This is a genomic window from Paraburkholderia terricola, from assembly GCF_900142195.1.
Classification (GTDB): Bacteria; Pseudomonadota; Gammaproteobacteria; order Burkholderiales; family Burkholderiaceae; genus Paraburkholderia; species Paraburkholderia terricola.
The window spans coordinates 1-115,343 of record NZ_FRAB01000006.1 but is presented as its reverse complement, the minus strand read 5'-3'; the positions used below and the strand labels follow the sequence as shown (position 1 = coordinate 115,343).

General features: G+C 65.1%; 90 protein-coding genes, 4 tRNA genes and 2 pseudogenes (1 of these 96 running past the window's edge). 30 read left to right on the top strand and 66 right to left on the bottom strand.

From position 1 onward, the window contains the following. The 4 genes from BUE39_RS07480 to BUE39_RS07465 form a co-directional block, all read left to right on the top strand. On the top strand, positions 1-105 hold the 3' portion of the coding sequence (locus BUE39_RS07480) for an ABC transporter substrate-binding protein (RefSeq protein ID WP_084561371.1). The gene continues 1,545 nt to the left of window position 1, outside the view; the window shows 105 of its 1,650 coding nt (coding positions 1,546-1,650); its start codon lies beyond the left edge, outside the window; its stop codon occupies positions 103-105. 38 nt (positions 106-143) lie between these two features. Beyond that, positions 144-1,184 (top strand): ABC transporter permease, encoded by a 1,041-nt coding sequence (locus BUE39_RS07475; RefSeq protein WP_084561370.1) that lies wholly within the window; start codon positions 144-146, stop codon positions 1,182-1,184. Between the two features lie 74 nt (positions 1,185-1,258). Continuing rightward, positions 1,259-2,065, top strand: coding sequence for an ABC transporter permease (locus BUE39_RS07470; protein ID WP_235004824.1), 807 nt, complete (start codon positions 1,259-1,261; stop codon positions 2,063-2,065). Next, a complete protein-coding gene (locus BUE39_RS07465) occupies positions 2,062-3,807 on the top strand; it encodes a dipeptide ABC transporter ATP-binding protein (RefSeq protein WP_073428012.1) in 1,746 nt (581 codons plus the stop codon). Before BUE39_RS07470 ends, BUE39_RS07465 begins: the two co-directional genes overlap by 4 nt. Positions 3,808-3,875: 68 nt before the next feature. On the opposite strand, the gene BUE39_RS07460 is transcribed toward BUE39_RS07465, so the two are convergent. The 4 genes and pseudogenes from BUE39_RS07460 to BUE39_RS07450 all read right to left on the bottom strand — a co-directional run bounded on the left by BUE39_RS07460 (position 3,876) and on the right by BUE39_RS07450 (position 7,905). Beyond that, positions 3,876-5,066, bottom strand: a complete 1,191-nt coding sequence (locus BUE39_RS07460) for a porin (protein ID WP_073428011.1) — start codon at positions 5,064-5,066, stop codon at positions 3,876-3,878. Positions 5,067-5,424: 358 nt separating this feature from the next. Further along, positions 5,425-5,536 (bottom strand): annotated as a pseudogene (locus BUE39_RS35365) (LysR family transcriptional regulator); the annotation flags it as partial. A gap of 6 nt (positions 5,537-5,542) precedes the next feature. Beyond that, on the bottom strand, positions 5,543-6,715 hold the full coding sequence (locus BUE39_RS07455; RefSeq protein WP_073428010.1) for an MFS transporter: 1,173 nt from the start codon (positions 6,713-6,715) through the stop codon (positions 5,543-5,545). Then, entirely contained in the window at positions 6,712-7,905 is a 1,194-nt protein-coding gene (locus BUE39_RS07450) for a serine hydrolase domain-containing protein (RefSeq protein WP_073428009.1), read from the bottom strand. Before BUE39_RS07450 ends, BUE39_RS07455 begins: the two co-directional genes overlap by 4 nt. A 116-nt stretch (positions 7,906-8,021) precedes the next feature. Between BUE39_RS07450 and BUE39_RS07445 the strand changes: the two genes are divergently transcribed. Next, complete coding sequence (locus BUE39_RS07445; RefSeq protein WP_073428008.1) at positions 8,022-8,924, top strand: LysR family transcriptional regulator; 903 nt, start codon at positions 8,022-8,024, stop codon at positions 8,922-8,924. A 53-nt stretch (positions 8,925-8,977) separates the two neighbouring features. On the opposite strand, the pseudogene BUE39_RS07440 reads toward BUE39_RS07445, so the two are convergent. Both BUE39_RS07440 and BUE39_RS07435 read right to left on the bottom strand, forming a co-directional pair. After that, a pseudogene (locus BUE39_RS07440) lies at positions 8,978-9,352 on the bottom strand (FAD-dependent oxidoreductase); the annotation flags it as partial. Positions 9,353-9,392: 40 nt separating this feature from the next. Next, entirely contained in the window at positions 9,393-9,929 is a 537-nt protein-coding gene (locus BUE39_RS07435; protein WP_073428007.1) for a carboxymuconolactone decarboxylase family protein, read from the bottom strand. A gap of 130 nt (positions 9,930-10,059) precedes the next feature. Between BUE39_RS07435 and BUE39_RS07430 the strand changes: the two genes are divergently transcribed. Continuing rightward, on the top strand, positions 10,060-11,040 hold the full coding sequence (locus tag BUE39_RS07430; protein ID WP_073428006.1) for a cupin domain-containing protein: 981 nt from the start codon (positions 10,060-10,062) through the stop codon (positions 11,038-11,040). Between the two features lie 503 nt (positions 11,041-11,543). On the opposite strand, the gene BUE39_RS07425 is transcribed toward BUE39_RS07430, so the two are convergent. After that, complete coding sequence (locus BUE39_RS07425) at positions 11,544-12,578, bottom strand: alpha/beta fold hydrolase (RefSeq protein ID WP_084561377.1); 1,035 nt, start codon at positions 12,576-12,578, stop codon at positions 11,544-11,546. Positions 12,579-12,957: 379 nt separating this feature from the next. Between BUE39_RS07425 and BUE39_RS07420 the strand changes: the two genes are divergently transcribed. Beyond that, a complete protein-coding gene (locus BUE39_RS07420) occupies positions 12,958-13,248 on the top strand; it encodes a hypothetical protein (RefSeq protein WP_073428005.1) in 291 nt (96 codons plus the stop codon). 515 nt (positions 13,249-13,763) lie between these two features. On the opposite strand, the gene BUE39_RS07415 is transcribed toward BUE39_RS07420, so the two are convergent. From BUE39_RS07415 to guaB, 4 genes are all read right to left on the bottom strand, one after another. After that, a complete protein-coding gene (locus tag BUE39_RS07415) occupies positions 13,764-15,167 on the bottom strand; it encodes a GGDEF domain-containing protein (RefSeq protein ID WP_073428108.1) in 1,404 nt (467 codons plus the stop codon). A gap of 496 nt (positions 15,168-15,663) precedes the next feature. Continuing rightward, positions 15,664-17,247 (bottom strand): glutamine-hydrolyzing GMP synthase, encoded by a 1,584-nt coding sequence (gene guaA / locus BUE39_RS07410; protein WP_073428004.1) that lies wholly within the window; start codon positions 17,245-17,247, stop codon positions 15,664-15,666. A gap of 200 nt (positions 17,248-17,447) precedes the next feature. Next, entirely contained in the window at positions 17,448-18,215 is a 768-nt protein-coding gene (locus BUE39_RS07405) for a hypothetical protein (RefSeq protein ID WP_073428003.1), read from the bottom strand. Positions 18,216-18,221: 6 nt separating this feature from the next. After that, positions 18,222-19,682 (bottom strand): IMP dehydrogenase, encoded by a 1,461-nt coding sequence (gene guaB / locus BUE39_RS07400; protein WP_073428002.1) that lies wholly within the window; start codon positions 19,680-19,682, stop codon positions 18,222-18,224. A gap of 259 nt (positions 19,683-19,941) precedes the next feature. Between guaB and BUE39_RS07395 the strand changes: the two genes are divergently transcribed. Next, positions 19,942-20,931 (top strand): DMT family transporter, encoded by a 990-nt coding sequence (locus BUE39_RS07395; RefSeq protein ID WP_073428001.1) that lies wholly within the window; start codon positions 19,942-19,944, stop codon positions 20,929-20,931. Positions 20,932-20,961: 30 nt separating this feature from the next. Here BUE39_RS07395 and BUE39_RS07390 read toward each other — a convergent pair whose 3' ends face one another. Continuing rightward, on the bottom strand, positions 20,962-21,294 hold the full coding sequence (locus BUE39_RS07390; RefSeq protein ID WP_073428000.1) for an RnfH family protein: 333 nt from the start codon (positions 21,292-21,294) through the stop codon (positions 20,962-20,964). Next, entirely contained in the window at positions 21,291-21,728 is a 438-nt protein-coding gene (locus tag BUE39_RS07385) for a type II toxin-antitoxin system RatA family toxin (protein ID WP_073427999.1), read from the bottom strand. Before BUE39_RS07385 ends, BUE39_RS07390 begins: the two co-directional genes overlap by 4 nt. 100 nt (positions 21,729-21,828) lie before the next feature. On the opposite strand from BUE39_RS07385, the gene smpB reads away from it, so the two are divergent. Then, complete coding sequence (smpB, locus tag BUE39_RS07380; RefSeq protein ID WP_073427998.1) at positions 21,829-22,275, top strand: SsrA-binding protein SmpB; 447 nt, start codon at positions 21,829-21,831, stop codon at positions 22,273-22,275. 120 nt (positions 22,276-22,395) lie between these two features. Here the strand turns inward: smpB and BUE39_RS07375 are convergent, their stop codons facing one another. From BUE39_RS07375 to ppsA, 3 genes are all read right to left on the bottom strand, one after another. Beyond that, the gene (locus tag BUE39_RS07375) at positions 22,396-23,328 is read right to left on the bottom strand and encodes an SPFH domain-containing protein (protein WP_073427997.1); all 933 of its coding nucleotides are present in this window, start codon (positions 23,326-23,328) and stop codon (positions 22,396-22,398) included. A 47-nt stretch (positions 23,329-23,375) separates the two neighbouring features. After that, positions 23,376-23,837 (bottom strand): NfeD family protein, encoded by a 462-nt coding sequence (locus BUE39_RS07370; protein ID WP_073427996.1) that lies wholly within the window; start codon positions 23,835-23,837, stop codon positions 23,376-23,378. A 170-nt stretch (positions 23,838-24,007) separates the two neighbouring features. After that, positions 24,008-26,413 (bottom strand): phosphoenolpyruvate synthase, encoded by a 2,406-nt coding sequence (gene ppsA, locus BUE39_RS07365; RefSeq protein ID WP_073427995.1) that lies wholly within the window; start codon positions 26,411-26,413, stop codon positions 24,008-24,010. A gap of 84 nt (positions 26,414-26,497) precedes the next feature. Between ppsA and BUE39_RS34810 the strand changes: the two genes are divergently transcribed. After that, positions 26,498-26,659 (top strand): hypothetical protein, encoded by a 162-nt coding sequence (locus BUE39_RS34810; protein WP_159442545.1) that lies wholly within the window; start codon positions 26,498-26,500, stop codon positions 26,657-26,659. A 281-nt stretch (positions 26,660-26,940) separates the two neighbouring features. Beyond that, positions 26,941-27,756, top strand: coding sequence for a posphoenolpyruvate synthetase regulatory kinase/phosphorylase PpsR (gene ppsR / locus BUE39_RS07360; RefSeq protein WP_073427994.1), 816 nt, complete (start codon positions 26,941-26,943; stop codon positions 27,754-27,756). Between the two features lie 45 nt (positions 27,757-27,801). Here ppsR and BUE39_RS07355 read toward each other — a convergent pair whose 3' ends face one another. From BUE39_RS07355 to rpsB, 16 genes are all read right to left on the bottom strand, one after another. Further along, the gene (locus BUE39_RS07355) at positions 27,802-28,587 is read right to left on the bottom strand and encodes a TrmH family RNA methyltransferase (RefSeq protein ID WP_073427993.1); all 786 of its coding nucleotides are present in this window, start codon (positions 28,585-28,587) and stop codon (positions 27,802-27,804) included. A 68-nt stretch (positions 28,588-28,655) separates the two neighbouring features. Next, a complete protein-coding gene (rnhB, locus tag BUE39_RS07350) occupies positions 28,656-29,417 on the bottom strand; it encodes a ribonuclease HII (RefSeq protein WP_073427992.1) in 762 nt (253 codons plus the stop codon). Next, a complete protein-coding gene (gene lpxB / locus BUE39_RS07345) occupies positions 29,414-30,583 on the bottom strand; it encodes a lipid-A-disaccharide synthase (protein ID WP_073427991.1) in 1,170 nt (389 codons plus the stop codon). Before lpxB ends, rnhB begins: the two co-directional genes overlap by 4 nt. A 3-nt stretch (positions 30,584-30,586) precedes the next feature. Next, entirely contained in the window at positions 30,587-31,375 is a 789-nt protein-coding gene (gene lpxA / locus BUE39_RS07340; RefSeq protein ID WP_073427990.1) for an acyl-ACP--UDP-N-acetylglucosamine O-acyltransferase, read from the bottom strand. A gap of 98 nt (positions 31,376-31,473) precedes the next feature. After that, positions 31,474-31,938, bottom strand: a complete 465-nt coding sequence (gene fabZ, locus BUE39_RS07335) for a 3-hydroxyacyl-ACP dehydratase FabZ (protein WP_073427989.1) — start codon at positions 31,936-31,938, stop codon at positions 31,474-31,476. A gap of 184 nt (positions 31,939-32,122) precedes the next feature. After that, positions 32,123-33,235, bottom strand: coding sequence for a UDP-3-O-(3-hydroxymyristoyl)glucosamine N-acyltransferase (gene lpxD, locus BUE39_RS07330; RefSeq protein ID WP_073427988.1), 1,113 nt, complete (start codon positions 33,233-33,235; stop codon positions 32,123-32,125). Between the two features lie 241 nt (positions 33,236-33,476). Next, positions 33,477-33,998: an OmpH/Skp family outer membrane protein gene (locus BUE39_RS07325; RefSeq protein WP_176035760.1), complete on the bottom strand. Its 522-nt coding sequence runs from the start codon at positions 33,996-33,998 to the stop codon at positions 33,477-33,479. Positions 33,999-34,073: 75 nt separating this feature from the next. Next, the gene (gene bamA / locus BUE39_RS07320) at positions 34,074-36,386 is read right to left on the bottom strand and encodes an outer membrane protein assembly factor BamA (RefSeq protein WP_073427986.1); all 2,313 of its coding nucleotides are present in this window, start codon (positions 36,384-36,386) and stop codon (positions 34,074-34,076) included. A gap of 67 nt (positions 36,387-36,453) precedes the next feature. Beyond that, positions 36,454-37,845: an RIP metalloprotease RseP gene (gene rseP, locus BUE39_RS07315; protein WP_073428107.1), complete on the bottom strand. Its 1,392-nt coding sequence runs from the start codon at positions 37,843-37,845 to the stop codon at positions 36,454-36,456. A gap of 7 nt (positions 37,846-37,852) precedes the next feature. Next, complete coding sequence (locus tag BUE39_RS07310; protein WP_073427985.1) at positions 37,853-39,058, bottom strand: 1-deoxy-D-xylulose-5-phosphate reductoisomerase; 1,206 nt, start codon at positions 39,056-39,058, stop codon at positions 37,853-37,855. A 10-nt stretch (positions 39,059-39,068) separates the two neighbouring features. Further along, positions 39,069-39,890 carry a phosphatidate cytidylyltransferase gene (locus tag BUE39_RS07305; protein ID WP_073427984.1) on the bottom strand — a complete coding sequence of 274 codons (822 nt, stop codon included), beginning with the start codon at positions 39,888-39,890 and terminating at the stop codon, positions 39,069-39,071. Continuing rightward, a complete protein-coding gene (gene uppS / locus BUE39_RS07300; protein WP_073427983.1) occupies positions 39,884-40,666 on the bottom strand; it encodes a polyprenyl diphosphate synthase in 783 nt (260 codons plus the stop codon). Before uppS ends, BUE39_RS07305 begins: the two co-directional genes overlap by 7 nt. A gap of 64 nt (positions 40,667-40,730) precedes the next feature. Further along, positions 40,731-41,291 (bottom strand): ribosome recycling factor, encoded by a 561-nt coding sequence (frr, locus tag BUE39_RS07295; protein WP_073427982.1) that lies wholly within the window; start codon positions 41,289-41,291, stop codon positions 40,731-40,733. A gap of 100 nt (positions 41,292-41,391) precedes the next feature. Continuing rightward, positions 41,392-42,105: a UMP kinase gene (pyrH, locus tag BUE39_RS07290; protein WP_007181434.1), complete on the bottom strand. Its 714-nt coding sequence runs from the start codon at positions 42,103-42,105 to the stop codon at positions 41,392-41,394. A 220-nt stretch (positions 42,106-42,325) separates the two neighbouring features. Next, on the bottom strand, positions 42,326-43,207 hold the full coding sequence (gene tsf, locus BUE39_RS07285) for a translation elongation factor Ts (protein WP_073427981.1): 882 nt from the start codon (positions 43,205-43,207) through the stop codon (positions 42,326-42,328). Between the two features lie 212 nt (positions 43,208-43,419). After that, positions 43,420-44,172, bottom strand: a complete 753-nt coding sequence (gene rpsB, locus BUE39_RS07280; protein ID WP_073427980.1) for a 30S ribosomal protein S2 — start codon at positions 44,170-44,172, stop codon at positions 43,420-43,422. Positions 44,173-44,618: 446 nt separating this feature from the next. Here rpsB and map point away from each other — a divergent pair, with 446 nt between their 5' ends. From map to BUE39_RS07265, 3 genes are read left to right on the top strand one after another with little or no spacing between them, the layout of a single operon-like run. Continuing rightward, complete coding sequence (gene map, locus BUE39_RS07275; protein WP_073427979.1) at positions 44,619-45,428, top strand: type I methionyl aminopeptidase; 810 nt, start codon at positions 44,619-44,621, stop codon at positions 45,426-45,428. Positions 45,429-45,455: 27 nt separating this feature from the next. Then, complete coding sequence (locus tag BUE39_RS07270; RefSeq protein WP_073427978.1) at positions 45,456-48,035, top strand: [protein-PII] uridylyltransferase; 2,580 nt, start codon at positions 45,456-45,458, stop codon at positions 48,033-48,035. Between the two features lie 6 nt (positions 48,036-48,041). Further along, on the top strand, positions 48,042-50,204 hold the full coding sequence (locus BUE39_RS07265; RefSeq protein WP_073427977.1) for a pseudouridine synthase: 2,163 nt from the start codon (positions 48,042-48,044) through the stop codon (positions 50,202-50,204). A gap of 126 nt (positions 50,205-50,330) precedes the next feature. Here the strand turns inward: BUE39_RS07265 and def are convergent, their stop codons facing one another. The 5 genes from def to BUE39_RS07240 form a co-directional block, all read right to left on the bottom strand. Beyond that, positions 50,331-50,864: a peptide deformylase gene (gene def, locus BUE39_RS07260; RefSeq protein ID WP_073427976.1), complete on the bottom strand. Its 534-nt coding sequence runs from the start codon at positions 50,862-50,864 to the stop codon at positions 50,331-50,333. Further along, on the bottom strand, positions 50,861-52,927 hold the full coding sequence (gene ligA / locus BUE39_RS07255) for an NAD-dependent DNA ligase LigA (protein WP_073427975.1): 2,067 nt from the start codon (positions 52,925-52,927) through the stop codon (positions 50,861-50,863). Before ligA ends, def begins: the two co-directional genes overlap by 4 nt. 199 nt (positions 52,928-53,126) lie before the next feature. Beyond that, positions 53,127-54,434 (bottom strand): cell division protein ZipA C-terminal FtsZ-binding domain-containing protein, encoded by a 1,308-nt coding sequence (locus BUE39_RS07250; protein WP_073427974.1) that lies wholly within the window; start codon positions 54,432-54,434, stop codon positions 53,127-53,129. 117 nt (positions 54,435-54,551) lie between these two features. Continuing rightward, positions 54,552-58,070, bottom strand: a complete 3,519-nt coding sequence (gene smc / locus BUE39_RS07245; protein ID WP_073428106.1) for a chromosome segregation protein SMC — start codon at positions 58,068-58,070, stop codon at positions 54,552-54,554. Between the two features lie 165 nt (positions 58,071-58,235). Continuing rightward, positions 58,236-59,222, bottom strand: coding sequence for a DMT family transporter (locus BUE39_RS07240; protein WP_073427973.1), 987 nt, complete (start codon positions 59,220-59,222; stop codon positions 58,236-58,238). Positions 59,223-59,673: 451 nt separating this feature from the next. Here BUE39_RS07240 and dapC point away from each other — a divergent pair, with 451 nt between their 5' ends. The 6 genes from dapC to cls all read left to right on the top strand — a co-directional run bounded on the left by dapC (position 59,674) and on the right by cls (position 65,885). Next, positions 59,674-60,891, top strand: a complete 1,218-nt coding sequence (gene dapC, locus BUE39_RS07235) for a succinyldiaminopimelate transaminase (protein WP_073427972.1) — start codon at positions 59,674-59,676, stop codon at positions 60,889-60,891. 64 nt (positions 60,892-60,955) lie between these two features. Next, positions 60,956-61,783 carry a 2,3,4,5-tetrahydropyridine-2,6-dicarboxylate N-succinyltransferase gene (gene dapD, locus BUE39_RS07230; protein WP_073427971.1) on the top strand — a complete coding sequence of 276 codons (828 nt, stop codon included), beginning with the start codon at positions 60,956-60,958 and terminating at the stop codon, positions 61,781-61,783. Further along, the gene (locus BUE39_RS07225; RefSeq protein ID WP_073427970.1) at positions 61,783-62,148 is read left to right on the top strand and encodes an ArsC family reductase; all 366 of its coding nucleotides are present in this window, start codon (positions 61,783-61,785) and stop codon (positions 62,146-62,148) included. The genes dapD and BUE39_RS07225 overlap by 1 nt, the downstream gene beginning before the upstream one ends. 126 nt (positions 62,149-62,274) lie before the next feature. After that, positions 62,275-63,414 carry a succinyl-diaminopimelate desuccinylase gene (gene dapE / locus BUE39_RS07220; RefSeq protein WP_073427969.1) on the top strand — a complete coding sequence of 380 codons (1,140 nt, stop codon included), beginning with the start codon at positions 62,275-62,277 and terminating at the stop codon, positions 63,412-63,414. Between the two features lie 16 nt (positions 63,415-63,430). Continuing rightward, the gene (prmB, locus tag BUE39_RS07215) at positions 63,431-64,315 is read left to right on the top strand and encodes a 50S ribosomal protein L3 N(5)-glutamine methyltransferase (RefSeq protein WP_073427968.1); all 885 of its coding nucleotides are present in this window, start codon (positions 63,431-63,433) and stop codon (positions 64,313-64,315) included. Between the two features lie 115 nt (positions 64,316-64,430). Then, positions 64,431-65,885, top strand: a complete 1,455-nt coding sequence (cls, locus tag BUE39_RS07210; protein WP_073427967.1) for a cardiolipin synthase — start codon at positions 64,431-64,433, stop codon at positions 65,883-65,885. Positions 65,886-65,970: 85 nt separating this feature from the next. On the opposite strand, the gene BUE39_RS07205 is transcribed toward cls, so the two are convergent. Further along, on the bottom strand, positions 65,971-66,450 hold the full coding sequence (locus BUE39_RS07205) for a glutathione peroxidase (protein ID WP_073427966.1): 480 nt from the start codon (positions 66,448-66,450) through the stop codon (positions 65,971-65,973). A gap of 138 nt (positions 66,451-66,588) precedes the next feature. On the opposite strand from BUE39_RS07205, the gene BUE39_RS07200 reads away from it, so the two are divergent. Together BUE39_RS07200 and BUE39_RS07195 are read left to right on the top strand one after the other, a co-directional pair. Continuing rightward, the gene (locus BUE39_RS07200) at positions 66,589-68,535 is read left to right on the top strand and encodes an ATP-binding cassette domain-containing protein (protein WP_073427965.1); all 1,947 of its coding nucleotides are present in this window, start codon (positions 66,589-66,591) and stop codon (positions 68,533-68,535) included. Positions 68,536-68,638: 103 nt separating this feature from the next. Next, entirely contained in the window at positions 68,639-69,703 is a 1,065-nt protein-coding gene (locus BUE39_RS07195; protein ID WP_073428105.1) for a CaiB/BaiF CoA transferase family protein, read from the top strand. Between the two features lie 104 nt (positions 69,704-69,807). On the opposite strand, the gene BUE39_RS07190 is transcribed toward BUE39_RS07195, so the two are convergent. From BUE39_RS07190 to alr, 3 genes are all read right to left on the bottom strand, one after another. Next, positions 69,808-70,086, bottom strand: coding sequence for a DUF2866 domain-containing protein (locus tag BUE39_RS07190; RefSeq protein WP_073427964.1), 279 nt, complete (start codon positions 70,084-70,086; stop codon positions 69,808-69,810). A gap of 144 nt (positions 70,087-70,230) precedes the next feature. Continuing rightward, positions 70,231-71,607: a DNA repair protein RadA gene (gene radA / locus BUE39_RS07185; protein ID WP_073427963.1), complete on the bottom strand. Its 1,377-nt coding sequence runs from the start codon at positions 71,605-71,607 to the stop codon at positions 70,231-70,233. Between the two features lie 166 nt (positions 71,608-71,773). Further along, a complete protein-coding gene (alr, locus tag BUE39_RS07180) occupies positions 71,774-72,844 on the bottom strand; it encodes an alanine racemase (RefSeq protein ID WP_073427962.1) in 1,071 nt (356 codons plus the stop codon). Positions 72,845-73,061: 217 nt separating this feature from the next. Between alr and lplT the strand changes: the two genes are divergently transcribed. Together lplT and thiD are read left to right on the top strand one after the other, a co-directional pair. Next, positions 73,062-74,369: a lysophospholipid transporter LplT gene (gene lplT / locus BUE39_RS07175; RefSeq protein ID WP_073427961.1), complete on the top strand. Its 1,308-nt coding sequence runs from the start codon at positions 73,062-73,064 to the stop codon at positions 74,367-74,369. Positions 74,370-74,426: 57 nt separating this feature from the next. Then, positions 74,427-75,233 (top strand): bifunctional hydroxymethylpyrimidine kinase/phosphomethylpyrimidine kinase, encoded by an 807-nt coding sequence (gene thiD, locus BUE39_RS07170; protein ID WP_073427960.1) that lies wholly within the window; start codon positions 74,427-74,429, stop codon positions 75,231-75,233. A gap of 58 nt (positions 75,234-75,291) precedes the next feature. On the opposite strand, the gene BUE39_RS07165 is transcribed toward thiD, so the two are convergent. From BUE39_RS07165 to tsaB, 4 genes are read right to left on the bottom strand one after another with little or no spacing between them, the layout of a single operon-like run. After that, entirely contained in the window at positions 75,292-76,290 is a 999-nt protein-coding gene (locus BUE39_RS07165; protein WP_073428104.1) for a DUF1853 family protein, read from the bottom strand. Continuing rightward, positions 76,290-77,465 carry a uracil-DNA glycosylase gene (locus tag BUE39_RS07160; RefSeq protein ID WP_073427959.1) on the bottom strand — a complete coding sequence of 392 codons (1,176 nt, stop codon included), beginning with the start codon at positions 77,463-77,465 and terminating at the stop codon, positions 76,290-76,292. Before BUE39_RS07160 ends, BUE39_RS07165 begins: the two co-directional genes overlap by 1 nt. Continuing rightward, positions 77,452-77,946 (bottom strand): ribosomal protein S18-alanine N-acetyltransferase, encoded by a 495-nt coding sequence (gene rimI / locus BUE39_RS07155; protein ID WP_073427958.1) that lies wholly within the window; start codon positions 77,944-77,946, stop codon positions 77,452-77,454. Before rimI ends, BUE39_RS07160 begins: the two co-directional genes overlap by 14 nt. Further along, entirely contained in the window at positions 77,943-78,743 is an 801-nt protein-coding gene (gene tsaB, locus BUE39_RS07150; RefSeq protein ID WP_073427957.1) for a tRNA (adenosine(37)-N6)-threonylcarbamoyltransferase complex dimerization subunit type 1 TsaB, read from the bottom strand. Before tsaB ends, rimI begins: the two co-directional genes overlap by 4 nt. Before the next feature lie 164 nt (positions 78,744-78,907). On the opposite strand from tsaB, the gene BUE39_RS07145 reads away from it, so the two are divergent. From BUE39_RS07145 to aceA, 3 genes are all read left to right on the top strand, one after another. Next, positions 78,908-79,177, top strand: a complete 270-nt coding sequence (locus BUE39_RS07145; RefSeq protein ID WP_073427956.1) for an acyl-CoA-binding protein — start codon at positions 78,908-78,910, stop codon at positions 79,175-79,177. A 477-nt stretch (positions 79,178-79,654) separates the two neighbouring features. Continuing rightward, the gene (locus BUE39_RS07140) at positions 79,655-81,265 is read left to right on the top strand and encodes a DEAD/DEAH box helicase (RefSeq protein ID WP_073427955.1); all 1,611 of its coding nucleotides are present in this window, start codon (positions 79,655-79,657) and stop codon (positions 81,263-81,265) included. 468 nt (positions 81,266-81,733) lie between these two features. After that, entirely contained in the window at positions 81,734-83,038 is a 1,305-nt protein-coding gene (aceA, locus tag BUE39_RS07135; RefSeq protein WP_073427954.1) for an isocitrate lyase, read from the top strand. A 248-nt stretch (positions 83,039-83,286) separates the two neighbouring features. Here aceA and BUE39_RS07130 read toward each other — a convergent pair whose 3' ends face one another. Both BUE39_RS07130 and BUE39_RS07125 read right to left on the bottom strand, forming a co-directional pair. Beyond that, the gene (locus BUE39_RS07130; protein ID WP_073428103.1) at positions 83,287-83,721 is read right to left on the bottom strand and encodes a universal stress protein; all 435 of its coding nucleotides are present in this window, start codon (positions 83,719-83,721) and stop codon (positions 83,287-83,289) included. A gap of 178 nt (positions 83,722-83,899) precedes the next feature. Continuing rightward, complete coding sequence (locus BUE39_RS07125; protein ID WP_073427953.1) at positions 83,900-84,802, bottom strand: LysR family transcriptional regulator; 903 nt, start codon at positions 84,800-84,802, stop codon at positions 83,900-83,902. Positions 84,803-84,949: 147 nt separating this feature from the next. Between BUE39_RS07125 and BUE39_RS07120 the strand changes: the two genes are divergently transcribed. Together BUE39_RS07120 and aceB are read left to right on the top strand one after the other, a co-directional pair. Then, positions 84,950-85,780: a (S)-2-haloacid dehalogenase gene (locus BUE39_RS07120; protein WP_073427952.1), complete on the top strand. Its 831-nt coding sequence runs from the start codon at positions 84,950-84,952 to the stop codon at positions 85,778-85,780. A gap of 96 nt (positions 85,781-85,876) precedes the next feature. Then, complete coding sequence (gene aceB, locus BUE39_RS07115; RefSeq protein ID WP_073427951.1) at positions 85,877-87,478, top strand: malate synthase A; 1,602 nt, start codon at positions 85,877-85,879, stop codon at positions 87,476-87,478. 153 nt (positions 87,479-87,631) lie between these two features. Here aceB and BUE39_RS07110 read toward each other — a convergent pair whose 3' ends face one another. Further along, a complete protein-coding gene (locus BUE39_RS07110; protein WP_073427950.1) occupies positions 87,632-88,033 on the bottom strand; it encodes a gamma-glutamylcyclotransferase family protein in 402 nt (133 codons plus the stop codon). A gap of 208 nt (positions 88,034-88,241) precedes the next feature. Between BUE39_RS07110 and BUE39_RS07105 the strand changes: the two genes are divergently transcribed. Then, a complete protein-coding gene (locus BUE39_RS07105) occupies positions 88,242-89,141 on the top strand; it encodes an AraC family transcriptional regulator (RefSeq protein ID WP_073427949.1) in 900 nt (299 codons plus the stop codon). A 23-nt stretch (positions 89,142-89,164) separates the two neighbouring features. Here BUE39_RS07105 and BUE39_RS07100 read toward each other — a convergent pair whose 3' ends face one another. The 18 genes from BUE39_RS07100 to BUE39_RS35360 all read right to left on the bottom strand — a co-directional run bounded on the left by BUE39_RS07100 (position 89,165) and on the right by BUE39_RS35360 (position 115,318). After that, the gene (locus BUE39_RS07100; protein WP_073427948.1) at positions 89,165-89,629 is read right to left on the bottom strand and encodes a GNAT family N-acetyltransferase; all 465 of its coding nucleotides are present in this window, start codon (positions 89,627-89,629) and stop codon (positions 89,165-89,167) included. 139 nt (positions 89,630-89,768) lie between these two features. Then, a tRNA-Asp gene (locus tag BUE39_RS07095) sits at positions 89,769-89,845 on the bottom strand. A 46-nt stretch (positions 89,846-89,891) separates the two neighbouring features. After that, a tRNA-Glu gene (locus BUE39_RS07090) sits at positions 89,892-89,967 on the bottom strand. A 61-nt stretch (positions 89,968-90,028) separates the two neighbouring features. Beyond that, positions 90,029-90,105, bottom strand: a tRNA-Asp gene (locus BUE39_RS07085). 94 nt (positions 90,106-90,199) lie between these two features. Next, positions 90,200-90,275: transfer RNA gene (locus BUE39_RS07080), tRNA-Glu, on the bottom strand. A gap of 347 nt (positions 90,276-90,622) precedes the next feature. Beyond that, the gene (locus BUE39_RS07075) at positions 90,623-90,877 is read right to left on the bottom strand and encodes a hypothetical protein (RefSeq protein ID WP_073427947.1); all 255 of its coding nucleotides are present in this window, start codon (positions 90,875-90,877) and stop codon (positions 90,623-90,625) included. Positions 90,878-90,964: 87 nt separating this feature from the next. Beyond that, positions 90,965-91,897 carry an SAM-dependent methyltransferase gene (locus tag BUE39_RS07070; RefSeq protein ID WP_073427946.1) on the bottom strand — a complete coding sequence of 311 codons (933 nt, stop codon included), beginning with the start codon at positions 91,895-91,897 and terminating at the stop codon, positions 90,965-90,967. A 170-nt stretch (positions 91,898-92,067) separates the two neighbouring features. After that, positions 92,068-94,650: a 2-oxoglutarate dehydrogenase E1 component gene (locus tag BUE39_RS07065; protein ID WP_073427945.1), complete on the bottom strand. Its 2,583-nt coding sequence runs from the start codon at positions 94,648-94,650 to the stop codon at positions 92,068-92,070. Between the two features lie 258 nt (positions 94,651-94,908). After that, positions 94,909-96,543 (bottom strand): methyl-accepting chemotaxis protein, encoded by a 1,635-nt coding sequence (locus BUE39_RS07060; RefSeq protein WP_073427944.1) that lies wholly within the window; start codon positions 96,541-96,543, stop codon positions 94,909-94,911. 510 nt (positions 96,544-97,053) lie between these two features. Beyond that, positions 97,054-98,202 (bottom strand): methyl-accepting chemotaxis protein, encoded by a 1,149-nt coding sequence (locus tag BUE39_RS07055; RefSeq protein WP_073427943.1) that lies wholly within the window; start codon positions 98,200-98,202, stop codon positions 97,054-97,056. Positions 98,203-98,462: 260 nt separating this feature from the next. Then, a complete protein-coding gene (locus BUE39_RS07050) occupies positions 98,463-99,530 on the bottom strand; it encodes a LacI family DNA-binding transcriptional regulator (RefSeq protein ID WP_073427942.1) in 1,068 nt (355 codons plus the stop codon). Between the two features lie 95 nt (positions 99,531-99,625). After that, on the bottom strand, positions 99,626-100,888 hold the full coding sequence (locus BUE39_RS07045; protein WP_374709859.1) for an MFS transporter: 1,263 nt from the start codon (positions 100,886-100,888) through the stop codon (positions 99,626-99,628). Between the two features lie 156 nt (positions 100,889-101,044). Next, a complete protein-coding gene (locus BUE39_RS07040; protein ID WP_073427941.1) occupies positions 101,045-101,779 on the bottom strand; it encodes a ribonuclease activity regulator RraA in 735 nt (244 codons plus the stop codon). 18 nt (positions 101,780-101,797) lie between these two features. Continuing rightward, positions 101,798-103,603, bottom strand: a complete 1,806-nt coding sequence (gene araD / locus BUE39_RS07035; protein WP_235004823.1) for an L-arabinonate dehydratase — start codon at positions 103,601-103,603, stop codon at positions 101,798-101,800. Between the two features lie 135 nt (positions 103,604-103,738). Continuing rightward, entirely contained in the window at positions 103,739-105,736 is a 1,998-nt protein-coding gene (gene fhuB / locus BUE39_RS07030; RefSeq protein ID WP_073427940.1) for a Fe(3+)-hydroxamate ABC transporter permease FhuB, read from the bottom strand. Next, on the bottom strand, positions 105,733-106,683 hold the full coding sequence (locus tag BUE39_RS07025) for an ABC transporter substrate-binding protein (protein ID WP_073427939.1): 951 nt from the start codon (positions 106,681-106,683) through the stop codon (positions 105,733-105,735). The genes fhuB and BUE39_RS07025 overlap by 4 nt, the downstream gene beginning before the upstream one ends. Before the next feature lie 46 nt (positions 106,684-106,729). Continuing rightward, positions 106,730-108,922 carry a TonB-dependent siderophore receptor gene (locus BUE39_RS07020; protein WP_073427938.1) on the bottom strand — a complete coding sequence of 731 codons (2,193 nt, stop codon included), beginning with the start codon at positions 108,920-108,922 and terminating at the stop codon, positions 106,730-106,732. Between the two features lie 207 nt (positions 108,923-109,129). Further along, the gene (locus BUE39_RS35360; RefSeq protein WP_412534846.1) at positions 109,130-115,318 is read right to left on the bottom strand and encodes an amino acid adenylation domain-containing protein; all 6,189 of its coding nucleotides are present in this window, start codon (positions 115,316-115,318) and stop codon (positions 109,130-109,132) included. Positions 115,319-115,343: the final 25 nt, after the last annotated feature.

Genomic DNA, 115,343 nt, shown 5'->3' with positions numbered 1-115,343 from the left:
CCCGAGGACCAGATCGCGGCGGCAACCTACGTGCAGGGCATCCGCTTTCGCCCGTTCGCGCAGATGCCGGAGAACCCGTACGACATCTGGCTCACGCGCCATTGAACGCGACCTCCGCGCCGCTCGACGCCAGGTAATCCGACATGAATCCGCCACGCATACTGCCCGAGCTCGCCGCCGAGCGAACGTCGCACCCCGCCCTCGCCGCGCCGAAACACGGGCTGCGCCGCGTAGCGCGCGGCTTGCGGGCGTTGCCGCGCTCGCCGGGGCTCACGCGCATCGCGACTGGACTGCTGGTGCTGTGGGCAGCCGTGTCGCTGTCGTTCGCCGCCATACAACTGGCGCCCGGCGACATCGTCAGTCTCCTGATCGGCGAACAGGTCAGCACGCCGGCAATCGAAGCGGCGATCCGTCAGGAATGGGGACTCGACGAACCGCTTTACCTTCAGTATCTGCACTACCTGTGGCGCGTCCTGCACGGGAATTTCGGCCGCTCGTACATCCTCAACACGGACGTCGCCGCGCTCGTGTCGAGCCAACTATGGCCGACGCTCAAGCTCACCGGCTGCGCGCTCGTCGTGACGATAGTCTTCGCCGTCGGGCTTGCCGTGCTGACGGCGGGCCGGCGCTGGGGCGGCCGGCTGGCGTCGGGCATCGAACTCGTGCTGGCATCGACGCCGTCGTTCTGGCTCGGCATCGTGCTGCTGTTCATCTTCAGCTTCACGCTGCGGCTCTTTCCCGTTGCCGGAGACCGGGGCTTCGCGTCGCTGGTTTTGCCCGCCGTTTCGCTCGGTCTCGCGCAGGGAGCGGTCGTCGGCCAGGTGCTGCGTCATGGGCTCACCCGGGCGCTCGACGAACCCTTCGCGCTGACCGTGCGCTCGTGGGGCGTGAGCGGCAGCGCACTGCGCTTTCGTCACGCGTTGCGCCATGCCGCGCTACCCGCGGTGACGCTCGCCGGCTGGCTCTTCGGCGGGCTGCTGAGCGGCGCCGTCATCACCGAGCAGGTCTTCGGCCGTCCCGGCCTCGGCAAGATCACCGTGGATGCGGTGCTCGCGAAGGATATGCCGGTCATTCTCGCGATCGCCATTTTTTCCGCACTGATCTACGTCGTGCTGAGCACGGTCGTCGATCTGCTCTACCTGCTGATCGACCCGCGCCTGCGTGAGCGGCGCACGCGCCATTGAGGAAAGCCGCCGTGTCGACCGAATCCGTTTCATACCTTCCGTCCCTCGCGATCAGTCGTGCCTCGAGCTGGGCGTTGCGCCATTCGCCCCTCGTGCTTGCCGCGAGCTATCTGCTGTTGTGCGCGCTCGCCACGCTCGAGCCGTCGTGGCTCGCGCGCGCCGATCCGCTCGCGGCCGATCCGCTCGCCGCGCAACTCGGCAGCAGCGGCGAACACTGGCTGGGCACCGATCAGCTTGGACGCGACATTTTCTCGAGAGTCATTCACGGCGCGCGTTACTCGCTGAGCATCAGCGCCGCGGCCATCGTCATTGCGGCGCTGTTCGGCACCGTCGCGGGCCTGATCGCGGGTCTCGCGCGCGGCTGGCTCGACGAACTGATCACCCGCCTGCTCGACGTCGTCTCGTCGTTCCCGGACCTGCTGCTCGCCTTGATGCTCATTTCGTTCACCGGACCCGGCACGTTCAACCTCATCGTCGCGCTCGGCGTCGCGTCGATTCCGCGCTTCGCGCGTGTCGTACGCAGCCAGACCTTCGTGGTGATGGAGTCCGGCTATGTCGAACAGGCGCGCACCTTCGGCCTGACATTCCCGGTGCTGGTCTGGCGCCACGTCCTCCCGCATGCCGTCGCCCAGGTGCCGATTCTCGCCACCCTCGGACTCGGCGGCGCGATCATCGGCACGGCCGGTCTGAGCTTTCTCGGCATGGGCCCGCAGCCGCCCACGGCCGAATGGGGCTTGATGCTCGCCGAAGGCCGCAACTATCTCTACAACGCCTGGTGGATTGCCGTATGGCCGGGTATCGCCATCACGCTGACGGTCATGTCGGTGAGCGCGCTCGGCCGCTACTGGCAGGCCCGCTTCGAAGGACGGGAGTATTCATGAAACCCGCTTTCGAGCCGGGCATCGCGGCGGCGTCGCACGATGCGCCCATCGTGCGGGTCAGGAACCTCACTATCGGATTTCGCACGCGCAGCGAAGTCAAAACCGTCGTGTCCCATCTCGATCTGACGATACGGGCCGGCGAATGCGTCGCGCTGGTCGGCGAATCGGGCTCGGGCAAGTCCGTTACCGCGCGTGCCCTGATCGGCCTGAACGGCGCGCGCGCCGAACTGAGCGCGGAGCGCTTCGACATCGCGAGCCGCGACGCGCGCCGCCTGAGCGAGCGCGAATGGCGCCGCATCCGCGGCCGCGAGATCGGCTATGTGCTGCAGGACGCGCTGATCTCGCTGGACCCGCTTTGCCGGGTTCGGAGCCTGCTCGCCGAAGCGCTCGGCGCGCAGACCAAACTGCGGCGCAGTGAAATCGACGCGCGCAGCATCGAGATCCTGCAATCGGTGGGTATTCCCGACGCCGCGCGCCGTTTGACGCACTATCCGCATCAGCTTTCCGGCGGACTGCGCCAGCGCGTGCTGATCGGCACGGCCATCGCCGGACGCCCGGCGCTGCTGATTGCGGACGAGCCCACGACCGCGCTCGACATGACGGTTCAAAAGCAGATTCTCGAACTGCTGCATCAGCGCCGTGCAGCGGGCGACGCACTGCTGCTGATCAGCCATGATCTGGCGCTCGTCGGCCAGTTGGCCGATCGCGTGCTGGTGATGAAAGCGGGTCGCGTGGTGGAGGAAGGCCCCGCGCATGAGGTGCTTGCCGCGCCCAATCATCCCTATACGCGCCTGTTGCTGCAAGCCGTGCCCACTGTGGAATCGCGCGGTTATCGTCTCGCAGCGGCGGAGCCGGCGCGCGACGACGGCACCTTGCCGCGCGTACTCAGCCGCATGCCGTTGCCTGAAAAACACATCGACGCCCGCTCGCACGTGCTGTCGGTCGAATCGGTTTCGAAGCGGTACGGCTCGCGTGCCGACGCTCCGCTCGCGGTGGATGACGTATCGTTCACGCTGGCGAAAGGCGAGACGCTCGGCATCGTCGGCGAATCGGGGTCCGGCAAGACGACCGTGGCGAAGATCGTCCTCGGCCTGGTGGCGCCCGACATCGGCCGGGTGCTGCTCGACGGCGAGCCGTGGAGCGCGGTGCCGGAAGCGAGGCGCAGGAGCCGACGTCCCGGTCTTCAGCTCATCGCGCAGGACCCGTACAGTTCGTTCGATCCGCGCTACACGGTCGGCCAGATCATCGCCGAGAGCCTCGATGCCGCCAACGTTCGCGGCGCCGAACGGCGCCGGCGGGTATTACAGGCACTCGACGAGGTGAAGCTCGGCGCCGCCTGCATCGACCGTTACCCGCGCGAGCTGTCTGGCGGACAGCGTCAACGCGTCGCGATCGCGCGTGCGTTCGCTCCGAATCCGGCGCTGCTCGTCGCCGACGAGCCCGTCAGCGCGCTCGATGTCTCGATCCAGGCGCAGGTGCTCGATCTGCTCGCCGAACTCCAGGCCGAGCACGGAACCTCGATGCTGTTCATCTCGCACGATCTGGCCGTCGTCCATCATGTGTCCGACCGCATCATCGTGATGAAGAGCGGTCGGGTCGTGGAGAGCGGCCCCGTCGCAACGGTGTTCTCCGCGCCTGCGCACCCTTATACCCGCACGTTGCTGGACGCGTTGCCCGAGTTGCCGGAATTCGATGCGTGCTATCGCCGCTATGGATCAGGCGAGCGTGACGAGCAGCGCTAACGTGCCGTATCTCTCTCTTGAACACCGCGACGGCAGACTCATTGGCGTCATGCCGTCGCGGCTTCCCGTCAGAACTTCACGCGCAAGCCCGACAACACCGCGACCTGACGGTTCGTCGACGAGGCGGTGCCGGCATCGGCAATCGCCGCGATCGTGCGGTAGCCCGAGCCGACCCGCGTCGACGCGTCGCCGACCGCAAGCTGATACACGCCGGACAGATACACGTCGGTGCGCTTCGACAGTGCATAGTCGACACCCAGCGTGAACTGATGCCAGCGCGGCTTCAGATTCGCGCCATTGGTTCCCGGCAGGTTGGTCGCGCGGCCGTCCGTATAGGTGTAGACGCCGATCAGCGTCAGCGCGGGCGTGAACAGGTAGCGCGCATTCAGATCGTAGTTGTTGAACTTGCGCGACGAGCCGTCGTTGTAGTCGAGCTGCGTATGGCTCCATGCGAAACCGACCGTTGCGCGGCCGAATGCGTAGTTGGTGCCCGCCACGGCGATCTGCTGGCGCAGCACGCCGCCGTTCAGTCCGTAGAAAAACGCGCCGCTGTAGTCGTCGCCGGTGGTGGTCGATGCGCCGCCGACCGCACCACTCGTGTTCGACGTCGTATCCGGATGATTCAGCACCACGTAGCCGCCGCCGATCGACAACGGTCCGTTCACGTAGTTCGCCGAGATGCCCCACGCGCGGTTGTTGCCGAAGCCCGTTCCGCTGCCGCCGTTCGCCTGGTTGCTGAACGCATACAGGCCGTCCACCGTGAATCCGGCAATCGTGTCGCTGCGGAACTTGACTGCGTTATTGACGCGGAAAGTCTGGTTCAGGTTGTCGTTATCGCCGACGTGTGTCGACGGCGACCAGAAACCGGAGCCCGCGTATTGCGCCGCGAGATCAGCGAGCGGTTCATACTGGCGTCCGAACGTCAGCGTGCCGATGCCCGTTTTCTGGACGCCGACAAATGCCTGCCGTCCGAACTCACGACCGCCCTGGCCCAGCGTGCCGTCGTTGGGACGGAAACCGCCCTCGATGGTGAAGACGGCTTTCCATCCGTCGCCCAGGTCCTCGCTGCCTTTGAGACCCCATCGGCTGCCGCTCAACTTGCCGCTCGTCTGCTGGAAGTTGCTCGCGCCCTTCTGGTTGTTCGTATAGGTAATGCCCGCATCCACGAGCCCGTACAACGTGACCGAGCTTTGCGCCTGAGCGGCGAGTGGTGCAATTGCAAACAGGCCTGCGGCGCTGGCGAGAGCGACTCGTTTCATCGTTACCCCTTGTTGTCGTGTTCAACGTCATCGATTGAAAGGGGTCCAATTTTAGGTTGACGAAAGACGGGGTAGAAACATCGAAATCGGGTTTGCTACGGATTGCTCCGCGCATTTGAAATTCGGCGAGGGCTGGAAATGCATTTCCTCGGCGGCGGTAGTTCGACTTGTATGTGAGTGCGGAGCAGCGGACGACACGTGGCGTATAAGGCGGAATTTCCCCGCATACTCGCAAAAGGTGTTTTACCCAATACCAGTCTTTCGGCGTCTGGCGGCACGCTTGACGAGAACATCGAAGCGCCACCCTGGCCATCTTCGCATCGCACAGAAGCGCGCGCCGGGTGCGAATCGTCACTGCCTTGATCGCTCCCGACAGCGGCGACTGCTCGATGTGCAGCCGTTCAGCGGAGCTGAGCGAAGTGGAGTTCTTCAGCCACGACAAGGAAGCAACGAAGGTCGCGCAGTTCCATCCGATTTCATCGCACCGACACGGGAAAGCCGTGATGTCTGGCAGACCACGCCACCAGAAGCGTCGCCAGCAACAGCATGAGCAGCGCAGGAGAGAAAGCCCCCACACCGAGACGATCCAGCAGCACGCCACCAACGATGCCCCCACCGGCAATCGCCGTGTTCCAGGCAGTGACCAGCATGGACTGCGCGACATCAGCAGCATCGCCCGCCGTCTTGGCAAGTGCGGTCTGAAACAAGGTCGCAGCGCCGCCGAAAGCCAGTCCCCAGGCACCCACTGCCGCATAGACGGCGATGGGCTCGGTGCCTGCCATGCCCAGCACCAACGCCGAAAGTCCGAACAAGACCGTGCTCGCCAGCGTCAGTGCGCGCAGGTACTGGTCGATCAGCACGCCGATGATCCAGACACCCAGCAGCGATGTGATGCCGAAAACCAGCAGCACCAGATCCGTGCGGTCCACCATGCCGGCCATCACCAGAAACGGGGCGATGTAGGTGTAGAGGATGTTGTGTGCGAGGACGAAGGCCAGCACCACGAACAACACCGGGCGAATACCCGGCAGGTTGAACACATGCCGCAACGAAAGGCGTTTGCCCACGGCCTGCCCCGCGAAGTCCGGTACTTTCAGGCGCACCCAGACCATCAGCATCAGCGCCTGCAGGCTCATGATGCCAAAGCACATGCGCCACCCCACCAGATCGCCAAGGAAGGTGCCGGCAGGCACGCCCAGCGAAAGCGCCAGCGGCGTGCCCACCATGGCGATCGCGATGGCGCGGCCTTGCTGGTGCTCGTGCACCATGCGCGCGGCATAGCCGGCCAGCAGCGCCCACAACAAACCCGCCGAGACGCCCGCCAGGAAGCGCGCCACCATGGTCAGCGCATAGCTGGTGGAAAGCGTCGTCACTGTGTTGGCGATGGCGAAGCCGGCAATGGCGGCCAGCAGCAACGGCCGGCGACGCATCCCTTGTGTGGCGGCGATCAGCGGAATCGCGGCCACCAGGGAGCCGATGGCATAGATGGTGACGGTCTGGCCGACCCATGCCTCGGAGACGGCCAGTCCCCGCGCCATCTGGGGCAGCAAACCGGCCGGCAGCGCTTCGGTCAGGATGGTGATGAAAGCCGCCATGGCAAGCGCCAGCAGCGATGCGAGAGGCATGCGGTCCTGAGTTGCCGAAGTCATCGCGCACCCTCCAAGGCACCGTAGACCGCATCGCGCAGATCGGTGACGAAACGACCCGACATGCCTTCGTACAACGTGTTGGTCAAGGCGACGACGCTGAGTCCCCGCACCCGATCCACGAACCAGGCATGGCCGTAGGCACCGCCCCAACGCCAAGTGCCTTCAGACTCGGGCGAAGCTGCCAACGCCTGGTCGCGCAAGACCGAGAACCCCAGCCCGAAGCCGAAGCCCGGCGCATTGGGCAGTTCCTGACCGCCCGTCTGATCGCGCGCCATCTCCGCGATCAATTCGTTGGGCAGGAGCGCACCGCAACCCTGGCGCAAGGCTTCCAGCAGGCGCAGGAAGTCTTCGGCTGTTCCCGCCATGCCCGCGCCACCCGAAGGAAATGCCTGCGGATCGAAGATGCGCGCAGGGCTGTAGGGGATACCGACCGCCCCCTCGAAGGGCGAAACGATTTCGCCTTCCGCCAGCGGGTGCGGCTGAGGCGCGTCATTCACATAGGCGGTCGCCACGCGCTGCGCATCCAGCGCGACAAAGCCGGTATCCGCCATGCCCAGCGGGCCGGTCACGAGCTGGCGCACGGCTGCGTCCAGTGGCTCGCCATGCACCTGCTCGATCAAGGCGCCCAGCACGTCGGTTGCCAGCGAATAGCCCCAGGCCGTGCCCGGTTCGTACAGCAGCGGCACGGTGGCGATGCGGCGCAGGTTCTCTCCCAGACTGATACCGGACGCATCCATGCCATCCGACACGCCGGCCCGCGCATAAGGGCCGTCCGCATCAGCCTCGAAGAAGCGGTAGTCCAGCCCCGCCGTGTGGCTGAGCAATTGCCGGGTAGTGATCCGCGCAGGTCGGCCATCGGCCAGCCGTGGCCGGAACTCGGGCAACCAGCGGTCGATGCCGTCATCCAGATTGAGTCGACCTTGCGCCACCAGCACCAGCGCCGCCGTCGAGACGATCGGCTTGCTCACCGACGCCAGACGGAAGACCGCATCCACGGTCATCGTCCGACGGCTCTCGCGGTCGGCCCAGCCGGCGGCCTGGCGGTGAATCAGTTCGCCGTCGCGGGCTACCAGTACCACGGCACCGACCAGGCGCCGCCCGTCCAGTGCCTGTTGAACCGCGGCCTGAATCCGGGTGGACAGAGACGCGGGCGGGACGCCTGTGCGCAGCGGAAATGCGGCAATCGTCACGGGGACTTCCTTTCATCAATGAACATTCCCGTCACGATAGAAGGTCTTCGATTAAAGAAAAACTGGAGTACAGTTCCTTTCTTACCGGAACTATTTGTCCGCAATGGAGGTACGAGGTGGACAGCCTGAACGGCTTCGTGGTGTTCGTGCAGGTCGCCGAGACACGCAGCTTTGTCGCGGCCGGTCGGCTGCTGGGCGTATCGGCATCCGCCATCGGCAAGAGCGTGGCGCGGCTGGAAGAAAAGCTCGGCGTGCGCCTGTTCCACCGCAGCACGCGCAGCGTCACGCTGACAGCCGAGGGCACGCTGTTCCTGGAGCGCAGCCGCCGCATCCTTGCTGAAATCGAGGCGGCGGAACTGGAGCTGTCGCAGGCCACGGCTTTGCCGCGCGGTCGCTTGCGGGTCAGCTTGCCCCTGGTCAGTTCGCTGGTGCTGCCCGTGCTCGGCGAGTTCATGCGCGAGTACCCGGCCATCGAGCTGGACCTGGACTTCACCGACCGGCTGGTCGATGTGATCGAGGAAGGTTTCGACGCCGTGGTCAGAACCGGCGACCCGACGGACTCGCGCTTGTCCGCGCGCAGGCTGGGCGCCTTTCGTTCGATGCTGGTCGCCTCGCCCGACTACCTGGCGCGGCGAGGTACGCCCAAAGTGCCTGCGGATCTGCTGGAGCACACCTGCTTGCACTACCGCTTTCCCAACAGCGGCAAGCTGGAAACATGGGCGTTGCGCCGTGCTGCCGGCGAGCCCGAGTTGCCATTGCCGACCTCGATGATCTGTAACAACATCGAGACGCGCGTGTGCTTTGCACTACAAGGCTTGGGGATCGCCTATCTGCCGGAATTCTCGATCAAGGAGCCGCTGGCGGATGGACGGTTGCGCACCGTTCTGGTCGATCACGTGGAACGCACCGGCGTCTTCCACGTGCTCTGGCCCGCCAGCAAGCATCCCTCTCCGAAAGTCCGGGCCTTGGTCGATTTCCTGTGTGCTCGGGTATTTCCGTCCGCCCGGCTGTATCCGTAGTCGCCCCGCGAGGCGTCCGACGTCTGAGCGTCCCGAAAGAACCAGGCGCCGGCTTGCAGCAGCCGGTCGTCGATGAAGCGTACGTGGCCAATCAGCCGGTCCGCTTCCGGCAACGCGTGGACACCGTCCACGACGAAGCCGACGAAGCGGTCGCGCTCGCTGCGCACGCGATCCATGGCCGCCTGGCCGTCTACCCGCACCCCCTCGACGCGGACGCCAAACGCGTCGGCGTGGCTCGCGGCATGCGCGGCTTCCGCCGCCGCGATCAGCAGCTTCGACGGCATGCACCCCACTCTTGCACACGTCGTGCCGTATTCACCGCCTTCGATGATCATGGCCGTGCGGCCTTCGGCTTTGGCGCTGCGGTAGGCCGACAGCCCGGCCGTGCCTGCGCCGATAACGGCGACGTCCGTACGAATGGTGCGCATGGCGATCGCTCCTGTCGAGGCTGTGTGCGGGAACTACGGGTTAGTTGACTGCCGGGAAGTCGAGCGTCGTGTCGTTCACGCGATTCACGAGATTCGTGAACGTAATCGACGCGATGGCGAGGTTGATTTCGATGATCTGGCGGTCGGTGTAACCCGCCGCGCGCACCGCATCGACGACCGCTTCGGGCACCGTGCCGCGCGTACCGACCAGCGTACGCACATACGTCACCAGCGCGTCCCGCTTCGCGTCGCCCGTTGCAACGCCGGCACGCACGTGCTTCATGTCATCGCTCGACAGCCCGGCGAGCTTGCCCATCAACGTATGCGCGGCGACACAGTAGTCACAGCCCACGTGTTCGCTGACGGCCAGCTTGATCACTTCGATGTCCGCCTTGCCAAGCGTGCTGGCAGCCACCGCTGCGTCGAACGCGAGCGCCGCGCCGAGCGCTTCGGGGCTGTGCGTGCCGACGGTCGCGTACGCATTGGGTACCTTGCCCACAGCCTTCTTGATCTTCGCGAACACTTCAGCGGCCGCGCCGGTTGCTTCTTCAGGGCGAATGGTGGTCAGACGGGACATGATCGACTCCTTCCTTCAGGGTTGAGGGTTGAACTGCTTAGCCATGTCGTATGGCACGGGAGTCAGTGTAGGGATCTGCGGCGAGTTCTTTAATGCCATACTTCCGCAACTTCATGCTCAAACGTCTCATATGGAACTGCTGGACCGACTGCTTTCGCTGATGCCGGTCACCGGACGGCTGGATGTGCGGTGCCACTTCGGCTCGCCGTGGCGCATCGACCATCCCGAGTCGAACGAGTGGGAATTCCCCTATCACGTGCTGTTGCGCGGCGAGGCTGTCGTCGAAAGCGACACAGGAGAGAACAGCGAACCGGCGCTTCGCATGAAAGCCGGCGATATCGTGCTGTTTCCCTCCGGCAGCGCTCACAGCTTGCACGACGGCAGCGGCAAGCCCCCCCGGGCGGCACGCGAGCGGCACAAGGACGGATTGACCATTGCCACGAACGGCAACGCACGCGAGGGCGCCGATGTGTTGTGCGGGCGCTTCGTGCTGCCGGCCGTGCCGCAGCAACTGCTGCGCGACCATCTGCCGGGACGTTTGCTGGTGAGCAGCGTGAGCGAGGGCGACGGACAGGCGCGCGACGCCGCGTTTGCAGCAACCCGGCTTGCCCGACTCATTGAATTGATGCGCGAGGAAGCGTTCGAGCAACGCCCGGGCAGCGCGACGGTCGTGAATCAGCTTTCGGGCGCGCTGTTTGCGCTGACCCTGCGCTGCGCTTCCGATACCGATCAAGCGCCGCGCGGCCTGCTTGCGCTTGCGCAGCGTCAGCGCCTGCAACCGGCTCTCGCCGCGATGTTCGACGAACCCGGGAAGCCGTGGACTTTGCCGAAGCTGGCTGAACTCTGTCACATGTCGCGCGCCACGTTCGCACGCCACTTCGAAGAAGCCATCAACCGCTCGGCGAGCGACGTGCTCACCGAAATTCGCATGGCGCTCGCTGGACGCAAACTGGCGCAAACGGGGATGTCTGTCGCCGAGATTGGCGAAGCGGTGGGATATCAATCGGAAGCCGCGTTTCAGCGGGTGTTCAAACGGCAGGTAGGCATGACGCCAGCGAAGTGGCGCGCCCGTTCCTCGAGAACCGGGGCATTCGACGATGGTTTCGTTTGAGGAGCCGCCATTGCGATGGGCGAAGGCGCCTCATCCCGCCAATGCGCTATACCCGCCGGTGTGGCCGAGCGTGTACGACCTGAACGCGGTGTTCGCCCTGCTATTAGAGCGGCGTGAGGAAGGCGCGGAGGTCGAGACCGAGTGTGCAACCTATGTAGCAGGACTGGCGGCTGCCTGGCTCGGCGCCGAACTGGCTGCAGAACTAGAAGCAGTGCGGTCTGCGGGGATGTGGCTGCCTCAGGAGGCGCTGGGCGCCGAGCAACTCCATGCTGGGGCCGTTGGCGTCAAGGTTTCGTCCCACCGCGCAACCGCTACGAGGAGCCGGCAACGTCGACCAACACCTGGTCCTGCGATGAACCAGGCAGCGCAATCATTGCGGAGCCTCGCGTGGGTCTTTTCACTGTCTTCACGGGTCCGAATGGAGTGCTTCGACTACAGCCAGAAAACGCGGTGGTGTCGAAACGCCATTGTCTCGCTCCTGCTTTGCCTAGGCGGATAGCCGTTCAAGGCGTGTTCAGGAAATCCACTACAGCCTGGTTCAACGGGCCTGCGCATTCCTCCGGCAACCAATGGCCGCAATCGGGAAGCACTTTGCCGGTGACATGGTCCGCATAGCGGCTGACCGTCTGGTTCTCGTATTCGCCCATTCCACCGTTTCCGCCGCCGCCAATCGCCAGCATCGGAATCTCTATTTTCTGCCTGGAGAGCTGCTTGTTATCGAGTACGTCCTGATTCAGCACGCGGAAGTACTCGAACGCGGCATGCAAACTCTGCGGTTTCGCATATGACTTGCCGTACAGGTCCAGAAGCTGCGGCGTGAACACCGCCTTGTTGGCGGCATGCACCTTGACGAAGTACTCCAGGAAAAAGCGTTCCTTGCCGGTGATCAGCGTTTCCGCAAGCTGGCCATCGGCATCAAAGAAACTGAAGTGCCAGACCGGCGATTCACCTTTGGACGTAAAGGCGGGGAAACTATAGATGCTGTCATCGGGAATTGGAGCCTCCATGTAGACGGCACGCCGAATGTTGTCCTGATGCCGAACCAGCATGGGATACGTATTCCAGATGCCAATGTCGTGCGCCACCAGATCGAACTTCCGGCCACCGCTGAATTTCTCCGCCAATTGATAAAGCAACGGAGCAACGTCGGTGGCGCGATACGAGGCCGGAACGCCGGACTGCCCCAAGCCCGGCAAATCGACCGCCACCACGGTGTGGTCCTTCGCAAGCACCGGCATCAACTGATGCCACTCGTACCACGACTGGCCGAAACCATGCACCAGATACACCAGTGGCCCGCTGCCGCCTTTGACGTAGTGCAGGCGAACGCCATCGACCGTCTGATAGTCGCTGGCAAATCCCGCCGGAACGGGGAATTCGTCCGCAGCGAACGTCGGCGCCGAGAGCAAAGCCGCCGCCGAGAAGACAACGGTTGAAAATAATTTCTTTAACACGAGATGTTTCTCCAGTTGCGTGATGAAAACGAGTTCGGGACCTACAAAACAGCAACGATCTTCGCGAACGATGACTTCCGGCATACCGATGCCTTTGCGCAAGCGCATCGGGGAACGACTTGTCGAAGAATGGACGGCGTCCCCCGCCGGCCGTCGCCTGGCGATGGTTGGCCAGGGGAAATCTTCGATGGGTAATTGCGGACTGCCGCCGTGTTTGCCGGACACGTAGCAAACGGACACGCCAGGCGCAGATCGCCGTCTACACGTCGACCCGTTCGATCTCGCGCCCACCCGGCAATCCGGGGCAGCACTGGAATCGCGGGCGCATCGTTTGACGGCCTGGATCAGACAGCATGTGCCGTCACCGTGGAACGAAGCGTAAGAGCGGCCGTCTTGCGGCGGTAGCCCTGCGAGGGAACCCACGGTGTTGTCCCTGCGACAACAGTCAATGGCAGAAGGACGGATGCTCTTCGTGGTCGACAAGAGCCTGTGGGAAGGGACCGCACCCGAATCGCGCCGTCGTGGAACTGCGCGACCCGCCGGACGGATCGGTTTCAAGGCGAAGCTGCTGTGCGTCGAACACCGATGTGTCAAGGACGATGGCTTCGAAGCCGCCTTGCCGGATCTCATCAAGGACGAGTATTGCCCTAAGTCAGCTAGACCGGAATCTGGGATGCTCAAAGGCTCGATCACGACCGCTGTTTCGGGTCACGGCTCGGTTGGAGCAGGCGCTGGCGTCGGTTACAGCTGGTAAGTAATTTGCTGTATCCCGCTGCTGGGAAAGAAGCGCGACAGCAGCGGGAGAAGCGGCGGGAGAATGACATCACCACCGGGAGGAACCCGTCACAAGCTATGCTGTGCAGCCGCCGCACGCGTTCTGCAGGTGACGCCAACCTGGTCCGTACTGAGCCGTTCAACGTCACTTTGCCAGGTCTTTGCGAAGCGGTAGCAGCCCATATCTGACGGGCCTTGCGCCTACCATTCGTCCGTGAGCTATCGCCGGTGCTGTAGCACACAAAAACCTCGTCATAGCATCTCATGCCGACTGTTCGCAGTCCCCGGCCCGCGGGACCATCCGGCGATAACCGGCCAGGAGCGGTCGTCGACTCCCGCTTTCATCCGGACGGTCCGACGTCGGCTGCGCGCGGACACCGGCCCTTCAAGCGGGGACCATCTCAGCTGCAGCTATTCTGAGCCGATAACTGCGCTGATTACGGGCATGGCCGCCGTCGATTGCAAGCTGCTACAGCGATGGATAGCCAACCGCTGCTATCGTGCCACCACGCGGTTGCGGCCAGCGTGCTTGGCCTGATAGAGTCGCTCGTCGGCGACTCGCAAGAGAGTGTCGATGGTGTCGCCGTCGCGGCCGAACTCGGAGATGCCAACACTGACGGTAACGGCGACGGCCCGGCCCGTTCCAGTATGGAACTCCTCGGTAGCCACGGCACCCCGGACGCGCTCCGCGATCGAACGTGCCACGTCTAGCGCGGCTCTGGGCAGCAGCACCATAAACTCTTCGCCACCGACACGCGCCACGCCGTCATAGGGGCGAATGGCCTTCAGGCATTTCTGCACGAATCGCTGCAACACCTCGTCCCCCACCTGATGGCCGTAGTTGTCGTTGATCAATTTGAAGTGGTCGAGATCCAGCGCCAGCAGTGAGAACGGCGCACCGCCTCGCCTGGCTCGTGCGATTTCCGCCTCTACCTGTTGAATAAACTCGCGCCGGTTCGCGGCACCCGTCAGCGGATCGGTCGCGGCGAGTTGCTCGAGCTTGTGATTGGTGCGTTGGAGCTCCTGCAGCGCGTTTTCCGTGCGTGCCATCGCCTCGGCGAGGCGAGCCATCAGTTCTTCCTGGGTGTAGATCGTCGAAAAGGCCCGCGTTGTGCGAAACGCCTGAACGACGCCGTAACTCAGCAGGAAAAATCCAGCGGCGAAGATCGCGTGCGCGAGCCACCACATGTGATTCCAGGGCTTGCCGAGAATGAACGCGAGCGACGCAAGCGCGAAGGAGGTGATCGAGATGCCGTAGATCACCATTAGCGGCGAGCGAATGCGACGCAGCATCAGCGCCATGACGTTCAGTGTCGAGAAGACGAGCGCCCCGCCCTCCATCGAGAGCCGCACGGCGAGGCTGCCCGCAATGGGCGAGGTCGCAATGAGTCCGACGAGCAGGTCGATCAGGACGAACACGGCGACCCACGCCAGCCACGGGCGTGGCTTTGAGCGCCGCTCGACCGCGTCCGGCGGGCGGTGATACGAGAGAAGCCCGACCAGCAGCAGCACCGACATCACCAGGCGCGATGCCGGTCCGTAGAGCAGGAATAGCCAGATATGATGGTGAGCCATGCCGGTGAACGCGCCGTGTAGCGCATAGACCAGCACGAAGCCCATAAAGCCTAACGTCAGCCACCGCAACAGTGGTTCACCCGACGACAGATAACAACGCCATGTCACATAGGTGACAAACAGCCCCTCGAGCGTCGCCGCTGCGATCGCGATTTCGTGGAACGCGTGGCTTTCGAACTTCAGGCCCGGGTCTTGAAAGAACGCCAGATAAGCGATCAGGAAGGCCGGAACGAGCGCAAAACCAATGACGAGCAAACCCGAGTAGACCTTGGTCACGGTCCCGATGATGCGGGGCGGCTCTTCGAATGAGAAAGTCGTACTCATGTGCCCGTCTCCGGCAATATTGCTGTGGTTTTTCGCGTCGCCGAGCGATTGACGCGTGAACGGCCGCCCCGGACACGGCACCATACGGTCGTACAGAGACACGCACACCGCGCAGCGGATTACCCTCAGGCAATTGCAAGTATATGCGTCAGGTTACATCTGACAAGACGTCCAATGATGCAACCCGATAATCCGGATTTTGATGGCTCGCCTAATAGCAAGACGACAAGGAGTATGGCGGCAGTTGCCAGCGAGGAGCCGTTCGAAGCGCATCGCTGACCGTCTCTTTATGGCCGGCGCCCGGGTGACGGTCGCCAGCCGCCATGGCTTGCGCGACCTGCTTTCAACGCATCGCGTCCCGGGCAACTCTCCATGCGCCGTGCATGGATGTCTCTGTTGTTGCGATGCGGTGGGCGATGACGACCCAGTTGGTGCGATGGGTGTGCCGACGCGGGCTCACCGCTGCGCATGGCGATAGTCCTAGAAAGACGTCAATTCACTCCCACTCGATCGTCGCCGGCGGCTTCCCCGAAATGTCATAAACAACCCGGTTGATCCCGCGCACTTCATTGATGATCCGGTTCGACACATGCCCCAGCAGCTCATGCGGCAGATGCGCCCAATGCGCGGTCATGAAATCGAGCGTTTGCACCGCGCGCAGCGCCACCACGTACTCATAAGTCCGCCCGTCGCCCATCACACCGACACTCTTCACCGGCAGAAACACCGCGAACGCCTGGCTCGTCAGGTCGTACCAGGACTTGCCGGTTTCCTTGTCGATGAAAGTCCGCAGCGTCTCGATGAAAATCGCGTCCGCGCGACGCAACAGGTCCGCAAAATCGCGCTTCACTTCGCCGAGAATCCGCACGCCCAGACCCGGGCCCGGGAACGGATGGCGATATACCATCGCGGGCGGCAAACCGAGCTTCACGCCGAGTTCGCGCACTTCGTCCTTGAACAGTTCGCGCAGCGGCTCCAGCAGCTTCAGATTCAGCGTCTCAGGCAGGCCGCCCACGTTGTGGTGGCTCTTGATGGTTTGCGTCGCCTTCTTGCCCTTGCCGGCCGATTCGATCACGTCCGGATAGATCGTGCCTTGCGCCAGCCACTTGGCGTCGGTGAGCCTGCCGGCCTCGGCCTGGAACACCTCGACGAACTCCGCGCCGATGATCTTGCGCTTCGCTTCCGGATCGCTCACGCCGGCGAGCTTTCTCAGGAACACATCGCTGGCGTCCACGTGAATCACCTTCACGCCGAGGTGATCGGCGAACGTCGCCATCACCTGCTCCGCTTCGTTCAGGCGCAACAGGCCGTGATCGACGAACACGCAGGTCAGTTGATCGCCGATCGCGCGATGCAGCAGCGCCGCCGCCACCGACGAATCCACGCCGCCCGACAGCCCCAGGATCACGTGTTCGTTGCCGACCTGCTCGCGAATCTTCGCGACGGCTTCGTCGATGTAATGGCCCATTTCCCAATCGGGCCTGGCGCCGCAAATCCGCAGCACGAAGCGCTCGAGCATCGCGCGGCCCTGCACGGTGTGCGTGACTTCCGGATGCCATTGCAAGCCGTAGAAATGGCGCTTTTCGTCGGCCATCGCCGCGATTGGGCACGATTCCGTCGACGCCATCAGCGCGAAGCCCGGCGGCATTTCCAGTACCTTGTCGCCGTGGCTCATCCACACCTTCAGCATGCCGTGACCTTCCGGCGTGGTGAAGTCGCTGATGCCCTCGAGCAGGCTCGTATGGTTGCGCGCGCGCACTTCGGCATAGCCGAACTCGCGCAGGTGGCCGATGTCGACCTTGCCGCCCAGTTGCTCGGCCATTGCCTGCATGCCGTAGCAGATGCCGAGCACCGGCACGCCGAGTTCGAACACCGCTTGCGGCACGCGCGGCGTGTCCGTTTCGGTGACCGAGCTCGGGCCGCCGGACAGGATCACGCCCTTCGGCGCGAAATCGCGAATGAACGACGCGTCGACGTCGTACGGATGAATTTCCGAGTACACGTTGGCTTCGCGAACGCGACGTGCAATCAGTTGGGTGACTTGCGAACCGAAGTCGAGAATCAGGATCTTGTCATGCATGGCAGCGGACGGAGTCAAAAGTGAACGGATACGGAATGCCGCGCACGAGGCGCGGCGTTGAATTCAAAGCGGTCCACGTGGGAACGGTCGAGCATGAAACGTAACGATGATGCGCGCTGGCGTGGCCGGCGCCGCAGGCAGTGATTTGCGGCACGCGCGAACGAATCCGGTAGCTTCGAAGGACGGGGCGGTCCGGCGCCTCAGCCATGAAACGGCGGGCGGGGCGCACCCGGCGCGTCGGCGGCGGCGTTGCGGGCCTCGTCGCGTGCGCTCGTAGCCTCGGAACTGGCGGCCCTCGCTGCATGTTCAGCGCGTACAGCACGCTCGGCCGCAGGCCTACCCGGTTCGTCGACCGCTGGATCGACCGGCGCACCCGTAGCCGGACTCACCGGCCGCGTAGCCGGCATGACCGGCTCGATCACCGGCTCCGCACGGTAGACCGGAAAGCCCGCCGTGACGGGAGCGGCCCCGCTCCCGGGTTCGCGTTTGTAGGCGGCGTCTTTCGCGGCATCTTTCGCCGCTTGGCGCTCGGCGCGCTCGGCAGCGGCGGCTTCAGCCAAGCGCGCCTTTTCACGCCGCCGCACCGCGCTCGATAAACGCACGCCGCCCAGGCCGATCACCAGCAGCACCACACCCGTCAGCACCGCCACGATCTGCCCGAAACCGGTCAGCGACGGCGTATGCAAACCGAGCAGCCAGACTAGCATCAGCACGCCGGTCAACCAGTTCACGTGCCCGACGACTCTCGCGACACTCGAAGTGAGCGCCCCGTCGATCGACGCGTGCAAGGCCAGCCAGCCGAGCCCGATCAGCGCCACGCCAAACCCCTGGCCGACCAGAGCCGGCTGGGTTTGCACCAGAAGCAGCGCGTTGTACAACGAAGTCCAGGGCGTCAGCACGAACAGCAGGCCGAACGCAAGCAACAGCAACGCATCGAGGATGAGTACAGCACGCAGCAATGGCTTCATTGGCGTTTAGTCCACGTGATAGTTGGGCGCTTCCTTGGTGATCTGCACGTCGTGCACATGCGACTCGCGCAAGCCCGCGCCCGTGATCTGCACGAACTCGGCCTTCTCGTTCATCTCCGCGATGGTGCGGCAACCGCAGTAGCCCATGCTGGCGCGCACGCCGCCGATCAACTGGAACAGGATCGCGTTGACCGAACCCTTGTAGGCGACGCGGCCCTCGATACCTTCCGGCACCAGCTTGTCGATGTTCGCGGAGTTGTCCTGGAAGTAGCGGTCCGCCGCGCCGTCCTTCATCGCGCCGACCGAGCCCATGCCGCGGTAGGACTTGTACTGACGGCCCTGGAACAGGAAGACGTCGCCCGGCGCTTCTTCGGTGCCGGCGAACATGCTGCCCATCATCACCGCGTTCGCGCCCGCTGCTAGCGCCTTGCTGACGTCGCCCGAGAAGCGCACGCCGCCGTCGGCGATGACCGGCACGCCGGTGCCCTTCAGCGCTTCCGACACGTTGGCGATCGCCGTGACCTGCGGCACGCCCACGCCCGCCACGATGCGTGTCGTACAGATCGAACCGGGGCCGATACCGACCTTCACGCCGTCGGCGCCGTATTCGACCAGCGCCCTGGCCGCCGCCGCGGTGGCGATGTTGCCGCCGATCACCTCGACGTGCGGGAAGTTCTGCTTGACCCACTTGACGCGCTCGAGCACGCCCTTGCTGTGGCCGTGCGCCGTATCGACGACGATCACGTCGACACCCGCCTGCGCCAGCAGCGCGATGCGCTCCTCGTTGTCTTCGCCCACGCCGACCGCCGCGCCCGCGCGCAGCTTGCCGTGTTCGTCCTTACAGGCGTCCGGGTGTTCGGTTTGCTTGGTGATGTCCTTCACCGTCATCAGGCCGCGCAGTTCGAACGCTTCGTTGATGACCAGCACGCGCTCGAGGCGGTGGCTGTGCATCAGCGCCTTGGCTTCGGCGAGCGGCGTGCCTTCCTTGACGGTGACGAGGCGCTCGCGCGGCGTCATGATGCTGCGCACCGGTTCGTCCAGGCGCTCCTCGAAGCGCAAGTCGCGGTTCGTGACGATACCGACCAGTTGCGCGCCCTCGACCACCGGGAAACCGGAAATGCCATGCTGGCGCGACAGCGCGATCACGTCGCGCACTTTCATCTGCGGCGGCACCGTGATCGGATCACGCACGACGCCCGATTCGAAGCGCTTGACCTTGGCGACTTCACGCGCCTGCTCGGCCGGCGTGAGATTCTTGTGGATGATGCCCACGCCACCCATTTGCGCCATCGCGATCGCAAGGCGTGCTTCGGTGACCGTGTCCATGGCGGCGGACACGAGCGGCATATTCAGGGAAATATTGCGGGTCAGCCGGGTCTTGAGGCTGGTGTCGCGCGGCAGAACATCGGAGTAGGCCGGGACGAGGAGCACGTCATCGAACGTGAGTGCTGTTTGGATCAGACGCATGGCAAATCCTATAGGCGCAAAAGCGAATTATACGCGATACCTCCTGGTTTTCACTGCACGAACAGCAGCTTAGCGAGTTTCCGCCGATTTTTTTCGTGACTTTGGGCGCGGCGATTTCGCCTTGCTGTTCGGCTCGGGTTCGATCGGGTTTCGTTTGCGCGTTCGGGCGCATCGGCGCCGAATGCAGAATTGAACAAGACGCCCCGCCGCCACCGGGCTATTCTGCCGACCATTCGAGTCTTTCCGGCAGGGGTAGTCGATGCAGCGCGGTGTGGCATATGGAGTGATGGCTGGAGCCTTATGGGGCATGGTGTTTCTGGTGCCGCGCGTGCTGCCCGACTTTTCGCCGCTGCTGCTCTCTGCCGGGCGCTACACGATGTATGGCCTCGTCTCGCTGGCCGCCGCGCTGCCGGTAATGCGCTCGCTCGTCACGCGCCTCACTCGCGAGGATCTCGGCGCGCTCGTCAAGCTCGCAGTGGTCGGCAACCTGCTCTACTACCTGCTGCTGACAGCGGCCGTCCATCTGATTGGCATCGCGCCGGCGTCGCTGATCGTCGGCGTGCTGCCCGTCACGGTCACGCTGCTCGGCCGGCGCGATCGCGGCGCGGTGCCGCTCGCCCGCCTCGCATGGCCGCTCGCGATGGTGATGGCGGGCATCGGCTGCATCAATGTCGACGTGTTCACGGTCGCGGACGGCACGCCGGCGAGCGTCGCCACCAGGCTCATCGGACTCGCCTGCGCAGTCGGCGCGCTGGGATGCTGGACGTGGTTCGCGGTCGAAAACACCCGCTACCTGCAGCGTCAGACGCATTTCAGCGGCAACGAATGGTCGGTGCTGTGGGGCGTGGTGACGGGTGCGCTCGGCGCGGCGCTGTGGCTCGTGATCGGCGTGCTGCCGTCGGACGGCCTGCAAGGCGAACTCGCGGACGGCCGCTGGCATACCTTCTGGATGCTGAATCTCGGGCTTGCCGTCGGCGCGTCGTGGCTCGGCAACGGGCTGTGGAACGCCGCGTCGAAACGACTGCCGCTGACGCTCTCGGGTCAGATGATCGTGTTCGAGACGCTGTTCGCGCTGCTCTACGCGTTCATTTACGATCAGCGCCTGCCGCGTCCGCTGGAAATCGCGGCGATTTTGCTGCTGGTGGCGGGGGTCTGCTGGTCGGTGCGCCAGCATGCGGATGATGATTCGTCCGGGGCGGCGTCGCTTGGGGACAAGGCGCGGGACGAGGCAAGGATCGCGGCGCCTTGAGGCGGGGCGCGGCAGGCGCCGCGGACCGGTCTAACGCGAATCCTTGTTCTGCCAGCGGCGGCCCTCGATCGAGCCCGCCTTGCGCGTCTTTTCGACGCGCCGTTGACGCGACACCTTCGGATCCACCAGCAGCGGCCGGTAAATCTCGACGCGATCGTGGTCGGCAAGCACCGTATCGAGCGGCTTGAGTTTGCCGAACACGCCGACTTTCTGCGTGTCGAGATCGATCCGCGGGTAGCGTTGCAGGATGCCGCTCGCCTCGATCGCCTGCCGCAGCGTCGCGCCCCGCGGCAAATCAACCGCGATCAGCGTCTGCTCAGTGGCGCTCGCGTAGCAGACTTCGATCGACAGCCGCGCGCTCATGCCTTACCGTAGCGCTGGTCGGCGCGCTTCACGAACGATTCGACGAAGGTATTGGCGATGTGATTGAACACCGGTCCGATGATCTTCTCGAGAATGATGTTGGTGAATTCGTAGTGCAGCGCGAATTCGATCTTGCAGGCGTCGGCGCGCAACGGCGTGAAGCGCCAGAAACCGGTGAATTTGCGAAACGGGCCGTCCGCGAATTCCATATCGATGCGTGTGGGCCGCTCCATGCTGTTACGCGTGGCGAAATGCTGCTTGATGCCCTTGAAGTTGATATCGATCTTCGCCTCCATGCCGGTTTCGTCCTGGCGGCGGATTTCGACGCCTCCGCACCAGGGCAGGAAGTTGGGGTAATCGGCGACGTCGGTAACGAGGTCGAACATCTGTTCCGCCGAATGGCGGATCAACACGGTTTTCTGGACATCTGCCATAAATTGAACAGCACGTGGCAAGGGTGGACAAGCGCCGCGGGCTTTCCTTGCCCCGCTTTGCTAAAATCGTGATTTTAAACGAGTTGGGCACTTTCCATTCATGAGCATCATCGACAACAGAAAAGCCTTCTACGACTACTCGGTCGAAGAACGCTATGAAGCAGGGCTCGTGCTCGAAGGATGGGAGGTCAAGGCGCTACGCGCCGGGCGCGGCCAGATCAAGGAGGGTTATGTCGTTATCCGCAATAACGAACTGTTCCTGATCGGCACGCACATCAGCCCGCTGCCCGAAGCCTCGACCCACATCCACCCGGACCCCGTGCGCACGCGCAAGCTGCTTCTGCACAGCGAGGAGATCAGCAAGCTGATCGGCAAGGTCGAGCAGCGCGGCTACACGCTCGTGCCGCTGAACTTCCACTACAAGGGCGGCCGCGTCAAATGCGAAATCGGTCTCGCCAAGGGTAAGAAGCAGCACGACAAACGCGAAACCGAGAAGAAACGCGATTGGGAGCGCGAGAAGGCGCGCCTGATGCGCTCGCCGAGCTGATCCAGGCTTGACGACGGGCGCCACAAGCAGGCGCTCAATGAAAAATGGCCCGCACACCGCGCGGGCCATTCTTTTTTCTGCGGACCAAGCCGTGCACTGACAGGCTCACCCGCGACGAACTCACCGCACGTCGGTCGCGCCCTTGCCTTTGTTCACGATGGTCAGCGCCGAGGCGATCATCGAACTCATATCCGACATATTGCCCGGCACGATCAGCGTCGTGCCCTGCTTCGCCAGGTTCGCGAACGCGTTCACGTATTGTTCCGCCACCTTGAGGTTCACCGCCTCCATCCCGCCATTCGACTGGATTGCCGCCGCGATCTTCTGAATCGCCTGCGAATTGGCTTCGGCCACCGCCAGGATCGCCGCCGCCTGGCCTTGCGCCTGGTTGATCGCGGCCTGCCGTTCGCCTTCGGACTTCTGGATCGACGCTTCACGGCCGCCCGAGGCGATGTTGATCTGCTCCTGCTTGCGCCCTTCGGACGCCGCGATCAGCGCGCGCTTCTCGCGCTCGGCGGTGATCTGCGCCTGCATCGCGTGAAGAATCTCCTTGGGCGGCGTGAGGTCCTTGATTTCATAGCGCAACACCTTGACGCCCCAGTTCGCCGCGGCCTGATCCAGCGACGACACGATGCTGTGGTTGATGAAGTCGCGCTCCTCGAACGTCTTGTCGAGCTCCAGCTTGCCGATCACGGAGCGCAGCGTGGTCTGCGACAACTGCGTGATCGCGAACACGAAGTTGCTCGACCCGTACGAGGCCTTCATCGGATCGGTAACCTGAAAATACAGCACGCCATCCACCTGCAACTGCGTGTTGTCACGCGTGATGCAGACCTGGCTCGGCACTTCGAGCGGAATCTCCTTGAGGATGTGCTTGTACGCGATCCGGTCGACGAAGGGAAACGCGAAGCTCAAGCCCGGCGTCAGCGTGCGGTGATAGCGGCCGAGCCGCTCCAGCACCCACGCATGCTGTTGCGGCACGATCTTGATGGTCTGCGCCGCCAGCACGATCACGATGACTAAAAACACCGCCCCGATGATGGTCGAATCCATTAATGTCCTCCGGTTCTTGTTCGAATCGTTGTGTGCATTGCAAACGTTCAGGTCGCCGTCGCCTTTTGCTTGCGCCTCGCATGCGGGCTCGCCACGACGATCAGACAACTGCCGCGCAGCTCCGTGATCTCGTAGACCTGCGCGTCTTCCGGCTCGCCCGCGGCCAGTTCGACGTCCCATGCCGCGCCGCGATAATCGACGCGCGCCCGGCGCTCGTGCCACGCCGGCACGCTCAGCGTCTGACCGATGTCCAGATTGACGTCCGGGTTCTTCGACGCCTCCTTGCGCGTTCTGCGGCCAAAACCGGAGCGCCGGAGCAACAGCACCGCGGCGAGCGCCACGCCGGCCGCCAGCGCGAACTGCGCGTCGGCGGCGGCGCCCATGAGGTGCGCGATGGCAGCCGCCACAAAGCCCAACGCGATCATGAGCAGATAGAACGTGCCGCTGATCAGTTCCAGCACGACAAGCACACCCGCCCCGACCCACCAGAACCATCCCGCTGGCGCCACGTCGACCTCCACAAAGCAAAACACCCCGGATCTACCGGGGTGTTTATAGCACGAAGCGGGTGCATTTTACCGAGCGGTGCAATAAGCTTTAACAGGCGCCTGACACGCGCTCGGCCGGGTGCGCCGCTCGCCCTGCATGCCGCCTGAAAACGGCATGCATGGCGCGCACTTTACTTCTTCGACGACTTCGCCAGTTGCTGCCACGTCTCGATGATCGTGTCCGGGTTCAGCGAGATCGACTTGATGCCCTCATCGGTCAGCCATTGCGCGAAGTCCGGATGATCCGACGGACCCTGGCCGCAAATACCGACGTATTTGTCGAGGCGCAGGCAGGTGTCAATCGCGCGCTTGAGCATGAACTTGACCGCCGGATCGCGTTCGTCGAAATCGACCGCCAGCAGTTCCATGCCGGAGTCGCGGTCGAGGCCGAGCGTGAGCTGCGTGAGATCGTTCGAACCGATCGAGAAACCGTCGAAGAATTGCAGGAATTCCTCGGCGAGAATCGCGTTCGACGGCACTTCGCACATCATGATCAGGCGCAAGCCGTTTTCGCCGCGCTTGAGGCCGTACTTCGCGAGCAGCCCCACCACGCGTTCCGCCTGCTTCAGCGTGCGCACGAACGGCACCATGATCTCGACGTTGTCGAGGCCCATTTCTTCACGCACCTTCTTCAGCGCGATGCATTCCATCTGGAACGCTTCGGCGAAGTCGTCGGCGATGTAGCGCGACGCGCCGCGGAAGCCCAGCATCGGGTTTTCTTCGTCCGGCTCGTAGCGCGAACCGCCGATCAGCTTCTTGTACTCGTTCGACTTGAAGTCCGACAGACGCACGATGACGGGCTTCGGATAGAACGCCGCGGCAATCGTCGCGATGCCTTCGGTCAGCTTGTCGACGTAGAACGCGCGCGGCGATGCATGACCGCGCGCCACGCTTTCGACAGCCTTCTTCAAGTCCTGATCGATGTTCGGATACTCGAGAATCGCCTTCGGATGAACGCCGATATTGTTGTTGATGATGAACTCGAGCCGCGCGAGCCCCACGCCAGCGTTCGGCAGTTGCGAAAAGTCGAAGGCCAGTTGCGGATTGCCGACGTTCATCATGATCTTCACCGGGATCGGCGGCAGTTCGCCGCGCTGCACTTCGGTGATTTCGGTTTCCAGCAGGCCGTCGTAGATCTTGCCTTCGTCGCCTTCCGAGCACGACACGGTGACGAGCGCGCCTTCCTTCAGCACGTCGGTGGCGTCGCCGCAGCCGACCACGGCCGGCACGCCCAGCTCACGCGCGATGATGGCCGCGTGGCAGGTCCGCCCGCCACGATTCGTGACGATCGCGGATGCGCGCTTCATCACCGGCTCCCAGTTCGGGTCGGTCATGTCGGCGACCAGCACGTCGCCCGGCTGCACGCGGTCCATTTCCGACGGATCGTGAATCACGCGCACCGGACCCGCGCCGATCTTCTGGCCGATCGCGCGGCCGGTTGCCAGCACGTTCGATTGACCCTTCAGCTTGAAGCGCTGCTCGGCCTTGCCCGTGGCCTGGCTCTTCACCGTTTCCGGACGCGCCTGCAGAATGAAGATCTTGCCGTCGCGGCCGTCCTTGCCCCACTCGATGTCCATCGGACGCTGGTAGTGCTTTTCGATGATGACGGCGTACTTCGCGAGTTCGATGACGTCTTCGTCGGTGATCGAGAAGCGGTTGCGCTGCTCGTGCGGCACGTCCACGGTCTTCACGCGGCCTTCTTCGCCGGCCTTCGTGAATTCCATCTTGATCAGCTTCGAGCCGATCGAGCGGCGGATGATCGGGTACTTGCCTTGGGCGAGCGTGGTCTTGTAGACGTAGAACTCGTCCGGATTGACCGCGCCCTGCACCACCGTTTCGCCCAGACCGTAGCTCGACGTGATGAAGACGGCGTCCTTGAAGCCCGATTCCGTATCCAGCGTGAACATCACGCCCGCTGCGCCGACGTCCGAGCGCACCATGCGCTGCACGCCCGCCGACAACGCGACTTCGGCGTGAGTAAAACCCTTGTGGACGCGATAGGAGATAGCGCGGTCGTTATATAGCGACGCGAACACGTGCTTCATGCGATCGAGCACGTCGTCGATGCCGACCACGTTGAGGTAGCTTTCCTGCTGACCCGCGAACGATGCGTCCGGCAAGTCTTCAGCCGTGGCCGACGAACGCACGGCGAACGAGAGCTCTTCGGGCGAGCTGTTTTGCAGGGTGTCGAAACCCGCGCGGATATCAGCCTCGAGCTGCGGCTGCAGCGGCGCGTCGACGATCCATTGACGGATCTCCTTGCCCGCTTCGGCGAGTGCCTTCACGTCGTCGACGTCGAGCGTTTCGAGACGTTTGGCGATGCGTTCGGTCAGATTGTTGTGATGCAGGAAGTCACGGAAAGCCAGCGCCGTGGTGGCAAAACCGGTCGGCACACGCACGCCGGCTTCAGCGAGCTGACTGATCATCTCGCCAAGCGACGCGTTCTTGCCGCCGACAATCTCCACATCGGTCATCCGCAACTGTTCGAACGGAACTACATACGCCTTGTCCTTTGCGACGGTAACTGCGTTAGTCATACAAGCCCCTAAGTGTGAAAGAAATTCACGGCTGTGCAAGTGGGCTTGAACGCGAGACGCTCATTGGAAGCGTGACCTCGCGTCTTGCACAACCTGTTGGAGAAGCAATCGCTGCAAGTTGCCGAGGGGCGCTCGAAACACCAGATGCACGACGTAGAAGACGATTGGACGAATTTACCGATCGATCCGCCCTATTCGGCGCAGGTTACGGCCGAAAGCAAGGCGTTGACCGGCTATTCGCGGTAAGTTAGGCGCCAATCGCCTGCAATTGCTTATCCAACAGGTTGCCGCTATTCTACCGTGCCGACTCTCAAAATGTGACAGTCGGCCGAGAATTGCGCCTCGAACCGCGTCCTGGACCGGCCGGCGGGCTTTGCGAGGCCCCGTTGCCATCCGGGAGCGATTGCGGTGCCCACGGCGCGCTGCATCGACGCCGCTGCAGTTTCCGGTCAGCCACCGTGCAGCGAACTCAACGCAGCGATGTTTCCTTCGAGCGCTCATTTCCGCTCACGTTCCCAGCCCCACTGATGCCGCCCACCGTATTCATCGTCTCCGACGGTACCGGGATCACTGCCGAAACTTTCGCGCATTCGATCCTCTCCCAGTTCGACCAGAAATTCCGCCTGGTTCGCGTGCCTTTCGTCGACTCGACGGAAAAGGCATATGCCACGCTCGAAAAGATCAACGAAGCGATCCAGCAGGACGGCCGCCGTCCGATCGTCTTCACGACGCTGGTGGACAGCGCGTCGAATCAGATCGTCAAAGGCTCGAACGCGCTCGTGCTCGACATGTTCCAGACCTTCGTCGAGCCGCTCGAACAGGAACTGGAGCTGAAATCGAGTCACGCGATGGGTCGCGGCCACCAGAACGCGGACACTGAGGAATACAAGAATCGCATCGAGGCGATCAATTTCTCGCTCGCCCACGACGACGGTCAATCGAATCGCAATCTCGCCGACGCCGACGTGATCCTGGTCGGCGTATCGCGTAGCGGCAAGACGCCGACGAGCCTCTATCTCGCCATGCAGTACGGCGTGAAAGCGGCGAATTATCCGTTGATTCCCGAAGATTTCGAGCGCGGCAAGCTGCCTACGCCGCTATTGGCGCATCGGCAGAAGATGTTTGGTTTGTCGATCGATCCGCAGCGGCTCTCGGAGATCCGCAACGAGCGCCGGCCGGGCAGCAAGTACGCCGCGCCGGAAAACTGCCGTTACGAGATCAACGAAGCGGAAGCGATGATGCGGCGCGAAGGCATCAAGTGGTTGTCGTCGACGCATAAGTCGATCGAGGAGATCGCGACCACGATCCTGCAGGAGATCAAGCTCGAGCGATCGGCTTATTGATCGCTCGGTTGCGCCTGAAATGCGCGCGGCGCCGGGATTCCCGGCTCACGCGCGGCCGCGCTGCTGCCGGCACTGTTCGAACACGCAGACAGCCGCCGCAGCCGCCACATTCAGCGACTCCATGCCGCCTGGCTGCGGAATCGTCACCCGCAACGAGACCGCGTCGCGCCATGCCTGCGAGACGCCCGCCCCCTCGTTGCCGAACACCCAGGCAAGCGGTCCGCTCAGATCGCAGTCGTAGATCGCCTCGGCACCGTGCGAATCCGTGATCACGACGGGTATCGCAAGACGCTCGATCAGCGCTTGCGCTTCCACGTCTTCGTGAATCTGCAACAGGAAGTGCGCGCCCATGCCCGAGCGCAGTACTTTCGACGACCACGCGTACGCCGTGCCGGGCGCACAAAATACCTGTTGAATGCCGGCGGCCGCCGCGCTGCGCAGAATCGAGCCGACGTTGCCGGCGTCCTGCACGCCGTCGAGCACGAGGCAGGTTTGCGCGACCTTTTCCGGCAAAGGCGTATCGAGCTTCTCGACCAGCAGCAGAATGCCGACGCCGTGCACGACATTCGACAGTTGCCCGAACAACGCATCCGGCAGCGTGACAAGGCGATGCTCGTCGACGCGCGACACGATCGCCTGCGCTTCGTCATGGCGCAGCGCGCCATCCGTGACGATGCACAGTTCCGGCTGCCCGGCGACGTCGAGATAGGCGCTTGCGAGATGAAACCCTTCGAGCAGCGCGTGGCCGCCGCGACGCTGCTGATGCGTCGAACCGGCCAGTGCTTTCAGGCGCTTGTAGAGCGGATTGTCCCGCGAGGTGATGGCTTTCACAGGCAGCGAAGACAGTAAGGATGAGCGATTAGCGGGCGACGTGCTGGCCACGCCCACGAGTTGGTCGATTACGCGCCGCTGCGTTCACCGAAAGCGTCGTCGTCGAGCAGGGCATCATCGTCGAGCATGGCGGGCAGGATGACGTCGCCCGCCGGCAGCGGCACACCCGTGCCGAAGCGCAGATGCGCTTCGCGCACCGGCGCGAACGAGCGCCGGTGATGCTCGCACGGCCCGTGCTCGCGCAGCGCCGCGAGATGCTGCGGCGTGCTGTAGCCGACATGGGCGTTGAAGCCGTAGACCGGATACGTTTGGTGCAATTCGAGCAGCATGCGGTCACGCGTGACCTTGGCAAGAATCGACGCCGCCGAAATGCATTTGACGAGCGCGTCGCCGCCGATCACCGCTTCGCTGCGAATGCTCAGCGTCGGACAGCGATTGCCGTCGATCTTGACGAGCGTCGGCGCGACCGACAGGCCCTCCACGGCGCGCTTCATCGCCAGCATGGTGGCGTGCAGAATGTTCAGCGTATCGATTTCCTCGACCGTTGCCGAAGCGATGCAGTAAGCGAGCGCCCGATCGACGATCTTGTCGTACAGTTCCTCGCGCTTTTTGGCGGTGAGGACCTTGGAATCGTCGAGGCCGCGGATCATCGGTTTGGACGGGTCGAAAATCACCGCCGCCGCGACGACCGGACCGGCTAGCGGTCCACGCCCTGCTTCGTCGACGCCGCAGACGATGTCGTCCGGCGTCTCGAAGTTCAGGCCGATCTGCTCCGCCGCCGCGCCTGCAACGGTCGCAGCCTTGCGGCGCGGTGCGCGTGATTGGGTCACGACCGCCCCTTGCGCTGTTCGATGACGCTCGCCACGACTTCCGCCGCACGCTGCGCCGTGTTCTGCTTCAGCACGTGATGCATCTCCGTGAAGATTTCCGTCAGCGTGCGCCGGTTGGACTCGTCGCGCAACTGTTTCAACGTGGCTTCGGCAAGCGCTTGCGGCGTGGCGAAGTGCTGAAGAATTTCCGGGACCACGAAACGCCCCGCCAGAATGTTCGGCAACCCGACATACGGCAGATAGCCCTGGCGGCGCATGATCTGGCCGGTCAGCCAGGGCACCTTGTACGAGATCACCATCGGTTTCTTCAGCAACGCCGCTTCGAGCGTCACTGTGCCGCTTTTCACGAGGATCGCGTCTGCCGCCGTCATTGCGAGCTGCGCCTGGCCGTCAGTGATCGTGAGCGCGAGACCGGGGTGCGCATCCACCAGTGGCCGCAGCATCTCGCGCAGTGCCGGTGTGGCCGCCGGCATCACGAAACGCAGGCCCGGTTCCTGGTGCTGCATCATTTCCATCGCGGCGAAGAAGGTCGGGCCGATCAGATCGATTTCCGAGCGACGGCTGCCTGGCAGCACCGCAATGATCGGCCCGCTTTCCGCAAGACCCAGCGTGCGGCGCGCGCCGAGCGTATCGGGTTCGAGCGGGATTTCGTCGGCGAGCGGATGGCCCACGTACGATGCCGCGACGCCCGCCTTCTCCAGCAGCGCCGTTTCGAACGGAAACACGCACAGCATGTGATCGACCGCTTTGGCGATCTTCCTGATGCGCCCGCCCCGCCACGCCCAGATCGACGGGCAGACGAAGTGGACGGTCGGAATGCCCGCCTCGCGCAACGGATGCTCGAGGCCGAAATTGAAATCGGGCGCATCCACGCCGACGAACACCGCCGGCGGCTCGGCCAGCAGCTGGCGCTTCAGTTCGTTGCGGACGGCGAGAATGCCGGGAATATGCCGCAGCGCTTCGACATAGCCGCGCACGCTGAGTTTTTCCATCGGCCAGTGGGCGTCGAAACCCGTGGCGATCATGCGCGGTCCGCCGATCCCATAGTACTGGGTGGCGGCCGGCAGACGGCTCGCGAGGCCGTCGAGCAGCGAGGCCGCCAGCAGGTCGCCGGATGGCTCGCCCGCCACCATCGCGACGCGCAGCGGATTCGGTTGCAATGCCATCGGTTAGCGGATGATGCCGCGTTGCGACGCTTCGACGAACGCGAGCAGCGTTTGCACCGGCGCGTCGCCATCGCCACCCGCGGACGCGAGTTCGCGCAACTGCACCTTCGCCTCTTCCAGCGACAGGCCGTTCTTGTACAGCACGCGGTACGCCGTGCGCAGCGCGGAAATCGCATCCGGCGAGAAGCCGCGGCGACGCAAGCCCTCGACGTTGATGCCGTGCGGCTCAGCCTTGTTGCCGGCGGCGATCACGAACGGCGGAATGTCTTGCACCAGCGCCGAGGCGCCGCCCAGCATCGAATGCTCGCCGATCCGGACGAACTGATGTACGCCCGACATGCCGCCGACGATCGCGTGGTCGCCAATGGTGACGTGACCCGCCATCTGCGCGTTGCTCGACAGAATGACGTTGCTGCCGACGTGGCAATCGTGGCCGATGTGCACGTAGGCCATGATCCAGTTGTCGTCGCCGAGCGTGGTGACGCCCGCGTCCTGCACCGTGCCGGTGTGGATCGTGGTGAACTCGCGGATCGTGTTGCGGTTGCCGATGACGAGTCGGGTCGGCTCGTCCTTGTACTTCATGTCCTGCGGACGGCCGCCGACCGATGCGTAGTGACCGATCCGGTTGTCCTCGCCGAGCGTGGTATGACCTTCGATCACGCTATGCGAACCGACCGTGGTCCGGGCGCCGATCGTCACATGTGCGCCGATCACGGCATACGGTCCGATTTCGACGGATTCGTCGAGTTGCGCGCCCGGTTCGACGATCGCAGTGGGATGAATCCTGCTCATGCGTCCTCGCTTCTGATTCTGTTGCGTTGTCTGGATGGGCCCGGCCGGGAGCGGCGAGGCTGATAGCCGCGCCAGCCGTTCACCGCCGGGACGCCGACTCAGGCGTCTTTATCCGTATGCCGCACCGCGCACATCAGGTCGGCTTCCGCCGCCACGGCGCCATCCACTTCGGCGCGCGCCTTGAACTTCCAGATGCCGCGCATATGGCGCTCGAACGTGCAGTTCAGGATCAACTGGTCGCCCGGTTCCACCACGCGCTTGAAGCGTGCATTGTCGATACCGACGAATAGATACAGTGTGTTCGCCGGATCGCTCGGTTCTTCCGAAAACGTCAGCAGCGCTGCCGTTTGCGCGAGCGCCTCGAGTATCAGCACGCCCGGCATCACCGGACGCGTGGGGAAATGCCCCTGAAAATACGGCTCATTGATCGACACGTTCTTCAACGCTTTGATGCTCTTGTGCGGCTCGAGTTCGAGCACCCGGTCGACCAGCAGGAACGGGTAACGATGCGGCAGCAGCGTGAGAATCTTGTGGATGTCGAGATTGATTTTTTCGGTGCTCATGGTGTTTCTGCTCACGCATTGACTGCGCGATGATGACTGCGGATGCTGGTGCAGGTGGGTTAGTAACGCATGCTGCCGGCGCTTGCCGTGACCCGGCGGCCATGCCACCCGGTCACGGCAACCGACGTTGCTTCCTGATGCTCGCCCGCTATTTTACGCGGTGCCGGCGGCTGCCCCTGATATCTCAGGCTTTCTCGCTCGCGGAATTGCCCGGCGCATTGCCCGCCGCGCTGTCCAGCTTATCAGCGGCGGCGTTTTCGAGTGCCTTGATGCGGTCGCGAAGTTTGTCGATATTGCGCAGCAAAGCCGCGCTCCGGTTCCAGTCTGCATGGTTCACAGCCGGGAACGCGCTGGTGTACACACCCGGCTTCAACAAGGACTTCGACACGCCCGACTTCGCCGTGACGACCACGTGATCGGCCAGCGTGACATGCCCGGCAATTCCGACCGCGCCGCCGATCATGCAATGACGGCCGATCGTGGTGCTGCCGGCGATCCCCGCGCAGCCTGCGATCACGGTATAGGCGCCAACCTTGCAGTTGTGGCCGATCTGGACGAGGTTGTCGATCTTCACGCATTCCTCGATGATCGTGTCGGCCATTGCGCCACGGTCGATCGTAGTGTTCGCGCCGATTTCCACGTCTGCCGCGATCGAGACGCCGCCGACCTGCGGAATTTTCACCCAGCTGCCGGTACGCGCATCGCCTTCACCGACAAAATCCGGCGCGAAGCCGAAACCGTCCGAGCCGATTACCGCGCCCGCGTGCACGATCACGCGCTCGCCGAGCGTGCAGCCGTGGTACACCGAGACATTCGGATACAGGTGCGAGCCCGCACCGATCCTGGTGCCGCGGCCGATCACGACGTTGGCGTCCAGCCGCACGTTTTCGCCGATCACCGCGCCTGCTTCCACGGTGACATGCGGACCGATCACCGCGCTCGCGGCGATCTGCGCCGACGGATCGATCGTGGCACTGGGATGCACGCCCGGCACCGCCTTCGGCGAGGCGAGATCGATGAAAGTTTGCGCGACGCGCGCGAAGTAAGCGTACGGATTCGGTGTGACGATGAAGTTACGAGCGTCGCGGGAGGCGAGCTTCGCGAGGTCGTCGGCGTTGATCAACACCGCGCCCGCACGGGTCGTCTCGACCTGCGACAGGTACTTCGGATTGGCGAGGAACGCCAGCTGGTCCGGGCCTGCCTGGTCGAGCGGCGCCAGACTGCCGACGCGCTGCGAACCATCTCCGACTACTTCACCGCCGAACCGTTGGACGATGTCCTCGAGCGTAAATGCCATGCCTACTCTGTCTCCTGTGTCGGTTGGAGTTAGCGCTTTAGCGCTTACTCCAACCCCATGCAACATGCGCGTCGATTGGAGTTAGCGCTTTAGCGCTTACTCCAACCCCATGCAACATGCGCGTCGATTGGAGTTGGCGCTTCAGCGCTTACTCCAATCCCATGCAACATCCTTGCTGCAGTTCGTTGCAACCTGTCTGTTTCGCGATCCGGCGTACGCGCCGGTGGCCGGGTGACCGCCTTCAGTTGCCCGAGGCCGCCAATGCCTTCAGCACCTGATCGGTGATGTCGATGCGCGGACTCACGTACACCGCTTCCTGAACGATCAGGTCGTAATGTTGCTGTTCGGCGATCTGCTTGATCACCTTGTTCGCCCGGTCGAGCACCGCAGCCAGTTCCTCGTTGCGGCGCTGGTTCAGGTCCTCGCGAAACTCGCGTTGCTTGCGCTGGAAGTCCGTGTCCAATTGCGACAGGTCGCGCTGCTTCTGCGCGCGATCGGCCGGCGACATCGACGCGCCGTTCTTGTCGAGCGAATCGGACATCGACTTGAGTTTTTGCGCCATGTCGGCAAGATCCTTGTCACGCTTGGCGAACTCGGCCTCGAGCTTGATCTGCGCGGTCTTGGCGGCAGCGGATTCACGCAGGATCCGGTCGGAATTCACTGCGGCGATCCTGGCTTCCTGCGCGTGCGCTACCCCGACGCCCAGCGTCATTGCCAGCGCCAGCGCGCATGCCACACGTTTCGAAAACATACCGGTTAGCAAAGTCATCCTCTCGATACTGTAGTTTGGCCGGCAGCCCGTCACCCGATCGCGGGCCACCGAGCGCCGGCCGCCGGATCAGAATGCCGTTCCGATCTGGAACTGGAACTTCTGATACTGGTCGCCGGTGTGCTTCGTGAGCGGGAAGCCCAGGCTCAGCTTGAGCGGGCCGATCGGCGAGATCCACGCGAGACCGACACCATAGCCGTAGCGCAGACCGTTCGCGCCATTCGACGTCGCAGCGGTGCTTGCGTCGGCCCACACGTTGCCTGCATCGAGGAACGTGAAGACGCGCAACGTGCGGTCGTAGCCGGTGCCCGGCAGCGGGAAAGTCAACTCGATGTTCCCCACCAGCAGCTTGGAGCCGCCGATCGGATCGCCCGTGGATGCGTCGCGCGGACCGAGCGAGCTCGGCTCGTAGCCTCGAACCGAACCGATACCGCCGGCGTAGTAGTTCTTGAAGATCGGATAAGGCTTGCCGCCCATGCCTTTACCATAGCCGCCCTGGAAGTTGAAGCCCAGCACGAAGCCGCGCGCAAACGAGTAATAGTACTGCGCGTTGATGTCGGCCTTGTAGTATTGCGTGCCGCCGATCGGCGTGCCGTATTCGGCGTTCGCCTGCGTGAAATAACCGCGGCTCGGCACGAGCGCGCTGTCACGGGCGTCGCGCGACCAGCCGACCGTGATCGGCACGTTGTTCGACACACGGCCAAAGTCTTTGACGTATTCCTTGTAGGACGCCGGCGTGTTCGAGTCCACGTCCAACTGGTTCTGTTCGAGGCCGGCACCGAAGTACACCGTGTCGACTTCGGAGAACGGAATGCCGAACTTCAGGTCGCCGCCGATCGTGACGATCTTGAAGCTCGAATCCGTGGAGTAGTACAGCGGCTGATACGTACGATAGTAGACGTCGGTAATGCGCTTGATGCCGTCCACCGTGAAGTACGGGTCGACCTGCGTGACCGTCAACGTACGGTACGTCTTTGCGGTGTTGACGTTCACCGCGAGACTCGTGCCCGAACCGAACACGTTGTCTTGCGACACGCCCGCCGAGAGCACGACCTTGTCGGTCGACGAAAAGCCCGCGCCCAGCGTGATCGCGCCGGTCGGCTTTTCGGCCACCTTGACGTCCACGTCGACCTGGTCCGGCGTGCCTTCGACCGGAATCGTGGTCACGTCGACATCGGTGAAGTAGCCCAGACGGTTGATCCGGTCCTTCGACAGCGCGAGACGATTGGAGTCGAACCACGAGCTTTCGAGTTGGCGCATTTCACGGCGCACCACTTCATCTCGCGTACGCGTGTTGCCGACCACGTTGATGCGGCGCACGTATACGCGGCGGCTCGGGTCCACCTGCAGCGTCAGGTCTACCTTGTGGTTGGTCTGATCGATCTGCGGCTGCGCATTGACGGTGGCGAACGCATAGCCGTATTCGCCGAGCTTGTCGACGATGGCCTTGGTGCTGGCTTGCAGTTTCTCGGCCGAGAAGCGCTCACCCGGTTTGATCTTGATGAGCTTGTTCAGCTCGGCCTCGCGGTCGAGCAGATTGCCGGCCAGCTTGATGTTCGAAATCGTGTACGGCTCGCCTTCGTGCAGCGTGACCGTCAGATACATGTCCTTCTTGTCCGGCGTGATCGACACCTGGGTCGACTCGATGTTGAACTCGAGGTAGCCGCGATTCAGGTAATACGAGCGGACGTTTTCGAGGTCGCCGGTGAGCTTGTCTTTCGCATACAGATCGTTCTTCGTGTACCACGAGAACCAGTTCGGCGTGGACAACTGCATTTCGTCGCGCAGCGTACCGGTGCTGAACGCCTTGTTGCCGATGAAGTTGATCTGGCGGATCTTCGCGCTCGGACCTTCGGCCACCGAGAACAGCACCGACACGCGGTTGCGGTCGATCGGCGTGATGGTGGTGGTGACTTCGGCGGCGTAGTAGCCGCGCGTCAGGTACTGGCGCTTGAGTTCCTGCTCGGCCTTGTCGACCAGCGCCTTGTCGTAGTAGCGGCCTTGGGACAACCCGACGGCACGCAGCGCCTTGGTCAGGTTTTCCTTGTCGAACTCGTGAATGCCGGAGAAATCGATCGTGCCGATGGCCGGGCGTTCCAGCACCTGCACGATGACGACATTGCCTTCGGTCGCGATCTTGACGTCGTTGAAAAAACCCGTGGCGTACAGTGCGCGAATGGCTTCGGAAGCCTTGTCGTCGCTGAAGGTGTCGCCTTGCTTGATGGGCAGGTACGCGAACACGGTGCCGGGTTCGACGCGTTGCAATCCCTCGATCCGAATGTCTTGCACCACGAAGGGCGACGTTGCGTGAGCAACCAGCCCATGCGCGGCGAACGCCGCGGCTATAACCGTCTTTGGAACAAAGCGATGAGGTTTAAACAACGTGCTTCCCCAGTGTGTATAGCTGCATCAGGTCAGACGGTCGCCATCGTGAACGCCGCCGGACACTTTAAAAATGGATTAAACGAGCCAGATCGTTGAACAGCGCAATCGCCGACAACGCGACGATGCAGGCGAGCCCCGCCCTCTGAAAAACGAGTTGCCAGCGATCGGAGACAACTTTGCCGGTCACAGCTTCAACCAAATAATATAACAGATGCCCCCCGTCCAATACCGGAATCGGTAACAAGTTCAGTACGCCGAGGCTAATACTGACAAGGGCCAGGAACGACAGAAACGCAGAAGGACCTAGACGTGCGCTCTTTCCTGCGTAATCGGCGATCGTCACGGGACCCGAAAGATTTTTCAGCGAGGCCTCGCCGACGATCATCCTGCCGAACATCCGCACCGAATAAACCGCGAGATCCCAGGTACGGCGCGCGCCGAGTTGCAGGCTCTCGATAGGCCCGTAATGCACGTCGATCGACGGCACCTGGGTGGACAGTTCCGCGCCGATGCGGCCGATCTGCTGCCCCGTCGCGTCGTCACGCTGCGCTTGCGGAACGATGCGAATCTCTGCGAGTTTGCCCGCCGCCGCGCCGGCACCGCCACGCTCCACTTGCAGCGTCATCGGCTTGCCGGCGTGCGATTTTACATAGGCGATGAAGGCCGTGGCATTGTCGGTCGACATGCCGTCGACGGAACGCAGACGGTCGCCCGCCGTCAGACCGGCCTGTTGCGCCGCGCTGCCGGGTTGCACCCCCGCCACCGTCAGCTTGCCGCCGCCCGGCTCGAAACCGAGATGCGACATGAAGTCGTCATCGACGTCTTTCTCGGTGATGCCGCGCAGATCGAGCTGAAACTCGGACGTGCCGTGCGCATCTTTCGCGCTCAGCACGACGCGCTTGTGATCGAACGCGGCACCTAGCAGCTTCCAGCGCAGATCAGACCATGAACGCACCGGTTCCGATTCGCCGGCGTTCTCGGTACGCGCCGCGACGATGGTTTCGCCTCCGTCGAAGCCGGCCATTGCCGCCGGTGTATTCGACGCCGGCGCCGCGACCACGGCCGCCGGCTCGGTTACGCCCGTGGCGAACACGAGCGCGAACAGTACGATGGCAAGCAGGAAATTGGCGACCGGCCCGGCCGCGACGATCGCGAAGCGACGCCCCACCGACTGCCGGTTGAACGCATGCGGCAATGCTTCCGCGGGAATCGGCGCACCGCCGGTTTCGCGCTCGTCGAGCATCTTGACGTAGCCGCCGAGCGGCAAGGCCGCAATGGTCCACTCGGTGCCCGTCTTTGGACTTACCCATTGGAACAGCGGCTTGCCGAAACCGATCGAAAAGCGCAGCACCTTGACGCCGCACAGGCGCGCCACACTGTAATGCCCGTACTCGTGAACCACCACGAGTACGCCAATCGCGACCGCGAAAGCCAGCAGTTCGATTAGCAGATTCATGAGCGCCTCACTGGACGGCGCGTTCCGTACGACGTGCGCCGTCGGGCAGGCGCGCGATGAGTTCGGCAGCGGAGCGACGCGCGGCGGCATCCGCTTCGATCACGTCCTCGAGCACGTGCGCGCTGCGGTTCGGCAGCGCATTGAGTACCGCCTCGACCACTTCCGCGATCTTCATGAAACCGATCTGGCGCGACAGGAACGCTTCAACGGCGATTTCGTTCGCGGCATTCAACGCCGCGCTGGCCACCCCGCCCGCGGCCAACGCCTTCATGGCGAGCGCGAGACACGGAAAGCGGGCGTAATCCGGTTTTTCGAACGACAGCGATGCGATTTCCGCGAGATCGAGTTGAGCGACGCCCGAATCCACGCGATCCGGAAACGCCAGCGCGTGCGCGATCGGCGTGCGCATGTCGGGGTTGCCGAGTTGCGCGAGCACCGAGCCGTCGGCGTAAGAAACGAGCGAGTGAATCACGCTTTGCGGATGGATCAGCACGTCGATGCGCTCGCCCGGCAAGCCGAACAGCCAGTGCGCCTCGATCACTTCGAGGCCCTTGTTCATCATCGTGGCCGAGTCGACCGAAATCTTGCGGCCCATCACCCAGTTCGGATGCTTGCAGGCCTCTTCCGGCGTAATGTTGGCGAGCGTGGCCGGTTCACGCGTGCGGAAGGGTCCGCCCGAGGCCGTCAGAATGATCTTGGAGACCCCGCCATGCAACGCGGCTTCGCGCGGCAGGCATTGGAAAATCGCGTTGTGTTCGCTGTCGACCGGCAGCAGGACGGCGCCGTTGTCGCGCACTGCGTCCATGAAGATCGCGCCGGACATCACCAGCGCTTCCTTATTGGCGAGCAGAATGCGCTTGCCGGCACGCGCGGCGGCGAGACTGGGCGCGAGGCCGGCCGCGCCGACGATCGCCGCGACCACCGTGTCGCAGCCGTCGCTCTTCGACACGTCGACGAGCGCCTGCGGTCCGTACGTCACCTCGGTCTTGCAACCCGCGGCGCGCAGTTTCGCGGCGACGCGCGCGGCCGTGTCGGCGTCGCCGACCACCGCGACTTCCGGCTGAAAGCGCAGGCATTGCTCGGCGAGCTTGTCGCCGTTGCGATGCGCGCTGAGCGCGTAAACCGAAAAGCGCTCGGGATGACGCGCGACGACGTCGAGCGTGCTGTCTCCAATCGAGCCCGTGGAACCGAGCAATGTCAGACGTTTTTGCATATCTCTTTCTCTAGCCGAGCAGCAGCATGGCAAGCGGCAGCACCGGCAACAATGCGTCGATGCGATCGAGCACGCCGCCGTGCCCCGGCAACAGGCCGCTTGAATCCTTCACTCCGGCCTGGCGTTTCAACATCGATTCGAACAGGTCGCCCACCACGCTGAATGCCACCAGCAAGGTCAGTGCGAGCAGCGTGCGTACGGCGCCCAGTTGCGCCAGCAGCGCAGAATACAGCGTCGGCTCGAACGCCTGCAAAAAGACCGCCGCCGCCGCGACGATCATCACCACCAGCCAGCCGCCGATCGCGCCCTCCCAGGTCTTGCCCGGACTGATGGCTGGCGCCAGCTTGTGTTTTCCGAACGCTTTTCCCGAGAAGTATGCGCCGATATCGGCCAGCCATACCAATAGGAGCAGCGACAGCACGAACGGCACGCCCTTCATGCGCGCGGCGACGAGAGCATGCCAGCACGCGACGAATACCACAATGCCAGCAAGGAACAGGAAGGCGCGCCAGGCGCCCTGAGCGAGCGCCGGCTTGCGCAGCAGCACATAAGGCCCCGCGATCAGCCAGAAAATGGCGGCCGCCTGAAAGAGCGGCCGGGGTTTCTCGACACCAGCGCCGAGCCACGTGCTCGCCACCAGGGCCACCGCGGCGACCAGCGCGTAAATCACCGGGCCCGCGCCGCCCAGCTTCAGCAGTCGCGCCCACTCCCATGCGGCGAACACGACGACAAAGGCGATCAGCGCGCCGAACGCGCCCACCGGCGCGAACAGCGTGACCGGCAGGAACACCGCCAGCAGGATGATCGCCGTGATGACACGGGTTCTTAGCATGGGAGCGAATCGACGTTTTGCGATTGCGGCTCGAGTTGAGCACTGGTGCGGCCGAAGCGGCGCTCACGCTCGGCGTACGATGCGATGGCGTGGCCGAGCGCGTCGGCGTCGAAGTCCGGCCAGAAGGTGTCGGTGAAATAGAACTCGGTGTATGCGAGTTGCCACAGCAGGAAGTTGCTGACGCGGCGCTCGCCGCCCGTGCGGATGAACAGGTCCGGCTCGGGCGCATAGGCCATGGACAGGTGTTCGGCGAACGATTCCTCGTTGATCTCGACCGCCTTGCCCGCCAGCGCCGATTGCTCGGCGAGCTTGCGGGTAGCCTGCATGATGTCCCATCGACCGCCGTAATTGGCGGCGATGGTCAGTGTGAGACGAGTATTGCGCGCGGTCTTCGATTCCGCGCGCTTGATCAGATCGCGGATGCGGGTGTCGAATTTGGACAGGTCGCCCACCACGCGCAACCGGATGCCGTTTGCGTGCAGCTTGCCGATTTCGCGCTCCAGCGCGGTGACGAACAGGCGCATCAGGAACGAGACTTCGTCGTTCGGACGGCGCCAGTTCTCGGAGCTGAAGGCGAACAGCGTCAGATATTCGACGCCCTGCCGGGCGCATGCCTCGACGGCCGCACGCACCGCGTCGACGCCGCGCGTATGGCCGGCCACGCGCGGCAGGCGCCGCTGGGTGGCCCAACGGCCATTGCCGTCCATGATGATCGCGATATGTCGCGGCACCGCGGCGACATCAGGCACGCGCACGGTTGAGCTGGTATAGGTCATGGCCGTCGGGACAGTGACTGCAAATAAAGAAGTGGAAACCGTGAAGGTACTGAGCCAGACGGCCTCAGACCGTCATGATCTCGGCTTCCTTGGTCACGACGAGCTTGTCGATTTCAGCGACGAATTTGTCCGTCAGCTTCTGAATATCGTCACCCGCTCGACGCTCGTCGTCTTCTGAAATTTCCTTGTCTTTCACGAGCTTCTTGAGTTGCTCGTTGGCGTCACGGCGCAGGTTGCGCACGGCGACCTTGGCCGTTTCGGCTTCGCTCTTGACCACCTTGGTCAGTTCGCGGCGGCGTTCCTCGGTGAGCGCGGGCATCGGGACGCGGATCACGTCGCCTTGCGTGGCGGGGTTCAGACCGAGGTCCGACTCGCGGATCGCCTTTTCGACGACCTGCACCATCTTCTTTTCCCACGGCTGCACGCCGATCGTGCGTGCGTCGATCAGCGTCAGGTTCGCGACCTGCGAGATCGGCACCGGCGAACCGTAGTAATCGCACTGGATATGATCGAGCAGGCCAGTGTGCGCACGGCCCGTGCGGATCTTCGACAGGTCGTTCTTGAACGCGTCGATGGAACGCTGCATCTTTTGCTCAGCGCCCTTGCGGATATCAGCCACAGACATTTTTAAACCTCCGAACTTTCAAAACGGTGCGAGCCGGCCAGCGCGCGCGATATGCGGCGGCCACTGCTCGCGCTAAAGCCCACGTTATGTGAACGAGAGTTTACACGTGGACGAGGGTGCCCTCGTCCTCGCCTTGTACGATGCGTTTGAGCGCGCCCGGCTTGACGATCGAAAACACGCGGATCGGCAGCTTCTGGTCGCGGCACAGCGCGAATGCCGTGGCGTCCATCACCTGCAGGTTGCGGCCGATCGCCTCGTCGAAGCTGATCGTGGTGTAACGGGTGGCGCTCGGGTCTTTTTTCGGGTCGGCGGAATAGACGCCGTCCACCTTGGTGGCCTTCAGCACGACTTCCGCGCCGATTTCGGAGCCGCGCAGCGCGGCGGCCGTATCCGTCGTGAAGAACGGGTTGCCGGTGCCGGCCGCGAAAATCACGACCTTGCCTTCTTCCAGTTGGCGAATCGCGCGGGGCCGGATGTACGGCTCGACCACCTGGTCCATGCGCAGCGCGGATTGCACGCGTGCTTCGATACCGGCGTGGCGCATTGCGTCCTGCAACGCCAGCGCGTTCATCATGGTGGCCAGCATGCCCATGTAGTCAGCCGTGGCGCGATCCATGCCGGCCGCGCCGCCTGCTACGCCGCGAAAAATATTACCGCCGCCGATCACCACGGCCAGCTGCGTTCCGAGACGGACCACTTCGGCCACGTCCGCCACCATTCGTTCGATGGTCGCGCGATTGATGCCGAAGGCATCGTCGCCCATCAGAGCTTCACCGGAGAGTTTGAGCAGGACGCGTTTATAGGCAATGGGCATAGGGGTATCCAGATCGCGCAGAACAGGGCAACAACAAGGGACTAATGTAGGGGTGAAACGCTGATTCGGGCAAGCGCCGCCAAATTCACGAACCCTGGGGTTCGCCGGCGGCCGCGCGGCCGGGACCAACCCGCGCGCAGCCTTGCGGCGCCGCCGACCGCGGCAAAGTCTTGCTCCGCCGCGGGTCCAACGATACTACGATGAAGCTTCGATATGAGACTTATTGTTGCTTTGCAGCAGCGACTTGAGCAGCCACTTCGGCCGCGAAGTCGTCCTGCTTCTTCTCGATGCCTTCGCCGACCACGAACAGCGCGAACTTCTGGACGCTCGCATTGCCGGCCTTGAGCATCTGCTCGATCGTCTGCTTGTCGTTCTTAACGAACGTCTGGTTCAGCAGCGACACTTCCTTCAGGTACTTCTGCACGCTGCCGTCGACCATCTTGGCGACGATTTCAGCCGGCTTGCCCGATTCGGCGGCCTTCTGCTCGGCAATGCTGCGCTCCTTGGCGATCAGGTCCGCAGGCACGTCGTCCGACGACAGCGAAACCGGCTTCATCGCGGCGATGTGCATGGCGACGTCCTTGCCGACCTGCTCGTCCGCGCCGGTGTATTCGACCAGCACGCCGATACGCGTGCCGTGCAGGTACGCCGCCAGTTTGTTCGGGGTTTCGAAACGCACGAAACGGCGGATCGACAGGTTTTCACCGATCTTGCCGACCAGCGCGAGGCGCACTGCGTCGACCGTCTGGCCGTCCAGCGGCAGTGCCGCCAGCGCGGCGACGTCGGCCGGGTTTTGCGTGGCGACCAGCTCGGCGACCTTCTTCGAGAACGCGAGGAAGTCGTCGTTTTTCGAAACGAAGTCGGTTTCGCAGTTCAGCTCGACCAGCGAACCCGCATTGCCGCCGATGAACGACGCAACCACGCCTTCAGCCGTCACGCGCGATGCCGCCTTGCTGGCCTTGTTGCCCAGCTTCACGCGCAGCAATTCTTCGGCGCGCGCCATGTCGCCGTCGGCTTCCGTCAGCGCCTTCTTGCATTCCATCATCGGCGCGTCGGTCTTTGCGCGCAGTTCTGCAACCATGCTTGCGGTAATTGCCGCCATCATTTGCTCCTTGAGTTCCGTCTTTGACACGCCGCCCGGACTTCGATACCGGGGGCAAGAATTCGTTTCAGCGCTGTGCGTATTTTTCACAGACAACGCTTTGGGCACCGCTTCGGCCAGTTCTGACCGCCATGAACAGTGCCCCACGACGTCGCGGCTTAAAAAAAGGGGGCCTGTAGAAAGCCCCCTTTTTTGCCGGACACGGGGCAGCTTTACGCTTCCGAGTTGACCTCGACGAACTCGTCGCCGTCGCCGCCACGTGCAGCCTGCACCACTTCGTTGACCGCATTCGCACGGCCTTCGAGAATCGCGTCAGCCACGCCAGCCGTGTACAGAGCGACAGCCTTGCTGGCGTCGTCGTTACCCGGGATCACGTAGTCGATGCCTTCCGGCGAGTGGTTCGTGTCGACCACGGCGATGACCGGCACGCCGAGCTTGTTGGCTTCGGTGACGGCAATCTTGTGGTAACCGACGTCGACCACGAAGATCGCGTCCGGAATACCGCCCATGTCCTTCACGCCGCCGATCGACTTTTGCAGCTTGGCCATTTCGCGCTCGAACAGCAGCGCTTCCTTCTTGCTCATGCGTTCGGTTTCGCCGGCTTCCAGCGCCGCTTCCATGTCTTTCAGGCGCTTGATCGATACCTTCAGCGTCTTGAAGTTGGTCAGCATGCCGCCGAGCCAGCGTGCGTTGACGTACGGCATGCCGGCGCGCTGCGCTTCTTCAGCGATCGTGTCGCGCGATTGACGCTTCGTGCCGACGAACAGGATCGTGCCGCGGTTTGCCGCCAGTTGACGCGCGTACTTCAGCGCGTCGTTGTACATCGGCAGCGTCTTTTCGAGGTTGATGATGTGAATCTTGTTGCGATGGCCGAAAATGAAGGGGGCCATCTTCGGATTCCAGAAGCGCGTTTGGTGACCGAAGTGGACACCGGCTTCCAGCATTTGACGCATGGTAACTGCCATGAAAATCTCCGCGAGGGTTGGGTCTTAAGCCGGCTGCCGTATCGGCCGCGCCGCCTTTGTGGCTGAACGCGACGGACACCCTGGGTGCGCCGGCTTGCGAGTTGCTGCTAATCTGCTGCCTCTTTTTACTGCTGCTTCACCCCGTAGCACAGGCAACCAGCACTACGAGAAGTCTTCCCTCCTGCGCCTGCGCCCTCACTCATACCGAGAAACACAAAGCAAGACAGGGATCGACTTAGCCAAAGATTATAGCACGTGACTATCGGCCGACTCAACCTGCCCGGCGGCTCCCTTTGCCGCAGCCGGGTTGCATCCGAACGCTCGTCCATGCTTGCCGCAAGCCGCTGAAAACGCGCCCGCCAAGCCGCCGCGCCTATCGCAAAACCCTGCGGCAGCCGGAATATGGTGCGATAATCTCGCAATAAATCGCATTTCAGGCCCGGCTCATGGCTATTACGCTCAAAAACGAACACGATATCGCGCAAATGCGCGTCGCTTGCAAGCTTGCCAGCGAAGTGCTCGACTACATCACGCCGTTCGTCACGGCCGGCATCACCACCGGTGAACTCGACCGTCTGTGCCACGAATACATGCTGAAGGAACAGGGCACGATTCCGGCGCCCTTGAACTATCAGCCGCCCGGCTATCCGCCCTATCCGAAAGCCACCTGCATCTCCGTCAACGACGTGATCTGCCACGGCATTCCGGGCGACAAGACGCTGAAGAACGACGACGCGCTGAATATCGACGTCACGGTCATCAAGGAAGGCTATTTCGGCGACACCAGCCGCATGTTCATCGTCGGCGAGGGCTCGATCCTGGCCAAGCGGCTCGTGCAGACCACCTTCGAATGCATGTGGCTCGGTATCGATCAGGTGCGCCCGGGCGCGCATCTGGGCGACATCGGCTATGCGATCCAGAAGCATGCCGAGGGCCACGGCTACAGCGTGGTGCGCGAATATTGCGGCCACGGCATCGGCACCGTGTTCCACGAAGACCCGCAGATCCTGCATTACGGCCGCCCCGGCACCGGGCTGGAACTGCAGGCGGGCATGATCTTCACGATCGAGCCGATGATCAACGCCGGCCGCCGCGACATCCGCACCATGCCGGACCAGTGGACCGTCAAGACCAAGGACCGCAGCCTGTCGGCGCAATGGGAACACACGATCCTCGTCACGGAAACCGGCCATGACGTGCTCACCGTGTCCGCCGGCACGCCCGCGCGTCCGCCGGTCGTCGCGGCCACCGCCTGAACGACTTCCGACCTCGCCCTCCTGCCAATGAGTAGTGTTCCAGCCGTCGCCCCATCCCATGCCACGTCGCTCAAGGCGGACTACAAAGTGGCCAAAGCCCAGTTGCTGGAACGCTTCAAGACGGCCACCAACGTCGACGCGTTGATGGCCGCGCTCGCGCGCACCACCGACGAGTCGCTGCGCGCCGCCTGGAACACCTGCGAACTGCCGCCGGAACTGGCGTTGCTGGCCGTCGGCGGCTATGGGCGGGGCGAACTCGCGCCGCACTCGGACATCGACATCCTCGTGTTGCTGCCCGACACGCCGATCGCGCACCTGGAAGCGCGCATCGAACGCTTTATCAGCCTCGCGTGGGATTTGGGGCTGGAACTCGGCAGCAGCGTGCGCAGCGTCTCGCAATGTCTCGAGGAAGCCGCCAACGACGTCACCGTGCGCACGTCGCTGCTGGAAGCGCGACGCATCACGGGCAGCACGGCACTGTTCAACGACTTCGGCAAGCGCTATCGCGAGGCGCTCGACCCGCGCGCGTTCTTCCAGGCGAAAGTGCTGGAAATGCGTCAGCGCCACGCCAAGTTTCAGGACACGCCTTACGCGCTCGAGCCAAACATCAAGGAAAGTCCGGGCGGTCTGCGCGATCTGCAACTGATTCTGTGGATCACCCAGGCGGCCGGGTTCGGCAGCAGCTGGCGCGAACTGGAAGCGCGCGGCCTGATCACCGAGCGCGAAGCGCGCGAATTGCGCCGCAACGAGGGCTTCCTCAAATCGCTGCGCGCCCGCCTGCATGTGACCGCCGGGCGTCGTCAGGACATTCTGGTGTTCGACCTGCAAACGGCGGTGGCCGAAAGTTTCGGCTACAAGCCGACCGCCACCAAGCGCGCCAGCGAACAGCTGATGCGCCGCTATTACTGGTCCGCCAAGGCCGTCACGCAACTCGCCACGATCCTGATCCAGAACATCGAGGCGCAGCTTTTCCCCAGCACCAGCGGCATTACCCGGGTGTTGTCGGATCGTTTCGTCGAGAAGCAGGGCATGCTGGAGATCGCCAGCGACGACGTGTTCGAGCGCGAGCCGAATGCGATCCTCGAAGCCTTCCTGCTGTACGAACAGACACCTGGCGTGAAGGGCCTGTCAGCGCGTACCTTGCGCGCGCTCTACAACGCCCGCGACGCGATGGATCAGCACTGGCGGCGCGATCCGGAAAACCGGCGACTCTTCATGGAGATCCTGAAGCAGCCGGCCGGCATCACGCACGCGCTGCGCCTGATGAACCAGACCAGCGTGCTCGGGCGCTATCTGCTGAACTTCCGGCGCATCGTCGGACAGATGCAGCATGACCTGTATCACGTCTACACCGTCGATCAGCACATTCTGATGGTGCTGCGTAATCTGCGCCGTTTCGCGGTGGCCGAGCACGCGCACGAATATCCGTTCTGCAGTCAGTTGATCGCCAACCTCGACCGCCCTTGGGTGCTGTACGTGGCGGCGCTGTTTCACGACATCGCCAAGGGCCGCGGCGGCGACCACTCGCAGCTAGGCATGGCCGACGCGCGACGCTTCTGCCGCAATCACGGCATCGAGGGAGAGGACGGCGAACTGGTCGTATGGCTGGTTCAGCAGCACCTGACCATGAGCCAGGTCGCGCAAAAGCAGGACACGAGCGACCCGGAAGTCATCAAGCGCTTTGCCGAACTGGTCGGCACCGAGCGCCGGCTTACCACGCTCTATCTGCTGACGGTGGCCGACATTCGCGGCACCAGCCCGAAAGTCTGGAACACCTGGAAAGGCAAGCTGCTCGAGGACCTGTACCGCGCCACGCTCGCGGTGCTCGGCGGCGCGCGGCCGGACGCGCATTCCGAACTGAAATCGCGCCAGGAAGAGGCGCTCGCGCTGCTGCGTCTCGAAACCGTGCCGGAAGGCGCGCAAAAGGCGTTGTGGGATCAGTTGGACGTCGGCTATTTCCTGCGCCATGACGCCGCGGACATCGCATGGCAGACGCGCGTGCTGTACCGCCATGTCGAAACGCCTACACCGATCGTGCGGGCGCGTCCGTCGCCGATCGGCGAGGCGCTCCAGGTGCTGGTGTACGTGAAAGACCAGCCCGATCTGTTTGCCGGCATTTGCGCGTATTTCGACCGCAACGGCCTGTCGGTGCTCGATGCACGCGTCAGCACGACCCGCCACGGGTATGCGCTCGATAATTTCCTCGTCGCGCACACCGAAGAAGACGTGCATTATCGCGATATTGCCAATCTGGTCGAACAGGAACTGACCGCGCGCCTCACCGGCGACGGCACCCTGCTCCCCGGGCCGTCGAAAGGCCGTTTGTCGCGGCTGTCGCGGACCTTCCCTGTTACGCCGCGCGTCGATCTTCGGGCCGACGAGCGCGGCCAATACTACATCCTGTCCGTGTCGGCGAACGACCGGCCAGGCCTTCTTTATTCGATCGCGCGCGTGCTGGCCGAGCACCGGGTCGGCGTCGCGTCGGCGCGGATCAATACGCTCGGCGAACGCGTCGAGGACGTGTTCCTGCTGGATGGAAACGGTCTGTCGGACAACCGCCTGCAAATTCAGGTCGAGACCGAACTGCTGCGCGCGATCGCAGTGTGAGATTTCATGCGAGTCAAATTAACAGCCAAGCACCCGCGGCCGGCTTCGTCCGAACGCGCCCCTGTCCGTACCGGAAGCACGTCGGCGCGTAAGCCGACGCGTCCGGTCGGACCCAAGCCGTCATCGTCGACGGCGGGTTTTAGCGGGGCACGGGGCGAAGGTGCCGGCAAGACGGCGGGCGGCGGCAAGCGGCCGGCGGGCGGGAAACCTGCGGGTGCCGGCGCGCGCGCGCCGCGCGCGGAAGGGTCGTTTTCGCGCGAGCGGGATGCGGGTGGGCCGCGCCGGACGACGTCGGATCGACCGCCGCGGCGTGAAGGCGCCGGCGGCGCGCCGCGACGTTTTGAAGGTAGTGGCGAGCGGGCTCCGCGACGCGCCGAGGGCGAGCGCGCGCCGCGTCGGTTTGAAGGCGCAGGGGACCGCGGCGAACGGGCTCCCCGTCGTTTTGAAGGTGCTGGCGATCGCGGCGAACGTGCCCCACGCCGTTTTGAAGGTACAGGGGACCGCGCCGAACGGGCTCCCCGCCGTTTTGAAGGCGCGGCCGATCGCACCGAACGTGCCCCACGCCGTTTTGAAGGTACAGGGGACCGCGCCGAACGGGCTCCCCGCCGTTTTGAAGGTGCGGCCGATCGCACCGAACGCCCGCCCCGACGCTTTGAAGGCGCTGGCGATCGAGGCGAACGGGCTCCGCGTCGGTTTGAAGGTGCCGGAGACCGCACCGACCGCCCGCCGCGCCGTTTCGAAAGCACAGGCGATCGCGCCGAACGCGCTCCCCGCCGTTTCGAAGGCGCTGATAACCGCACCGACCGCGCGCCCCGCAGCGTCGAAGGCAACCGCGCGCCGCGCCGCGATGACGGCGAACGCCGTTCGTTCACCGGACCGCGTCCAGGCGCAGGCCGCCCATCGGAAGGCGGACCGCGCGGCGAACGTCCGGCGCGACGCGAACACGAAGGCGCTGACCGTCCGCGCTTCGGTAGCGACCGTGGCGCCCCGCAAGAGCGCCGCTCCGGCGGCGAGCGGGCACCGCGCAGCGACAGCGCGCCGCGCCGTTTCGAGGGTGAGCGCGGCTCGTCCGAGCGTGGCGAGCGCGGCTTCGCAAAACCCGTCAAGAGCGGCTATGGCGACCGCTCCGACCGTCCGGCGCGCGCACCGCGCGACGATCGCGGCGAACGTGCGCCGGCCAAACGTGAATTCGGCGACCGCCCGGCGCGAACCGGCGAACGTGGCGAACGCGCCGAGCGCCCTGCCCGCAGTGTCGACAAAACGCTGCCGGCCGCCTCGCGCCGTTTCGGCGACGACCACCGCCCCGCGCGTGCGGACAAGCCGCGCGGCACGGCGCCCGCAACGCGCACCAAACGCAATCCCGAGATGGACGCAGCCCCGCGCACGCCGCGTCGCGATTACGAAGACGCGCCCGGCACCTTGCGCCTGTCCAAGCTGATGTCGGAACTCGGCCTGTGCTCACGCCGCGAAGCCGACGAGTGGATCGAGAAAGGCTGGGTGCTGGTCGACGGCGAGCGGATCGACACGCTCGGCACCAAGGTTCGTCCGGATCAGCGCATCGAGATCGACCCCGCCGCCGAAGCCGCGCAAGCGAGCCAGGTCACCGTGCTGGTCCATAAAACGGTCGGCTTCGTGTCGGGCCAGGCGGAAGACGGCTATCAGCCGGCCATCACGCTGGTCACGCCGGAAAACCGCTGGGAAGGCGACCGCTCCGCGATTCGCTTCTCGGTCGCGCATCTGCGGCAATTGGCGCCGGCCGGACGGCTGGACATCGATTCGACCGGCCTGCTGGTGCTGACGCAGGACGGCCGCATCGCCAAGCAACTGATCGGCGGCCATTCGGAGATCGACAAGGAGTATCTGGTGCGCGTGTCGTACGGCGAGCACACCACCGATGTCGAAAGCCACTTCCCGCCCGAAAGCCTTGCGTTGCTGCGCCACGGCCTGTCGCTCGACGACGTGCCGCTGAAGCCCGCGCAAGTCAGTTGGCAAAACGGCGAGCAGTTGCGTTTCGTGCTGCGCGAAGGCAAGAAGCGCCAGATCCGCCGCATGTGCGAGCTGGTCGGCCTCGAGGTGGTCGGACTGAAGCGCGTGCGGATGGGACGGGTAACGCTCGGCGCGCTGCCGCCGGGACAATGGCGCTATCTGTCGCCGGACGAGTCGTTTTAACGCGTTCGGCTGGCCGGTCGGGCAGACGGAAGAGCAGCCGGAAACGACACCGCGAACGGCTTGACGCCCAACAAAAAACCCACGCAAGCGCGTGGGTTTTTTATGCCGCGATTCGGAAACGCAGCCTCAATCGTCGCTATTCGGATCCATATCCGGAAACAGGATCTCGGTGAAGCCGAACTTCGCGAAATCGTTGATCCGCATCGGGTACAGCTTGCCGATCAGGTGATCGCATTCGTGTTGCACGACCCGCGCGTGAAAGCCCTCGGCGACGCGATCGATCGGCTTGCCGAATTGATCGAAGCCGTGATACTTGATCATCGAGAACCGGCTCACCGCACCGCGCAGGCCCGGCACCGACAGGCAGCCTTCCCAGCCCTCTTCCATATCCAGCGAGACCGGCGTGATGGTCGGATTGATCAGCACCGTTTCGGGCACCGGCGGCGCGTCGGGATAGCGTTCGTTGCTCCCGAAGCCGAAGATCACCACCTGCACGTTGACGCCGATCTGCGGCGCGGCGAGCCCCGCGCCGTTCGCATCGTGCATGGTCTCGAACATGTCCTTGACGAGTTCATGGAGTTCCGGCGTATCGAAGTGATCGACCGGATCGGCAATGCGCAAAAGGCGCGGATCGCCCATCTTGAGAATTTCGCGGATCATAACTGCCCCTCCAGGAGCTTACGCATACCATCTTCGTCGAGTACCGGAATGCCGAGTTCCTCGGCCTTCGCCAACTTGCTGCCGGCTTCGGCGCCCGCCACCACATAGTCCGTTTTCTTCGACACGGACCCCGCCACTTTCGCGCCGGCCGCTTCCAGCATTTCCTTCGCCTCTTCGCGGGCCAGCGAAGGCAAGGTGCCGGTCAGCACCACCGTCTTGCCGGCCAGCACGCCTTGCGGCGCTTTCGGCGCGGGCGGCCCCTCCTGCCACGTTACCTTGCCTGGCGCGCGCAGTTGCTCGATCACCGTGCGGTTGTGTTCCTCGGCGAAAAACTGATGAATCGACTCCGCGACCACCGGCCCCACGTCGTTGACCTCCAGCAAGGCTTCGACGGACGCATCCATGATCGGATTCAACGAGCCGAAGTGCTTCGCCAGATCCTTCGCCGTCGACTCGCCCACATGGCGAATGCCGAGCGCGTAAATGAAACGCGCCAGCGTAGTGTGTTTGGCCTTGTCGAGCGAGTCGAGCAGATTCTGCGCGGATTTTTCGGCGAACCGGTCGAGTTCGGCGAGCGTTGCGAAACCGAGGTTGAAGAGATCGGCCGGCGTGCGCACCAGGTTCTGCTCGACCAGTTGATCGATGATCTTTTCGCCCAGCCCGTCGATGTCCAGCGCGCGCCGCTGCGCGAAGTGCCACAGCGCCTGCTTGCGCTGCGCGGGGCAGAACAGTCCGCCGGTGCAGCGCGCGATCGCCTCGTCCGGCAGCCGTTCGATGTTCGAGCCGCACACCGGACAATGCGTGGGCATCACGAATTCGCGGGCGTCGTCCGGGCGACGGTCGAGCAACGCGCTCACCACCTCGGGAATCACGTCGCCCGCACGCCGCACGATTACCGTGTCGCCGATGCGGATGTCCTTGCGGCGTATTTCGTCTTCGTTGTGCAGCGTGGCGTTCGTGACCGTCGCGCCGCCGACGAACACCGGCTCCAGCCGCGCGACCGGCGTGATCGCGCCGGTCCGGCCCACCTGCACGTCGATTGCGACGAGTTTGGTCAGCGCTTCCTGCGCGGGGAATTTGTGCGCCAACGCGAAGCGCGGCGCGCGCGATACGAAGCCGAGCGCGTCCTGCTCATCGCGACGGTTGACCTTGTAGACCACGCCGTCGATGTCGTAGGGCAACTGGTCGCGCTTCTCGCCGACGCCGTGGAAGAAAGCCAGCAAACCCGCGGCGCCCTTCACCACCGCCCGTTCGCCGTTCACCGGCAAACCGAGTTCCTTGTACCAGTCGAGCAGTTCGCTATGCGTGGCCGGCATCTCCATGCCGTCGAGCACGCCGATTCCATAAGCGAAAAACGACAGCGGCCGCTGCGCGGTGATCTTCGAATCGAGTTGCCGCAGACTGCCCGCCGCCGCATTGCGTGGATTGGCGAACTCCTTGTGCCCCGCCGCGCGTTGCCGTTCGTTCAGGCGCTCGAAATCGCGCTTGAACATCAGCACTTCGCCGCGCACGTCGAGAATGTGCGGCACGCGCTTGCCTTTTAGCTTGAGCGGAATGGAGCGGATCGTGCGGACGTTCTCGGTGACGTTCTCGCCGGTGGTGCCGTCGCCGCGCGTGGCCGCCTGGACGAAGGTGCCGTCGACGTAACGCAGCGAAATGGCGAGGCCGTCGAACTTCAGCTCAGTCGCGTAATCGACCGGCACCGGCGGCTCTTTCGCGTTGTTGCCGAGCGTGTCGCCGACGCGCTTGTCGAACGCGACGATGTCTTCGTCGGCAAAGCCGTTGTTCAGCGACAGCATGGGCTGATCGTGCAGGACCGGCTCGAAACCGCTCGCCGCCTCGCCGCCCACGCGCTGGGTGGGTGAATCCGGCACGATCAGGTCCGGGTGCTCCGCCTCGATCTGCTCCAACTCCTTGAAGAGCTTGTCGTATTCCGCGTCCGGCAGATCCGGCTGATCGAGCACGTAATACGCGTAGTTCGCGCGTTCGAGTTCCGCGCGCAGCCACGCGGCCCGTTCTGCCGGAGCGCTGGTTGCTGGATTGGGGACGGAGGTTCGGGCCATGCTGTCGGAAGGTCTTTTCAATGAAATTCAGACATTGGATTATCGCAGGAAGCGTGCCCCTTTACATCGGCCGAACGGCCAGTTTCTCGCGCCCGGCTTTCCCTGCAAGCGGCCCGCCAAAGCGTCGCGATGCGCGTTCCTCAAACGCGGACGGCCGCACATCGTGCGGCCGTCTGACACAACCTGCAATGCGCTGGACTTACTGGCTGAACAAGCGCCGCGTGGCCGGCGAACCGGCCGGAATGCCCGCCTGCTCGAGCTTGGCGTAAAGCGTCATCAACTGTTTTTCGATGGCGAGCAGCGCGGTTTCAGGCAACGGACGGCGGCCGTCGTCGACCACCCGCCCGCCGATACGCTCGGCCAGCGATTTCGCGTAGTCGCACATCAGACGGAACGGCAGGATGTCCTCGTCGGCCACCGGCACGTCGAGCACCAGCGTGATCATCTGCCCGCCCTTGTAGGTGAGATCGTCGCGCAGGAAGTTGGTGTCGCCGAATTGCAGCATGAACACCGGGCTTTGCTTCGCGTCCAGCTTGACGAAGCGCGTGCCGTCGCGCGAGAGCAGCAAGCCGTCCTGCGACGCAACCGCCTGCACGTAATTCGCCGACCACGGCGCGCCATCCGAGAGCACGTTGATCGACAACTGCGCGTCGCATTGCGCGGCGAAACCGTCGAGCTCACGCGCCATCGCCACCGTTTCGAGCATGTCGGGAAATTCCGGCGACGCATCGAGCGCGTCGGCGAAGTGCTGCACGCCGGTCACGAACTCGGAGAACTCCAGTTCGTTGAGCGCCCCGCTGCGATTGGCCAATTGCGCGGCCGCGCGCAGTTCGTCATAGCGCGCGCCGTTTTGCAGCAGTTCCCACGCGCCGCCCTCGGGTTTGCCTTCGATATGCACCGGCTTGCTGCCGGCGCGGCGCAGACGTTGCGCGAGCGGAATCACCTTGTCGCCGGCAACCGGGCCGTTCAGACGAATCGGCACGATACAGTCGATGCGGCGATCGACGATGGCGGGCGGCGCCGACGAAATGGTCGTGGCGGCGGGCATGATCGGCTCGACCGGCTCGTGCGCTTGCCGACCTGCTGGCTGGCCTGCTGGCGTTCCCGTCGTGGCCTTGCCGGCCTTGGACATCTTGCCGGCATCAGCCGCCTCGGCTCCGCTCCCGGCGTCCGGATACCCGTTCGGCGAGGTCGTCTCGGCCTGAATATCGGCCGGCGTATCGAGCGGCGCGGCGCTCGCGCCGAACGTCGGCTCGACGCGCGCAGCCGCCGTTTCAGCCGCCGCATCGGAACCCGCCACCGGCTCGCGCCGCGTGGTCGGCCGGGCCGGTTCGATGAACGGGCTTTGTTCCTGCTGATCGTCCCGCGCGAAGCTTTCGGCGGTATCGGCCGGCATCGGTCGCGGCATCTTGCGGCGCACCTTGGCGCCCTGCCACGCGTTGTACACGACCACGCCCCCGACCACCACGGCACCCGCGCCGATCAAACCGAGTGTCAACTCGTCCATGCATGCTCCATCAGCAATTCTTTTATATGCGCGGCGCTGCGCCCGCTCCACGTGTCGCGCGGCCGATGGCCGCTGCGCTGAACGCGGGCGCCCGCGATGCTCGACTCAAACGAAAACTCAAACGATATTCTGGGCGAAACCGGCAGCCGTTTCCATGTCGACGGCCACGATCCGCGAGACGCCCTGCTCCTGCATGGTCACGCCGATCAACTGCTGCGCCATTTCCATCGCGATCTTGTTGTGCGAGATGAACAGGAACTGGGTTTTGTCCGACATCGCGCGCACGAGGTTCGCGAAACGTTCCGTGTTGGCGTCGTCGAGCGGCGCGTCCACTTCGTCGAGCAGACAGAACGGCGCCGGATTCAACTGGAACATCGCGAACACCAGCGCGGTGGCGGTCAGCGCCTTTTCGCCGCCCGACAGCAGATGAATGGTCGAATTCTTCTTGCCCGGCGGCTGCGCCATGACCTGCACGCCGGCGTCGAGAATTTCGTCGCCGGTCATGATCAGCCTGGCCTGCCCGCCGCCGAACAGACGCGGGAACAGTTCGCCGAAATGACGGTTCACTTCGTCGAAGGTGCCTTGCAGGAGCGTGCGCGTTTCGCCGTCGATCTTGCGGATCGCGTCCTCGAGCGTTTCGATCGCGCTCGTCAGATCGGCCGATTGCGAGTCGAGGAACGACTTGCGTTCGGTCGCCGCTTTCAGTTCGTCGAGCGCGGCCATGTTGACCGGCCCGAGCGCCGTGATCGCGTTGTTGATGCGCGTGACCTCGCCTTGCAGGTACGACGGCTTCATGTCCGGCGTGAGCTTGGCTTGCAGTTCGGCTTCATCGACGCCGGCCGCGGCCAGTTGCTCGATGAACTGTTCGCCGTTCAGACGCGCGGCCTGTTCCTTCAACTGCAATTCGTTGATGCGGTCGCGCAGCGGCTGCAACGCGCGCTCGGCGGTGAGACGGGTTTCGTCGGCGGCGCGCAGCTTGGCGGTCAGATCGTCGAGTTCGAGACGCGCGGCGTGCAACGCTTCTTCCTTGACCGCGCGGATGTCGAGCGCGTCCTGCAGGCCGGTGTGCGCCGTTTGCTCGTTGATCGTTTCCAGTTCGGCGCGCGCGTCTTCCAGCGATGCCGCGACGCGCTCGCTCTGCTCATGCGCGACCTGAATGCTGCGCTTCAATTCGTCGATGCGATTCGCCATGTTGCGCGCGGCGAAACGGGCGTCGGTGGCGGCACGGTCGAGATCGCGCGATTGCGCGCGCGCGGCGGTGAGGGCTTCGTCGAGCGCCTCGAACGCCAGTTGATGATCCTCGAAGCGCGCCTGCAATTCGGCGAGTTCGCCGTCATGACGCTCGAAGTTCGCTTCCGACTCCGCCCGCAACGCGCGCTGCTCTTCGATCTGCGCGGTGATTTCCTCGAGCTCTTCGCGAATCTGCGTGCTGCGCTGGGTGTAGCGCTCGTGCGCCTGCGTGAGCTTGAGCACGTCCATCTGCAGCGCATGCACGCGCTGCGTCGCGCGTTCCGCCTGCTGACGCACGTCGCTCAGCGCCTGCGTGGCTTGCGTATGAGCCGCTTCGGCGCGGATCGCGGCGGCCTTCGCCTCGTCGGCGAGCAAAGCCTGCGCGCGCACCTGGCGCGCGAGGTTTTCGATTTCCTGCTGACGCGCCAGCATGCCGGCCTGTTCCGAATCGGCGGCATACAGTTGCACGCCGACGCGCGTCACCACGTGACCCGCCTTCACGACGAACGAGCCGCCTTCGGGCAATTGCGCGCGCATGGCGAGCGCCTGCTGCAGATCGTCGGCCATGAAGACGAGGCCGAGCCAGTCGTTCAGCACCGCGCGGATGCCCGCGTCGTCGATACGAACCAGCGACAACAGCGGCCGCAGCGTGGCCGACGCGGCCGCCGGCTGCCCGGCCAGCGGCGGCGCGTAGAACGCGAGCTTGGCGGGCGGCGCATCGGTTGCGAACGCTTTAACCCAGTCGAGATTCGATACTTCGAGCGCGGCGAGCCGTTCGCGCAGCACCGCTTCGAGCGCGGTTTCCCAACCGGCTTCGACGTGCAGCTTCTTCCAAAGACGCGGCAAGCCGCTCAGTTCGTGCTTTTCGAGCCACGGCTGGATCTTGCCTTCGGTCTGGACGTTTTCCTGCAATTGCTTGAGTGCGGCAAGGCGCGCGTCCAGTTGATGAATCTGCGCGCTTTCCGCCTGCACGCGCTCCTGCGCGGCACGCCGCTCGCCGTCGAGGCGCGGCAGTGTTTCGTGCGCGTCGGCGAGACGCGCCTGGGCGTCGTGCAGAATTTCTTCGTGCTCGGCGAGCTGCATGCGCAGGTCTTCGAGCTGCGCTTCGTCGGGTGCGTCGAGACCGCCCGCTTCGAGCTTCAGGCGCTCGTGACGCTGCTGCAACTGCTGCAATTGCTGATCGGCATTGCGCTGATGCGCGGCTTCGAGTTTCAACGCCTGTTCGGCCTGCGCGATTCCGCCGCGCTCGGCGTTCAACTCCGTCTGCGCGTCGCGCCAGCGCGCTTCGAGGGCGGGCATCGCGTCGTGCTTCGCAGCGGCTTCGTCTTCGGCGAGCGCGGCTTTTTCCTCGGCGACGGCCAGTTGCTCTTCCGCTTCTTCCAGATCGCCTTGCGCCTTTTCGGCTTGCGACTGCCACTGCTCGCGTTGCGCGGTGAGCGCGGCGATCTGCGCCTGCACGCGGTTGCGCGATTCGACGATGAACTTGATCTCGGCTTCGAGCCGGCTGACTTCGGCGTTCGCCTCGTACAGCGCGCCTTGCGCGCCCTGCATCGCGTCGCTGGCCGAGTAATGCGCGACGCGCAGCGTTTCCAGTTGCGCCTCGACTTCGCGCAGTTTGGCGGTTTGCGCCTCGAGGTCGATTTGCGCCTGTTCGATCGCGCGCTGCTGGCGCTCCTGCTCGCTGCCGGCTTCGTTCTTGCGCAACAGCCACAGGAGGCGCTGCTTCTCTTCGCCGTCGGCCTGCAATTCCTTGTAGCGCGTGGCGACGACCGCCTGCGCTTCCAGCTTCTCCAGATTCGCCCCGAGTTCGCGGACGATGTCCTCGACCCGCGTCAGGTTCTCGCGCGTATCGTGCAGACGGTTCTCGGTCTCGCGGCGACGTTCCTTGTACTTGGACACGCCCGCGGCTTCCTCGAGAAACACGCGCAGCTCTTCCGGCTTCGCCTCGATCAGGCGCGCGATCATGCCCTGCCCGATGATCGCGTAAGCGCGCGGCCCGAGGCCGGTGCCGAGGAAGATGTCCTGAATGTCGCGGCGGCGCGCCGGCAAATTGTTGATGTAGTAGCTCGAGGTGCCGTCGCGCGTGAGCACGCGCTTCACGGCGATTTCGGCATACTGGCCCCACTGGCCGGCGGCGCGGCCGTCGGCGTTGTCGAACACGAGTTCGACGCTGGCGCGGCTACCCGGCTTGCGCGCGGTCGAGCCATTGAAGATCACGTCCTGCATCGACTCGCCGCGCAGCTCGGAGGCGCGCGATTCGCCGAGCACCCAGCGCACGGCGTCGATGATGTTGGACTTGCCGCACCCGTTCGGCCCGACCACGCCAACTAGCTGGCCGGGAACCTGGAAATGCGTGGGATCGACGAATGACTTGAAGCCAGCGAGTTTGATCGAGGTCAGACGCACGGCGGATTCGCTGTTGGAAAAGGGAAAATAAAAAGTGGCTCGCGAGGGCCGCGCCTGCCGCGCGCCGAAGCAGCGAAACGGCAAAGGCTCGCGACACCCCGCAACGCCCTGCGATATGGGCGCTGAGCACGCGCTGTCCAACGTGCTTCAGCTAATGAGGGGCAATCATACCATCGCGCGTGGACGGTTTTTACCGTCCTTACGGTCTGTATCGGGATCGATGGCGGCGCTCACGTCCTGATTGGCGGGATCGGGCGGCAAAGCCCTCGTGCGATGCATCCAGCTCGACAGCGCGGACGCCAGCACGATGCACGCGCCGCCCGCCCATTCGCGCGGCCCCGGCGTCTCGCCGGCAAAAAGCCACGCGGAAAACGCCGTGACCACGAGTTCGAACAGCATGATGATCGAGGCCCGATTGGCCGGCACGCGCGCGAGCCCGTACTGCACCAGCATATTGTTCGACGCCAGCAGAAAGCCGAGGCCGAGCACCAGCAGCGCGGCGGTGCCGAGATGCGCGCCGGTGGGCGGCGCGGGCATGGCCTCGAACAACGACGCGCACGCGCCGAAAAGCGCCGCGCCGCCGAAGATCGTCGCGGTGCGCATTTCGGGCTTCATGTCGGGCAATACGCGGCTCGTCTTGAGGATCAGCACGTTGCTCATCGCGAAGCCCATGCCGCCCGCGAGGCCCGCCCATTCGGCGAGATTGCCGGGCACGGGAAGGCCGAGCCGGGGCGACCACAGCATCGTCATCGCGCCGGCCAGCGACAGCGCGGCGAGGCCCGCGCCCGGCCAGGTCAACCGTTCATGCAGGATGAAGTGCGCGAACAGCGCGGTCCATGCCGGGGTGAGATAGAACAGCAGCAACACGCGCATGACCTCGCCGTGGATCGAGCCCCACACGAAGCCGAGATTGGTGATGCCGGCCGCCAGCGCCAACGCCGGCAGCAGCCAATGCCAGCGCACCGTCTTGAGCGCGTGACGCCGCACCAGCAGCACGAACAGGCAGCCGGCGCCGCTCGTCAGCGCGCTCGCCGCCGTGCCGGTCACGCCGAGCGCCGCGAGCATGCGCAGTGGATACCAGATCATGCCCCACACCGAAGCGCCCAGCATGATCGCAAGCGTCGGCCAGCCGTGGCGAAGCCAGTTGGTCATGCCGCGCTCCTTGCGGAACCGCCGGCGGTGCTGCTGTTGGGGGCCGCGGGTTTATCGCGCCCGCTTCGTCCGAATGTCTCGAATGTCTTGACGACTGCTACGACCATTGCTGCTCCTGCTTCTTTCTTGCGCGAACCGTCGGCGGCTCGCGTCGTTCCCGCTGCGTCGCCTGCGCTGCGCCACCTGGCGGGCGGCGCGGCCAGCCGCTTGTCAGCGCTGCGCCGTGTCGTGAGAGGGCTGATGGGACCGCGAACGGCCACGCGCTACGCCATGCGCGCCACGCTATAATCATCCGCTCGCCGCCGTCCGTTTGGCTGCCGTCCCGCTGCTGTTTTACCGCCGTCCCGCTGCTGTCTGTCTCGCGCATTGGTCAGCGCTTTGCCGCCGGCGCGCGTGCCGGCATCTTCCTGCATCCGTCCACGCCCATCTTCGATCAGGCCCGAACCGTCCAGTGAACCCGCTCCTCGATTCCCTCCAGCCCTATCCGTTCGAAAAGCTGCGTGCGCTTTTCAAGGACATCACGCCGCCGGCCGGCCTCGCGCACATCAGCTTCGGCATCGGCGAGCCGAAACATCCCACGCCGGCGCTGATCCGCGACGCGGTGGTCGCCTCGCTCGGCGGCCTGGCCGCGTATCCGGCAACGATCGGCTCGCAGCCGCTGCGCGAGTCGATCGCGCAATGGGTCACGCAGCGCTACGACCTGCCGCCGGTCGACGCCGCCACCCAGGTGCTGCCGGTGTCGGGCTCGCGCGAGGCGCTGTTCGCCCTGGCGCAGACCGTGATCGACCCGCAACGCAATGCCGAAGGCGAGCCTGCGATCGTACTCTGTCCGAACCCGTTCTACCAAATCTACGAAGGCGCGGCGATTCTGGCCGGCGCGCAGCCGTACTTCGTGAACAGCGACCCGGCGCGCAACTTCGCCTGCGACTATTCGGCAGTGCCGGCCGACATCTGGGCGCGCACGCAACTGCTCTACGTATGCTCGCCGGGCAATCCGACCGGCGCGGTGCTCACGCTCGACGACTGGCGCGAACTGTTCGCGCTGTCGGACCGCTACGGCTTCGTGATCGCCTCCGACGAGTGCTACTCGGAAATCTATTTCGACGAAGCCCATCCCCCGCTCGGCGGCCTCGAAGCGGCGCACAAGCTCGGCCGCGGCTTCGAGCGGCTCGTGATGCTGTCGAGCCTGTCCAAGCGCTCGAACGTGCCGGGCATGCGCTCGGGCTTCGTGGCGGGCGACGCGGCGATCCTGAAAGCCTTCCTGCTCTACCGCACCTATCACGGCGCGGCCTTGTCGACGGTGTACCAGGCGGCCAGCATCGCCGCCTGGAACGACGAAGCGCACGTGCGCGAGAACCGCGCGAAATACGTGCGCAAGTTCGCCACCGTCACGCCGATGCTCGCCGAAGTGCTCGACGTGCGCCTGCCCGACGCCGCCTTTTATCTGTGGGCCGACGTCTCGCGCACGGGCCTTACGGATACCGGGTTCGCCCAGCGCCTGTACGCCGACTATAATGTGACGGTTCTGCCGGGCTCGTTTCTCGCGCGCACCGCGCACGGCGTGAACCCCGGCCGCAATTTCGTGCGCATGGCGCTCGTCGCCGACGTCGACGAATGCACCCAGGGCGCGCAACGGATCGTCGACTTTTGCCGCGCGCTCGCGGGTTGAGTTTGCTTTAACGCCCCCGCACCGCATCCCTTCTTCCGACTTCAACTCTTCAGAAAACACGCATATGTCGCAACAACTTCAGAGCATCATCGACACCGCCTGGGAAAACCGCGCCGAGCTGTCGCCGAAGGCCGCGCCGGCCGACGTGCGCGAAGCCGTCGCCCACGCCATCGAGCAACTGGACAAGGGCGCGCTGCGCGTCGCCGAGAAGAAGGACGGCGACTGGGTCGTCAATCAATGGCTGAAGAAAGCGGTGCTGCTGTCGTTCCGCCTGGAAGACAACGCGCCGATGCCGGCCGGCGGTTACTCGCAGTTCTACGACAAGGTGCCGTCGAAGTTCGCCAACTACACCGCTGAAGACTTCGCCGCCGGCGGCTTTCGCGTGGTCCCGCCGGCCATCGCGCGGCGCGGCTCGTTCATCGCGAGGAACGTCGTGCTGATGCCGTCGTACACCAACATCGGCGCCTATGTGGACGAAGGCTCGATGGTCGACACGTGGGCCACCGTCGGCTCGTGCGCGCAGATCGGCAAGAACGTTCACCTGTCGGGCGGCGTGGGCATCGGCGGCGTGCTGGAGCCGCTGCAGGCGAACCCGGTCATCATCGAGGACAACTGCTTCATCGGCGCGCGCTCGGAAGTGGTGGAAGGCGTGATCGTCGAGGAAAACTCGGTGATCTCGATGGGCGTGTACCTCGGCCAGAGCACCAAGATTTACGATCGCGAAACCGGCGAAGTGTCGTATGGCCGCATTCCGGCGGGCTCCGTGGTGGTGGCGGGCAACCTGCCGTCGAAAGACGGCTCGCATAGCCTGTACTGCGCCGTGATCGTCAAGAAGGTCGACGCCAGGACGCGCGCCAAGGTCGGCCTGAACGAGCTGCTGCGAGGCGATTGATGGCACGCGGCACCAAAACCGTCGTCTACGGCATCCCGAACTGCGACACCGTGAAGAAAGCCCGCGTGTGGCTGGAAGAGCACGGCGTCGAGTTCGAGTTCCACGACTTCAAGAAAGCCGGCGTGACCGAGCCGCTCGTGCAGGACTGGCTGAAGGACGTGAAGCTCGACGCGCTGCTGAACCGGCGCGGCACCACCTGGCGCGGCCTGGCCGACGACATGAAGGCGGCCGCCGATACCCAGTCGGGCGCGATCGCGCTGATGATCCACAAGCCCTCGGTGATCAAGCGGCCGGTGCTGGTGGTCAACGGTCGGGTCAAGTCGCTCGGTTTTTCCGCGGACGAATACGCAACGCTGTTTGCGTGAAGCCACGCCCGAACGCAACAAGAAGTCGACACGCGGCCTCGCCGCGTTGCCTGAAAGCCGTTGCCGGCTGCGGTGTTCAACCGCCAGCCGGCATTTTTTCATTTCCAAGTGGCTTGTACGAAATCCATGTCCGGCACCCTCGCCCTTACCGAACAACTCATCGCGCGCGCGTCCGTCACGCCCGACGACCAGCATTGCCAGCGCCTGCTGATCGAACGCCTGTCCGCCATCGGCTTCGAACACGAGACGATCGAATCGAACGGCGTGACCAACCTGTGGGCCGTCAAGCGCGGCGTCGACGGCACCGCGGGCAAGCTGCTCGCCTTCGCCGGCCACACCGACGTGGTGCCGACCGGCCCGCTCGAACAGTGGCGCTCGGCGCCGTTCGAGCCGACCCATCGCGACGGCAAGCTGTATGGCCGCGGCGCGGCGGACATGAAAACGTCGATCGCCGGCTTCGTGGTGGCGAGCGAGGAATTCGTCGCGGCCCACCCGTCGCATCGCGGCTCGATCGCGTTCCTGATCACGAGCGACGAGGAAGGCCCCGCCACCGACGGCACCGTCAAGGTGGTCGAGGCGCTGGAGGCGCGCGGCGAGCGCATGGACTACTGCATCGTCGGCGAGCCGACTTCGAGCGAACGGTTCGGCGACACGGTGAAGAACGGCCGGCGTGGCTCGATGTCGGGCAAGCTGGTCGTCAAGGGCGTGCAAGGCCACATCGCCTATCCGCATCTGGCGAAAAACCCCGTGCATCTGCTCGCGCCCGCGCTCGCGGAACTGGTCGCCGAACGTTGGGACGACGGCAACGAATACTTCCCGCCCACCACGTGGCAGGTGTCGAACATTCACAGCGGCACCGGCGCGACCAACGTGATCGCGGGCCACGCGGACGTGATGTTCAACTTCCGCTTTTCGACGGCCAGCACCGTGGAGGGTCTGCAGGCGCGCGTGCATGCGATCCTCGACAAGCACGGGCTCGAATACGATCTGCAATGGACCGTGAGCGGCCTGCCGTTCCTCACGCCGCGCGGCGACCTGTCGAATGCGCTCGCCAAGGCGATCGCGGATGAAACCGGCGTAAGCACCGAACTGTCGACCACCGGCGGCACCTCGGACGGCCGCTTCATCGCGCGCATCTGCAAACAGGTGGTCGAATTCGGTCCGCTGAACGCCAGCATCCACAAGATCGACGAACATATCGAACTCGCGCACATCGAGCCGCTGAAAAACGTGTACCGCCGCGTGCTCGAACAACTGATCGCCTGAACAAGGACTAATTGCGATGACGCTTCCGTTTTCCACTGTCCGCGACCTGCTGCGTTTCGCGGTGTCGCGCTTCAACCAGGCCGGGCTGTCGTTCGGCCACGGTTCGGCCAATGCTTACGACGAAGCCGCCTATCTGATCCTGCATACGCTGCATTTGCCGCTCGATCTGCTGGAGCCGTTTCTCGATGCGCGCTTGAGCGCGGCCGAAATCGACGCCGTGCTGAACGTGATCGAGCGCCGCGCCGCCGAACGCGTGCCGGCCGCGTACATCACGCAGGAAGCGTGGATGCACGGCTTTCGCTTCCACGTGGACGAGCGCGTGATCGTGCCGCGTTCGTTCATCGGCGAGTTGCTGCAGGACGGCCTGCAACCGTACGTGGAAGATCCCGAGCAGGTGAGCGCAGTGCTGGAACTGTGCACCGGCTCCGGCTGCCTCGCGATTCTCGCGGCGCATGCCTTTCCGAACGCCGATATCGACGCGGTCGATCTGTCGGCGCCCGCGCTGGAAGTCGCCGCGCGCAACGTCGCGGACTATAAGCTCGACGACCGCATCGCCCTTTTCGAAGGCGATCTGTACGCGCCGCTCGCCGAACGGCGCTACGACGTCATCATCAGCAACCCGCCTTACGTGAACGCGGCGTCGATGCGGGAGCTGCCCGCCGAATACAAGCACGAGCCGGACATGGCGCTCGCGGGCGGCGCCGACGGCATGGACGTCGTGCGCCGGATCATCGCCGACGCGCGCAACTGGCTCACCGAAAACGGCGTGCTCGTGATCGAGATCGGCAACGAGCGCCAGCACGTCGAGGCGGCGTTCGGCGGCCTCGATCTGGTATGGCTCTCCACCAGCGCCGGCGACGACAACGTGTTCCTGATCCAGGCCGCCGATCTGCCGGTGTAACGGTTTATCGCGGGCCGGGCGCGGCGGTCGGCTACGCTTGTCGCTCGCCGCGCGGCGCGTCTGAGTACACTCCCGGAAGTGACTCGGAGCGCGCTTTCCAATCCTTCGCCTGCCTATGCAATTCGACCTGCTTCACGTCGGCACGCTGGTCGCCCTCGCTCATATCCTGGGCGTCGTCGCGGCGTGCCACGCGATTCTGAATACCCGCACGTCGCAAGGCGCGATCGCGTGGGCCGTGTCGCTGGTCGCGATGCCTTATCTGACGCTGGTGCCCTACCTGTTCCTCGGCCGCAGCAAGTTCGCCGGCTATGCGGACGCGCGCCGCGTCGAAAACGAACTGCTGCGCGCACGCGCCCACCCGCCGGAGTGGGACGAGCAGGCTTCGTCCACGGGACTGCCCATGCAGGCGCTCGGCGCAAGGCTCGTGCATTCGCTCACGCGGCTCGGCGGCATGCCGTTTCTGCCGGGCAACTCGGTGCGCACGCTGGTGAACGGCACGGCGACCTTCGAGGCGATCTTCGAGGCGATCGAAAACGCGCGCCACTACGTGATCGTGCAGTTCTTCATCGTGCGCGCCGATGCGCTCGGCGAAATGTTCAAGGACGTGCTGATCGCGAAGGCGAAACAAGGCGTGCGCGTCTACTTCCTGTATGACAGCATCGGCAGCTTCGATCTGCCGCACCGCTACGTGGCGGCGCTAACCGCAGGCGGCGTGGAAATGCATCCGTTCGCCACCCATCGCCGGTTCGTAAACCGGCTGCAACTGAACTTTCGCAATCACCGCAAGATCGTTTCGGTGGACGGCGAGCGCGCGTTTGTCGGCGGCCATAACATTGGCGTCGAATATCTCGGCGCGAGGCCGCCGCTCTCGCCGTGGCGCGACACGCATATCGAGGTGCGCGGCCCCGCGGTCGCGAGCATTCAGTTCGTGTTCACCGAGGACTGGCACTGGGCGACCCAGCAATTGCCCGTGTTCGACATGCCCGCCGCGCCGGCGGCCGCCGAGCGCCCGGCCGGTCACGACATGCACTGCCTCGTGGTGCCGAGCGGCCCGGCCGACAAACAGGAGACCTGCTCGCTCTTTTTCGTCGAAGCGATCAACGCGGCGCGCGAACGGATCTGGATCACCACGCCCTATCTCGTCCCCGACGAAGCCGTGTTCGCGGCCTTGCGGCTCGCCGCGCTGCGCGGCGTGGACGTGCGCATCATGATTCCGTGCCGGCGCGATCACGTGGTCGTGTTCGAAGCCTCGAAGCTGTATGCGTACGACTCGCTACGCGCGGGTATCCGGATCTTTCGCTACCAGCCGGGCTTTCTGCATCAGAAGGTGGTGCTGATCGACAGCATGGCCGCCGCGATCGGCAGCGCCAATCTCGACAACCGCTCGTTCCGGCTCAACTTCGAGATCATGGTGCTGACCGTGGACCGCGGCTTCGCCGAAGAGGTTGAGGCGATGCTGCTCGAGGACTTCGCCGAATCGATCGAAATCGATCGCAACGAGTACCGGCATGCGAGCGCGCTGCGGCGCGTGTTGATGCACGTGGCGCGGCTGTTCGCGCCGATTCTCTAGCTGCGTTGCATTTGCGCCGGTTCCTTGCCTTACGCTCCGCGGCAACTCAAAGCGGCAACTCAACGCGGCAACTCAAAGCAGCCACTCAAAGCAGCTTCTCGATGTCCTCGGCAATCGCCTCGGGCTTGGTCAACGGCGCATAACGCTTGACCACCTCGCCGTCGCGGCCGATCAGGAACTTGGTGAAATTCCACTTGATCGCCTCGAGCCCCAGCAGGCCCGGCGCCTCGCCCGTCAGATAGCGGAATAGCGGATGCGCGTTCGCCCCGTTCACCTCGACCTTGTCGAACATCGGGAAGGTCACGCCGTAGTTCTTCTCGCAGAACGCGCCGATCTGCGCCGCGTCGCCCGGCTCCTGCTTGCCGAACTGGTTGCACGGAAAACCGAGCACCGTCAGCCCGCGCGCCGCGTAACCGTCGTACAGCTTCTGCAAGCCCGCGTATTGCGGCGTGAACCCGCATTCGCTCGCCGTATTGACGATCAGCAACACCTTGCCTTGATAGCGCTCGAGGTTCACTTCCTCGCCGCCCAGTGTGCGCGCCGAAAACGAATAGATCGATGTCATGGGCTCTCCCCTCTCTGAAAGCCGTCAGTCTATGCCAAAAGCCGTGCCGATACAGTCGGCCGAATGGCCGATGCCGCTTGAGCGCCCGGCGCCGGCCCCGGCGGTCTAAAATAGCGGTTTTCTTCAGCCGGCCTCTTCGTGATCCGCTTTAACCAGTTCAGCCTCGCGCGCGGCACCAAGCCGCTCTTCGACAACACCACGTTCACGCTCAACCCCGGCGAAAAAGCCGGCCTGGTGGGAGCGAACGGCGCGGGCAAGTCGACGCTGTTTGCCGTGCTGCTCGGCGAACTGCATGCGGACGGCGGCGATTTTTCGATCCCGCCCACCTGGCAGATCGCGCACGTCGCGCAGGAAACCCCCGCCGCAGACAAAACCGCGCTCGACTACACGCTCGACGGCGACGCCGCCTTGCGCGCGATCGAAGCGTGCATTGCCGAGGCCTCCGCCGCGCACGACGGCGCGGCCGAAGGCGAAGCGCACGCCGCGTTTGCGGACGCCGACGGCTACACCGCACCCGCGCGCGCCGAAGCCTTGCTGCTCGGCCTCGGCTTCACGCTCGAACAGACCCGCGAGCCGGTCAGCAGCTTCTCGGGCGGCTGGCGCATGCGGCTGAACCTGGCGCAGGCGCTGATGTGCCGTTCCGACCTGCTGCTGCTCGACGAACCCACCAATCACCTGGATCTCGACGCGATCATCTGGCTCGAAGACTGGCTGCATCGCTATCCCGGCACGCTGATCGTGATCTCGCACGACCGCGAGTTTCTCGATTCGGTCTGCAACGTCACGCTGCATCTGGAAAAACAGCAGATCAGGCGCTATGGCGGCAACTACTCGCAATTCGAAGTGCTGCGCGCGCAGCAGATCGCTTTGCAGCAGAGCGCGTATGAAAAGCAGCAGCGCACGGTCGAGCATCTGCAGAGCTACATCAACCGCTTCAAGGCGCAGGCCACCAAGGCGCGCCAGGCGCAAAGCCGCGTGAAGGCGCTGGAAAAGATGGAGCTGATCGCGCCCGCGCACGCGTCCTCGCCGTTCACGTTCGAATTCCGCACGCCCGATTCGGCGCCCAATCCGATGATGGTGATGGAAGACGTGCGCTGCGGCTATCGTAGCGACGGCATTGAGATTCCGATCGTCGATCATGTGATGCTGTCGATCCAGAACGGCCAGCGCATCGGCCTGCTCGGCGCGAACGGCCAGGGCAAGTCGACGCTGATCAAGACGCTCGCCGGCACGCTCGAAGCGCTCGGCGGCCAGGTGCGCGAAGGCAAGGGGCTGCGCATCGGCTACTTCGCGCAGCATCAGCTCGAAACGCTGCGCCCGGACGACACGCCGTTGCAGCACCTCGCGCGCCTCGCGCCCGATACGCGCGAACAGGAATTGCGCGACTTCCTCGGCAGCTTCAATTTTTCCGGCGAAATGGCGACCTCGAAGATCGCGCCATTCTCCGGCGGCGAAAAAGCGCGCCTCGCGCTGGCGCTGATCATCTGGCAAAAGCCGAACCTGCTGCTGCTCGACGAGCCGACCAATCACCTCGACCTCGAAACGCGCCACGCGCTCACCATGGCGCTCGCGCAGTTCGAAGGCACGCTGATTCTCGTGTCGCACGACCGGCATTTGCTGCGCGCCACCACCGATCAGTTCATGCTGGTCGCGAAACACCGCCTGCAGGAATTCGACGGCGATCTGGACGACTACCGCGACTGGCTGCTGCAACATGCCGCCGAACAGCGCGCGGCGCTCAAGGCGGGCAACGCATCCAGTGGTGCGAACGGTGCGGACAGTGCCGCCGACGGCGGCGTGAACCGCAAGGAACAGCGGCGCCTCGAAGCGGAGACGCGCCAAAAACTCGCGCACCTGAAAAAGCCGCTGCAAAGCCGCGTCACGAAGATCGAAAAGGAAATGGACGCGCTCAACGCGGAGAAGGCGGCGCTCGATGTGTTCGTCGTCGATCCGGCGAGTTATGAGCCCGAGCAGAAAAGCAGGCTGACGGAGGCAATCCGCCGTCAGGCAGACGTGAACGCACGCCTCGAAACGCTCGAAGCCGAATGGCTCGAGATTCACGAGGAACTCGAACAGATCGGCTAGCGGCACGCCGCTTGCGGTCCGCACCGGCATCGACGGGAGGTTGGCTTTGTCATCTGCGACATCATCCGGGGTGTCGTCCGGGCCGTCATCGGTGCCGCCCGCGCTGCAAGGCTTGCGCGTGCTCGACCTGACGCGCCTGCTGCCCGGTCCGGTCGCCGCGTTGCGGCTTGCCGAACTCGGCGCGGACGTGCTGAAGATCGAGGCGCCCGGCGCCGGCGACCCCACCCGCGCGATGATGCAGTCGTCGAGCGACCGCGTGGCCGGACGGCCCGGCGCGTTTTACCGGCTGGTGAATCGCGGCAAGCGCGAAACGCGCCTCGACCTCAAATCAGAGGCGGGACGCAACGTGTTGCGCGCGCTCGCCGCCGAAGCCGACGTGCTGATCGAGAGTTTTCGGCCAGGCGTGATGGAGCGCCTCGGCGTCGGCTATGAAACGCTGCGCGCGGCCAATCCCCGGCTCGTCTACTGCGCGATCAGCGGGTATGGCACGAGCGGCCCATTCGTCGACCATCCCGGCCACGACCTGAACTACATCGGCTATGCGGGCGTGCTCGATCAACTGGCGAGCCGCGACGGCACGCCGATCCTGCCGAATTTCCAGATCGCGGATCTGCTCGGCGGCGCGCTGAGCGCGGTCACGCAGATTCTCGCCGCGTTATGGCACGTGTCGCGCGGCGGCGCGGGCCGCTTCATCGACGTATCGATGGCGCACGTCACGCATGCGCATAACATCGTCGCGCAAGTCGGGCTCGTCAATGACGGCGCCGCGCCGGCAGCCGGCGGCGGTCTGCTGAATGGCGGGGTGCCCTGCTACAACCTGTACCGCACGCTCGATAACCGCTGGCTCGCGGTCGGCGCGCTCGAACTGAAGTTCTGGGAAACGCTGTGCATGGCGCTCGACCGGCCCGAATGGGCGACGCGCCACTGGAGTCTCGGCCAGGCGATCGGCGGCCCGGACGCCGCCGCGCTAACGCAGGAACTCGCCGACATGATCGGCAAGCGTGCGCTGGAGGAATGGGTGCGGTTGCTGGAGCCGCTCGGCTGCTGCGTGTCGCCGGTGCTGACGCCGGCGGAAGCCGCGCGGCACCCGCTGTTCGATCCGCAAGCTCTCGCGGCGGCGAGCGGCGGCGAAAACGAAGCGGAAGCCGACGACCGGTTTATCGGTTGAACGGAGCGTTCGACCGGCGTGAGGCAAAAGCCAGGTCGACCGGCTCGGCAGTCATGCAGCGCTTACCACCGCGCAGTTCAGGCAAACGCCGCTGCCCCGAACCATCAGCGCCGTGCCGGCGTCTGCCGCGGCAAGGTCTGACGCGGTGTCTTTTCATCGTCGTACAGCAGATGCTTGCGGCCTTCCACGTGACGATTGATCGTGGCTCGCACCTCGGCGGCCGTGGCGTGCTCGGCGACCACGCCCCGCGAAATCTGCCCCGCCGTATCGATCCATTCGACGATCCGGCAAGCACCGCCCCAAGGCTGGCGAATAGGCTCGGAGACGCGGCAACCGCGCACCTGCATCGGCCGCTCGGCCACGGTTTCATATGACTGTTTCAAGGCGCGATCCTTTTTCGGGCATCAGAAGGGATGCAATATCCCCGCAGCTTAGGAAAAAGGAATGTCCGATGGGTTACAACCAATATGGAGATATTTACCGCGCATTACGGGTCGCGCCAGCGCGCACGGGCGCGCAAGCCCCGTCTATTCGAGCGTGCGAACCCGGTCGATAGCCTGTTCGATACGCTCGACCGCAACGACCTGTAAGCCTTCGATCGGCTGCTTCGGCGCATTGGCCTTCGGAATGACCGCGACGGAGAAGCCCAGTTTGGCGGCTTCCTTCAGCCGCTCCTGACCGCGCGGCGACGGCCGGATCTCGCCGGCCAGCCCCACTTCCCCGAATACGACGAGTCCCTTGGGCAGCGGTTTGTTGCGCATCGACGAATGAATCGAGAACAGCACGGCCAGGTCGGCGGCGGGCTCGCTGATCTTCACGCCGCCCACCGCGTTGAGGAACACATCCTGATCGAAACAGGCAATGCCGGCGTGCCGATGCAGCACGGCCAGCAGCATTGCGAGCCGGTTCTGCTCGAGGCCCACCGCGAGCCGCCGCGGGTTCGGCGCGTTGGCCGAATCCACCAGCGCCTGCACCTCGACCAGCAACGGCCGCGTGCCCTCCTGCGTGACCAGCACGCACGAACCCGGCACCGACTGCTCATGCTGCGACAGAAACAGCGCCGACGGATTGGCGACGCCGCGCAGGCCGCGCTCGGTCATCGCGAACACGCCCAGTTCGTTGACCGCGCCGAAGCGGTTCTTGATCGCGCGCACCAGCCGGTACGACGAATGCGTGTCGCCCTCGAAGTACAGCACCGTGTCGACGATATGTTCGAGCACGCGCGGCCCCGCGAGCGCGCCTTCCTTGGTCACGTGGCCGACCATGATGATCGTGGTGCCCGTCTGCTTGGCGATCCGCGTCAATTGCGCCGCGCATTCGCGAACCTGTGCGACCGAGCCGGGCGCGGAAGTCAGCGCATCGGAATAAACGGTCTGAATCGAATCGATCACGGCGACGTCGGGCCGTTGCTCGGCGATCGTCGCCTGGATTTTTTCGAGCTGGATTTCCGCGAGCAGTTGCAGCTCGCTCGCCTTCGAGCCGGGCTCCAGCAACGAAAGCCGCTGCGCGCGCAACGCGATCTGCGCGGCCGATTCCTCGCCGCTGATATACAGCGCGCGTTTGTGCGCAGCGATTTCCGCGAGCGATTGGAGCAGCAGCGTCGATTTGCCGATGCCCGGATCGCCGCCGATCAACACCACGCCGCCCGGCACCAGGCCGCCGCCCAGCACGCGGTCGAATTCGCTCACGCCAGTGGAAAAGCGCGGCACGTCGGACGCCTCGATGTCGGCGAGACGCCGCACGGGCGCGCTCTTCGCGAGCGACTGGAAGCGGTGGGTGGACGGCGTTTCCGCGACCGATTCCACCAGCGTGTTCCATGCATTGCATGACGGGCATTGACCGGCCCATTTCGGCGATTGCCCGCCGCATTCACTGCAGATGTACAACGTCTTCGGTTTAGCCACGCGCGATTGCCTGTATTGCTGTTCTTGGGAGGGTGGGCTCGGTGAGGAGAGTTCGGCGAGTGATTGGTCGGCAACCCATGCGGCCACCGAGCCGATATACGCGGACCGCCATTGGCGGCTCGCCCGTCGGTGTGCAAACGCCGCACGCGCTACCGGAAGAAACCGCCTACTCGGCGCGCACCTGCACGCGCGGCGCCACCGCGCACATCAGCTCGTAGCCGATCGTGCCGCATGCCTGCGCGACGTCGTCGATCGGCAGCGAGGCGCCCCACAACTCGACGCGCGAGCCGACGTTGGCGGTCGGGATCGGCGTCAGGTCGACCGTGAGCATGTCCATCGAGACGCGCCCGACGACCCGCGTGCGCACGCCGTCGACGATCACCGGCGTGCCTTCCGGGGCGATGCGCGGATAGCCGTCCGCGTAGCCGCAGGCCACCACGCCGATGCGCATCGGCGCGCGCGCCTTGAACAAGGAGCCGTAGCCGACCGTCTGGCCTTCGCCGATGGTTTGCACGGCGATCAATTCCGAACTGAGCGTCATGGCCGGCTGCAGCCCGGTGCCCGCGATCGCGGCCGTCACGCCCGAGGGCGACGCGCCGTACAGAATGATGCCCGGACGCACCCAGTCGAAGTGCGTTTCGGGATGCCACAGCGTGGCCGCCGAATTGGCGAGGCTGCGCGCGCCGGCGATGCCTTGCGCGCCGCGCTCGAAGGCGTCCATCTGATGCGCGACGCCGCGTTCGCCGTCGGCGTCCGCGAAGTGGGTCATCAACGTGATCTGGCCGACGCCCTGGCAGGCGCGCGCGCGCTCCCATGCGGCGCGGAATTTTTCCGGCGTGTAGCCGAGGCGGTTCATGCCGCTGTTCATCTTCAACTGGATGTTGACGGGCTTGGAGAGGCGCGCCATTTCAAGCATGCGCAACTGTTCGTCCGAGTGCAGCGCCGTGGTCAGGCTGTAGCGGTCGATCACGTCGATATCGGTCGGACGAAAAAAGCCTTCGAGCAATAAAATTGGGCCGGCCCACCCTAATTCACGCAACTTCACGGCTTCTTCGAGGTCCAGCAACCCGAAGCCGTCGGTTGCGCGCAGGCCCGGAAAAGCGCGCGCGAGGCCGTGCCCGTAAGCGTTCGCCTTCACGACGGCCCAGATCTTCGACTTTGGCGCGTAGCGCCGGGCGACGGCGAGGTTATTGGCGAGTGCGGAGGTATGAATCGTGGCTGAGAGGGGGCGCGGCATGGGATATTTTCGTAAAGACGCTTGCGAATCAGCGGCTTACAGGGCGTTTTCAATGCCAGTCCGCCGCTGGGCGGTGCGATCAAGGATTCTGCTAGTCCGAATCCATCTATTTTCATGATATAAAGCCGTGCGCACAACCCATTTCGAACGGCATAAGCCCGGACGCCTTGCACGCGGCCGGGGCGGACAGGCCGCAGCGAGGACAGCATCGCATCAGATGAAAAAAGGTTTTTACACCATCATGGCCGCGCAGTTTTTCTCGTCGCTGGCCGACAATGCGCTTCTGATCGCCGCTATCGCACTGCTGAAAGATCTCCACGCTCCGAACTGGATGACGCCGCTGCTCAAGCTGTTCTTCGTGCTGTCGTACGTCGTTCTTGCCGCTTTCGTGGGCGCCTTCGCCGACTCGCGTCCCAAAGGGCACGTGATGTTCATCACCAACACCATCAAGGTGGTCGGTTGCCTCACGATGCTGGCGGGCGCGCATCCGCTGCTCGCGTATGGCATCGTCGGCTTTGGCGCGGCGGCCTATTCGCCGGCCAAGTACGGCATTCTCACCGAACTGCTGCCGCCTGACCGGCTGGTCGCCGCGAACGGCTGGATCGAAGGCACCACGGTCGGCTCGATCATTCTCGGCACCGTGCTCGGCGGCGCGCTGATCAGCCCGCACATTGCAGCACCGATCCTCAGGCACCACATTCCCACCGTCAACACGCCAGCCGAAGCGGCCATGCTGATCATCATGGGAATCTACGTGATCGCCGCGCTGTTCAATCTGCGCATTCCCGACACCGGCGCGCGTTATCCGAAACAGGAACGCGGCCCGATCAAACTGGTCACCGATTTCGCCGACTGTTTCGTCGTGCTGTGGCGTGACAAGCTCGGCCAGATTTCGCTCGCCGTGACGACGCTGTTCTGGGGCGCGGGCGCAACGCTGCAATTCATCGTGCTGAAGTGGGCCGAAGTGTCGCTCAACATGTCGCTCTCGGAAGCGGCGGTCCTGCAGGCGGTGGTCGCCGTCGGCGTGGCGGCCGGCGCGATCTTCGCGGCCTCGCGCGTGCCGTTGAAGAAGTCGCTCTCGGTGCTGCCGGTCGGCATCATCATGGGCGCCGCCGTGATGCTGATGGCGTTCTATACGCGCGATCTGTTCCCCGCGCATTGGGGGCTGTATTTCGGCCGCGTGCACGTGCCGGGCTACCTGATTGTCGCGTACATCTTCCTGATGATCGTCGGCGGCCTCTCGGGCTTTTTTGTCGTGCCGATGAATGCGCTGCTGCAGCATCGCGGCCATGTGCTGTTGTCGGCGGGTCACTCCATCGCCGTGCAGAACTTCAACGAAAATCTCTCGGTGCTCGTCATGCTGTGCCTGTACGCGGTGCTGGTGTGGCTCGACGTGCCGGTCGCGGCGGTGATCGTGCTGTTCGGCACCTTCGTCTGCCTGATGATGTGGGTCGTGATGCGCCGTCACCAGGCGAATCAGCGCGCGTTCGACTCCGTCGCGCTGATCGGCGAAGTCAAGCATTGACCCGCGGCGGGGGCCCCGCTCCCGTCATGTCCGCGCCCTCCACCTTCCCGCCTTGCCATGACTCAACCGATTCCGAATGTGCTGACGATCGCCGGTTCCGATTCCGGCGGCGGCGCCGGCATTCAGGCCGATCTGAAGACCTTCTCGGCGCTCGGCGCCTACGGCGCGAGCGTGATCACCGCGCTCACCGCGCAGAACACGCGCGGCGTCACGGCGATTCACGCGCCGGACCCCGCGTTCGTTACCGCGCAACTCGACGCGGTGTTCGACGATATCCGTATCGACGCCGTGAAGATCGGCATGCTCGCGAATGCGCCGATCGCGCGCGTGGTCGCCGATGCGCTGCGCCGGCACAAGCCGAAGCACATCGTGCTGGACACGGTGATGATCTCGAAGAGCAATCACGCGCTGCTGCTGCCCGATGCGGTCGCGGTGGTGCGCGACGAACTGCTGCCGCTCGCCGACCTGCTCACGCCCAATCTGCCGGAAGCCGCCGCCTTGCTCGGCGTGCAGCCCGCGGCCGACGAAGCCGGCATGGTCGCGCAAGGCGAAGCGCTGCGCGCGCTCGGGGCGCGCGCGGTGCTGATGAAGGGCGGTCATCTGAGCGCGGCGGATAGTCCCGACTGGCTCATCGAGGAGCACGGCTCGCTGCGTCTTGGCGGCCCACGCGTGCCGGTGAAGAACACGCACGGCACGGGCTGCACGCTGTCGTCGGCGATCGCGGCGCTGATTCCGCAACGCGGCGACCTGGCGAGCGCCGTGGCCGACGCCAAGCAGTATCTGACAGGCGCGTTGCAGGCGAGCGATCAGCTCGACGTCGGCAGCGGCGTCGGGCCGGTGCATCATTTTTATCGGTGGTGGTAACGCGACTGGCGACATGGCGCGCCTTGCGCGGTTGCCGTTACCGTTGCTGTCGCTATCGCTATTGCCGCGCGTAGTTCCGCGCCTGCTCCGGCCACTCGTCCGGCACGATGAATCCACGCGAGCGCTCGATCGACGCGCCCGTGCCGTCGGAGACAAACGCGGCGACCATCGTCGGTCCAGGCTGATGCGAGATTTGCGCCGCGAGTGATTCGGCGTCGACGAAAGCACCACCCGCGGACCGCGCCTCATCTCGTTCGTGATGCCGCGGCGCGAGCCATTCGAGCCGGGGCAACACACGCCAGCTTTGTCCATGCGCGGCCGCGAAAGCCGGCCAATCGCCGCGTGTCACCCACCAGCCGCGTCCATGCGCCGGATCGAGCTCCACGGGATCGGACGGCGTCTCGCCATGCCGGTAAAACAGCCAGCCTTTGATGAACATGCGCGGCGCCCACGGCCCTTCGTGGCCGACCGACGCGAACTCTTCGCGCGCGCTCAGCGGCAACTGATGATTGAGCACATGCGCCAGCTTCAGATCGAAGCGGTCTTTCAGATTCGGGCCGACGTAATCCGCGAGGCGCGCGCGCCCTTCGCCGGCGTGCAGATAGCACTTCACGGCCAGTTCCCAATGCTGCCGCGCGCCCTGTTGCGTCTGCACGAGGAAATCGCATTCGCCGAGCGTGACGCCCGCGCGCCGCAGCGGCACACTCGCCGCGACCAGCCGCGCCGCCGGTCCATGCTGCAAAAACCACGCGAGCAGACGTTCGGCGTAGCGGCCCAGACGCGTGACGCGCGTCGCCGCGAGATCGCGATGCAAGGGTTCTGGCGCGGCGTCGAGCGCGCGCAGCCAGTCGACGGTGGCGGCGGCTTCGAGCGGCGTTTCGAAAGGATTCGCGAGCGCGCCCACTGGCGGCTGCGCGCGCAACAGATCGGCGCTCAGCAGCAGCCACGCGAGATCGCGCACCGCCGCATCACGCAACGAAGCGAGCAATGGATCCAGCAGCGCGGCATAAGCGCCGGGCGCGGCGGCGGGGGCCGCCGTCGGCCCGTCCGAGGCCATCACTGCGCCACGTTCGACGACGCGCCGCCGGCCGCGCGCCACGTATCGCGCGCGAGGCACAGGTCGGCCCACGCCTTCGCCTTGTCGGGCAGGCTGCGCAGCAGATACGCCGGGTGATAGGTGACGATGACCGGCACGCCCTCGTATTCGTGCACGCGGCCGCGCAGCGACGAAATGCTCGCGTCGGTTTTCAGCAGACTTTGCGCGGCAAAGCGGCCCAGCGCGACGATCAGCTTCGGCTTGACCAGCGCCACCTGGCGTTGCAGATACGGCTCGCAACGCGCGACCTCGTCCGGCTCGGGATTGCGGTTGCCGGGCGGGCGGCACTTGATCACATTCGCGATATAGACGTTGGCGTCGCGCGCGAGCGTGAGCGATCGCAGCATGTTGTCGAGCAGCTTGCCGGCCTGGCCGACGAACGGCTCACCGAGACGGTCTTCGTTTTCACCGGGCGCTTCGCCGATCAGCATCCAGTCGGCGTTGCGATCGCCGACACCGAACACCGTGTTCGTGCGCTTCTCGCACAGCCGGCAGCGTTGACAGCCGGCGACGCGCTCGCTCAACGAGTCCCAGTCGAGCGTGTGGATCGCGGGCGGTTCGGGGGTTTCATGGCGGGCTTCGGCGGCGACGTGCGCGTCGGTGGGCAGATCGTCGAACCACGCGAAATCGTCGTCGGGCGGCGCGTCGAATTGCGCCCGCTCGGCAGCGCCGGACCGCGGTGATTGCGGCTGACGCGGTTCCGCCAACGGCGCGCGACGCTCGGCCTGCCCGCCAGCCTGCGTCGGCGGCGCCGACTCGCTTGTGCGTGCCGAAGCCTCGCGGTCGAACCGACCGCGCGGTTCGCCCGACTGTGACGACGGCTCCGCACGATTCGCCCCACGCCGCTCGACCTCCGCTTGCGCGGAGCCGACGGGCCGGGTTTCGCCCGCGCGCATCGCGGGCCGCTCGGCGCTCTCCGTGCGAGCGGACTGGCTGCCGCCCTGCTCGCGCCCAACCGAAGCCGGCTCGCGCGCCGCGAAGCGTTGATCGTCACCGCGCGCGCCGTGCTCCGCTAACGCCGCGGCATCCGGCTCGACGCCGGCCTCGGCGACCGCTTCCCGCGCCGCCGCCATTCCGCGCCGCACCCACAGCGGCGTCAGCCCAAACTCTTCCAGTACCGATTCATGCAGCGCCATCTGCGCCCTCCGTGGCAAACGAGTAACGCATCACGATGGCGTCCTCCCGGCTGCGATGCCGCGCCGGATAATAATTCTTGCGCCGGCCGATCGACGCAAAGCCAAAACGTTCGTAAAGCCGGATCGCCCGATGATTCGACGGTCGCACTTCGAGCAGCAGGCCTTCGAGTTTCTCGGCGCGCGTGATGCGCACCGCCTCGCGCAGCAGCGCGAGCCCGGCGCCGGCGCCCTGCGCGGCGGGCGTCACACATAAGTTGAGCAGATGCATTTCATCGACCACCGGCATCAATACGCAATAGCCGATCAGCGTACCCGTGACGTGCCGCAGACAGACGCCGAAATAGCCGTTGCGCAGCGAATCGCCGAAATTACCGCGGCTCCAGGGGAATTCATAAGCAAGCTTTTCGATGGCCGCGACCTCGTCGAGATCGCCCTCGGTCATCGGCGACATATAGCGGTCCGCCAGCAACACGCCGCTCATTGCCCGGCCTCGCCCTGCCGCGCTTCGTGCGCGAGCCTCGCGGCTTGCCCGGCCTTGGCCGCTTTATCGGCGACGCGCTCCGCCGTGGTTTGCGCGACCTTGTCGCGCACGTATTCCGGCGCGGCCTGATCCGCGGGCACCGTGCGGCCGGCGCGCAACGCGCGCAGCGCCGCGTGCGCCAGAGGCACGGCGTGCGGCAGTGCTTCGCCGTCGACGGTTCGCGCGGCGGCAACGGCGGGTAGCCGCGCGCCGAAGGCCGCCGCGGCATTGCCCGCGAGCGTGAAGGGGACGTCGGGCAAGACCAGCCGGTCCGGCGTATCCAGCGAAGCCGCCTGGAGCGTGCGCCATTCGCCTTGCGCGTCGTCCCACGCGTAGTCGGCCCAATAGATTTCGTCCATGCGGGCGTCGAGGGCGGCCAGCACGCGCGTGGCCGACGGGTCGCGCAGCCTGGCGCTCTCCGCGCAGGCCAGCAGCGTGCTGATCGGCACCACCGGCAGGTTCAGGCCGAACGCGAGACCTTGAGCGACGCCGGTCGCCGTGCGCAAACCCGTGAACGAGCCGGGACCGGAGCCGAACGCAATGGCGTGGCAATCGGCCAGCTTAAGGCCCGCTTCGTCGAACAGTTCGCGGATGGCGGGCAGCAGACGCGTGCTCGAGACCGCGCCGGTCTGCTCATGGCGCAACCAGATATGAGGCTGCGCGGACGAGTGGCCCGGCGCGCCGGCCGCGGCCGATAACAGCGCCACCGAGCAGAATTCGGTCGAGGTATCGAGGGCGAGGAGCACAGTTTGAGTCATGGACGGTATTGTAATCGGCACCGCGCACGCGGATGCGGTTTTGGGACGCCCACGCGCGCCTGGCATCGGCCGGTGTTTGGAGTGCGCCCTCGGGCACGCGGCGGTATCCAGTTGTTATGATCGTCAGCCCAACCCACCCCAACCCGCCCGGAGGCAAAACAACAATGACCGACATCAACGCGCAATTCACTCAAGCCCAGGAAGACGTCAAGCAACTGCCCGAGCGTCCTGGCAATCTCACTCTGCTGCGTCTCTATGCACTCTTCAAGCAGGCCACCGAAGGCGACGTGCACGGCGACAAACCGGGCTTTACCGATATCGTCGGCAAATACAAGTACGACGCCTGGGCGACGCTCAAGGGCACCGATCGGGACGCCGCGAAGCAGCAATACGTGGAACTCGTCGAATCGCTCAAAAGCGGCGCATCGGCGTAAGCCGGCCGCATCGACATAACGGCGTCGTGTGATCAGCCCGCTCTGACGGGCCGATTCGCCAGCCAATCGGCGTCAGGCGGCAACCCGCTAGCAGCCCGAGCAAACTTTTTCAGTAAGAAACGTCCTAACAGTGGCGCGGTGCAACAAAAGTCGATACAATGCCGCCTGCGCTTCACTGCTTTGCCCGGCTTTCTCCTAGCGGCCCTTGCGGCGCAGCGCCTCGTAGCGTTTAGCTCCAATCCAGTTTAGAACCTGTCCCCTCCTGCCTAGCCCCCTACGGGCGATCATGTCCCAGGCTGGCGGCACGCCGTGTTGGCATGTCGCATCCGATACAGCTTCTAACGAAAAGCTCGCCTTCATTGCTGCGAGCTGCCCCCGTTTTTCGATTTGCTCGCTGCTTCTTTGCTCGCTGAATCCGACGACTTGGGTATGCCGATTGGCGCCGACGTTTTAATTCCCTGTGTTTTAAGGATTCACATGACTTCGAGCAATACCTCCAGCAGCCCGTTGAACGCCATCGCCGATCAAGCCCTCGGTCTCGCCGACGCACCCGTGCAAGCCGCAGCCGCTGCTGCCGCTCCGGAAGCCGTCGCGGCTGTCGCGGCTGAGCCCACCGGCCCGACGTTCGCGTCGCTCGGTCTGTCCGCGGACGTCGTCTCCGCGCTGACCGCCGCTGGCTATCAGAACCCGACGCCGGTTCAGCAACGCGCCATCCCGGCCGCTATCGCCGGCCGCGACCTGATGGTCTCGAGCCCGACCGGTTCGGGCAAGACCGCCGCGTTCATGCTGCCCGCCATCGAGCGTTTCTCGCAACTGCAAAAGGCGCAAGCCAGCCAGCCGCGCGAACCGCGTCCGGCTGACGGCGCCCGCACGCGCCGTCCGCAACCGGTTGCCCGTCCGACCATGCTGGTGCTGACGCCGACTCGCGAACTGGCGATGCAGGTCACGACCGCCGCCGCCACGTACGGCAAGCACCTCAAGCGTCTGCGCACCGTCAGCATTCTGGGCGGCGTCGCTTACGGCCAACAGTTGATGCTGCTGGCGAAGAACCCGGAAATCCTGGTCGCCACGCCGGGCCGTCTGATCGACCACCTGGAGCGCGGTCGCATCGATCTGTCGCAACTGCAGATCCTCGTGCTCGACGAAGCCGACCGCATGCTCGACATGGGCTTCATCGAAGACATCGAAACGATCGTCGCGGCCACGCCGGCCACGCGTCAAACCATGTTGTTCTCGGCCACGCTCGACGGCAAGATCGGCTCGCTGACCGGCCGCCTGCTGAAAGATCCGGAGCGTATCGAGATCGTTCAGCGCCTCGAACAGCGCACCAACATCGCGCAAACCGTCCACTACGTGGATGACCGCGATCACAAGGATCGCCTGCTGGACCATCTGCTGCGCGACGCCGGCCTCGATCAGGCTATCGTCTTCACGGCAACCAAGATGGACGCCGACCAGTTGGCCGGCCGCCTGGCCGACGCCGGTTTCGAATCGGCCGCGCTGCACGGCGACCTGCCGCAAGGCGCACGCAACCGCACGATCCGCGCACTGCGCGAGCGCCGGGTGCGCGTGCTGGTGGCAACGGACGTCGCCGCTCGCGGCATCGACATTCCGGGCATCACGCACGTGTTCAACTACGATCTGCCGAAGTTCGCTGAAGACTACGTGCACCGTATCGGCCGTACCGGCCGTGCGGGCCGCTCGGGTATCGCGGTGAGCCTCGTGCATCACGCGGAACAGGGCGCGTTGAAGCGCATCGAGCGCTTCGTGCGCACTCCGCTGGCGGTCAACGTCGTCGAGGGTTTCGAGCCGCGCAAGTCGGCTCCGTCGGGCACGGGTCGTCCTGGCTTTGGCGGCCGCGGCCGTCCGGGCGGCGGCAACGGCGGCGGCCGTCGCTTCGGTAGCGGCAGCGGCGCGGGCAAGCCGGCCGGCAACGGCGGCGGTGCACGCAGCGGTAGCGGCAACGGCGGCGGCTGGGCCGGCAAGTCGGCTGGCGGCGGTTCGCGTGAAGGCTACGGCGGTTCGCGTGACGGCGGCTTCGGCGCACGCCGCAGCGACGGCCCGCGCACGGCGCGTCGCGGCAGCTAACGGCATGAGGCCGGGCGCCTTCGGGCAACCGGCCATTGCATGGCTCGTGCGGAAAGCAGCACGAAAGTCAGCATGAAAAAACCCGGACGGCCCCGCGCCTTCCGAGGAGTCAAAAGAAACCGGTGCTCAGGCGCCGGTTTTTTTTCGTCCGCGTTTGGGTGGGCGCCCATATTTCACGATGTGGAAAATTTTTTTGCGTCGTAAAAAATCGTGCTGCAAAGCACAAGACAGGCTATTGCAAGATGGAAAAAGACGTTTCTTAATGCGGAAAGATTCGTGCAAGCCGTTGATTTTAAACATAAACAAATATTCCAAAAACACTTCACCGCGACTGTCGCGCGACCAGCGGTTTGCCTAGACTCTTATATAAGACTTCACGAAACGAAACGCCGGAAAGTCCCCGCCTCCGGCCAGCCGCTTCGAGAAGACAGAATCACCCATCCATTACAGGCAACCAAGGAGCACACCATGTCCCGTGAAGAACAAGCCAGGCAACTTCAACAGCAATGGGCCACCGATCCGCGCTGGAAGGGCGTCAAGCGCACCTACGCCGCCGAAGACGTGGTCCGCCTGCGCGGTTCGGTTCAAGTGGAGCACACGCTTGCCAAGCGCGGCGCGGAAAAGCTGTGGGAAAGCGTCATTAACGAGCCGTTCGTGAACTCGCTCGGCGCGCTGACCGGCAACCAGGCGATGCAGCAGGTCAAGGCGGGCCTGAAGGCAATTTATCTGTCGGGCTGGCAAGTGGCGGGCGACGCGAACGTCGCCGGCGAAATGTACCCGGACCAGTCGCTGTATCCGGCGAACTCGGTGCCGCTCGTCGTGAAGCGCATCAACAATACCTTGACGCGCGCCGACCAGATCCAGTGGTCGGAAGGCAAGAATCCGGGCGACGAAGGCTACATCGACTACTTCGCGCCGATCGTGGCCGACGCTGAAGCCGGTTTCGGCGGCGTGCTCAACGCCTTCGAACTGATGAAGGCGATGATCGAAGCGGGCGCCGCAGGCGTGCACTTCGAGGACCAGCTCGCGTCGGTCAAGAAGTGCGGCCACATGGGCGGCAAGGTGCTCGTGCCGACTCGCGAGAACATCGCCAAGCTGACCGCCGCGCGTCTCGCCGCCGACGTCTCCGGCGTGCCGACGGTGCTGCTCGCGCGCACCGACGCGGAAGCCGCCGATCTGATCACCTCGGACGTCGATGAAAACGACAAGCCGTTCCTGACCGGCGAGCGCACGGTCGAAGGTTTCTACCGCACCAAGCCGGGTCTCGAACAGGCGATTTCGCGTGGCCTCGCCTACGCGCCGTTTGCCGACATGATCTGGTGCGAAACCGGCAAGCCCGACCTCGAATTCGCGAAGAAATTCGCCGACGCGATCCACAAGGAGTTTCCGGACCAGCTCCTGTCGTACAACTGCTCGCCGTCGTTCAACTGGAAGAAGAATCTCGACGACGCCACCATCGCCAAATTCCAGCGCGAGCTCGGCGCGATGGGCTACAAGTTCCAGTTCATCACGCTGGCCGGCTTCCACGCGCTGAATTACTCGATGTTCAACCTCGCGCACGGGTATGCCCGCAACCAGATGACCGCGTTCGTCGAAATGCAGCAGGCCGAATTCGCCGCGGCCGAAAAGGGCTTCACCGCCGTCAAGCATCAGCGGGAAGTCGGCACCGGCTACTTCGACGCGGTCACGCAAACGGTCGAACGCGATGCCTCGACCACCGCGCTGCACGGCTCGACCGAAGACGAGCAGTTCTTCGACAAGAAAGTCGCGTAATCGGACACCGCGTCTGATCGCGGCAACGGCAAGGCAAAGACGAAAAAGCGGCCCCGTCAGAGGGCCGCCGTCAGGGAGGAGAAGCCACGAGGCGTAAACGGATCGCGCCTTGTGACTGAAATCTGGGAACGTTGGGAAGAGCGGAGACCAAGCCGGCACGGCGCATCGTGCGGCGACCAGGGGCGCGCCGGCCTGGACGGCCGGCGCGTTTCCTTCAGGCCGCGGAAAGCGGACCTCGCCCAAGCCATTCAGCGATACACGATCACCGGAATCTTGGTATGCGTGAGCACCCGCTGTGTTTCGCTGCCGATCAGCAGACTGCCGAGTCCGCGACGCCCGTGCGACGCCATGAAAATCACGTCGCAGCGGCCCTGCTCGGCCGCCTCGATGATGCCGAGGTACGGCGCCGGGTGCACGCTGGTGCGGCTGTCGAATGCGACGCCGACCCGCCGCGCCGCCAGTTCCACCTCGCGCAAATGCGCCTGCGCTTCGCGCTCGCTGCGCTGCAGGAACTCGGACGGCGGCTCGACCACCACATCGGCGAAAGGCGAGTACGGATATTGCGGCAGACACGCGTAGGCCGTGATGCGCGCGCCGACCGCCTGCGCGAGATCGATCGCGCCGTCGATCGCCTTGCGTGACAGGTCGGAACCATCGGTCGGAACCAGGATGTGCCTGAACATGATGCCCTCCGTCGCCGGCTGCGCGCAGCGCGGCGTCAGCGCCAAACGAAGCGCGGCAGACGAACCGCTTCAATCGATTGTAGTGCGCGGAAACGCACACACGCGTTGGGTTCAGGGTCTGTTCGCATATCGGAAACCCCTGCGCGGGTATGCGAGGCGCGCGACACGCCGCCCGGCGTCAGCCCCAGTAATCGGGATGGCCGTATGTATGCTTGAGAAAATCCAGAAACAGCCTGACCCGCAGCGGCAGATGGCGACGCTGCGGAAACACCGCGTGGATGCCGATCGGCGGTGCGGCGAATTCGTCGAGCACGCTCACGAGGCGCCCGGCGGCGATGTCGGTGCCGACCTCCCACCACGAACGCCACGCGAGCCCATGGCCTTCGAGGCACCAGTCGTGCAGCACCGCGCCGTCCGAGCATTCCATCGTGCCGGACACCTTGATCGACACCACCTTGTCGCCCTGCTGGAACATCCAGCCGCGCTGCTGATTGGCGCTCGCGCCGAGCGCGAGACAGTTGTGATGCGCGAGATCGGCCAGTGTGTGCGGCGCGCCGCGCCGGCTCAGATACGACGGCGAAGCCACACAGACGCGGCGGTTTTCACCCAACTTGAGCGACACCAGCGACGAATCCGGCAATTCGCCCAGACGCACCGCGCAATCGAAACCCTCGTTGACGAGATCCACCAGCCGGTCGGAGAGATCGAGCGTGATCGAGACGTCGGGATGCGCGACGGTGAAAGCCGGCACCAGCGGCGCCACGTGCTTGCGCCCGAACCCGGCCGGCGCCGACAGCCGCAAATGGCCGCTCGCCTTCACCCCGCCCGCCGACACGCTCGCCTCGGCGTTCTGCATATCGTGAATGATGCGCTGGCAGTCCTCGAGAAAGGCGGAGCCTTCGAAGGTCAGCGTGATCTTGCGGGTGGTGCGCACCAGCAATTTGACGCCGAGGCGCTCTTCGAGCGCGTCGATGCGGCGGCCGATGATCGCCGGCGCGACGCCTTCGGCGGACGCCGCGGCGGAGAGGCTGCCCTTGGCCGCGACGGCGGCGAAAGTCTCGATCTGCTTGAAACGATCCATGAGGGCTGGGCGCAGCGGTGTGGAAAGTGGTCGATGCGCGTGAGATTAGGTGGGTGAAAGTAAAAGATCAAGTGATATTCAGCCTCTTTTTTAGCGTAAGGCATCACTAATACAATCCGTCTCGACCTCTGACAGGAGTGCACGGCAATGTCGGCCACAACGACACTCTCCCCAAAAGCAGTGATTTTCGACGCCTACGGCACGCTTTTCGACGTGCATTCGGTGATCGCCGCCGCGGAGCAACTATTCCCCGGCCACGGCGACGCGCTTTCGCAGTTGTGGCGACAAAAGCAGATCGAATACACGCAGTTGCGCACGCTGGCCGCTCCGGCCGACGCACCCGGTGCGCACTACCGGCCGTTCTGGGACATCACGCTCGATGCGTTGCGCTTTTCCGCGCGCAAGCTTCAGCTCACGCTGGGGCGCGCGGCCGAAAAGCGTCTGATGGACGAATATACGTGCCTGTCCGCCTTCCCCGATGCGATGCCCGCGTTGCGTCTGTTGCGCGACGCGGCTTCTGCATCCGCATCGCCGCCGACCCCGGGCGCGCAAGCCGGCTCACGCGCCGGGCTCGCGATCCTTTCGAACGGCAACCCGCAAATGCTCGACATCGCGTTGAAGAGCGCCGGCATGACGGGCTTGTTCGATCACGTTCTTTCCGTCGACGCCGTGCGCGCCTACAAACCCTCGCCCGCCGCTTATGGCCTTGCCACGCAAGCGTTCGGCGCGCAGCCGCGCGAGATCGTCTTCGTATCGTCGAACGGGTGGGACGTGGCGGGCGCGGCGTGGTTCGGCTTCACCGCTTTCTGGCTCAACCGCCAGAATGCGCCCGCTGAGGAGTTGGGCGTCGCGCCGCATGGCGTCGGCGCGGGCATGAACGATCTGCTCGCTTTTCTGGCGACGCTCGCGCCGCCCGCTCGCACGAGCGGCAGTGGCAACCCCGGCGGCAACCGCACGCGCCACGGCCCTGGCGCATGACGGCCGCCACCCGGACCCACGACACCCGCATTTCAAACGCACGCAACCGCATCTGAACATCCGCATTTTTGCAATCTGACCGACCAAGGAGAAATCATGGCGAATCCGCTGTCATCGTTGTCGCTGCCCCAGGGCATGGAAATCACGGCTGAAATCGAGCCGGGCTATGAAGCGATTCTCACGCGCGAGGCGCTCGAACTCGTCGCCGCGCTGCATCGCACGTTCGAACCGCGCCGCCAGCAGTTGTTGCAGGCGCGCGCGGAGCGCACCAAGCGGCTCGACGCCGGCGAGCGTCCCGACTTCCTCGCCGAAACCCGAAGCGTGCGCGACGGCGACTGGACCATCGCGCCGCTGCCGCAAGACCTGCAATGCCGGCGCGTGGAAATCACCGGGCCGGTGGAGCGCAAGATGATCATCAACGCGCTGAACTCGGGCGCCGATTCATACATGACCGATTTCGAGGATTCGAATGCGCCGAGCTGGGATAACCAGATCACCGGTCACATCAATCTGCGGGATGCGGTGCGCCGCACGATCTCGCTCGAACAGAACGGCAAGTCATACAGGCTGAACGACAAGGTCGCCACGTTGATCGTGCGTCCGCGCGGCTGGCATCTGGACGAGAAGCACGTGAAGGTGGACGGCAAGCGCGTATCGGGCGGCATCTTCGATTTCGCGCTGTTCATGGTGCACAACGCGAAGGAACTGATCGCGCGCGGCTCGGGCCCCTACTTCTATCTGCCGAAGATGGAAAGCCATCTGGAAGCGCGTCTGTGGAACGACATCTTCGTCGCGGCGCAGGAAGCGGTCGGCGTGCCGCGCGGCACGATCCGCGCGACCGTGCTGATCGAAACGATCCTCGCCGCGTTCGAAATGGACGAGATCCTGTACGAATTGCGCGAGCATAGCTCGGGGCTGAACGCCGGGCGCTGGGACTACATCTTCTCGGCGATCAAGAAGTTCAGAAGCGACAAGGACTTCTGCCTCGCCGACCGCTCGCGGATCACGATGACCGCGCCGTTCATGCGTGCGTATGCGCTGCTGTTGCTGAAGACCTGCCATCGCCGCAATGCGCCGGCCATCGGCGGCATGAGCGCGCTGATCCCGATCAAGAACGATCCGGCGGCGAACGACAAGGCCATGGCCGGCGTGCGCTCCGACAAGGCGCGCGACGCCGGCGACGGTTACGACGGCGGCTGGGTCGCGCATCCGGGTCTCGTGCCGATCGCGATGGAGGAATTCGTCAAGGTGCTCGGCGACAAGCCCAATCAGATCGGCAAGCAACGCGACGACGTGCTCGTCACGGCGACCGACCTGATGGACTTCCGTCCCGAAGCGCCGATCACCGAAGGCGGTCTGCGCAACAACATCAATGTCGGCATTCACTACCTGGGCTCGTGGCTCGCGGGCAATGGCTGCGTGCCGATTCACAATCTGATGGAAGACGCCGCCACCGCGGAAATCTCGCGCTCGCAGGTATGGCAATGGATTCGCTCGCCGAAGGGCAAGCTCGACGACGGCCGCAAGGTGACGGTCGAACTGGTGCGTGAGCTGTCGGCTGAGGAGCTCGACAAGGTGAAGCAGGCGGTGGGCGGCGACACGAAGCCCTACGAACGCGCCGCGCAGATCTTCGAGCAGATGTCGACGTCGGAACAGTTCACCGACTTCCTGACGCTGCCGTTGTACGAGGAAATTTGAGGCGGCTCTCGAAGCTCGGCAGTAAGCCCGCTTTCGCCATCGGGTACGACATGAAAGCGGCTTGAGCCGCAAGACCGACCCGCCGACGGCCCGCCAGGCGCATGCCTGTCGGGCCGTTTTTTTAACTTGCCATGCACGCGTCGTGCGCCCGCGCTATCGCGTGTTGCGGTACTCGACCCAATCACCCGATCTGATTTCGGGAAGCCCCTTCACCGCATTGGGCGCGACCGGATAGAAGCGGCAGTTCACCACGTTGCCGTCCACTTTCACCATCACGTCGCGCGCGACGAAACGCTCTTCCACACCGGGATAGACCGCTTCGATTTCGTCGAGCACGGCGATGAGCTCATCGTCGATTTCGTAGACGTCGCCCTTGACCTCCACGCCCGCTTCGTCGACGACGAGGCCGGGATACAAACCAAAGTCGAACAGATGGCCGCGGACCGTGGCGCTGCCGAGCAGATTCGGCTCGGCAATGTCGTTACGCGCGGCGGCGGCGCGGATGTCGTTCACTTCACCGGCCCGCAACGTGCCGTATACGAAGACAGTCTGCATCGTCGTGTGCTCTCCTTGAATGGTGTTCGGGTGGTTTGCGTTGGGCGGCGACCCATGCAATCGGCACATTATGCAACGGCGGACCGCGAGCAACACCTACAATGAGAAGCTCGCACGGTTCCGGGTTTTCATGCGCTCACGCTTCGATGGGTGTCGCGCTTGCTGGTTTCGCGCTTCTTGAGTTTCGTCATCTGGATCGATCTTTGTCATGACTTCGTCCGCCGACTCTGGTCCGTCGAGCCTCGTGCACTTCGCCGACATTCCGCCCGAATTCCAGCCGACGCCAACGCATCCGATCCGCGTGCGCTCGCGGCTGATGCCCGCGGGCTCGCGCTTCGCGCGTCATACGCATGCGTGGGCACAGGTGGCCTATGCGTCGCGCGGCGTGCTGCGGGTCGCGACGACCGGCACGACATGGATGGTGCCGCCCTCGCGGGCCATCTGGGTGCCGCCGCACGTGACCCATGAAGTCGTCGCCGTCGAAGACGCCTTCTTGCGCACGCTCTATATCACCGACAGCACGGTGCCGGCCGGGCTCGACACGCCGCGCGTGGTGGAAGTGTCGAATCTGCTGCGTGAAGTGATTGCCGCGCTCGACGCGCCCGATATTTCGGCAACGCGCGAGCAGTTGCTCGGCGCCCTCGCTCTGGACGAGCTGACGCGTTCGGAGCCGCTGCCGCTTTCCGTGCCGATGCCCAACGAAAAGCGTCTGCGTGCGCTGTGCGAGGCGGTGATCGCAGACCCGACTCATGGCGAATCGCTCGAGTATTGGGCGTCCAGCGTGGGCGCGAGTACGCGCACGATTGCGCGGCTGTTTCGCCAGGAACTCGGCGTGAGCTTTTCGCAGTGGCGTCAGCAGGCGATCCTGGCGCGGGCGATTCCGCTGCTGAGCCAGGGGCGGCCGCTCTCGCATGTCGCGCTGGAGTTGGGCTACCAAAGCCAGAGCGCGTTTTCGGCGATGTTCCGGCGCGCGTTCGGCGCGAGTCCGCGCGCGTTCATCGAGCGTGGCTCGGAGCATCGCTTGAAAAATGGCGAGCACGACGAAGCGGAAGAAGACGACGAGGCCGCGCAAGACCGCGCGGATGCGTCAAACGGTTTCGGCCGCTGAGCACAGGCGTGGAATCATCTGCCTTAAACCCGCCGCGCCAGATGACGGATGGCGCCGAGTTGCGCGAGACGCGGCCCGGTCAGCTTGTAGCCCTTGCGCTGATAGAGCCGCGCAGCGGGATTGTCGACGAACACGCGCAGCTGCAACTCGCGCAAGCCTCGCTCGCGCGCCCATTGATGTGACATATCGAGCAGATAGGTGCCGGCACCGAGCCGCCGATGCCCTTCGGCGATCTGCACGTCGCGGATATGCAGCGAATCGCCTTCTTGCGTGATGCGCAGCACGCCGATCGGCGTACCGTCCACTTCGAGAATGAAATTCTCCGATTCGCGCCAACTGCCCAGAAACAGATCGCCACGCCAGACAAGATGATGACGGCGATAGTAGCCGCCCATGTTGTTGCGCGTCAGCGCCTCGGCGAACTCGAAATCGTCGATGCTGGCCTGGCGCAAATGAAACGGCGACGGAGCTTCGGTGGGATCGAACATGGCGGAACGACGAAGAGGAGTCGGGTCAACGGTAAAACAGGCCGCGCGCGCTGGCAATGGCTGTTTGTCCCGAGCATACCCAGGCCAGGCAGCGGAAATAAAAAAAGCCCACTTCTTGCGAAGTGGGCTTTCCTGAATCTGGCGGAGCGGACGGGACTCGAACCCGCGACCCCCGGCGTGACAGGCCGGTATTCTAACCAACTGAACTACCGCTCCAGATTTCCGCACCGTTCAGATTTCCAACCGAACGACGCCGATGACTTGGCGTCCCCTAGGGGATTCGAACCCCTGTACTCACCGTGAAAGGGTGATGTCCTAGGCCTCTAGACGAAGGGGACAACGTACTGCTTACACCTTTAATGAAAAAGCCCGTTCAAGTTTGCATGAACGGGCTTTGTCTGGCGGAGTGGACGGGACTCGAACCCGCGACCCCCGGCGTGACAGGCCGGTATTCTAACCGACTGAACTACCACTCCAGTCTTTACACCCTAGCTTGCGAGCGTCGGTTATTTCTCTGCAAGCCGCATTGCTTTACTGTGTTACTTCGAACACTAAAGCGACGCTGATGTTTGGCGTCCCCTAGGGGATTCGAACCCCTGTACTCACCGTGAAAGGGTGATGTCCTAGGCCTCTAGACGAAGGGGACATAATCTTTTCAAATCATGTCTGACTCGCTGCCAACTCACGATAACTTGCTAGTTATTCGTTTCATCAACTGCGAAGTCCGCTATTTTAACTACGTCGCAACTGTTTGTGAAGTCTTTTTTGCTACAAGTTCCAAGCTTCAGAACGACTTCACCTGGCTACTCGGCTTCAGCATATCTGGCTCATAAAACAGCTTCTTGAACCTGCGCCGAAGCGCCCAGCAGCGAAGAACGAAATTATACGCACGCCTCTTCGCAGCGCGCAAGAATTTTCTATCACTGCGCTGCCTCGTTGCCGTGTCACTGCCTTGTCACTGCGACAGCGCGGCGGCGGCGCGAACGGTATCGTCTATGACGGGTGCGCAGGCCCGCTGCCCTTGCGAATTCCCGCTTGCCGCGGATCCGAATCGCGTCGGCCGGGCTCATCGGCTGCGACGTTCTCGCGACGCAGTTGCGCATTGGGACTCGATGTGCGCGCCTTGCCGCGATCGGGCTCCGCCTCGGTGTTGGTGCCGGTCTTGCCGTTGCTTCTGTTGGCGACTTCGCCGGTCCGATCAAGCTCGTCGTCGAGATCGTCGCTGTCCAGATCGTCGTCGGGGTTCATCGCTCGGCCTCCGTCAGATCATGTGCCAACACATAGGTCAGCAACGCGCGGGCCCGCCAGTTTCGACTACCCCGACGCCGACATCTTTCAGTCCGGCTTGCGCGCCACGACAGTCGGAAACATGCGGGCGCGATCGTCGACGAACGTGATGTCCGTGAAGCCCGCGCGCTCGAGTTGCTCGCGCGTTTGCGCGTGGGTACGGAAAGCACTCCACTTCGCCTCGATCACCCGCACGAACAGCACATGCTGAAGCGCGAGCGCAGCCGTGGACACCGCGCTCATATCCCACGGCGACTCGGGCGACAGCACCGGCGGCGGCGTCAGAAAGCTCGTCACCAATTGCCCGCCCGGTTTCAACGCATCGAGGAACTTGCGATAGAGCGCGACCACGCGCTCATCGTCGGGCTCGTAGATATTGAGGCCGTTGCTCGTCAGCACGTCCGCCTCGGCATTCAGATCCATCGCCCATGCGTCGGCCTGGCGAAGCGACAGCCGCTCGGTCAACCCACGCTCGGCCGCGAGCGCACGCGCGCCGTCCAGAGCCCGCTGATCGAGATCGACGCCGACCAGCCTGACATCGGCACACGCGGTGTAATCGAGCAGCAGCAAATCGCCCATCAATCCGCACGGCACCGATGCAAGCACGAAACCGGGCTTGAGCCGCGCCTGCACTTCGCGACGAAACAGCCCGAAGCGCTCGCGCGTGGCAAGCACGGCCGGCATCTCCTCGAAGACCCGATATTCGAGTTCGGACACCGCGCCACGCTGCAAGGTGCCCGGCTCATAGGTCACGAGGCGGTGCGTCCAGTACGCATCGAGTCCGCGATTGGCGAGCAGGAAGCGGCCAAGCTCGAACGCGGACAACTGATCGACGAGCGCGACCTGCTGCTCGATCGTCGCGCCGGGAAGATCGGCGCCGGCGCGCAGCCGCGCTTTCGCGGTCTCGACGGTGTGTTCGTGCGAGAGGTCGGGACGGCTATCGTGCGAAACATGCGAAATCAGTCGATCGGAATCATTCATCAGGAATGTCGATGGGTTGGTGAAATGGAAGCGTGATCATAGCCCGCTTATCCAGCTCGGACCAACGCGTAACGCCACGTTCCCGATCCCAAGAAGCCTTCTCGAAGCGAGCGCGGCAGCGGCGCGCGCAACCCACCGCCACGCCGCCGCCCCGCCCTGCCGACGAATCGCTACGTCCGCGCCAAAGCCTGCGCCACCAACCGTTGCTGCTCCTGCAAGTGAGCCTGCATCGACGAATGCGCGCCCGATGCCGTCGCGTTCCTGCACACATTGCCGAGCCGGCAACGCGCCGGCATCGCTTCGTCGATCTCGTCCCGCACGAAGTGCCACGCGCCGTGGTTCTTTTCCTCTTCCTGGGCCCAGACCACTTCCGCGACGTTCGGGAATCCGGCCAGCGCATCCGCGAGTTCCCGCGTCGGGAACGGATACAACTGTTCGATGCGGATCAGCGCCGTGCGCCTATCGCCGGACGCGTCGCGCGCGGCCTGCAAGTCGTAAAAGAACTTGCCGCTGCACAGTACGACGCGGCTCACCGCATCCGCCGACGCGATCCCGGCATCGCGCAGCAACGGCGCGAACGAGCCGCCGTTCAATTCGTCCAGCGCGGCGTGCGAACGCGGATTGCCGTGCAGTTGCCCTTTCGGCGACATCACGACGAGCGGTTTGGGATCGTCGCTCAGCGCCTGCTCGCGCAGCATGTGAAACCACTGCGACGACGTGGAAGGCATCACGACCTTCATGTTGCCGTCGGCGCACAGTTGCAGGAAACGCCCGAGGTAGGCGCTCGAATGCTCGGGGCCGAAGCCTTCGTGACCGTGCGGCAAGAGCAGCGTCAGCGCGGACGGATAGCCCCATTTGTCATGGCCCGCCGCGATGTACTGATCGATGAAGACCTGCGCGCCGTTCACGAAGTCGCCGAACTGCGCTTCCCAGATCGTGAGCCGTGTCGTCGACTGCACGCTGTAGCCGTATTCGAAGCCGAGCACGGCTTCCTCGGTGAGCGGCGAGTTGACGATGTCGAAGTCCCCTTGATGCGCCCCGATGTTTTGCAGCGGCACGTAGCGCTCGCCCGGATCCGCCGTGTCGGTCTGCGAATGCCATACGGCATGCCGATGCATGAACGTGCCGCGGCCGACGTCCATGCCCGAAATCCGCACGCTGCCGCCGTCGTCGAGCAGGCTCGCATAGGCGAGATTCTCGGCGAAACACCAGTCGACCGTTTGGCGTTCGTCGGCCACCGCCGCCCGCCATTTCGCGATCAGGCCGCGGACGAAATCGTGCACCTGCAAGCCCGCCGGCGTGCGCGTCAGCGCCGCCGTCAGCGACTGCAAGCGCGCGAGCGACAACGGCCGGCCGGGCCTTGCCGTGACCGCGCGGTGTGGCCTCGGCGTCGGCGTGGGCTTGGCACGCGTTTGCAGATGCTTCAGCGCCTGGGCGCGCAATTCCGCAAGCGGCGTCTCGTCCGCGAGCGCCGCGTGATACATCTCGGTGACCGTCGGGTGCGAGGCGATCGTCGCTTGCTGAAACGGCTGCGTGATGGCGGGCACGTCATGCTCCGAGTGACCGAGACGCCGGTAGCCGATCAGGTCGATGACGACATCCGCACCGTATTTCATCCGGTATTCGAAGGCGATTTTCGCGGCCCGCACGACCGCGTCGGGGTGATCCGCGTTGACGCGGATCACGGGCGCGTCGATCATCCGCGCGATGTCGGTGCAGTACGCATTCGCTTCGACGTCCATCCGGTTCGGCGTCGTGAAGCCGATCTGATTGTTCACGATCACGTGGATCGTGCCGCCCAGCGCATAGCCCTCCTTGCGCGTGAGGTTGAGCGTCTCCATCACGATGCCCTGGCCGGCGAATGCCGCGTCGCCGTGCATGACGAGAGGCAGGCAGCGGATGTCGGGATGCTCGTCCTGGTAAGCGCGCGCCATGCCGCTGACCACGGGATGAACGCTCTGCAGATGCGAGGGATTGTGCGCAAGCACGAGCGCCACGTCGCCGTCCGGCGTCTCCTTCACCACCGCGCCGCCGAAGTGATACGGCAGGTCGCGCTGAAGCGCCGAGAACCGCGATTGCTGGTCGAGGCAGTCCACGATTTGCGCGGGATCGAAACCCATCACGTTGACGAGCATGTTCAGCCGGCCGCGATGCGGCATGCCGGCGAAAATCTGCCGCACGCCATGCTGGCCGGCCTGCTCGACGATGGCTTCGATCAGCGGTATCAGGCTCTCGCAACCTTCCAGCGAAAAACGCTTCGCATGCTCGAAACGCGCGGCGACGTGGCGCTCCCACATTTCCGCGGCCAGCAGGCGCTGCAACACCTTGTGCCGCTGATCGTGGGCCGGCAGCGGCGCGAGTTGCGCTGACTTCAGGCGCGCGCATAACCAGGCGCGCGGCGCCTCGTCGCGGATGCCCGTCACGTCGAGCCCGATCGCCCCGCAGTAGACGTGCCGCAGTTGCCGTTCCAGTTCGTGCACGGTGGCCGATGGCGGCAGCAATGCGTTATCGGCGGCGATCTGCTGCGTCGGCTCGAGGCCGTGAAACTGCGGCTGCAACTGCGGCACCTCGGGCAGCGGCGTCAGATGCAGCGGGTCGAGCTGCGCCTGACGATGACCATGCAGGCGGTACGCCTCGATGAAATGCTTGATCCGCAGGGAGCCCGCTGTCGTCGGCGCATGGGCAGCCGGCTCGAGAGGTGCGCTAAAGGGCTGGCGAGAAAGGGTAATCGGCTCGGAGTAGGCGTGTGACATGTTGATTAGGCATCCGGGGAGAAACCGTCAATCGGATCTCGCAGTCCGCATTCCGATGCGCGAGCGTGGCCCCTGCAACGGCAGTACGACGATGTGCCACGATCTGGCGGCAGACGGCGAGACAGGAAGCAACGCAATGCGGTACGGGCTTGCATTGCATGCCGCGTTTTGTTTCATCGAGCCGGCCTGTCGGCAGGCTCGTGTCTCCGTCCGTTTGCTGCTTCACCTCTTGTTGTCGGGTCGATAGATGCGGGGCGGCTAGGCGGCCACCCAGGCACCTTGCGCGCTCATGTCGCCGGTGTGGCGCGCGTGCGTTTCGCGCACGCTGCCGCGCTGTTCCTGCGACACGTCGCCGTGCAGCGTGAATGCGCTGACCGTTTCCGTGAGCTGGCGTGCCTGATCCTGCAGCGCCTGGGCCGCCGCGGCGCTTTGCTCGACGAGCGCGGCGTTTTCCTGCGTGACCTTGTCCATCTGCGTGACGGCCTGGTTGATCTGCTCGATGCCTTCGCTCTGCTCCTGGCTCGACGAACTGATTTCAGCCACGATGTCGGTCACGTGCTTGATGCTCTGCACCACCTGGCCGATGATCTGCCCGGCTTCCTCGACCATCTTGCCGCCGGTGCCGACCTGATTGACGGAGTCGGCGATCAGCTCCTTGATCTCCTTCGCGGCGACCGCGCTGCGCTGCGCGAGACCGCGCACTTCGCTCGCCACCACCGCGAAGCCGCGGCCGTGCTCGCCGGCGCGCGCGGCTTCCACCGCCGCGTTCAGCGCGAGAATGTTGGTCTGGAATGCGATGCCGTCGATCACGCCGATGATGTCGACGATCTTGCGCGACGAGACATTGATCGCGTTCATCGTGCTGACGACCTGATTGACCGCCTCGCCGCCTCTCGAAGCGACCATCGACGCGTTCGACGCAAGCTGGTTGGCTTCGCGCGCGTTATCCGCGTTCTGTTTCACCGTGGAGGTCAACTGCTCCATCGCGGCCGCGGTTTCTTCGAGCGAGCTCGCCTGGTGTTCGGTGCGGCTCGACAGGTCCATGTTGCCGCTCGCCACCTCGCGCGACGCGTGAGTGATCGTGTCCGTGCCCTGCCGTACCTGCGCGACGATGCCATGCAGGTTTTCGATCATGCGTTTCAACGCGGTCAGCAGCCGGCCGACTTCGTCGGTCGTGTCCACTTCCAGACGATGCGTGAGGTTGCCGCTCGCGACCGCTTCCGCGAGACTCACCGCGCGATTGATCGGCCGCGTGATGGTGCGGGTAATGAACAGGCCCGTGGCAATCGCGATCAATGCCGCGCAGAAGGCGAGCACGATCATCTGGATCTTCGCGTAGTGCGCTTCGCCGACGGCGTCGGCGACATCGCGCTCCATTTGCGCGGCCTGATAGTCGACCATCTTGTCGACCAGCACGTAGTAGCTGTCCTGCAAGCGCGCCATGTCGCCCTGATAGAGCGCGCGCGCCTGCTGCTGATCCGTCTTGACCAGTTCGAAGAATTTCCTGACGCTCACGCCGTACGCGGCGCGCGCATCGAACTGTTCCTTGAAGAGCGCCTTGCTCTGCTCGTTCAGCAGATGCTTTTCGAGTTGCGCGTAGGCGTCTGCGTTGAGCTTGCGGATCGCCGTGTAGTCGCTCATGTACTTCGCCGCTTCATCGGGCGAAGTGGCCAGCAGCAGATTGCTGAGAATCCCGTTCGCCTTGTAGCCGTTACCCTTGATCGTGTTGCTCAGCGCGATCAGCGTATAGCGCTCGCTGACGATCTGATCCATTTTCGCGTTGCTGGAGTCGAGGTGGCGGATGCCCACCACGGCGGTGCCGATCAATAGCGCCACGACCAGGGCGAACGCGGAACCGAGACGAACCCCGATTCGCAAGTTGGAAATCTTCATGTTTTGCAATTCCTGTGTATCAACGCCGCAGTAAAAAGCTGTCGTGAAGCGGGCGACCACGCGCTGTGCGTCAGGCAACCACACCGCTCGGCGCGCCTGCCTTTCTCGAGGCGGCACGTCGCTTCACGACCATCGCCACTTGAACCTGGCAGACGTAGAGCCCTCGCAAACCTTTGCGTACGCGGGCGCGCGCCAATCTTCATACGATATGTCGGCCACGATTTGGGAATCTTGAGTGCTCGACCGTCGAAAATTGCGAAGCGTCGCGGGAGGGGCGTTTCTGGCGGGTGCTGAGACCACGAGACAAGATGGGCGTGGCCGGGAGGAGACGAACACCGCGGGGTGCTGCGCCACCCGCGGGTTGTTTATTACGTTTTTCTTTCTTGACGAAGACGGGTGACGCCCGCCATTTTCGATTCGCGTCTAATCACCATCAGCATCGGAAACCGCATTGCGCGGCGCATTGGGCGGTTTCCCGTTCCTCGATGCATGACGACGCCTGCTCTCGCATCAACGCTTCACGACATTGAAGATCTTCACGGCGTTCGCGAGCGTCTGCGACTGTTCCTGCAACGAGCCCGCCGCCGCGGATGCCTGCTCCACCAGCGCCGCGTTCTGCTGGGTGACGCTGTCGATCTGCGCGATGGCCTCATGAACCTGCTCGATGCCGGCGCGTTGATCGGCGCTGGCCGTGCTGATCTCGCCCATGATGTGCGTGACCTGCTCGACGCTTTTGAGAATTTCGTCCATCGTGCTGCCGGCCACGTCGACGAGCCGCACGCCGGTTTCCACTTTCGTCACCGACTGGCTGATCAGCGCCTTGATTTCCTTGGCGGCTGCCGCGCTGCGCTGCGCGAGTCCGCGCACCTCGGTCGCCACCACCGCGAAGCCTCGTCCCTGCTCGCCCGCGCGGGCGGCTTCCACCGCCGCGTTCAGCGCGAGGATGTTGGTCTGAAAAGCGATGCTGTCGATCACGCCGATGATGTCGACGATCTTGCTCGCGCTGCCGTTGATCTCGCTCATCGTCGTGACGACTTCGTTCATCACCTGGCCGCCCTTGACCGCGACGTCGCTGGCCTTCGCCGCCAGGCGGTTGGCTTCGTGCGCGTGGTCGGCGTTGTGCTTGACGGTGTTGGTCAGCGAGTCCATCGAATGCGACGTGCGCTGCAGGCTGATCGCCTGCTGTTCGGTGCGCACGCTGAGGTCGTTGTTGCCGGACGCGATTTCGCTCGATGCCTGCGCGACCATCTCCGCCGACTGCCGCACGTTCGAGATGGTCGTCTGCAGTTGCTTGCGCATCTGATTGAGCTCGTAGTTCAGCCACGCGATTTCGTCGCGGCCATGCGATTCGATCTTGCTCGCCAGATCACCGCCGGCAATGCGTCCGACCGACGCCACGACGCGCTCCACCGGCAATTTGATGCTGCGCCGGATCGCCCAGCCCAGCACGATGCCGATCGCCGCCGCGACCGCCGACGCGGCGCCCACGGACCACACCATCCTGTCGATCCACGCGCGCAATTCCGGCGATGCGTGAACGTCGACCGAACTGCGCATGGCCCAGATGGCAACGGCGCCCACCGCGATCACCAGCGTCACCATGACCGCGAAGCCGGCCGTGATCCGGGTCGTCAACCGGAAATTTGAAAGTTTGATCATAGTCACCACGCTTGGCCTGCTGCCTCTGGAATTCATACCGATGAACCCGCCGGCTGACTGCCGGAACGATTCATGTCGACGAGGCGTGCGCGCCCGCATGGCGAGCGGCCTGGATATCCGGTCCGATATCTGTCGCCTCTGCCGGTGTTTACGGCTTTTCGCGAGGCGCGCTTTAAGGGGGTTTACGCGATTCCAGCCATGTTTTTTAAGGATTTTTCCGGGCCGGAAATAAACGATCCGTTAACTAACCAGGCCCGGCATCAGCCCGTCTCACGCTCGACGAGATGAAAACCCACGTCGGTCACCCTCGCCTTGTCGATGCCGGCCAGCCGGTCCAGCAGGCAGCGCGCGGCGCTCAGGCCGATGCGCGTGCCGTCGACGCGCACGGTGGTCAGTTGCGGCGTGGTTTCCGTCGCGAACTCGAGGTCGCCGAAACCGCAGATCGCCAACTGCGACGGCACGGCGAGGCCCATGCGTTTGGCCGCGCCGAGCACGCCGATCGCGAGCAGGTCGGAGCCGCAGAACACCGCGTCGAGAGCGGGCGCCTGCTCGATCAGCGTCGGCAACGCGGCCTTGCCGACGGCCACCGAACTCGGCGGCGCGACGAGCACCTCGGCGATCTCGCGGATGCCCGCCTGCGCGAGCCGCTCGCGAAAGCCGTCGCGGCGCGCGAGCGCGCGGTCGTCGTTCGCGGACACGAGACCCGGCGCGCGCACCTTGCGCCGCAGAAAATGCTCGGCCACCGCCGCGCCGATTTGATGATGCGAAAAGCCCACCAGCATGTCGATCGGCGTCGCGGTCATGTCCCACGTTTCGACGATCGGCATGCCGACGTTGCGCAAGCGCTCACGCAAGGATTCCGTGTGCGCGACGCCCGTGAGCAGCACGCCTTCCGGGCGGCGGCTCAGCACCGCGTCGAGCAGCGTCTCTTCGTTCGAATCGCTGTAGCCGCTCAATGCCAGCAACACCTGATAACCGGCGCGCGACATGGTCTCGCTGAACACCTGGACCGTTTCGGAGAAAAGCGAATGCGCGATGGTCGGCACGATCGCCGCGATCAAGCGCGAGCGTGACGACGACAGGCCGCCTGCGAGACGATTGGGCACATAGCCGAGCTTCTGCACGACTTGCCGCACGCGTTCGAGCGTTTCCGGCGCGACCGTCTCGGGGCTATTGAATACGCGCGACACCGTGATCGGCGCGACGCCCGCCAGCGCGGCGACGTCGGTGATGCGCAAGCCTTTGGGGCCGCCGCGCATGCGCCTCGCGGGCGCGGCCGCTTCCGGCGCCTCGGGGCTCGCGGCGGCGCTCGGCTCGTCATTCGGCATGGTTCAGTCAGGGAAGTAACGTATCGCGCTCATTGTAGTCTGGGCCTCGTCACGAGCGCGGCCGGAACACCGGCGGTTCGCGCGCCAATGGCGCTTCATTCGGTCACCGGCACGCGGCTCGACGCGACGCGAGCGCCCCGCTCGCGACGCAGGAGCAGCAACGTGACGGTGGCGAAAATCAGCAGACAGGTCGCCGGAATCAGCATCGGCGCCTTCACGCTGCCGGAGGTTTGACGGACCCACGGCACCAGATTCTGCGCGATGAATCCGCCGATGTTGCCGAGCGAATTGATCGCCGCAATGCCCGCCGCGGCACGCGCGCCGACGAGGAACTTCGGCGGCAGCGTCCAGAAACAAGGTAGCAGCAAATACATGCACGGCGCACCGAAACACAGCGCGATGAAACGCAGCGTGTTGGTCGGCAGGAACACGGCGCTGAGAAAACACGCGACGCCGAGCAAGGCGGCCACCAGCATCGCGACAAGCGCGCGATTGCCGCCGCGCAGCTTCGAGGGCAGCCATGCCAGCACGAGCGTCGCCATCAGCCACGGAACGATGTTGAGCAAACCGTTCGTCGTATTGCTGACGCCGAAGCCTTTCACCAGCGTCGGCAGCCAGTAGCTCACGCCGTAGACGGACATCGACAGCATCATGTAGTAGAGCGCCATGCCGATCACGCGCGGCTCGGTGAGCACGCGCAGCAACGACGAATGCGCGCCGACGCTGGACTGAATCCGCGCGCGTTCGGCGTCGAGCGTGTGCGTGAGCCAGCTTTTCTCGTCGGCGGACAGGAAGCGCGCCTGTTTCGGCGACGCGGGCAGCAGGAACAATACGACGACGGTCAGCAGAATCGACGGCAGCCCGGTCACGATGAACACCAGTTGCCAGCCCTCCAGACCGGCGAGTCCGCCCTTGTCGAGCAGCCACCCGCAGATCGGCGCGCCGAGCATGTTGCCGAGACTGCTGCCGAGCGTGAAATAGCCGAGCATGCGCACGCGGTGCCGGGACGGAAACCACAAGGTCAGGTAATAGATCACACCGGGATACAAACCCGCTTCCGATGCGCCGAGCAGGAAACGCAGCACGTAGAACGTCGTCGCGTTCTGCGTGAAAGCAAGCAGCACCGTGACCACGCCCCACGTGAACATGATGCGCGCTATCCAGCGCGGCGCGCCGTACTTGTGCAGCAGCACGTTGCTCGGCACTTCGAAAATCAGGTAGCCGATGAAGAACAGCGAGGCGCCCAGCCCATAAGCGACCTCGGACAAACCGAGGCTGCCGAGCATCTGCAGCTTGGCGAAACTGATATTCGAGCGGTCGATGTAGGCGACCAGATAGAGCAGCCCGAGCAGCGGCATCAGGCGCAGGGCGAGGCGGTTGATCAGACGCGATTCGTCGATCGCGGGGGGCGTCGCTGGTGTCGTACCTGGTGTGGTGATGGTCACGGTGTCTCCTGCGCTCGCGTCGAATGCGCGAGCTGTGGGTGTGCGATGGATCGAAACCGCTTCAGCGCATTATTGTTTTTGTGCGCGCCACTGCGCGTAAGCCGCCAGGGTTTCCTCGTTCGGCGGATAGGTGCCGCGCAACGGACGGCCTTCCTCGATACGCTGCGTGATGAACGCTTCGAGCTGTTCCTGCTCGGCGGCGTCGCGCGCGACCTCTTCCGCCATCTCGCGCGGCACGATCACGACGCCGTCGACATCGGCGACGACGATGTCGCCCGGATAGACCGGCACGCCGCCGCACGCGATCGGCACGTTCATATCGACCGCATGGTGTTTCGCCAGATTCAGCGGCGCGCTCGCGCCGGCGCACCAGATCGGCAAGCCCAGTTCCGCGATCGTGCCGCTGTCGCGCACGGGACCATCCGACACCATGCCGGCCACGCGGCGTTTCGCGAGACGCAGCGCGAGGATCGAGCCGACCGATGCGACCGCGCGCTCGCCGCGGCAGTCCTGCACCAGCACGCTGCCAGGCGGCGCCGTCTCGACGGCTTTACGCTGCGGATGGTCCGGGTCCTGGAACACGCCCACGTGATCGAGGTCCTCGCGCGCCGGAATATTGCGCAGCGTGAACGCCGGACCGACGACATTGGGTGCGCCCGGCACGGGTTTGACGAGCGGCGCGACGCCTTGCAGAAAGACATTGCGCAGGCCGCGCTTGAAGAGTTGCGTGGTCAGCGTCGCCGTGCTGACGTGGCGGAGTTGTTCGAGTGTCGCTTCGCTGACGCTGATTTCGGATGCGGTCATGACAGGGCTCTGGTTGAGTTAGTGGATCTCGGGCTCGCTGCGCGGCGTGAGCGGCGCGCCGTCCGGCGCTTGGCCGCCCGGCGTGACTGGTGTTTGATTCTGCTGTTGCACGGCCTGGTTCAGCGGCTCTTCGAGGAAATCGAAGTCGCAGCCCTTGTTCGCCTGCGTGACGTGCAATTGATGCATCACGCCGAAGCCGCGCTCGAACGGAAGCTTCGGCGCTTGCCACGCGGCCTTGCGCGCGCCGAGTTCCGTGTCGCTGACGTCGAGATGCAGACGGCGCGCGGGCACGTCCAGTTCGATCAGGTCGCCGTCCTTCACCAGCGCGAGCGGGCCGCCGACAAACGACTCCGGCGCGACGTGCAGCACGCAGGCGCCGTAGCTGGTGCCGCTCATGCGCGCGTCGGAAATCCGCACCATGTCGCGCACGCCCTGCTTCAGCAGCTTTTGCGGAATCGGCAACTGGCCCCACTCGGGCATGCCGGGCGCGCCGACGGGACCGGCGTGCTGCAGCACGATCACCGAATCGGCGGTGACGTTCAGTGCCTCGCTGTCGATGCGCGCGGCCATGTCCGCGTAATCCTTGAAGACGACGGCCGGACCGCGATGCTTGAGCAGATGCGCTTCCATGGCGGCCGGCTTGATCACGGCGCCGTCCGGCGCGAGATTGCCGGTGAGGACCGCAAGCCCGTCGCCGGCGACAAGCGGATTGCCGCGTCGGCGGATCACGTCGTCGTTGAAAATCTCCGCGCCGGCGATGTTCTCGCCGAGGGTCGAGCCGTTGACCGTCAACTGCGAACCGTCGATCAGTTCGCCCAGTTCGAGCAGCAACGCGCGCAGGCCACCCGCGTAGAAAAAATCTTCCATCAGATATTGGCCGGCCGGACGCAGATTGCCGAGCACCGGCGTGATGCGCGCGAGTTCGTCGAAGCGCGCGGTCGTCAGATCGATGCCGGCGCGCCGCGCCACCGCCACGAGGTGGACGATCGCGTTGGTCGAGCCGGACATCGCCAGCACGGTGGTCACCGCGTTATCGAAGGACTTCGCGCTCAGGATGTCCAGCGGCTTGAGATCGGTCCACACCATCTCGACGATGCGCTGGCCGGTCAGCGACGCGAACTGCGCATGCCGCGAGTCCACCGCGGGAATCGACGAAAAGCCGGGCAACGTGAGGCCGAGCGCTTCGGCGGCGCTCGTCATCGTCGAGGCGGTGCCCATCGTCATGCAATGGCCGGGCGAGCGCGCGATGCCGCTTTCAATGCCCTTCCACTCCTCTTCCGTGATCTTGCCCGCGCGCAATTCGGCCCAGTATTTCCACGTGTCCGACCCGCTGCCGAGCGTGCGGCCGTTCCAGTTGCCGCGCAGCATCGGGCCCGCCGGCAGATAGATCGCCGGCAGATTCATGCTGATCGCGCCCATCAGCAAACCGGGCGTGGTCTTGTCGCAACCGCCCATCAGCACGCAGCCGTCGAACGGATACGACTTGAGCAGTTCCTCCGTTTCCATCGCGAGGAAGTTGCGGTACAGCATGGTGGTTGGTTTCTGGAAAGGCTCGGCCAGCGTCATCACCGGCATCTCGACCGGAAAACCGCCGGCCTGCCAGATGCCCCGCTTCACTTCCTCCACGCGCTGCTTGAAGTGCGTATGGCACGAGTTGATCTCGCTCCACGTGTTGACAACCGCGATGACCGGCTTGCCCATGTAATCCGACGCGTGATAGCCCATTTGCGCGGTGCGCGAACGATGGCCGAACGAACGCAGGTCGTTCACGCCATACCAGCGATAGCTGCGAAGCTCTTCGGGTGTTTTGCGGTTCGATGACACTGACGTCTCCGTGGTAGCGCTACCATGCCGGCCCGAGCGTTCGGGCCGTCGGTAACTTTCTCAATGGATGCGATGGTAGCGATACCATTGCGCGAGGTCAGCCAGGGTTTACCTCTCAAAGAACCTGACCGGGGATTATTGGCGGCGCAGCAGCCACATCAGATACGGCCCGCCGACGAGCGTCGCGATCACGCCGGCCGGCATCTGCTGCGGAAAGATCATGTTCCGTCCGAGCCAGTCCGACAGCATCATCAGCAAGCCGCCGATGAGCGCCGCGACGAGCATCTGCGAACGCGCGCGCGGGAACCCGACGAGACGCGCGAGGTGCGGCGCCATCAGCCCGACGAACGACATCGGGCCGATCACGACCGTGGCGCCCGCCGTCAGGATCGCCGCCACCACGAGCAGCATGAGCCGCGCGCGTTGCGCGCCGACGCCGAGCGCATTCGCCACGTTCGCGCCGAGCGGCAGGATCTCCAGCCAGCGCGCGCCGAGACCGGCGACGAACACGGCGGCGACCGTGCAGAGTGCGACGGCGATCGCCGTCGCGGGCAGGATCATGTAGGTCGAGCCGTACAGCAGCGGGCGCAGCAAGTTGCCGTAGGCGCCGCCGCTCGACGTCGCGAGCATGACGACCGCCTGCGAGAACGCGCTGATCGCGATGCCCGCGAGCAGCACGTGGTCCGGCGCGAAACCGCTGCGGCGACCGAGCGCGACGATCATCAGCAGACACGCCAGCGCGCCCGCCGACGAGCCCGCGAGCAACACGGGCGTCGAAGGCGCGCTTGCGACGACGGCCGCGGCCAGCATGCCGAGCATCGCCCCGCCGCTCACGCCGAGCAGATCGGGGCTGGCCATCGGATTGCCCGTCACGCGTTGCAGGATCGTCCCGGCGAGCGCGACCATCACGCCGGCGCCCAGCGACGCGACGAGCCGCGGCACGCGCCAGAACCACACGTCGTTCCATTGCGCGGCGTTGGTCCATTGCCAGCCGTGCAGCGTGACAGAAAAGCGCAGCGATACGACGACGCCGACGACAAGCAAACCGCCGAGCAGCAGCGCCGGCACGGCCAGCGCGCGGCGCGGCGGCGCGCTTTCCGCCGACGCCGGACGCGGCGCCTCGATATGCATGCGGCGCAGCATCCACAGCAGCAGCGGACCGCCGCAGAGCGCCACCGCGGCGCCCGTCGGCAGAAGCTCGCCCAGCACGCCGGGCAAGCTCTGCACGGCCTGGTCCGCGATCGCGAGCAGGAGCGCGCCGACGAGCGGCGCCCACAGCAACTGATCCTTCAGCCGGCGCGCGCCCATCAGGCGCGCGAGCACCGGGCCGCCGAGCCCGATGAAGCCGATCACGCCGACCGCGCTCGCCACGAACGCGCTCAGGATCACCGCGATGCCGAGCGCGACGGGCCGCGTCCATGCGAGCGACACGCCGAGCTGGCTCGCGCTGCCGTCGTCGAGCGAAAACAGCGTGAGCGGGCGCACCAGCAGCGCCGCGGCGACGCCGCACGCGAGCACGCGCGGCAGCAGCCAGACGACGCTCGCCCAGCCGTTCTGCACCAGCGAGCCGCCGCCCCAGATGAACACGGACGTGAGCGAGCGCTCGAAGACGATCGTCAGCAGCACGGACAGCGCGCCGCAATACAGATTCACGATCATGCCGGCCAGCACGATGGAGACGGCGGCGAAGCCCTTGCGCCAGGTCATCGCCAGCGTGGCGAGCATCGCCAGCGCGGCGCCGGCCAGCGCGACCGTGAAGCGCATGTCGGCGACGAGCGCGGGCGCGACCACCGCGGCGATCGTCAGCGCGAGATACGCGCCCGCCGACACGCCGAGCGTGAGCGGTTCCGCGAGCGGATTGCGCAGCACCTGCTGGAACACGACGCCGGCGAGCGACAACGCCGCGCCGGCGATCAGCGCGATCGCGACGCGCGGCAGCCAGCCATAACGCACGACCAGTTGCGGCAGCGTCGCGTCGGCGCCCGACAGCACGACGCCGGGCCATTGCGCGACCGGCAGCCGCGCCGACAGCGTGTGATAAACGAGCCACGCGGCCAGCATCAGCAGCAGCGCGGGTAGCCGCCAGGCGCGCGGCGCGGCGGTGGCGGCGACGGTCGCCGTCGAGCGGTTCATGCGGTGACTCCTTGCAGCGCCTGCGCGAGATGGTCGGCGAAGCGCATCGACGCGACGACGCCGCCGAGCGGCGGCAGCGGACCGATGTGCTGCACGCGGTTCTGCCTGACGAACGGCAGCGCGCGCCACAACGGGCTTCGCGCGAGTTGCGTGGCCACGGCGGGCGGCACGCCGATCGTGACGACTTGCGCGTCGGCATGTTTCGCGAGCGCGCCGAGGTCCGCTTCCGTCATGCCTTGCGGATCGGCGTAGTCCTGCCACGCGTTGTCAATTCCGAGCGCGTTCAGCACGCCGCCGAACAGGCTGTTTCTGCCGAATACCGCGATGTGCCGGTCGTCGATCGGGCGAAGCAGATAGACAGGACGCCGTGTCGCGCGAAAGCCCGCGAGACGCGCGGACGCGTCGGCCAGCCGCGCGTTCGCGCGCGCGAACAGCGCATCGGCCGCGGGGCCGCGGTCGAGCGTGTCGGCCAGCTTGCGGGTGGCGGCGTGAACCGCCGGATAGACGTCGATACCAGGGCCGAACAGTTGCACCGTCAATGTCGGCGCGATCCGTTCGAGCAAGGCGCGCAGCGGCGCGTGCCACGGCGTGATGACGATGAGATCGGGCTTGAGCGCCGCCAGCACCTCGAAGTTCGGCTGGTACAGCAGGCCCGTGTCGACGACCGAAGGCGGCAGCGGCGGATCGCCGTCGAGCTTCGCATACCACGAGGGACGCGACACGCCGACGGGCGCCACGCCGAGCGACAGTACGACTTCGGTCAGCGGCCAGTCGAGCACGACGACGCGCGCGAGCGAAGCCGCGGCGCGCCCCGCCGCCGGGTCCGCGAGCGGCGCGGCGGCGAACGCCGGGCGGGCCAACGAAGCACCCGATGCCGCGAGCGCCGCCGTGCTCAAACCGGCGAGCGCGAGACGCCGCCTGTTGCTAAACCGCGTGCCTGCCGTCATGACGATGCCTGCCGCGTGCCATCCGCCCGGCCCTTCCTCATCCGCATCACCATTGGTAGCGTGCCGTCCCGAGCACCGTACGCGTCGCGCCCCAGTAGCAAACGGCCGCCGTCGTGCAGTACGAGATGTACTCGCGGTTGAACAGGTTGTTCACGTTGAGCGACAGGCGCCAGTTCTGGATGTCGTAATGCGCGCCGAGATCGACGAGGACGCGCCCCGGCACCGTGAACGTGTTGGCCGCGTCGCCCGCCGAGCTGCTCATGTAGCGCACGCCCGAACCCATGCCGAAATTGCGCAGCGGTCCGCGGTGGAACGTGTAATCCGCCCACAACGACGCGGAGTTGCGCGGCGCGATGGTCGGCCGCTTGCCGAGGCTACTGGACGCCGTGTTCCGCGTCACCTCCTGGTTGACGAACGTGTACGACGCGATCAGCTTCACGTTCTCGCTCACGTTCGCATGCGCTTCCAGTTCGACGCCGCGCGAGCGGACCTGGCCGGTCTGGATCGCATAGCCCAGGTGTTGCGGGTCGGTCACGGAGACGTTGTCCTGCGTCAGGCTGAACGCGGCGAGCGAGAAGAAGCCGTCGAACCACTTCGGCTGATAGCGCACGCCGGCTTCGACCTGCTTGCCCCTGGTCGGCGAGAACGCGGCGCCCGAGTACGATGCGCCGAGCACGGGCTGGAACGAACGCGAATAGCCGATATACGGCGCGATGCCGTTGTCGAACTCATAGGCGAGGCCGGCGCGCCAGGTGAACGCGTGGTCGTTCGAATGGTAGGTCGTGCTGCTTCCCGTGGTGAGCGATCTGGTCTGCTGGTTGCCGCCCGTCCAGTCCTCGCGAACGCCGAACGTCAGCACCCAGTTGCGCCAGCGCGCCTCGTCCTGCGCATACACGCCGACCGTGCTCAACGAATAGTCGAGACGCGTGTTGGCCCGCTGCGTGGGCAGCGACGAGAAGTTCGGGTTGTAAAGATCGACCGTGCCGAGGACGGAGTTGCCTTCCGTGTCGCCGAGCATCGAGCGCTGATAGTCGAAACCGAACAGCAAGGTGTGCTGGACGGAGCCCGTCGTCACCTTGGCCTGCGCATGGGTATCGACCTGGAACTGCGAGTAGTGCTCGTTGTCGACGTTGCCCCACATCGACACCGTGCGCTTATCGGTGCCGAGCGCGCTCGTCACCGAGGTCTGGTAGTAATGCTGGTCGATATGCAGGTAGCGCAGGTTCTGCGAGATGCTGACCTTGTCGTTGATCGCGTGATCGAACTGATAACCGAACCAGTACTGGGTGCGGTGCATGCCGTCGCGGTCCGGATCGCCGAAGTATTTGTCGGGGCCGAGCTGGCCGTTCGGATTGGCGAACAGCGTCGCGCCGGCCGGCACGGGATTGAACATGCCGCCGTTCGGATCGCGCTGGAAGCTGCCTTGCAGCGTGAAGGTCGTATCGCGGTTCGGGCGAATCGTGACCGATGGCGCGATGGCGAGCCGCTGGTCCTTGATCTCGCTGACCTGCGTCTCGGCGGTGCGGGCCACGCCCGTCAGCCGGTAGAGCACGGTGCCGTTCTTGTCGACGGGGCCGCTCAGGTCGAAGCCCAGCTGATAGTTGTTGTGGTTGCCGATCTGCATCATCACTTCGTGGTACGGCTGCTCCATCGGCAGCTTGCTCACGTAGTTGACGAGGCCGCCAGGGCTGCCTTGTCCGTAGAGCACCGAGGCCGGACCATGCAGCACTTCCATCCGCTCCATGAAATACGGATCGATGCGCGGCGTCGCGAAGCGCGGCGACTGGTACAGATGCAGGCCGTCCAGATAGGAGTCGAGCGGGAAGCCGCGGCCGTAGAGCTGATCGAAACGGATGTCGGTGCCGTCCTGCGAATAGACGCCGGACGAGTAGCGCAACGCCTGGTCGACAGTCTGCGCGCCCTGGTCGTCCATCTGCTGACGCGTGACGACGGACACGCTCTGCGGATTCGTGAGCAACGCGGAATCCGTCTTGGTGCCGGTCATCGACCGTTTCGCGACGTAACCGACGCCAGGTCCAAGCGGATCTTCAGCGGCGCTGCGCACCTGGACCGCAGGCAATTCCTTCGCGGCATCAGCGCCGGAGGCGGGTGCCGGCGACTCTTGCGCGTGCGCGCCGAAGCCGGCCAAACCTAGCATCAACGCGACGTAAATCGGACGCAGGTGCGGCAAGCCGCGCTCCTGCAGAGAACTGCGCTTCCCTGCTTGCTCAACCTTCATTCTTCTTGTTCCCCTTTCTTGTATCCCCGAGTCAAGGCCGGCGATCGGGCGCCAGCCTTGGTGCCCGCTGATTCTCTCAAGACGCGATATTAATGTAAACAATAATCAATCGCATTCAATGACTGAATTGCTCGGCCCACGGAACAGAAAGCTCCGCTCGGGCGCGCGCAGAACGCGCCCGAAACGGATATCGAAGATGAACGATGGTCACGACTTGAACAGCAACGGCTCGGCCATGTCGACGACGGGTCGAGCGAGCAACTCCCCGAGCTGCCTAGCGAGAGCCGGATGGTGGACGATGCTGGAGTGACTCGCGTCGACCTCGAACGCGTGCAGCCGCCCAAGCGTGTGATGGGCCCAGGCCATCCTGCGTCGCGGGTCGGCGATACGCAGCGCGCGCCACACGTGCAGATCGGCGACGATGCGCGGCAGCGTATGCCGCGCCATCAGCGCCGCGTGCAGCGAGTCGGCGGCGAGCGCCTGGCGAAGCAGCGACGGCTCCGCCTGCTCGAGCAACGTCAACTGGGGCGCCGCGGTGTCCGCATTTTCGGCCACCGGTTCGGGGCCGTCCTCGCGATGCGTCGCCGTGTCGACGATGCCGACGAACGACACGCGCTTGCCGCGCCGCTCGAAATAATCCGCGATGGCGATGGCGAGCCGGCCGCCGAACGACCAGCCGAGCAGCGCATAGTCTCCGTCCGGTTGAAGCGTCTCGATGCACTGCGCGTAGTGCGCGGCGAGCGCCTCGAAGGTGTCGCCTTGCCACGACTCGCCCCGCACCGCGGGCGCCTGTATCGCGATCACGCTGACGCGGCCGTTGAGCGCCTGCGCGAGCGTCCGATACTCGCCGACCATGCCGTAGCCCGGATGCAGACAGAACAGCGTGGCGGCCGTCCCAAGCGCGTTCAACGGCACGGCCGGCAACAGCGCGGCACGCGACCGCGCATCACCGGCGCAAGCGCTTGCGCCACGCGGCCGGCGCCGCGCGAACCAGCTCAGGAGCGCGTCGGAAGGCGGCACCGGCAGGCTTGCCTCGTAGGCGGCGCGCGCGGTCCAGCTTGCGGCGACAGCATCGTGCCGGGCCAAGGTTTCGAGCGATTCAGGCACGGACCGCAACCGCGCCGGAGCGTCGGGCAGCGGCGCGGCGGCACGCAGATGCTCGAGCAACTCGACGAGCGCACGCTCGAACGACGCGGCGAGATTGTCGGCCAGCGCATCGGGCACGCACTGCGGCGCGTAGCCCCAGTTGAACGTCAGCGAGTCGCCGGCAATCCAGCCGTTGATGTCCAGCGCGCGATCGGGAAGCCGCGCGCGAGGCGCGATCGCGTCGCCCGACGACTCGCTCGCGAAGCCGAAGCGGCTGGCGTCGTCGAACGTCTGGTCGAAGCGGCCCAGGTAGTTGAAGCCGATCTCGGGCACCGGCAGCGCGCGCATCGTCGAGCGGCTCGCCGCGTCCGCGCAGCAGGCGAGCAGTCCCCAGCCGAGGCCGCGCAGCGGCACGTCCGCGAGCCGCTCGCGCACGCGCAGCAGCGCGTCGGCGGGCGTCGTGCCGCGCGGCAGCGCGAGCGGGTATTGCGTCGTGAACCAGCCGACCGTGCGGCTCAGGTCCGCGCCGTCGATCACGTCCTCGCGGCCGTGGCCTTCGAGTTCGATCAGCACTTCGTCGCGCGAGACCGCCTCGCCGACGGCGAGCGCCAGCGCCGCAAGCAGCACTTCGTCGACGCGCATCCGGTACGCGCGCGGCGCTTCGCGCAGGAGAACGGCGGTCAGTTCGGGCGAGAGTTTTTTCAGCAGGGTCTTTTGCGGCTCGGGATGCGGACTGCGTGCCGGGAAGAGTGGACCGGCGCGCAGCGCGGGGACGTCGAGCGTGGTTTGCCACCACGCCAGTTCGGCGATGCGGTCCGATGATTCCGCGTATTGATGCAGCGCGCGCACCCAGGCGCGCCAGGACATCGACGGCGGTGGCAGCGCGATGGGCTCGTCCTGCTCAGCCTGGGCGTAGGCGGTTTGCAGTTCCTCCAGCAGCACGCGCCAGGAGACGCCGTCCACCGACAGATGGTGGATCGCGATCAGCAGGCGCGTTTCGTCCGGGGTCTCGAAGTGACCGATGCGCCATAGCGGGCCGTGCCCGATGTCGAGGCTCGACTGGATGCGCTCGCAGGCTGCGGTGAGCGCTGACAGTGAGGACAGGTGTTCGTGGTGGACGATGGTTGCCTGTGTTGCCTGTGTTGCCTGTGTTGCCTGTGTTGGCTGTGTTGGCTGTGTTGGCTGCGTTGCCTGCGTTGCGTGCGAGCCCGCCAATGCTTGCGTCACGTGTGCCGCGTCAGCCACTTCAACCGCCCCTGCCGCCTTCACCGCCACCTGCTTCCATCCCCCCGTCTCCTTCACGAACCGCAGCCGCAACGCGTCGTGCCGCGCCTCCAGCGCCCGCGCCGCGCGCTCCAGCGCCGCGGGTTCCAGACGCCCGCGCACCTTCAGCAGCACCGCCTGGTTCCAGTGCGACTCGCCCTGCGGATAGCGCTCGAAGAACAGCCGCTGGATCGGCGTCAGCGCCAGCGCCGCGCCATCGTCGACCTCTTCCGCACCGCCTGCTTCGAGCCGCTGCGCGCGTTGCGCCAGGCCCGCCACCGTCGGATGCTCGAACACCTGTCTCGGCGTCAGCCGCCACCCCGCCTCGCGTGCCCGCGCGATGATCTGCAGGCTCTGGATCGAGTCGCCTCCCGCCTCGAAGAAGTTGTCCGTCACGCCCAGATCGTCGCGCCCGAGCACCGCCGTCCAGATCGACAGCAACGCCGACTCCACCTCGCCCGACGCCGCCACCCGTTCGCGCGCGCCCGCCTGCGGTGCCGGCAGCGACGCGCGGTCGAGCTTGCCGTTGGGCATCCACGGCAGCCGCGCGAGCACCGTCACCGACGACGGCACCATGTAGCCCGGCAACTTCTGCTCCAGTTCGCGCTGCAGATGCGCGGCGTCGAGGGTGGTTTGCGTGGTGCCGGGCGCCGGGCGAGGAAGGTTGCCTCGTTCATCGCGTGACCGATCGCGCGGCACATCGCCTGGTGCCTCGCGTGATTGATCACGAGACGCCCGGCCTTTCAGCTCGCCGGACACATCGCCGGATACGCCGTCGTCATTCCCCGACTGGTTGCGGGATGCATTAGCCGATATGTCGCCTGACACGCTGTCGCCTGACACGCGACCCAGCGCATCGCCAGAAACATTCCCCGTCATTTCACCGGATACAGCAGCGAGCACATCACCTGATACATACGCCGCGAGCCGCTGCTTCTGTCCCTCGCCCACCACGATCACCGCCGCCTCGCGCACGCCCCCGCACTGCCGCAGCACCGCCTCGATCTCGCCCAGCTCGATGCGCTGGCCGCGCAGCTTCACCTGCTGGTCCAGCCGGCCGAGGAACTCCACCGTGCCGTCCCCGCGCATCCGGCACAGGTCGCCGCTGCGGTACATCCGCGCGCCCGGCGCACCCGACGGGTCCGGCACGAACCGCTCCGCCGTCAGGCCCGGCCGCCCCAGATACCCGCGCGCCACCGTCGGCCCGCCGATGCACAGCTCGCCCAGCCCGCCCACCGGCGCCTCGTCGCCGAACGCGTCGAGCACGCGCGCGGTGCGCCCCGGATACGGATGGCCGATCGGCACCGTCACCTGCCGTGCGTCGTCCGCCTCGGTGCGGCGGTACAGCGCCGCCACCGTCGTCTCGGTCGGCCCGTACAGGTTGTCCAGCCGGATGTCCGCGAGCGGCCCCGCGCGCCAGCGCGCGAGCGCGTCGCCCGGCAGCGCCTCGCCGCCCACCGTCACCTGACGCAGCGCGAGCCGCGCGCGCGGCGGCGCGTGATGCTGCCACTGCTGCCACAGCGCGGTCGGAATGCGCGCGAACGTCACGCGCCGGTTCACGAGGCGCTCGCTCAGGCTCTGCAGGTCCCACGGCTGCACGCCGCGCATCTCCACCGTCGCGCCGCGCAGCAGCGCGGGCAGCGTCTCGTGCAGCGCGACGTCGAAGCTGATCGTCGACGAGTGCAGCACCGTGTCGTGGCCGTCGATGGCGTAGGTCGCGAGGAAGTCCTGAAGATGGGTCCACAGCGCGCCGTGGCTCACGCCGACGCCTTTCGGGCGACCCGTCGAGCCGGAGGTGTACAGCACGTAGGCGAGCTGGTCCGGGTGCAGCGGGGCGTCGATGTGGGCGGTGAGGTTGTTGTGGTGTGCTGCGTCGCCCTGATCCGCCCCATCCGCGACAGCCAGCGGCACCGAACCCACCTCAACCACCTCACACCCCGCGAGCACCTCCCCAACCTGCTCCGCACTCGCCCGATCCGCCACCACCTCGGTGATCCCCGCATCCCCGATCATCTGCGTCAGGCGCGCCACCGGATACCCCGGATCCAGCGGCACGAACGCCCCGCCCGAGCGGATGATGCCCAGCAGCGCCGCGACCAGCGCCGGCCCGCGCGTCACGCACAAGCCCACGCGCCGCTCCGCGCCCACGCCACGCGCGACCAGCTTCGCGGCCAGCGCCGCCGACCACGCATCCAGTTGCGCATAGGTCAGCGACGCGTCCTCGCAGCGCAGCGCCACCGCCTCCGGCGTGCGCCGCGCCTGCGCCGCCAGCGCCGCGCCGAGCGACTCGAACGGATACCGCCGCAACGCCACCTCGGCATATCCCGCCGGCAAGGTCAGCGACCCAACCCGCCGCTCGATACCCTCCGCCATCTGCGCGAGCACCGCTTCATACTGCGACGCGATCCGCTCCACCGTCTCGCGATCGATCCGCTCGCCGTCCCACGCCCACTCGAGCGCGACCGTCTGCCTGCGCGGAATGATCGCGAGCGCGAGCGGGTAATGCGTCGGGTCCACCGAGTCGATCGCCTCGACCTTCAGGCTCGCATCGCCGTCGCGCGCGGCTTCGACGGGATAGTTTTCGAACACGACGATGCTGTCGAACAGCGCGTCGCCGCTGCGCCCGGTCCACTGCTGCACGCGCGCGAGCGGCGTGTGCTCGTACTGCCGCAGTTCGGTCAGCTCGCCTTGCAGCTTGCGCAGCCATGCGCCGAGATCCGCGCTCGCGTCCACGTCGACACACACCGGCAGCGTATTGATGAACAGCCCCAGCATCCGCTCGACGCCCGGCAGATGCGCCGGCCGTCCCGCGACCGTCGTGCCGTAGGCGACGCCGCGCCGATGTCCATAGCGCGCGAGCAGCACGGCCCACGCGCCCTGCATCAGCGTATTGAGCGTGATCTCGTGACGGCGCGCCGTCGCCTGCAAGCGCGCGACGAGCGTGTCGTCGAGCGCGCGGCGGCGCGCATGCGCGCCGGGCTCCGCGGCGCGCGGTGCGCCGAGGCTCGCGGTCAGCGTCGCCGGATCGTCGACGCGCGCGGCCCACGCGCGCCACCATGCTTGCGTCGCGGGATCGTCAGCCGCCTCGCGAATCCAGTCGACGTAACCGCGATACGGCGGCGCCGCTTCGAACGTCGCGGCGGCGCCGCGCGTGCGCGCCCGGTAGTCGCGCAGAATTTCGGCGAACAGCAGCGACACGCTCCAGCCGTCGAGCAAAAGATGGTGGTGCGTCCACACGAGATCGGCCGTCCGCGCATCGCGAATGAAGAGCGCGATGCGCATCAGCGGCGCGGCGTCGGGCGCGATGCCGTCGGCGAGATCGCGCGCGCGCCAGTCGGCGAGACGCGCGTCGTAATCGGGTGCGGCGGACCAGTCGTGTGTCTGGAACGGCAACGCGATCTTGCGATGGACGATCTGCATCACCGCGCCGCCGTGCTGCCACGCGAACCCCGTGCGCAGAATCGCGTGACGTTCGAGCGCGGCCTGCCACGCGGCTTGCATCGCGGCGACGTCGAGCGAACCGAACAGCGTCGCGCGCATCTGGTTGAGATACGCGCCCTGCCCCGGTTCGGCGAGCGTGTGATAGAGCAGGCCGCCTTGCAGCGGCGTCGCGGGATAAACGTCCTCGATATGCTCGGGCGTGAGACCGAGCGCGCGCCACAGATCCGACGATGCGGGGCCGCTCGTCTCCGTTAGCGGTTCCGTCACGGCGGACGATGTGGATGCCGATACCGGTCGCGCCGCGCGCGCGAGCTGCTGCACGGTCGGCGCTTCGAACACCATGCGCGGCGTGACTTGCAGGCCGGCATCGCGCGCCTTCGAGACGATTTGCAGACTCAGGATCGAGTCGCCGCCGATCACGAAAAAGTTATCGGTCACGCCGATGTCGTCACGTCGCAGCACGGCGCGCCACACAGCGAGCAACGTGCCCTCGGCGGGCGTCGACGGCGCGACGGCCAGCGTGGCCTTCGCCACGACTTCAGGCGCGGGCAACGCGCGACGGTCGAGCTTGCCGTTCGGCGTCAGCGGAAAACGCCCGAGTTCCACATACGACGACGGCACCATGTGACCC

Excerpts from the sequence above, each read along its gene's own strand:
- BUE39_RS07475 (WP_084561370.1), top strand. The coding sequence starts at position 144 with ATGAATCCGCCACGCATACTGCCCGAGCTCGCCGCCGAGCGAACGTCG.
- BUE39_RS07465 (WP_073428012.1), top strand. The coding sequence starts at position 2,062 with ATGAAACCCGCTTTCGAGCCGGGCATCGCGGCGGCGTCGCACGATGCG.
- BUE39_RS07460 (WP_073428011.1), bottom strand. The coding sequence starts at position 5,066 with ATGAAACGAGTCGCTCTCGCCAGCGCCGCAGGCCTGTTTGCAATTGCA.
- BUE39_RS07455 (WP_073428010.1), bottom strand. The coding sequence starts at position 6,715 with ATGACTTCGGCAACTCAGGACCGCATGCCTCTCGCATCGCTGCTGGCG.
- BUE39_RS07435 (WP_073428007.1), bottom strand. The coding sequence starts at position 9,929 with ATGTCCCGTCTGACCACCATTCGCCCTGAAGAAGCAACCGGCGCGGCC.
- BUE39_RS07430 (WP_073428006.1), top strand. The coding sequence starts at position 10,060 with ATGGAACTGCTGGACCGACTGCTTTCGCTGATGCCGGTCACCGGACGG.
- BUE39_RS07425 (WP_084561377.1), bottom strand. The coding sequence starts at position 12,578 with ATGCCGGAAGTCATCGTTCGCGAAGATCGTTGCTGTTTTGTAGGTCCC.
- BUE39_RS07420 (WP_073428005.1), top strand. The coding sequence starts at position 12,958 with ATGCTCTTCGTGGTCGACAAGAGCCTGTGGGAAGGGACCGCACCCGAA.
- BUE39_RS07415 (WP_073428108.1), bottom strand. The coding sequence starts at position 15,167 with ATGAGTACGACTTTCTCATTCGAAGAGCCGCCCCGCATCATCGGGACC.
- guaA (WP_073428004.1), bottom strand. The coding sequence starts at position 17,247 with ATGCATGACAAGATCCTGATTCTCGACTTCGGTTCGCAAGTCACCCAA.
- BUE39_RS07405 (WP_073428003.1), bottom strand. The coding sequence starts at position 18,215 with ATGAAGCCATTGCTGCGTGCTGTACTCATCCTCGATGCGTTGCTGTTG.
- guaB (WP_073428002.1), bottom strand. The coding sequence starts at position 19,682 with ATGCGTCTGATCCAAACAGCACTCACGTTCGATGACGTGCTCCTCGTC.
- BUE39_RS07395 (WP_073428001.1), top strand. The coding sequence starts at position 19,942 with ATGCAGCGCGGTGTGGCATATGGAGTGATGGCTGGAGCCTTATGGGGC.
- BUE39_RS07390 (WP_073428000.1), bottom strand. The coding sequence starts at position 21,294 with ATGAGCGCGCGGCTGTCGATCGAAGTCTGCTACGCGAGCGCCACTGAG.
- BUE39_RS07385 (WP_073427999.1), bottom strand. The coding sequence starts at position 21,728 with ATGGCAGATGTCCAGAAAACCGTGTTGATCCGCCATTCGGCGGAACAG.
- smpB (WP_073427998.1), top strand. The coding sequence starts at position 21,829 with ATGAGCATCATCGACAACAGAAAAGCCTTCTACGACTACTCGGTCGAA.
- BUE39_RS07375 (WP_073427997.1), bottom strand. The coding sequence starts at position 23,328 with ATGGATTCGACCATCATCGGGGCGGTGTTTTTAGTCATCGTGATCGTG.
- ppsA (WP_073427995.1), bottom strand. The coding sequence starts at position 26,413 with ATGACTAACGCAGTTACCGTCGCAAAGGACAAGGCGTATGTAGTTCCG.
- ppsR (WP_073427994.1), top strand. The coding sequence starts at position 26,941 with ATGCCGCCCACCGTATTCATCGTCTCCGACGGTACCGGGATCACTGCC.
- lpxB (WP_073427991.1), bottom strand. The coding sequence starts at position 30,583 with ATGGCATTGCAACCGAATCCGCTGCGCGTCGCGATGGTGGCGGGCGAG.
- lpxA (WP_073427990.1), bottom strand. The coding sequence starts at position 31,375 with ATGAGCAGGATTCATCCCACTGCGATCGTCGAACCGGGCGCGCAACTC.
- fabZ (WP_073427989.1), bottom strand. The coding sequence starts at position 31,938 with ATGAGCACCGAAAAAATCAATCTCGACATCCACAAGATTCTCACGCTG.
- lpxD (WP_073427988.1), bottom strand. The coding sequence starts at position 33,235 with ATGGCATTTACGCTCGAGGACATCGTCCAACGGTTCGGCGGTGAAGTA.
- rseP (WP_073428107.1), bottom strand. The coding sequence starts at position 37,845 with ATGAATCTGCTAATCGAACTGCTGGCTTTCGCGGTCGCGATTGGCGTA.
- BUE39_RS07310 (WP_073427985.1), bottom strand. The coding sequence starts at position 39,058 with ATGCAAAAACGTCTGACATTGCTCGGTTCCACGGGCTCGATTGGAGAC.
- BUE39_RS07305 (WP_073427984.1), bottom strand. The coding sequence starts at position 39,890 with ATGCTAAGAACCCGTGTCATCACGGCGATCATCCTGCTGGCGGTGTTC.
- uppS (WP_073427983.1), bottom strand. The coding sequence starts at position 40,666 with ATGACCTATACCAGCTCAACCGTGCGCGTGCCTGATGTCGCCGCGGTG.
- frr (WP_073427982.1), bottom strand. The coding sequence starts at position 41,291 with ATGTCTGTGGCTGATATCCGCAAGGGCGCTGAGCAAAAGATGCAGCGT.
- pyrH (WP_007181434.1), bottom strand. The coding sequence starts at position 42,105 with ATGCCCATTGCCTATAAACGCGTCCTGCTCAAACTCTCCGGTGAAGCT.
- tsf (WP_073427981.1), bottom strand. The coding sequence starts at position 43,207 with ATGGCGGCAATTACCGCAAGCATGGTTGCAGAACTGCGCGCAAAGACC.
- rpsB (WP_073427980.1), bottom strand. The coding sequence starts at position 44,172 with ATGGCAGTTACCATGCGTCAAATGCTGGAAGCCGGTGTCCACTTCGGT.
- map (WP_073427979.1), top strand. The coding sequence starts at position 44,619 with ATGGCTATTACGCTCAAAAACGAACACGATATCGCGCAAATGCGCGTC.
- BUE39_RS07270 (WP_073427978.1), top strand. The coding sequence starts at position 45,456 with ATGAGTAGTGTTCCAGCCGTCGCCCCATCCCATGCCACGTCGCTCAAG.
- BUE39_RS07265 (WP_073427977.1), top strand. The coding sequence starts at position 48,042 with ATGCGAGTCAAATTAACAGCCAAGCACCCGCGGCCGGCTTCGTCCGAA.
- def (WP_073427976.1), bottom strand. The coding sequence starts at position 50,864 with ATGATCCGCGAAATTCTCAAGATGGGCGATCCGCGCCTTTTGCGCATT.
- ligA (WP_073427975.1), bottom strand. The coding sequence starts at position 52,927 with ATGGCCCGAACCTCCGTCCCCAATCCAGCAACCAGCGCTCCGGCAGAA.
- BUE39_RS07250 (WP_073427974.1), bottom strand. The coding sequence starts at position 54,434 with ATGGACGAGTTGACACTCGGTTTGATCGGCGCGGGTGCCGTGGTGGTC.
- BUE39_RS07240 (WP_073427973.1), bottom strand. The coding sequence starts at position 59,222 with ATGACCAACTGGCTTCGCCACGGCTGGCCGACGCTTGCGATCATGCTG.
- dapD (WP_073427971.1), top strand. The coding sequence starts at position 60,956 with ATGTCGCAACAACTTCAGAGCATCATCGACACCGCCTGGGAAAACCGC.
- BUE39_RS07225 (WP_073427970.1), top strand. The coding sequence starts at position 61,783 with ATGGCACGCGGCACCAAAACCGTCGTCTACGGCATCCCGAACTGCGAC.
- dapE (WP_073427969.1), top strand. The coding sequence starts at position 62,275 with ATGTCCGGCACCCTCGCCCTTACCGAACAACTCATCGCGCGCGCGTCC.
- prmB (WP_073427968.1), top strand. The coding sequence starts at position 63,431 with ATGACGCTTCCGTTTTCCACTGTCCGCGACCTGCTGCGTTTCGCGGTG.
- cls (WP_073427967.1), top strand. The coding sequence starts at position 64,431 with ATGCAATTCGACCTGCTTCACGTCGGCACGCTGGTCGCCCTCGCTCAT.
- BUE39_RS07205 (WP_073427966.1), bottom strand. The coding sequence starts at position 66,450 with ATGACATCGATCTATTCGTTTTCGGCGCGCACACTGGGCGGCGAGGAA.
- alr (WP_073427962.1), bottom strand. The coding sequence starts at position 72,844 with ATGCCGCGCCCCCTCTCAGCCACGATTCATACCTCCGCACTCGCCAAT.
- lplT (WP_073427961.1), top strand. The coding sequence starts at position 73,062 with ATGAAAAAAGGTTTTTACACCATCATGGCCGCGCAGTTTTTCTCGTCG.
- thiD (WP_073427960.1), top strand. The coding sequence starts at position 74,427 with ATGACTCAACCGATTCCGAATGTGCTGACGATCGCCGGTTCCGATTCC.
- BUE39_RS07165 (WP_073428104.1), bottom strand. The coding sequence starts at position 76,290 with ATGGCCTCGGACGGGCCGACGGCGGCCCCCGCCGCCGCGCCCGGCGCT.
- BUE39_RS07160 (WP_073427959.1), bottom strand. The coding sequence starts at position 77,465 with ATGGCGCTGCATGAATCGGTACTGGAAGAGTTTGGGCTGACGCCGCTG.
- rimI (WP_073427958.1), bottom strand. The coding sequence starts at position 77,946 with ATGAGCGGCGTGTTGCTGGCGGACCGCTATATGTCGCCGATGACCGAG.
- tsaB (WP_073427957.1), bottom strand. The coding sequence starts at position 78,743 with ATGACTCAAACTGTGCTCCTCGCCCTCGATACCTCGACCGAATTCTGC.
- BUE39_RS07145 (WP_073427956.1), top strand. The coding sequence starts at position 78,908 with ATGACCGACATCAACGCGCAATTCACTCAAGCCCAGGAAGACGTCAAG.
- BUE39_RS07140 (WP_073427955.1), top strand. The coding sequence starts at position 79,655 with ATGACTTCGAGCAATACCTCCAGCAGCCCGTTGAACGCCATCGCCGAT.
- aceA (WP_073427954.1), top strand. The coding sequence starts at position 81,734 with ATGTCCCGTGAAGAACAAGCCAGGCAACTTCAACAGCAATGGGCCACC.
- BUE39_RS07130 (WP_073428103.1), bottom strand. The coding sequence starts at position 83,721 with ATGTTCAGGCACATCCTGGTTCCGACCGATGGTTCCGACCTGTCACGC.
- BUE39_RS07125 (WP_073427953.1), bottom strand. The coding sequence starts at position 84,802 with ATGGATCGTTTCAAGCAGATCGAGACTTTCGCCGCCGTCGCGGCCAAG.
- BUE39_RS07120 (WP_073427952.1), top strand. The coding sequence starts at position 84,950 with ATGTCGGCCACAACGACACTCTCCCCAAAAGCAGTGATTTTCGACGCC.
- aceB (WP_073427951.1), top strand. The coding sequence starts at position 85,877 with ATGGCGAATCCGCTGTCATCGTTGTCGCTGCCCCAGGGCATGGAAATC.
- BUE39_RS07110 (WP_073427950.1), bottom strand. The coding sequence starts at position 88,033 with ATGCAGACTGTCTTCGTATACGGCACGTTGCGGGCCGGTGAAGTGAAC.
- BUE39_RS07105 (WP_073427949.1), top strand. The coding sequence starts at position 88,242 with ATGACTTCGTCCGCCGACTCTGGTCCGTCGAGCCTCGTGCACTTCGCC.
- BUE39_RS07100 (WP_073427948.1), bottom strand. The coding sequence starts at position 89,629 with ATGTTCGATCCCACCGAAGCTCCGTCGCCGTTTCATTTGCGCCAGGCC.
- BUE39_RS07075 (WP_073427947.1), bottom strand. The coding sequence starts at position 90,877 with ATGAACCCCGACGACGATCTGGACAGCGACGATCTCGACGACGAGCTT.
- BUE39_RS07070 (WP_073427946.1), bottom strand. The coding sequence starts at position 91,897 with ATGAATGATTCCGATCGACTGATTTCGCATGTTTCGCACGATAGCCGT.
- BUE39_RS07065 (WP_073427945.1), bottom strand. The coding sequence starts at position 94,650 with ATGTCACACGCCTACTCCGAGCCGATTACCCTTTCTCGCCAGCCCTTT.
- BUE39_RS07060 (WP_073427944.1), bottom strand. The coding sequence starts at position 96,543 with ATGAAGATTTCCAACTTGCGAATCGGGGTTCGTCTCGGTTCCGCGTTC.
- BUE39_RS07055 (WP_073427943.1), bottom strand. The coding sequence starts at position 98,202 with ATGATCAAACTTTCAAATTTCCGGTTGACGACCCGGATCACGGCCGGC.
- BUE39_RS07050 (WP_073427942.1), bottom strand. The coding sequence starts at position 99,530 with ATGCCGAATGACGAGCCGAGCGCCGCCGCGAGCCCCGAGGCGCCGGAA.
- BUE39_RS07045 (WP_374709859.1), bottom strand. The coding sequence starts at position 100,888 with ATGCCGCTGCTCGGGCTGCTCTATCTGGTCGCCTACATCGACCGCTCG.
- BUE39_RS07040 (WP_073427941.1), bottom strand. The coding sequence starts at position 101,779 with ATGACCGCATCCGAAATCAGCGTCAGCGAAGCGACACTCGAACAACTC.
- fhuB (WP_073427940.1), bottom strand. The coding sequence starts at position 105,736 with ATGAACCGCTCGACGGCGACCGTCGCCGCCACCGCCGCGCCGCGCGCC.
- BUE39_RS07025 (WP_073427939.1), bottom strand. The coding sequence starts at position 106,683 with ATGACGGCAGGCACGCGGTTTAGCAACAGGCGGCGTCTCGCGCTCGCC.
- BUE39_RS07020 (WP_073427938.1), bottom strand. The coding sequence starts at position 108,922 with ATGAAGGTTGAGCAAGCAGGGAAGCGCAGTTCTCTGCAGGAGCGCGGC.